This is a genomic window from Roseomonas sp. BN140053 (assembly GCF_047690175.1).
GTDB lineage: Bacteria > Pseudomonadota > Alphaproteobacteria > Acetobacterales > Acetobacteraceae > Roseomonas.
On record NZ_JBLLEB010000003.1, the window covers coordinates 222,498 to 333,355 of the forward strand.

General features: G+C 73.6%; 104 protein-coding genes, 1 tRNA gene and 1 riboswitch (2 of these 106 cut by a window edge). Of the genes, 54 read left to right on the top strand and 51 right to left on the bottom strand.

What is annotated here, in order from left to right:
• From ACLIBK_RS04985 to ACLIBK_RS05005, 5 genes are all read left to right on the top strand, one after another.
• Positions 1–706, top strand: partial view of an ABC transporter permease gene (locus ACLIBK_RS04985; protein ID WP_415386124.1) — the 3' portion only. It extends 215 nt beyond the left edge of the window; 706 of the gene's 921 nt are visible here — the last part of the coding sequence; its start codon lies off the left edge, out of view; it ends in the stop codon at positions 704–706.
• Positions 707–845: 139 nt separating this feature from the next.
• Positions 846–1,769, top strand: coding sequence for an ABC transporter permease (locus tag ACLIBK_RS04990; RefSeq protein ID WP_415386125.1), 924 nt, complete (start codon positions 846–848; stop codon positions 1,767–1,769).
• A 26-nt stretch (positions 1,770–1,795) separates the two neighbouring features.
• Positions 1,796–2,890 carry an ABC transporter ATP-binding protein gene (locus tag ACLIBK_RS04995; RefSeq protein WP_415386126.1) on the top strand — a complete coding sequence of 365 codons (1,095 nt, stop codon included), beginning with the start codon at positions 1,796–1,798 and terminating at the stop codon, positions 2,888–2,890.
• Positions 2,891–3,081: 191 nt separating this feature from the next.
• Positions 3,082–4,020 (top strand): ABC transporter ATP-binding protein, encoded by a 939-nt coding sequence (locus ACLIBK_RS05000; protein ID WP_415386127.1) that lies wholly within the window; start codon positions 3,082–3,084, stop codon positions 4,018–4,020.
• Between the two features lie 364 nt (positions 4,021–4,384).
• On the top strand, positions 4,385–6,751 hold the full coding sequence (locus ACLIBK_RS05005) for a penicillin acylase family protein (protein ID WP_415386128.1): 2,367 nt from the start codon (positions 4,385–4,387) through the stop codon (positions 6,749–6,751).
• 25 nt (positions 6,752–6,776) lie between these two features.
• Here ACLIBK_RS05005 and ACLIBK_RS05010 read toward each other — a convergent pair whose 3' ends face one another.
• Entirely contained in the window at positions 6,777–8,144 is a 1,368-nt protein-coding gene (locus ACLIBK_RS05010) for a DNA recombination protein RmuC (RefSeq protein ID WP_415386129.1), read from the bottom strand.
• A gap of 123 nt (positions 8,145–8,267) precedes the next feature.
• Here ACLIBK_RS05010 and ACLIBK_RS05015 point away from each other — a divergent pair, with 123 nt between their 5' ends.
• Positions 8,268–9,035, top strand: a complete 768-nt coding sequence (locus tag ACLIBK_RS05015) for a superoxide dismutase (protein ID WP_415386130.1) — start codon at positions 8,268–8,270, stop codon at positions 9,033–9,035.
• 224 nt (positions 9,036–9,259) lie between these two features.
• Positions 9,260–11,353: an SDR family oxidoreductase gene (locus ACLIBK_RS05020; RefSeq protein WP_415386131.1), complete on the top strand. Its 2,094-nt coding sequence runs from the start codon at positions 9,260–9,262 to the stop codon at positions 11,351–11,353.
• 57 nt (positions 11,354–11,410) lie between these two features.
• Here the strand turns inward: ACLIBK_RS05020 and ACLIBK_RS05025 are convergent, their stop codons facing one another.
• A complete protein-coding gene (locus ACLIBK_RS05025; RefSeq protein WP_415386132.1) occupies positions 11,411–12,376 on the bottom strand; it encodes a 2-hydroxyacid dehydrogenase in 966 nt (321 codons plus the stop codon).
• 291 nt (positions 12,377–12,667) lie between these two features.
• On the opposite strand from ACLIBK_RS05025, the gene ACLIBK_RS05030 reads away from it, so the two are divergent.
• Entirely contained in the window at positions 12,668–13,912 is a 1,245-nt protein-coding gene (locus tag ACLIBK_RS05030; protein ID WP_415386133.1) for an SDR family oxidoreductase, read from the top strand.
• 141 nt (positions 13,913–14,053) lie between these two features.
• Here ACLIBK_RS05030 and ACLIBK_RS05035 read toward each other — a convergent pair whose 3' ends face one another.
• The 5 genes from ACLIBK_RS05035 to phnD (ACLIBK_RS05055) all read right to left on the bottom strand — a co-directional run bounded on the left by ACLIBK_RS05035 (position 14,054) and on the right by phnD (ACLIBK_RS05055) (position 18,813).
• On the bottom strand, positions 14,054–15,268 hold the full coding sequence (locus tag ACLIBK_RS05035; protein WP_415386134.1) for a hypothetical protein: 1,215 nt from the start codon (positions 15,266–15,268) through the stop codon (positions 14,054–14,056).
• 105 nt (positions 15,269–15,373) lie between these two features.
• A complete protein-coding gene (locus ACLIBK_RS05040) occupies positions 15,374–16,324 on the bottom strand; it encodes an HpcH/HpaI aldolase family protein (protein ID WP_415386135.1) in 951 nt (316 codons plus the stop codon).
• Positions 16,325–16,554: 230 nt separating this feature from the next.
• Entirely contained in the window at positions 16,555–17,274 is a 720-nt protein-coding gene (locus ACLIBK_RS05045; RefSeq protein WP_415386136.1) for an LrgB family protein, read from the bottom strand.
• Entirely contained in the window at positions 17,271–17,813 is a 543-nt protein-coding gene (locus ACLIBK_RS05050; protein WP_415386137.1) for a CidA/LrgA family protein, read from the bottom strand. The genes ACLIBK_RS05045 and ACLIBK_RS05050 overlap by 4 nt, the downstream gene beginning before the upstream one ends.
• A 37-nt stretch (positions 17,814–17,850) precedes the next feature.
• Entirely contained in the window at positions 17,851–18,813 is a 963-nt protein-coding gene (phnD, locus tag ACLIBK_RS05055) for a phosphate/phosphite/phosphonate ABC transporter substrate-binding protein (protein WP_415386138.1), read from the bottom strand.
• Between the two features lie 493 nt (positions 18,814–19,306).
• Here phnD (ACLIBK_RS05055) and ileS point away from each other — a divergent pair, with 493 nt between their 5' ends.
• From ileS to ACLIBK_RS05075, 4 genes are read left to right on the top strand one after another with little or no spacing between them, the layout of a single operon-like run.
• A complete protein-coding gene (ileS, locus tag ACLIBK_RS05060) occupies positions 19,307–22,177 on the top strand; it encodes an isoleucine--tRNA ligase (RefSeq protein WP_415386139.1) in 2,871 nt (956 codons plus the stop codon).
• Positions 22,174–22,713: a signal peptidase II gene (gene lspA, locus ACLIBK_RS05065; protein WP_415386140.1), complete on the top strand. Its 540-nt coding sequence runs from the start codon at positions 22,174–22,176 to the stop codon at positions 22,711–22,713. The genes ileS and lspA overlap by 4 nt, the downstream gene beginning before the upstream one ends.
• Positions 22,714–22,722: 9 nt before the next feature.
• Positions 22,723–23,289, top strand: coding sequence for a DUF3035 domain-containing protein (locus ACLIBK_RS05070; RefSeq protein WP_415386141.1), 567 nt, complete (start codon positions 22,723–22,725; stop codon positions 23,287–23,289).
• Between the two features lie 31 nt (positions 23,290–23,320).
• Positions 23,321–25,006, top strand: a complete 1,686-nt coding sequence (locus ACLIBK_RS05075) for a glycosyltransferase (protein WP_415386142.1) — start codon at positions 23,321–23,323, stop codon at positions 25,004–25,006.
• Here ACLIBK_RS05075 and ACLIBK_RS05080 read toward each other — a convergent pair.
• Together ACLIBK_RS05080 and ACLIBK_RS05085 are read right to left on the bottom strand one after the other, a co-directional pair.
• Positions 25,003–25,653, bottom strand: coding sequence for an HAD hydrolase-like protein (locus tag ACLIBK_RS05080; RefSeq protein WP_415386143.1), 651 nt, complete (start codon positions 25,651–25,653; stop codon positions 25,003–25,005). The genes ACLIBK_RS05075 and ACLIBK_RS05080 overlap by 4 nt on opposite strands.
• Before the next feature lie 158 nt (positions 25,654–25,811).
• On the bottom strand, positions 25,812–26,240 hold the full coding sequence (locus tag ACLIBK_RS05085; protein ID WP_415386144.1) for a DUF6525 family protein: 429 nt from the start codon (positions 26,238–26,240) through the stop codon (positions 25,812–25,814).
• A 530-nt stretch (positions 26,241–26,770) separates the two neighbouring features.
• Here ACLIBK_RS05085 and ACLIBK_RS05090 point away from each other — a divergent pair.
• On the top strand, positions 26,771–28,159 hold the full coding sequence (locus ACLIBK_RS05090; RefSeq protein ID WP_415386145.1) for a M16 family metallopeptidase: 1,389 nt from the start codon (positions 26,771–26,773) through the stop codon (positions 28,157–28,159).
• Complete coding sequence (locus ACLIBK_RS05095; RefSeq protein ID WP_415386146.1) at positions 28,156–29,424, top strand: M16 family metallopeptidase; 1,269 nt, start codon at positions 28,156–28,158, stop codon at positions 29,422–29,424. The genes ACLIBK_RS05090 and ACLIBK_RS05095 overlap by 4 nt, the downstream gene beginning before the upstream one ends.
• A gap of 168 nt (positions 29,425–29,592) precedes the next feature.
• Here ACLIBK_RS05095 and ACLIBK_RS05100 read toward each other — a convergent pair whose 3' ends face one another.
• The 3 genes from ACLIBK_RS05100 to ACLIBK_RS05110 all read right to left on the bottom strand — a co-directional run bounded on the left by ACLIBK_RS05100 (position 29,593) and on the right by ACLIBK_RS05110 (position 32,300).
• Positions 29,593–31,014 carry an MATE family efflux transporter gene (locus tag ACLIBK_RS05100; RefSeq protein ID WP_415386147.1) on the bottom strand — a complete coding sequence of 474 codons (1,422 nt, stop codon included), beginning with the start codon at positions 31,012–31,014 and terminating at the stop codon, positions 29,593–29,595.
• Positions 31,011–31,559 carry a winged helix-turn-helix transcriptional regulator gene (locus ACLIBK_RS05105; RefSeq protein WP_415386148.1) on the bottom strand — a complete coding sequence of 183 codons (549 nt, stop codon included), beginning with the start codon at positions 31,557–31,559 and terminating at the stop codon, positions 31,011–31,013. Before ACLIBK_RS05105 ends, ACLIBK_RS05100 begins: the two co-directional genes overlap by 4 nt.
• Positions 31,560–31,673: 114 nt before the next feature.
• The gene (locus ACLIBK_RS05110; protein WP_415386149.1) at positions 31,674–32,300 is read right to left on the bottom strand and encodes a flavin reductase family protein; all 627 of its coding nucleotides are present in this window, start codon (positions 32,298–32,300) and stop codon (positions 31,674–31,676) included.
• A gap of 245 nt (positions 32,301–32,545) precedes the next feature.
• Between ACLIBK_RS05110 and phnC the strand changes: the two genes are divergently transcribed.
• The 8 genes from phnC to ACLIBK_RS05150 all read left to right on the top strand — a co-directional run bounded on the left by phnC (position 32,546) and on the right by ACLIBK_RS05150 (position 41,027).
• Positions 32,546–33,331 (top strand): phosphonate ABC transporter ATP-binding protein, encoded by a 786-nt coding sequence (phnC, locus tag ACLIBK_RS05115; RefSeq protein ID WP_415386150.1) that lies wholly within the window; start codon positions 32,546–32,548, stop codon positions 33,329–33,331.
• On the top strand, positions 33,328–34,401 hold the full coding sequence (gene phnD, locus ACLIBK_RS05120) for a phosphate/phosphite/phosphonate ABC transporter substrate-binding protein (RefSeq protein ID WP_415386151.1): 1,074 nt from the start codon (positions 33,328–33,330) through the stop codon (positions 34,399–34,401). The genes phnC and phnD (ACLIBK_RS05120) overlap by 4 nt, the downstream gene beginning before the upstream one ends.
• A gap of 237 nt (positions 34,402–34,638) precedes the next feature.
• On the top strand, positions 34,639–35,526 hold the full coding sequence (phnE, locus tag ACLIBK_RS05125) for a phosphonate ABC transporter, permease protein PhnE (protein WP_415386152.1): 888 nt from the start codon (positions 34,639–34,641) through the stop codon (positions 35,524–35,526).
• A gap of 35 nt (positions 35,527–35,561) precedes the next feature.
• Complete coding sequence (gene phnE / locus ACLIBK_RS05130) at positions 35,562–36,440, top strand: phosphonate ABC transporter, permease protein PhnE (protein WP_415386153.1); 879 nt, start codon at positions 35,562–35,564, stop codon at positions 36,438–36,440.
• A gap of 282 nt (positions 36,441–36,722) precedes the next feature.
• Positions 36,723–37,616 carry a YicC/YloC family endoribonuclease gene (locus tag ACLIBK_RS05135; protein WP_415386154.1) on the top strand — a complete coding sequence of 298 codons (894 nt, stop codon included), beginning with the start codon at positions 36,723–36,725 and terminating at the stop codon, positions 37,614–37,616.
• Positions 37,617–37,641: 25 nt separating this feature from the next.
• Positions 37,642–38,406, top strand: a complete 765-nt coding sequence (gmk, locus tag ACLIBK_RS05140) for a guanylate kinase (RefSeq protein ID WP_415386155.1) — start codon at positions 37,642–37,644, stop codon at positions 38,404–38,406.
• 142 nt (positions 38,407–38,548) lie between these two features.
• A complete protein-coding gene (locus ACLIBK_RS05145) occupies positions 38,549–39,475 on the top strand; it encodes an AEC family transporter (RefSeq protein ID WP_415386156.1) in 927 nt (308 codons plus the stop codon).
• Positions 39,476–39,734: 259 nt separating this feature from the next.
• Positions 39,735–41,027 carry a type VI secretion system contractile sheath domain-containing protein gene (locus ACLIBK_RS05150; protein WP_415386157.1) on the top strand — a complete coding sequence of 431 codons (1,293 nt, stop codon included), beginning with the start codon at positions 39,735–39,737 and terminating at the stop codon, positions 41,025–41,027.
• A gap of 51 nt (positions 41,028–41,078) precedes the next feature.
• Here ACLIBK_RS05150 and ACLIBK_RS05155 read toward each other — a convergent pair whose 3' ends face one another.
• The gene (locus ACLIBK_RS05155; RefSeq protein ID WP_415386158.1) at positions 41,079–41,354 is read right to left on the bottom strand and encodes an usg protein; all 276 of its coding nucleotides are present in this window, start codon (positions 41,352–41,354) and stop codon (positions 41,079–41,081) included.
• Positions 41,355–41,617: 263 nt separating this feature from the next.
• Between ACLIBK_RS05155 and groES the strand changes: the two genes are divergently transcribed.
• The 7 genes from groES (at position 41,618) to ACLIBK_RS05190 (ending at position 47,659) form a co-directional block, all read left to right on the top strand.
• The gene (gene groES / locus ACLIBK_RS05160) at positions 41,618–41,914 is read left to right on the top strand and encodes a co-chaperone GroES (RefSeq protein WP_415386159.1); all 297 of its coding nucleotides are present in this window, start codon (positions 41,618–41,620) and stop codon (positions 41,912–41,914) included.
• A gap of 53 nt (positions 41,915–41,967) precedes the next feature.
• A complete protein-coding gene (groL, locus tag ACLIBK_RS05165) occupies positions 41,968–43,614 on the top strand; it encodes a chaperonin GroEL (protein WP_415386160.1) in 1,647 nt (548 codons plus the stop codon).
• Positions 43,615–43,759: 145 nt separating this feature from the next.
• Positions 43,760–43,972 (top strand): cold-shock protein, encoded by a 213-nt coding sequence (locus ACLIBK_RS05170; protein WP_415386161.1) that lies wholly within the window; start codon positions 43,760–43,762, stop codon positions 43,970–43,972.
• A gap of 245 nt (positions 43,973–44,217) precedes the next feature.
• Positions 44,218–45,141 carry a ring-cleaving dioxygenase gene (locus ACLIBK_RS05175; RefSeq protein WP_415386162.1) on the top strand — a complete coding sequence of 308 codons (924 nt, stop codon included), beginning with the start codon at positions 44,218–44,220 and terminating at the stop codon, positions 45,139–45,141.
• A gap of 69 nt (positions 45,142–45,210) precedes the next feature.
• A complete protein-coding gene (locus ACLIBK_RS05180; protein WP_415386163.1) occupies positions 45,211–45,831 on the top strand; it encodes an alpha/beta hydrolase in 621 nt (206 codons plus the stop codon).
• A gap of 233 nt (positions 45,832–46,064) precedes the next feature.
• Positions 46,065–47,120 carry a spore photoproduct lyase family protein gene (locus ACLIBK_RS05185; protein WP_415386164.1) on the top strand — a complete coding sequence of 352 codons (1,056 nt, stop codon included), beginning with the start codon at positions 46,065–46,067 and terminating at the stop codon, positions 47,118–47,120.
• A gap of 143 nt (positions 47,121–47,263) precedes the next feature.
• Positions 47,264–47,659 carry a cupin domain-containing protein gene (locus ACLIBK_RS05190; RefSeq protein WP_415386165.1) on the top strand — a complete coding sequence of 132 codons (396 nt, stop codon included), beginning with the start codon at positions 47,264–47,266 and terminating at the stop codon, positions 47,657–47,659.
• A gap of 111 nt (positions 47,660–47,770) precedes the next feature.
• Here the strand turns inward: ACLIBK_RS05190 and ACLIBK_RS05195 are convergent, their stop codons facing one another.
• The 3 genes from ACLIBK_RS05195 to ACLIBK_RS05205 all read right to left on the bottom strand — a co-directional run bounded on the left by ACLIBK_RS05195 (position 47,771) and on the right by ACLIBK_RS05205 (position 51,032).
• Complete coding sequence (locus tag ACLIBK_RS05195) at positions 47,771–48,184, bottom strand: DUF3775 domain-containing protein (protein ID WP_415386166.1); 414 nt, start codon at positions 48,182–48,184, stop codon at positions 47,771–47,773.
• A 208-nt stretch (positions 48,185–48,392) separates the two neighbouring features.
• Complete coding sequence (locus ACLIBK_RS05200) at positions 48,393–49,400, bottom strand: Bug family tripartite tricarboxylate transporter substrate binding protein (RefSeq protein ID WP_415386167.1); 1,008 nt, start codon at positions 49,398–49,400, stop codon at positions 48,393–48,395.
• 279 nt (positions 49,401–49,679) lie between these two features.
• Positions 49,680–51,032: an amidase gene (locus ACLIBK_RS05205; RefSeq protein WP_415386168.1), complete on the bottom strand. Its 1,353-nt coding sequence runs from the start codon at positions 51,030–51,032 to the stop codon at positions 49,680–49,682.
• Positions 51,033–51,177: 145 nt separating this feature from the next.
• Between ACLIBK_RS05205 and ACLIBK_RS05210 the strand changes: the two genes are divergently transcribed.
• On the top strand, positions 51,178–52,020 hold the full coding sequence (locus ACLIBK_RS05210; RefSeq protein ID WP_415386169.1) for an NAD-dependent epimerase/dehydratase family protein: 843 nt from the start codon (positions 51,178–51,180) through the stop codon (positions 52,018–52,020).
• The gene (locus ACLIBK_RS05215; protein WP_415386170.1) at positions 52,017–52,859 is read left to right on the top strand and encodes an aldose epimerase; all 843 of its coding nucleotides are present in this window, start codon (positions 52,017–52,019) and stop codon (positions 52,857–52,859) included. Before ACLIBK_RS05210 ends, ACLIBK_RS05215 begins: the two co-directional genes overlap by 4 nt.
• A 479-nt stretch (positions 52,860–53,338) precedes the next feature.
• Here ACLIBK_RS05215 and ACLIBK_RS05220 read toward each other — a convergent pair whose 3' ends face one another.
• A complete protein-coding gene (locus ACLIBK_RS05220) occupies positions 53,339–53,650 on the bottom strand; it encodes a hypothetical protein (protein WP_415386171.1) in 312 nt (103 codons plus the stop codon).
• 383 nt (positions 53,651–54,033) lie between these two features.
• Positions 54,034–54,357: a TIGR02300 family protein gene (locus ACLIBK_RS05225; protein WP_415386172.1), complete on the bottom strand. Its 324-nt coding sequence runs from the start codon at positions 54,355–54,357 to the stop codon at positions 54,034–54,036.
• Positions 54,358–54,448: 91 nt separating this feature from the next.
• On the opposite strand from ACLIBK_RS05225, the gene ACLIBK_RS05230 reads away from it, so the two are divergent.
• Both ACLIBK_RS05230 and ACLIBK_RS05235 read left to right on the top strand, forming a co-directional pair.
• The gene (locus ACLIBK_RS05230; protein ID WP_415386173.1) at positions 54,449–55,822 is read left to right on the top strand and encodes a 3-phosphoshikimate 1-carboxyvinyltransferase; all 1,374 of its coding nucleotides are present in this window, start codon (positions 54,449–54,451) and stop codon (positions 55,820–55,822) included.
• Positions 55,822–56,487, top strand: a complete 666-nt coding sequence (locus ACLIBK_RS05235) for a (d)CMP kinase (RefSeq protein ID WP_415386174.1) — start codon at positions 55,822–55,824, stop codon at positions 56,485–56,487. The genes ACLIBK_RS05230 and ACLIBK_RS05235 overlap by 1 nt, the downstream gene beginning before the upstream one ends.
• Positions 56,488–56,591: 104 nt before the next feature.
• Here the strand turns inward: ACLIBK_RS05235 and ACLIBK_RS05240 are convergent, their stop codons facing one another.
• A complete protein-coding gene (locus tag ACLIBK_RS05240; RefSeq protein WP_415386175.1) occupies positions 56,592–57,578 on the bottom strand; it encodes a Bug family tripartite tricarboxylate transporter substrate binding protein in 987 nt (328 codons plus the stop codon).
• Between the two features lie 129 nt (positions 57,579–57,707).
• Positions 57,708–58,493 (bottom strand): hypothetical protein, encoded by a 786-nt coding sequence (locus ACLIBK_RS05245; protein WP_415386176.1) that lies wholly within the window; start codon positions 58,491–58,493, stop codon positions 57,708–57,710.
• A gap of 540 nt (positions 58,494–59,033) precedes the next feature.
• Between ACLIBK_RS05245 and ACLIBK_RS05250 the strand changes: the two genes are divergently transcribed.
• The gene (locus tag ACLIBK_RS05250) at positions 59,034–59,894 is read left to right on the top strand and encodes an SDR family NAD(P)-dependent oxidoreductase (RefSeq protein ID WP_415386177.1); all 861 of its coding nucleotides are present in this window, start codon (positions 59,034–59,036) and stop codon (positions 59,892–59,894) included.
• A 31-nt stretch (positions 59,895–59,925) separates the two neighbouring features.
• Positions 59,926–61,266 carry an MFS transporter gene (locus ACLIBK_RS05255; protein WP_415386178.1) on the top strand — a complete coding sequence of 447 codons (1,341 nt, stop codon included), beginning with the start codon at positions 59,926–59,928 and terminating at the stop codon, positions 61,264–61,266.
• Between the two features lie 54 nt (positions 61,267–61,320).
• Here the strand turns inward: ACLIBK_RS05255 and ACLIBK_RS05260 are convergent, their stop codons facing one another.
• On the bottom strand, positions 61,321–62,298 hold the full coding sequence (locus tag ACLIBK_RS05260; RefSeq protein WP_415386179.1) for a VOC family protein: 978 nt from the start codon (positions 62,296–62,298) through the stop codon (positions 61,321–61,323).
• Positions 62,299–62,508: 210 nt separating this feature from the next.
• Here ACLIBK_RS05260 and ACLIBK_RS05265 point away from each other — a divergent pair, with 210 nt between their 5' ends.
• Entirely contained in the window at positions 62,509–62,895 is a 387-nt protein-coding gene (locus ACLIBK_RS05265) for a hypothetical protein (protein ID WP_415386180.1), read from the top strand.
• Positions 62,896–62,993: 98 nt separating this feature from the next.
• On the opposite strand, the gene ACLIBK_RS05270 is transcribed toward ACLIBK_RS05265, so the two are convergent.
• From ACLIBK_RS05270 to ACLIBK_RS05290, 5 genes are all read right to left on the bottom strand, one after another.
• Entirely contained in the window at positions 62,994–63,245 is a 252-nt protein-coding gene (locus tag ACLIBK_RS05270) for a hypothetical protein (protein WP_415386181.1), read from the bottom strand.
• Positions 63,242–63,466, bottom strand: a complete 225-nt coding sequence (locus tag ACLIBK_RS05275; RefSeq protein WP_415386182.1) for a hypothetical protein — start codon at positions 63,464–63,466, stop codon at positions 63,242–63,244. Before ACLIBK_RS05275 ends, ACLIBK_RS05270 begins: the two co-directional genes overlap by 4 nt.
• Positions 63,467–63,782: 316 nt before the next feature.
• Entirely contained in the window at positions 63,783–64,154 is a 372-nt protein-coding gene (locus ACLIBK_RS05280; protein ID WP_415386183.1) for a YciI family protein, read from the bottom strand.
• Between the two features lie 261 nt (positions 64,155–64,415).
• Positions 64,416–66,506 carry a DUF4214 domain-containing protein gene (locus ACLIBK_RS05285; protein ID WP_415386184.1) on the bottom strand — a complete coding sequence of 697 codons (2,091 nt, stop codon included), beginning with the start codon at positions 66,504–66,506 and terminating at the stop codon, positions 64,416–64,418.
• Positions 66,507–66,931: 425 nt separating this feature from the next.
• The gene (locus ACLIBK_RS05290) at positions 66,932–67,141 is read right to left on the bottom strand and encodes a hypothetical protein (RefSeq protein WP_415386185.1); all 210 of its coding nucleotides are present in this window, start codon (positions 67,139–67,141) and stop codon (positions 66,932–66,934) included.
• A 226-nt stretch (positions 67,142–67,367) separates the two neighbouring features.
• On the opposite strand from ACLIBK_RS05290, the gene ACLIBK_RS05295 reads away from it, so the two are divergent.
• Positions 67,368–67,526, top strand: a complete 159-nt coding sequence (locus ACLIBK_RS05295) for a DUF6726 family protein (RefSeq protein ID WP_415386186.1) — start codon at positions 67,368–67,370, stop codon at positions 67,524–67,526.
• Between the two features lie 63 nt (positions 67,527–67,589).
• Here the strand turns inward: ACLIBK_RS05295 and ACLIBK_RS05300 are convergent.
• Positions 67,590–67,664: transfer RNA gene (locus ACLIBK_RS05300), tRNA-Gly, on the bottom strand.
• Positions 67,665–67,771: 107 nt separating this feature from the next.
• A riboswitch (SAM riboswitch) is annotated at positions 67,772–67,851 on the top strand.
• A gap of 61 nt (positions 67,852–67,912) precedes the next feature.
• On the opposite strand from ACLIBK_RS05300, the gene metZ reads away from it, so the two are divergent.
• From metZ to folE, 3 genes are all read left to right on the top strand, one after another.
• Positions 67,913–69,136 (top strand): O-succinylhomoserine sulfhydrylase, encoded by a 1,224-nt coding sequence (gene metZ, locus ACLIBK_RS05305; RefSeq protein ID WP_415386187.1) that lies wholly within the window; start codon positions 67,913–67,915, stop codon positions 69,134–69,136.
• A 271-nt stretch (positions 69,137–69,407) separates the two neighbouring features.
• Positions 69,408–69,818 (top strand): Co2+/Mg2+ efflux protein ApaG, encoded by a 411-nt coding sequence (apaG, locus tag ACLIBK_RS05310; RefSeq protein ID WP_415386188.1) that lies wholly within the window; start codon positions 69,408–69,410, stop codon positions 69,816–69,818.
• A gap of 119 nt (positions 69,819–69,937) precedes the next feature.
• Entirely contained in the window at positions 69,938–70,558 is a 621-nt protein-coding gene (gene folE / locus ACLIBK_RS05315; RefSeq protein WP_415386189.1) for a GTP cyclohydrolase I FolE, read from the top strand.
• Between the two features lie 152 nt (positions 70,559–70,710).
• On the opposite strand, the gene ACLIBK_RS05320 is transcribed toward folE, so the two are convergent.
• From ACLIBK_RS05320 to ACLIBK_RS05335, 4 genes are all read right to left on the bottom strand, one after another.
• Complete coding sequence (locus ACLIBK_RS05320) at positions 70,711–71,061, bottom strand: hypothetical protein (RefSeq protein WP_415386190.1); 351 nt, start codon at positions 71,059–71,061, stop codon at positions 70,711–70,713.
• 68 nt (positions 71,062–71,129) lie between these two features.
• The gene (locus ACLIBK_RS05325) at positions 71,130–71,525 is read right to left on the bottom strand and encodes a RidA family protein (RefSeq protein ID WP_415386191.1); all 396 of its coding nucleotides are present in this window, start codon (positions 71,523–71,525) and stop codon (positions 71,130–71,132) included.
• A gap of 173 nt (positions 71,526–71,698) precedes the next feature.
• A complete protein-coding gene (locus ACLIBK_RS05330) occupies positions 71,699–72,469 on the bottom strand; it encodes a hypothetical protein (RefSeq protein WP_415386192.1) in 771 nt (256 codons plus the stop codon).
• Positions 72,470–72,510: 41 nt separating this feature from the next.
• Positions 72,511–73,482, bottom strand: a complete 972-nt coding sequence (locus ACLIBK_RS05335) for an Hsp33 family molecular chaperone HslO (protein WP_415386193.1) — start codon at positions 73,480–73,482, stop codon at positions 72,511–72,513.
• A gap of 269 nt (positions 73,483–73,751) precedes the next feature.
• On the opposite strand from ACLIBK_RS05335, the gene ACLIBK_RS05340 reads away from it, so the two are divergent.
• A complete protein-coding gene (locus ACLIBK_RS05340) occupies positions 73,752–74,738 on the top strand; it encodes a tripartite tricarboxylate transporter substrate binding protein (protein WP_415386194.1) in 987 nt (328 codons plus the stop codon).
• Between the two features lie 50 nt (positions 74,739–74,788).
• On the opposite strand, the gene ACLIBK_RS05345 is transcribed toward ACLIBK_RS05340, so the two are convergent.
• Together ACLIBK_RS05345 and ACLIBK_RS05350 are read right to left on the bottom strand one after the other, a co-directional pair.
• On the bottom strand, positions 74,789–75,040 hold the full coding sequence (locus ACLIBK_RS05345; RefSeq protein WP_415386195.1) for a hypothetical protein: 252 nt from the start codon (positions 75,038–75,040) through the stop codon (positions 74,789–74,791).
• A 121-nt stretch (positions 75,041–75,161) separates the two neighbouring features.
• Positions 75,162–76,409 carry a class I SAM-dependent methyltransferase gene (locus tag ACLIBK_RS05350; RefSeq protein ID WP_415386196.1) on the bottom strand — a complete coding sequence of 416 codons (1,248 nt, stop codon included), beginning with the start codon at positions 76,407–76,409 and terminating at the stop codon, positions 75,162–75,164.
• Positions 76,410–76,609: 200 nt separating this feature from the next.
• Here ACLIBK_RS05350 and ACLIBK_RS05355 point away from each other — a divergent pair, with 200 nt between their 5' ends.
• Both ACLIBK_RS05355 and ACLIBK_RS05360 read left to right on the top strand, forming a co-directional pair.
• Positions 76,610–78,136 carry a tannase/feruloyl esterase family alpha/beta hydrolase gene (locus tag ACLIBK_RS05355; protein ID WP_415386197.1) on the top strand — a complete coding sequence of 509 codons (1,527 nt, stop codon included), beginning with the start codon at positions 76,610–76,612 and terminating at the stop codon, positions 78,134–78,136.
• A gap of 92 nt (positions 78,137–78,228) precedes the next feature.
• A complete protein-coding gene (locus tag ACLIBK_RS05360) occupies positions 78,229–78,825 on the top strand; it encodes a MarR family winged helix-turn-helix transcriptional regulator (RefSeq protein WP_415386198.1) in 597 nt (198 codons plus the stop codon).
• A 129-nt stretch (positions 78,826–78,954) separates the two neighbouring features.
• Here ACLIBK_RS05360 and ACLIBK_RS05365 read toward each other — a convergent pair whose 3' ends face one another.
• A complete protein-coding gene (locus tag ACLIBK_RS05365; RefSeq protein WP_415386199.1) occupies positions 78,955–79,932 on the bottom strand; it encodes a Bug family tripartite tricarboxylate transporter substrate binding protein in 978 nt (325 codons plus the stop codon).
• Between the two features lie 102 nt (positions 79,933–80,034).
• Positions 80,035–80,898, bottom strand: a complete 864-nt coding sequence (locus ACLIBK_RS05370) for an isocitrate lyase/PEP mutase family protein (RefSeq protein WP_415386200.1) — start codon at positions 80,896–80,898, stop codon at positions 80,035–80,037.
• 321 nt (positions 80,899–81,219) lie between these two features.
• Here ACLIBK_RS05370 and ACLIBK_RS05375 point away from each other — a divergent pair, with 321 nt between their 5' ends.
• The 3 genes from ACLIBK_RS05375 to maiA all read left to right on the top strand — a co-directional run bounded on the left by ACLIBK_RS05375 (position 81,220) and on the right by maiA (position 84,025).
• Positions 81,220–82,296 (top strand): dihydrodipicolinate synthase family protein, encoded by a 1,077-nt coding sequence (locus tag ACLIBK_RS05375; RefSeq protein ID WP_415386201.1) that lies wholly within the window; start codon positions 81,220–81,222, stop codon positions 82,294–82,296.
• Between the two features lie 16 nt (positions 82,297–82,312).
• The gene (locus ACLIBK_RS05380) at positions 82,313–83,167 is read left to right on the top strand and encodes an SDR family NAD(P)-dependent oxidoreductase (RefSeq protein ID WP_415386202.1); all 855 of its coding nucleotides are present in this window, start codon (positions 82,313–82,315) and stop codon (positions 83,165–83,167) included.
• Positions 83,168–83,392: 225 nt separating this feature from the next.
• Positions 83,393–84,025: a maleylacetoacetate isomerase gene (maiA, locus tag ACLIBK_RS05385; RefSeq protein ID WP_415386203.1), complete on the top strand. Its 633-nt coding sequence runs from the start codon at positions 83,393–83,395 to the stop codon at positions 84,023–84,025.
• A gap of 87 nt (positions 84,026–84,112) precedes the next feature.
• Here the strand turns inward: maiA and ACLIBK_RS05390 are convergent, their stop codons facing one another.
• Both ACLIBK_RS05390 and ACLIBK_RS05395 read right to left on the bottom strand, forming a co-directional pair.
• Positions 84,113–85,090, bottom strand: coding sequence for an SAM-dependent methyltransferase (locus ACLIBK_RS05390; protein ID WP_415386204.1), 978 nt, complete (start codon positions 85,088–85,090; stop codon positions 84,113–84,115).
• Between the two features lie 113 nt (positions 85,091–85,203).
• Positions 85,204–86,196 (bottom strand): Bug family tripartite tricarboxylate transporter substrate binding protein, encoded by a 993-nt coding sequence (locus ACLIBK_RS05395; protein WP_415386205.1) that lies wholly within the window; start codon positions 86,194–86,196, stop codon positions 85,204–85,206.
• Positions 86,197–86,353: 157 nt separating this feature from the next.
• Between ACLIBK_RS05395 and hpnA the strand changes: the two genes are divergently transcribed.
• From hpnA to ACLIBK_RS05415, 4 genes are all read left to right on the top strand, one after another.
• Positions 86,354–87,367: a hopanoid-associated sugar epimerase gene (gene hpnA / locus ACLIBK_RS05400; protein WP_415386206.1), complete on the top strand. Its 1,014-nt coding sequence runs from the start codon at positions 86,354–86,356 to the stop codon at positions 87,365–87,367.
• The gene (locus ACLIBK_RS05405; RefSeq protein ID WP_415386207.1) at positions 87,364–88,800 is read left to right on the top strand and encodes a glycosyltransferase; all 1,437 of its coding nucleotides are present in this window, start codon (positions 87,364–87,366) and stop codon (positions 88,798–88,800) included. The genes hpnA and ACLIBK_RS05405 overlap by 4 nt, the downstream gene beginning before the upstream one ends.
• Before the next feature lie 106 nt (positions 88,801–88,906).
• A complete protein-coding gene (gene shc, locus ACLIBK_RS05410) occupies positions 88,907–90,886 on the top strand; it encodes a squalene--hopene cyclase (RefSeq protein ID WP_415386248.1) in 1,980 nt (659 codons plus the stop codon).
• 135 nt (positions 90,887–91,021) lie between these two features.
• Positions 91,022–91,786: a hopanoid-associated phosphorylase gene (locus ACLIBK_RS05415; protein ID WP_415386208.1), complete on the top strand. Its 765-nt coding sequence runs from the start codon at positions 91,022–91,024 to the stop codon at positions 91,784–91,786.
• A gap of 40 nt (positions 91,787–91,826) precedes the next feature.
• Here the strand turns inward: ACLIBK_RS05415 and ACLIBK_RS05420 are convergent, their stop codons facing one another.
• From ACLIBK_RS05420 to ACLIBK_RS05435, 4 genes are all read right to left on the bottom strand, one after another.
• Positions 91,827–92,588: an ABC transporter ATP-binding protein gene (locus ACLIBK_RS05420; protein ID WP_415386209.1), complete on the bottom strand. Its 762-nt coding sequence runs from the start codon at positions 92,586–92,588 to the stop codon at positions 91,827–91,829.
• The gene (locus ACLIBK_RS05425; RefSeq protein WP_415386210.1) at positions 92,585–93,325 is read right to left on the bottom strand and encodes an ABC transporter ATP-binding protein; all 741 of its coding nucleotides are present in this window, start codon (positions 93,323–93,325) and stop codon (positions 92,585–92,587) included. The genes ACLIBK_RS05420 and ACLIBK_RS05425 overlap by 4 nt, the downstream gene beginning before the upstream one ends.
• A 130-nt stretch (positions 93,326–93,455) precedes the next feature.
• On the bottom strand, positions 93,456–95,270 hold the full coding sequence (locus ACLIBK_RS05430; RefSeq protein WP_415386211.1) for an ABC transporter permease: 1,815 nt from the start codon (positions 95,268–95,270) through the stop codon (positions 93,456–93,458).
• 91 nt (positions 95,271–95,361) lie between these two features.
• Positions 95,362–96,585: an ABC transporter substrate-binding protein gene (locus ACLIBK_RS05435; RefSeq protein ID WP_415386212.1), complete on the bottom strand. Its 1,224-nt coding sequence runs from the start codon at positions 96,583–96,585 to the stop codon at positions 95,362–95,364.
• A gap of 267 nt (positions 96,586–96,852) precedes the next feature.
• Here ACLIBK_RS05435 and ACLIBK_RS05440 point away from each other — a divergent pair, with 267 nt between their 5' ends.
• Positions 96,853–97,860, top strand: coding sequence for an amidohydrolase family protein (locus tag ACLIBK_RS05440; RefSeq protein WP_415386213.1), 1,008 nt, complete (start codon positions 96,853–96,855; stop codon positions 97,858–97,860).
• A gap of 40 nt (positions 97,861–97,900) precedes the next feature.
• A complete protein-coding gene (locus ACLIBK_RS05445; RefSeq protein ID WP_415386214.1) occupies positions 97,901–98,875 on the top strand; it encodes a Bug family tripartite tricarboxylate transporter substrate binding protein in 975 nt (324 codons plus the stop codon).
• 11 nt (positions 98,876–98,886) lie between these two features.
• Here the strand turns inward: ACLIBK_RS05445 and ACLIBK_RS05450 are convergent, their stop codons facing one another.
• Positions 98,887–100,056 (bottom strand): aminotransferase, encoded by a 1,170-nt coding sequence (locus tag ACLIBK_RS05450; RefSeq protein WP_415386215.1) that lies wholly within the window; start codon positions 100,054–100,056, stop codon positions 98,887–98,889.
• Between the two features lie 17 nt (positions 100,057–100,073).
• Complete coding sequence (locus tag ACLIBK_RS05455; protein ID WP_415386216.1) at positions 100,074–101,000, bottom strand: DNA-3-methyladenine glycosylase family protein; 927 nt, start codon at positions 100,998–101,000, stop codon at positions 100,074–100,076.
• 285 nt (positions 101,001–101,285) lie between these two features.
• On the opposite strand from ACLIBK_RS05455, the gene ACLIBK_RS05460 reads away from it, so the two are divergent.
• Complete coding sequence (locus ACLIBK_RS05460) at positions 101,286–102,008, top strand: response regulator (protein WP_415386217.1); 723 nt, start codon at positions 101,286–101,288, stop codon at positions 102,006–102,008.
• On the top strand, positions 102,005–103,543 hold the full coding sequence (locus tag ACLIBK_RS05465) for an ATP-binding protein (protein WP_415386218.1): 1,539 nt from the start codon (positions 102,005–102,007) through the stop codon (positions 103,541–103,543). Before ACLIBK_RS05460 ends, ACLIBK_RS05465 begins: the two co-directional genes overlap by 4 nt.
• Positions 103,544–103,721: 178 nt before the next feature.
• Here the strand turns inward: ACLIBK_RS05465 and ACLIBK_RS05470 are convergent, their stop codons facing one another.
• The 8 genes from ACLIBK_RS05470 to ACLIBK_RS05505 form a co-directional block, all read right to left on the bottom strand.
• Complete coding sequence (locus ACLIBK_RS05470; RefSeq protein ID WP_415386219.1) at positions 103,722–103,985, bottom strand: DUF551 domain-containing protein; 264 nt, start codon at positions 103,983–103,985, stop codon at positions 103,722–103,724.
• A gap of 158 nt (positions 103,986–104,143) precedes the next feature.
• On the bottom strand, positions 104,144–104,737 hold the full coding sequence (locus tag ACLIBK_RS05475; protein ID WP_415386220.1) for a class I SAM-dependent DNA methyltransferase: 594 nt from the start codon (positions 104,735–104,737) through the stop codon (positions 104,144–104,146).
• Positions 104,734–105,513 carry a PIG-L deacetylase family protein gene (locus ACLIBK_RS05480; protein ID WP_415386221.1) on the bottom strand — a complete coding sequence of 260 codons (780 nt, stop codon included), beginning with the start codon at positions 105,511–105,513 and terminating at the stop codon, positions 104,734–104,736. The genes ACLIBK_RS05475 and ACLIBK_RS05480 overlap by 4 nt, the downstream gene beginning before the upstream one ends.
• A 3-nt stretch (positions 105,514–105,516) precedes the next feature.
• Positions 105,517–106,689 (bottom strand): acyl-CoA dehydrogenase family protein, encoded by a 1,173-nt coding sequence (locus ACLIBK_RS05485; RefSeq protein WP_415386222.1) that lies wholly within the window; start codon positions 106,687–106,689, stop codon positions 105,517–105,519.
• A gap of 36 nt (positions 106,690–106,725) precedes the next feature.
• On the bottom strand, positions 106,726–107,445 hold the full coding sequence (locus ACLIBK_RS05490; protein ID WP_415386223.1) for an SDR family oxidoreductase: 720 nt from the start codon (positions 107,443–107,445) through the stop codon (positions 106,726–106,728).
• Positions 107,446–107,779: 334 nt separating this feature from the next.
• A complete protein-coding gene (locus ACLIBK_RS05495) occupies positions 107,780–108,607 on the bottom strand; it encodes a creatininase family protein (RefSeq protein WP_415386224.1) in 828 nt (275 codons plus the stop codon).
• Positions 108,608–108,757: 150 nt separating this feature from the next.
• Positions 108,758–109,672 (bottom strand): ABC transporter ATP-binding protein, encoded by a 915-nt coding sequence (locus ACLIBK_RS05500; protein ID WP_415386249.1) that lies wholly within the window; start codon positions 109,670–109,672, stop codon positions 108,758–108,760.
• A gap of 125 nt (positions 109,673–109,797) precedes the next feature.
• Positions 109,798–110,858, bottom strand: partial view of a dipeptide/oligopeptide/nickel ABC transporter permease/ATP-binding protein gene (locus ACLIBK_RS05505; protein WP_415386225.1) — the 3' portion only. It continues 790 nt past the right edge of the window; only the last 1,061 of its 1,851 coding nucleotides appear in the window; its start codon lies beyond the right edge, outside the window — the gene reads right to left on this strand; the stop codon is at positions 109,798–109,800.

Here is a 110,858-nt window from a genome sequence, read left to right on the forward strand (position 1 = left end):
GCGCTTCGACCTGGGCGAATCCCTGGTGCAGCGCGCGCCGGTGTCGGTCATCCTGGGCAGCCGCATCCCCTACACGGTTGCCCTCGCCGGGGGCGCACTGGTCGTGGCGCTGGGGGTGGGCATCCCCGCCGGCATCGCCATGGCGGTGTGGCGCGGCGGCGTGGTGGAACGCGCGCTCACCGGCTTCGTGCTGACCGGGCAGAGCCTGCCGACCTTCTGGTCCGGCATCCTGCTGATCCTGCTGTTCGGCGTGACGCTGGGCTGGCTGCCGACCTCCGGCGCCGACGGGGTGGCGTCGCTGGTGATGCCCTCCGTCGCGCTGGGCGCGCTGGCCATGTCCACCTTCGCGCGCATGACCCGCATCGCCGTGCTGGACGAGCTGAGCCGCGACTACGTCTCCGCCGCCCGTGCCCGCGGCCTGTCGCGCGGACGCGCGGTGTGGCGGCACGTGCTGCGCAATGCCGCCATCCCCGTGATCACCGTCACCGCGCTGGAGATCGGCAACCTGCTGGCCGGCGCGGTGATCGTGGAAACCGTCTTCGCCTGGCCGGGGATCGGGCAGCTGGCGATCCAGTCCATCTCCTCGCGCGATTTCCTGGTGGTGCAGGCCGTGGTGCTGTTCGTGTCCTTCACCTACATCGGCGCTAACCTGCTGGCCGACCTCGCCTACGGGTTGGTGGACCCGCGCATCCGGGTGGCGCGATGAGGGCGGGGCGGGGCAACGCGGCGGTGCACCGAGGGGCGACATGCTGCGCATGCGCCGGGGCGATGTGCTGCGCACACGCCGGGGCGACGCACTGCGTGCGCGCTGGGTCGACGCGCTTCGCGCGCGACGGGGTGGCGCGATGAGCGCCCCCGGCAGCGACGCGCTGGAGATCCCGCCGCCGGCCGCCACCGTGCAGGCCGCGCCGCGCCGGACCGCGCGCTGGCGCAGCCTGGCCGGCATCCCGCTGGGCATCTGGCTGGTGCTGCTGATCCTGCTGCTCTTCGCCGCCGCCGCGGTGCTGGCGCCCTGGATCTCGCCGCACGACCCGCTGCGGCAATCCCTGCTGCTGCGGCTGCGCCCGCCGGGCACCACCACCGCGGCGGGAGCGTCGTACCTGCTCGGCACGGACGACCTCGGGCGCGACCTGCTGTCGCGCATCCTCCACGGCGCGCAGGTGTCCTTCGCGGTGGCGGTGCTGTCGGTGACGGTGTCGCTGGCCGTCGGCACGGCGCTGGGGCTGCTGGCCGGCTGGTTCCGCGGCTGGACCGCCACGATCATCATGCGGCTGGTGGACACCATGCTGTCGGTGCCGGCCATCCTGCTGGCGGTGCTGACGGTGGCGGTGCTGGGGCCGGGTTTCCTGAACTTGGTGGTGGTGCTGGGGCTGACGCGCTGGCCGCGCTACACCCGCGTCGCCTATGCCTCGACGCTGCAGGTGGCGGCGCTGCCCTATATGCGCGCGGCCGAGATGGGGGGCGCCGGGCCGGTGCGGCTGCTGCTGCGCCACGTCCTGCCCAACATCGCCGGCCCGCTGCTGGTGGTGGCCACCAGCGAGTTCGGGTTGATGATCCTGTCCGAAGCCGGCCTGTCCTTCCTGGGCCTGGGCATCCAGCCGCCGCAGCCCTCCTGGGGCTCGATCATGAGCGCGGGGCGGCAATACGTGGCGCGCGCCTGGTGGCTGACCGTGTTTCCCGGGCTGGGACTGTTTATCCTGGTGCTCTGCGTCAACCTGCTGGGCGACTGGCTGCGCGACCGGCTCGACCCGCGCTCGGCGGGGCGCTGAGCGTGGCGGTGGAACCATCGGGCGCCGTGCCGACGGCGATGGGCAGCACGGCAGCGCCCGCCGCGCCGGGCGGTGGCCCGGCCAACGCGTCGGCGGCCGTCCCGGTCCCTGCGCCGGGTGCCGTCGCGGCGGCGGGGCGGGGCCAGGGGGCGGCGGCCGCAGCGGGCGGCAGCACCCCGGCGCTGAGCGTGCGCGACCTCACCCTGTCGGTGAACGGGGTGGCGACCGTGGACGGCGTCGGCTTCGACGTCGCCCCCGGCGAGGTCCTGGCCCTGGTGGGCGAGAGCGGCTGCGGCAAGTCCATCACCGCCCAGGCCATCATGCGCCTGCTGCCCCGCGCCGTGCGGCAGGAACGCGGCGAGGTCTTCCTGGGCGGGGAAAACATCTCCGTGTTGCCGGAGCGCCGGATGCGCCGCATCCGCGGCACCCGCGCCTCCATGATCTTCCAGGAACCGCAGGCGGCGCTGGACCCGCTGGCCACCGTGGGGTCCCAGGTGGCGGAAGCCACCGGCCTGTCCGGCCGCGCCGCGCGCGAGGCGGTGGAGCGCATGCTGCGCGAGGTCGGCATCTCCGACCCCGCCCGCCGCATGGACCAGTACCCGTTCGAATTGTCGGGCGGCATGTGCCAGCGGGTGATGATCGCCACCGCCCTGATCGCCCGCCCCCTGGTGCTGGTGGCGGACGAACCGACCACCGCGCTGGACGTCACCATCCAGGCGCAGATCCTGGCGCTGCTGCGTGCACTCGCGGCGGAACGCGGCACCGCCATCGTGCTGATCACCCACGACATGGGCGTGGTGGCCGACATCGCCGACCGCGTGGCCGTGATGTATGCCGGCCGCATCGCCGAGACCGGCACCACCGACGCCATCTTCGCCCAGCCGCGCCACCCCTACACCGCGCTGCTGCTGGCCGCCCTGCCGCGGCTGGACGACGCGCCGAAATCCCGCCTCGCGGTGATCGAGGGCCGCGTCCCCACCCCCGGCGAGATCCCCGTGGGCTGCCGCTTCCACACCCGCTGCCCCCTGGCGCGCGACAAGTGCCGCGCCGAAACACCCCCCTTGCGCGACATGGGCGACGGCCACCGTTCCGCCTGCTGGTTCGCGGAGGACGTGCGATGAGCGCCACCCCGCCACCCGCCGCCGCGACGCCCGCTTCCCCGACCGGACCGGCCCCGAACGGACCGGCCCCGACCGGAGCTGCCCTGAACGGACTGGCTCCGAACGGACCGGCCTCGACCGGAGCGTCGCCGGGCGGCGCTGCCCCGCGGGCGGCGCCCCCGCAGGCGGCGCTCGCGATCACCGACCTCGCGGTGCACTACCCCGCGCGCGGCGGCCCGCCGGTGCGCGCGGTGGACGGCATGTCGCTGCGCATCGCGCCCGGCGAAACGCTGGGCCTGGTGGGCGAGAGCGGCTGCGGCAAGTCCTCCGTGTCCAACGCCGTCACCGGGCTGCTGCGCCCCACCGCCGGCTCGGTCGTGGTGGACGGCACGGAGATCGCGAATGCCGACCGCGCCACGCTGCACCGCGTCCGCGCGCGCATGCAGATGGTGTTCCAGGACCCCGCCACCTCGCTCAACCCGCGCATGAGCGTGGGAGAGGCGATCGGCGAGCCGCTGCTGGTGCGCGGCCTCGCGCGCGGGGCGGCGCTGCGCGAACAGGTCGGCGCCCTGCTGACCGAGGTCGGCCTGCGTCCCGAGCACGCCTCGCGCTTCCCGCACCAGTTCTCCGGTGGCCAGCGGCAGCGCATCGTGATCGCCCGGGCGCTCGCCCTGCGCCCGGCGCTGCTGATCTGCGACGAGCCGGTTTCCGCCCTGGACGTGTCGGTGCGGGCGCAGATCCTGAACCTGTTCGTGGACCTGCAGGCGGCGCACGGCATGGCCTGCCTCTTCGTCAGCCACGACCTGGCCGTGGTGCGCCACGTCTGCGACCGCATCGCCGTGATGTACCTGGGCAAGCTCGCGGAATTGGCGCCGCGCGACGCCCTCTACGCCGCCCCCCGCCACCCCTACACCCGCGCCCTGCTGGCCGCCGTGCCCGAGCCCGACCCGGACACCCAGCGCCGCAAGCCGCGCGTGCCGCTGCACGGCGAGATCCCCAGCCCCGCCAACCCGCCCCCCGGCTGCCGCTTCCACACCCGCTGCCCCATGGCCCAGGAGATCTGCCGGCGCGTCGAGCCGGAATGGCGCCCCGTCGGCGCCTCCATGGTCGCCTGCCACTTCGCGGAACAGACCTCGCCCGTCGCGGTGTGATCGCTTGGCTGTTCTGACCGTGGCCAGGGGCGCTGCCCCTGGACCCCGCCGGGGAGTTACGAACTCCCCGGACCCCGCGTTGAGTGCCTCCGGCGGGGGCGGGATGGCAGACGGCGCCCGCCATGACTGACGTGGATCATCCCGCCCCCGCCGGAGGCACTCATGAGGTCGAGGAGCCTAAGCTCCTCGCGGGGGCTCCAAGGGGGCAGAGCCCCCTTGGCCCCGGCCCGAACACCACGACGTGCGCCCGCGCCGCATGGACGCATTGCCGCGACGGCGGCATTCCGGGGAGCGAGCAGGAGGGGCCGGGCATGAGGTTCGTTGCGAAGGGCGGATGCGGGCGGCAGCGAGCGGGGGCAGGGGCGTGACGCCGGCCGCCGACCCGGCCGGGGACACCCCCGCCACCGAGACGATCCGCCTCGCCGGCCTGCAGGAACCGGCGGAGATCGCCCTGGACCGCTGGGGCATCCCGCACCTGCGCGCCGGCAGCGAGGCCGACCTCTGGTTCCTCCAGGGCTTCAACGCCGCGCGCGACCGGCTGTGGCAGCTGGACCTGTGGCGCAAGCGCGGGCTGGGGCTGCTGGCCGCCGATCTCGGCCCGGGCTTCCTGGCGCAGGACCGCGCGTCGCGCCTGTTCCTGTTCCGCGGCGACATGGACGCGGAATGGGCGACCTACGCCCCCGACGCCCGCAGCATCTGCGAGCGCTTCGTGGCCGGCATCAACGCCTTCGTGGCGCTGTGTGAGGCCGAGCCGGACCGCCTGCCGCCGGAATTCACGGCCCTCGGCACCGAACCGGCGCGCTGGGCGGCGGAGGACGTGGTGCGCATCCGCTCCCACGGCCTGACCCGCAACGCCCTGTCCGAGGTGGTGCGCGCCAACCTGCTGGCGGCGGGCGGCAGCCCCGAGCTGGACCTGCTGCGCAAGAACACCAGCCCGCCGCGCGTGCCCATCGTACCGGACGGGCTGGACCTCGCCGCCGTGCCGATGGCGGTGCTGGACGGGTTCAAGCTCGGCATGGCCGGCGTCACGCTGACGCCGGAACGCCTGCGCGCCACCCTGGCCGAAGCGGAAGCCTGGACCGGCGTGAACGAACTCGGCGAGGTGATCCGCGACGCCGACTGGCAGGGTTCCAACAACTGGGTCGTGCACGGCTCCCGCACGGAAACCGGGCGGCCGATCCTGGCCAACGACCCGCACCGCGCCCATGCCGTGCCGGCGCTGCGCTACCTCGTCCACCTCAGCGCGCCCGGCTTCGACGCGATCGGCGCGGGCGAGCCGCAGATCCCCGGCATCTCCATCGGCCACAACGGCACCGCCGCCTTCGGCCTGACCATCTTTCCCGCCGACCAGGAAGACCTCTGCGTCTACGAGACCGCCGAGGGCGACCCGGATTCCTACCGCTACGGCGAGGGCTGGGAGCGCATCCATCGGATCGAGGAAACGGTGGCCGTGCGCGGCGAGGCCGACCAGACCGTCACGCTGGCATTCACCCGCCACGGCCCGGTGCTGCTCGAAGACCCGGCGCACCGCCGCGCCTTCGCGCTGCGCACCGTCTGGCTGGAGGTGGGCACCGCCCCCTACCTTGCCAGCCTGTCCGCCATGCGCGCGACCGACCTCGACGCCTTTCGCGCCGCCCTGCGCGGCTGGGGCGCCCCGTCCGTCAACCAGGTCTACGCCGACACCTCGGGCACGGTGGCCTGGATGCCCGCCGGCAACCTGCCGCGCCGGCGCAACTTCGACGGCATGCTGCCCGTGCCCGGCGACGGCCGCTACGAATGGGAGGGCCGCATCGGGCCGGACGAGCTGCCCTGCCGCGTCGACCCGCCGGAAGGCTATCTCGCCACCGCCAACGAGCAGAACCTGCCGCCCGACTGGGACCACGCGCACGCCGCCGTCGGCTTCGAATGGTCGGAAACCGCCCGCATCACCCGCATCCGGGACGTGCTGCGCGAGGACGACCGGCACAGCGTCGCCGCCTCCTGCGCCCTGCAGGCGGACGTGGTCTCGGTGCCGGCGCGGCGGCTGGCGCGGCTGGCCGAAGCCTTGCCCGAACCCGGCGAGGCCGCGGCCGCCATCGCCCTGCTGCGCGGCTGGGACGGGCGGCTGGACGCCGGCAGCGCTGCCGCCGCGCTGGCCGAGATCTGGTGGAGCAAGTACCTCAAGCCGGCGCTCTTCGCGCGGGCCGCGGGCCGCCCGCTCCTGGCGCGCCTGCTGCCGCCCGGCGACAGCGACAGCATCCTGGCGGTGCTGGAACAGCCGCCGGCCTGGCTCGGCGAACGGCGCGACGCCCTGCTGCGCGACACCCTGGCGGCCGCCTGGCACGACGCGGCCAAGCGGCTGGGGCCGGACCCCGCCGCCTGGCAATGGGGCGCGCTGCACCACGGCTTCTTCGAGCACGCCCTGCACCCCGTCCTGCCCCCCGGGGACGCGGCCCGCTTCGACATCGGCCCGCTGCCCACCGGCGGCAGCAGCCAGACGCCGATGCACGCCGGTTACCGCGGCGACTGGCGGGTGACGCACGGCGCGTCCGTGCGCCTGGTGATGGATGTGGGCGCCTGGGACAACAGCCGCTGCATCAACGCCCCCGGCCAGTCCGGCGACCCGCGCTCGCCGCACTACGCCGACCTGGCGGAAGCCTGGTCGCGGGGCGAGTTCGTGCCGCTGCTCTTCACGCGCGAGGCGGTGGACGCGGCCACCGCGCGACGTATCCGGTTGGAACCGCTGGCCTGAACCGCGGCGCCGCTCCGGCGCCGCGTCACGCCTGCGGCAGCGTGGCCGGCGGCGCCGCGGCCAGGGACACGGCGGCGGGCGAGGCGGCGGCCTCCTCCTCCAGCTCGATCGCCTCGATGCGGCCGCCGGCGCGGATGATCTTTTCCGTGGTGATGTCGATCTGCCGCACGTCGTCCTGGATGTCGGTGAAGTGCTTCTTCAGCTTGGTGACCCGGCTGTCGAGGCGCCCGACCTCTGTCACCATGCGCTTCACCTCGTCCTGGATGCGCCGGGCCTCGGCGCGCATCCGCACGTCCTGCATCAGCGCCCGCATCGTGCCCAGCACCGCCCAGAGCGTGGAGGGCGAGACGATATAGACGCCCTTGCGCGCCGCCTCCTCCACCAGCGCCGCCTGCGTCGCGTGTAGCTCGCCGTAGATCGCCTCCGACGGCACGAAGAGCAGCGCGCCTTCCGCCGTTTCGCCGGGGATCAGGTACTTCTCGGCGATGTCGAACACGTGCTTGCGCACGTCGGCGGCAAAGGCGCGGGCGGCGGCGTCGCGCGCGCTGCCGTCGGCGGCGTCGCGATGCGCCAGCCAGCCTTCCAGCGGGAACTTGCTGTCCACCACCACCGGGCCGGGCGGGTGCGGCAGGCGGATCAGGCAATCCGCCCGCGCCCGGTTGCTCAGCGTGTGCTGCCAGGAAAAGCCGTCCGCCGGCAGCCGGTCCTCGATCAGCCGGCGCAGCTGCACCTCGCCGAAGGCGCCGCGGGACTGCTTGTTGGCCAGGATGCCCGACAGGGTGGTGACCTGCGCGCCCAGCGCCTCGATGTTTTCCCGCGCCGCGTCGATCACCGCGAGGCGTTCGTTGATCTTGCCCGCCGTGTCCTGGGCGGCGGCGAACTGTTCCGTCAGTTGCCGGTGCACCCGCTCGGTCTGCCCGGTCAGCACGGCGTTGAGCCGCTCGTTCTGCCCGGCCAGCGCCTCCTGCAGCCCGGCGGACACGGCGGCCAGCCGGTCGGCCAGCGCCTTCTCCTGCGCCGCCAGCCGCTCGTTCTGCGCCGCCACCGCGGCGCCGACGCGCTGCCCCTGTTCCAGCAGGCTGTCGGTCATGGTCAGCGTCGCCTGCGCCACCCGCTCGGCCAGGGCGCCCTCCTGGGCGCGCGCACGCTCGGCGGCCAGGGCCTGGGCTTCGGCCAGCTGCTGGTTCTGCGCGGCCAGCGCCGCCCCCACCTCCTGTGCCTGGCGGGCGAGCTGCTCGCCCACCCCGGCCTGCAGCGCGCCCAGCCGTTCCACCAGGGGCAGCATGGCCTCCGCCCCCAGCGCCGCGCCGCCGCGGGGGGCGCGCAGCAGCACCAGCGCGACGGCGGCACTGCCGGGCAGGAAGGCGAGCAGGACGATCAGCCAGGTTTCCAAGCGATGCGGCTCCGGCGCGTTGGGCGGGGGATTATGCCGCAGCCCGGGGCGAACTGCCCACCATGCCGCCGCCGACCGCGACGGCCTGCCGCAACGCCCGGGGGTCCGCAGCGTTTCAGCCGTATGAGCCCCTCGCCCCGACACGTCCCCCTGAACCGCGCCCAGGGCCGCCGCGCCCTGCTGGGCGGCGCCGCCGCGCTGGGGGCCGCTCTGGCGCTGCCCCGGCCGCTGCTGGCGCAAACGGCGGCCACCCCGGCCGCGACGGGTCCCTTCCGGCTGGACCCGCTGCCCTACGCGAACAACGCCAACGAGCCGCATGTCGACGCGATGACCATGGAGCTGCACCACGACCGGCACCATGCGGCCTACGTGACCAATCTCAACGCCGCGCTGCGGGACCAGGGGCAGCTCGCCGCCATGCCGCTGCCCGACATCCTGGCCCGGCTGGAGCAGGTGCCCGAGGGCATCCGCACGGCGGTGCGCAACAACGGCGGCGGCCACGCTAACCACACCATGTTCTGGCAGATCATGGGCGGCCGTGGCGGCGCCCCCACGGGCGAGCTGGCCGAGGCGATCACCCGCGACCTCGGCGGCTTCGACAAGATGAAGGCCGACTTCAACGCTGCCGGCGCCCGCCGCTTCGGCTCCGGCTGGGTCTTCGTGACGGTGGCGCGCGACGGCAAGCTGGCGCTGGTGGACCTGCCCAACCAGGACAGCCCCCTCATGTCCGGTGGCCGTGCCCTGCTGGGCAACGACGTGTGGGAGCACGCCTATTACCTGAAATACCAGAACCGCCGCCCGGACTACCTCGCCGCGTGGTGGAACGTGGTGAACTGGGACAAGGTCGCCGAGCGCTTCGCCGCGGCCAAGGCCGGCACGCTGGCGATCTGAGGCGGCCGGGTGGACGGGGAAAGGAAGTAAAGCCGGGGGGAAGCATCCCCCCGGACCCCCTTCTGTTTTCGGGAGTCTGGGCGCGCCCGTGGCCATCGGAGCGCTTCAACTCCTGAAAAAAGGAGGGGGCCCGGGGGAGTTCACTCCCCCGGCCTTCCCTGCGCCCCGCGCAAACCCGTGAGGTCCCGCCGCGTTCACCGAACCAGGATGAGCGGAGCGCACCGATGGCCAAGCCGAGACTGAAGCCCCTGTCCGAGCAGGTGATCGTGCTGACCGGCGCGACCTCCGGCATCGGCCTCGCCACCGCGCGGGCGGCGGCGGAACGCGGCGCCACGCTGATGCTGGTGGCGCGCAACGAGCCGGCGCTGCGCTCCTTGCAGGACGAGCTGGACGCGCGGGGCGCGCGGGTGGCCTTCGCCGCCGCCGATGTCGCCGACCGCGCTGCCGTGAACGCGGTGGCGGAGCAGGCGATGCGGAAATTCGGCCGCATCGACACCTGGATCAACGATGCCGGCGCCTTCCTCTACGGCGAGCTGGAGAAGGTGCCGCTGGAGGACCAGCGCCGGGTCTTCGACGTGACCTACTGGGGCCTGGTCTACGGCACCCTCGCCGCGGCCGAGCACATGAAGGCGACCGGCGGGGCGATCATCAACATCGGCTCCGTGCTGTCGGACCGCGCCATCGCGCTGCAGGGACCCTATTCGGCGGCCAAGCACGCGGTGAAGGGCATCACCGACACCTTCCGCATGGAGTTCGAGGCGGCGGGCTACCCGCTGGCCGTGACGCTGATCAAGCCGGCGGTGATCGACACGCCCTATGTCGAGCATGCCCGCAACCTGACCGGCTCCCCCGGCACCAAGAACCCGCCGCCCTACTACCATCCCCGCGTGGTGGCGCGCGCCATCCTGCATGCCTGCGAGGTGCCGTCGCGCGACCTCGTGGTGGGCGGCGGCGGATGGCTGATCTCGGCCATGGGGCAGGTCGCCCCCCGGCTCACCGACACCATCATGGAGGCACTCGCGAAACCGATGCAGAGCACCGACCAGACCGGCCGCCCGGAGCGGCGGGACAACCTCTACGAGCCGCGCGAGGATCTGGCCGAAACTTCCAGCCTGAAGGGGCCGGGGCCGCGCAAGACCTCGCTGCTGCTGGAAGCGCAGATGCACCCGCTGGCCACGGCGGGGGTGGTGCTGGGCGTCGGCGCGCTGGTGGTGGCCCTGGCGATGGGCCAGCAGCGCCGCCGCAGCGCCCGCGAACGGCTGCTGGACGGCGCCTACGGCTATGCCGACGGCGCGCAGCGGCGGGCGATGGCGCTGGTGGAGGATGCGCGGGGCCGCGGCCGCGGGCTGCTGCGCGACGGCCGCCAGGGCTTCTTCGGCGCGCGCGAGGCGGCGGAGGATAGGGGCTCGCTGCTGTGGCGCCTGCTGCGCGGCAAGGCGCGCGAGGTGCGCCGCACCGGCAGGCTGGGCGATCTCGGGCAGTCCGCCCTGGACGAGGGCTCCCGCCTCTGGGGCCGGGCACGCGAGGCGGCCTGGGACGGGCGGAGCCGGGCGGAGCGGGAAAGCCGCGGCTGGTGGAACCGTGGCCGTGACGCCGCCGAGGACGCCCGCGAGCGCGCCGAGCGTGAGGGCAGCCGCTGGTGGAGCTGGGGCCGCGACGCCGCCGAGGATGCGCGCGACCGCGCCGAACGGGAAAGCCGCCATTGGTGGAGCCGTGGCCGCAGCGCCGCGGAAGAAGCCCGCGAGCGCGCCGAGCGCGAGGGCAGCCGCTGGTGGAGCTGGGGCCGCGATGCCGCCGAGGAGGCGCGCGACCGTGCCGAACGGGAAAGCCGCCATTGGTGGAGCCGTGGCCGCAGCGCCGCGGAGGAAGCCCGGGAGCGCGCCGAGCGCGAGGGCAATCGCTGGTGGAGCTGGAGCCGCGACGGTGCCGAGGACGCGCGCGACCGTGCCGAGCGCGAAGGCCACCGCCTGTGGGGCCGTGGCCGCAGCGCCGCGCAGGATGCCCGCAGCCGGGCGGAGAACCGCAGCCAGGACCTGTGGGATCGGGCGCGCGAGCTGGCGCAGGATGCGCGCAGCCTGGCGCAGGACGCCCGCGGCACCGCTGCGCGGGAAGGCTCGCTGCTGGGCCGCTTCCTGTTCGGCAGCGGCCGCCGCGACGCCCCGCGCCGCCTGCGCGACCTGGGCTACGGCCTGGCGGAGGAAGGCTCCCGCCTGTTGCAGCGGGCGCGGCAGGAAGCGCCGCACCTGCTGGACGAGGCCCGCGGCGGCAGCCGCCGGCTGTTCCGCAGCGCCCGCAAGGAGGCCCGCCGCTGGATCTGACCGCGGCCTGAACGCGAACACCCCGCCCGGCGCGCATCGCCGGGCGGGGTGTCGGCGCTACACCACCACGTCCAGCGTCGGCACCTCCTCGCCCCTCGCCACGTGCTGCATGTTGCGGAACATCCGCGACACCGTCTTGGCGAAGTTGTCCGCCGCCGCCGCGCCGATATGCGGGGTGACGATGCAGTTGGGCAGCCCCAGCAGCGGGTTGTCTGCCGGCACCGGCTCGGTGGCGAAGACGTCCACCCCGGCGCCGCGGATCTCGCCCGCGCGCAGCGCCGCGGCCAGCTCCTCCTCCACCACGATGCCGCCGCGCGCGACGTTGATCAGCACCGCCGAGCGCTTCATGGCGCGCAGCTGCGCCGCCCCGATCAGCCCGCGCGTTTCCGCAGACAGCGGGCAGTGCAGCGACACCACGTCCGCCTCCGCCAGCAGCGCGTCGAAGGACGCGTATTCCACCCCCAGCGCCGCTTCCTCCTCGGCGGCCAGGCGGCGGGGCATGTGGTACAGCACGCGGCACTGAAACCCCGACAGCAGGCGCACCACGCTCTTGCCGATCGCGCCCAGCCCGATCAGCCCCACCGTCTTGCCCGTCAGCATCAGGCAGCCCGGGCCGACCGTGCCCTTCAGCCACTCGCCGCGCCCCAGCCCGGCATGGCCCGGGAACAACCCGCGGTTCAGCGCCAGCATCATCGACACCGCGGTTTCCGCCACGGGAATGGCGTTGCTGCCGGTGGTGCGCATCATGCGGATGTTCAGCGCGCGCGCCGCGTCGGTGTCGAAATTGTCGATCCCCACGCCCCATTTGTGCACGCCCTTCAGCCGCTTCGCCGCGCGCAGCATGGCCGCCGTCACCGGCACGTCGCCGGACACGGCGAAATCCGCCTCGGCGATGGCGGCCAGCTGCGCCGGCTCGTCGCGGCCGGTGGAGGTCGTGAGCTGCCAGCCCTCCGGCGCCAGCTCCCCGATCTGCGCCAGGCGCTGCGGGGTCATCGGGTCGAGAAAAACGACCGTCTCGGTCATGGGCTCTCCTGCGGGGGGCTGCGGCCGGGCAGGCTACACGGCCCGTCCGGGCCCAGGGAGAGGCCGGGGGAGTGAACTCCCCCAGACCCCCTCCTTCTTTCGGGAGTTAAAAGTGCGACGCCCGCCACCGGCGCACCCCGGAACTCCCGAAAATAGAAGGGGGTCCGGGGATACCTCCCCCCGGCTTGCCGCCGTCGCAACGCGGCGGCAGGGACGCACGGCTTTGTGCCGAACCCCTCCGGCAGCGCGCGGCGTTGAAGGCCGAAGCGTTTCTCGGAGTTCTCCCGCCCCATGGCCAAGCTCGCCCTCAAGCCCCTGCGCGACCAGGTGATCGTGATCACCGGCGCCACCTCCGGCATCGGCCTCGCCACCGCGCGCATGGCGGCCGAGCGCGGCGCCACCCTGATGCTGCTGGCCCGCAACGAGGAAGCGCTGAAAACCTTGCGCGGCGAGCTGCGCTCCAAGGGCACGCGGGTGGATTACGCGGTGGCCGATGTGGGCGACCTCGCAGCGGTGGAAGCCGCAGCGGAAAAGACCATCGCCACCTTCGGCGGCTTCGACAGCTGGGTGAACAATGCCGGCGCGGCGCTGTTCGGTCGGCTGGAGGACACGGCCATCGAGGACCAGCGCCGCGCCTTCGACACGCTGTACTGGGGCGTGGTGCACGGCACGCTGGTGGCCGGGCGCCACCTCAAGACGCGCGGCGGCAAGATCGTCAATGTCGGCTCCGTGCTGTCGGACCGCACCGTGGCGCTGCAGGCGACCTATTGCGCCGCCAAGCACGCGGTGAAGGGCGTCACCGACGGCTTCCGCATGGAATTCGAGGAGGCCGGCTATCCCATCGGTGTGACGCTGATCAAGCCGAGCTCCATCGACACCCTGTTCCCCGAGCACGCCCGCAACCTGACCGGCGCCCCCGGCACCCGGCTGCCGCCGCCGCAATACCACCCGCGCGTGGTCGGCCGCGCCATCCTGCACGCCTGCACGCATGAGGCCCGCACCCTGGTGGTGGGCATGGGCGGCTACGCCATCTCGCTGCTGGGCAACCACGCGCCGCGGCTGACCGATTACATCATGGAAGCCGTGGCCCGCCGGTCCCAAACCACGGAGGAGACCGGCCAAGCCGATCGGCGCGACAACCTCTACGAGCCGCGCGCCGACCTGTCGGAAACTTCCAGCCTCAGCGGCCCGCCGCCGCGCCGGACCTCCCTGCTGCTGGAAGCGCAGATGAACCCGCTAGGCACCACCGGCCTGCTGGTCGGCCTGGGCGCGGTGATCCTGGGCGCCGCCATCGGCGTGCAGGGGCGCCGCAATGCGGCCGAGCGCCGCATCGGCCGCGCAACCCAGCGCCAGGCCCTGTCGGCCGCGCAATACGCCCGGCAAACCGCGCTGGACCTCGCCGACCGGGCGCGCAGCCAGGGCAGCCGCCTGTTGCATGACGCCGGCGACCTGGCGCAGCACGGCAGCCGCGGCCTGCTGCGCGAAGCCCGCAGCCTGGCCCGCGACGCCCGGCGCGAAGCGCGGCGCTGGCTGTAGGGCAGGGGCTGCCCGCCGGGAGGTTCCGCTTCCCGGACCTCCGCGATCCCTCTGCGAGGATCGCGCGGCCGCGCCACTGGGCGGCCGGCACGACGCGCCCACCGGGACCAAGCCGCCCGGCGCGTCGCGCAAGGCACGTGCCTACCGCGCCGCCTCCGCCCGGACGAAGCGCTGCACGCGCTGGCCGGTGTCCACCTCCGTGACGTAGAGGTTGCCGCGGTTGTCGATGGCGACGTTGTGCGGGACATGGAACTGCCCGGCATAGCGCCCCGGCCGGCCGAAGGTGTCCAGCACCGTGCCGTCCGCGCGCCGGATCACCCGGGCCACGCCGTTGGAATTGTCCACGCTGAACAGGAACATCTGCCCCTCGTCGCGCGAGGGCACCAGGTCGGCCACGGTGCCGTTCAAGCGGGTGCGCGGCGCGATGAAGTGCTCGGACACGAAGGTCCCGTCCCGCCGGAACACCTGGTAGCGGTCGTTGGTGCGGTCGCAGACATAGACCAGCCCGTCCCGCGTCAGCCGCACGCAATGCACGGGGCTGGCGAACTGGCGCGACGGCGGCCGGTCCGGGTCATAGGCCGTGCGCGTGCCGTAGGCCGCGATGCCGTCATCCTCGGGCGCGTTGCCGTAGGCACCCCAGTGGCGCTTGTAGGCGCCGGTGTCGCTGTTGAACACGATCACGCGGCGGTTGCCGTAGCCGTCGGCGACGAAGACTTCCCGCGCCTGCAGGTCCACCTCCACATCGGCGGGGCGATGCAGGTTGGCGGTGTCGGCATTGCCGGTGGAGCGGCCGGACCGGCCGATCTGCATCAGGAAGCGGCCATCGGTCGTGAACTTCAGGATCTGGTCGTCGCGTTCCCCGTTGCCGGCGAGCCAGACATTGTCCTCGCCGTCCACGTAGATGCCGTGCTCGCTCTGCGGCCATTCGTACCCCTGGCCCGGCCCGCCCCAGTGCCGCAGCAGGTTGCCCTCCTGGTCGAACACCAGCACCGGCGGCGCGCGGACGCAGCATTCGGTTTCGGGCGGGTTCTTTTCCGCCAGCAGCTGCCGGGCCGCCAGGGTGGCGGGACGGTGGATGATCCAGATGTTGTCGTGCCGGTCCACCGCCACGCCCGACACCGCGCCGATGATCCAGTTGTTGGGCAGCGGCTTGGGCCAGAATGGATCGACCCGGAAGCTCGGGGCCGCCGCCGCGGGCGCCGGCTGCGCCGCGGCCGGCCCTGGCTGTGCTGCGGCCGGCGCCGGCTGTGCCCCGGCCGGTCCGATGGCCGCCGGCAGCCCGGCGAGCGCCGCGAGAAGGGCCAGCGCCCGGACGGCGCCTCCTGGCCGGCGACGGGACGCATCCCGGATGAACATGGCGTCTCCTCCTGTTCCGCGTCCCGTTCGGTCGGGACGTCGTGGTTCCGGCGACGGTGGCCGCGCGCCTTCCCGGCAGCGCGGCCACCCCGGCCGGCGGCATCGCTAAACGGCGATGTCCCGGATCTGCTTGGCCCGCGCGGCGGCGGCGCCGAGCAGGAAGGTGAGGTCCGTGCCGCTCGACACGAAGCGCGCGCCCATCTTCAGGTATTGCGCGATCAGGTCTGGCCGCGCCGCCAGCCCGCCGATGCCGACATGCTTGCCGTGCCGGCGGCAGGCCTCGATGGTCCGGGCAAAGGCGTCGCGCACCCGCGGATGGTCGGGCTGGCCCACCAGCCCCATGCTGTTGGTCAGGTCGCTGGTGCCGATGAACAGCATGTCCAGCCCCTCCACCGCCGCGATCTCCTCCACGCGCTCCAGCGCCGCGGTGTTCTCCAGCATCACCACCACCATGGTGGCGTCGTTGATGGCGGCGTAGGTTTCCGCGGTGGGGAAGCTGCGGTAGCGCAGCGGAAACAGCTGCCCGCCGGGGGCGGAGCGGTTGCCCCAGGGCGGGAAGCGCGCGGCGGCCACCACCTGGCGCACCTCCTCCACCGTCTCGATCTCGGGGGCGATGATGCCCAGCGCCCCGCCGTCCAGCACGCGGCCGACATGTTCGGGGCGGATGCTGGGCACGCGCACCATGGCGGTGATGCCGGCGCCCAGGGCGGCTTGGCAGATGTTGCTGATCTGCTCCTCGGTGAAGGTGCTGTGCTGCATCTCCACGTAGAGCGAGTCGAAGCCGGAGGAGGCGGCGATCTGCGCGATCTCCATGGAGCGCACCAGCCGCACGCTCATGGACACTACCACCTCGCCGCGCCGGAGCTTGTCCTTGGCCGGGTTGCGCAGGAGGTCGGCGGCGCGCACCGGCGCGGTGGGGGATGGCGCCGCCGGCGGTGGCGCGGCCGGCGAGGGGGCGGGCGCCGGTTGCGCGCTCGCGCCGGGCAGCAGCCCCGCGGCCAGCCCGACGCCGGCCGCGGCAAGGGCCCCGCCCGCCAGCATGTCCCTGCGGATCATCCGTGTTTCCCCCCGACCTCTTCCGGCCCGGTTCCACCTTGTGCCTGCGGCACCCGAAGCGTCCAGCATCATTCCGGTATGGAGACGGAAAGCGGCGGCTGCGGCGATCCCGGTCAACCCGCCCGGGCGAAGCCGTCCCGCCGCCCGTCACGGAACCGGCGGCGTCGTTGCCACTCTCGACCGCACTCCCGCGCGGTCCAGCACACCCCGCGGGCCACCCGGCGCCCCGCCTATCCCATCCACCACCGCCACAGCAGCGGCAACAGCAGCGCCGTGGCCAGGGCATTCAGCCCCATTGCCAGCCCGCTGAACGCCCCCGCCACGGGGTTGGCCTGGATCGCCCGCGCCGTGCCGATCCCGTGCGAGGCGGTGCCGATCGCCAAGCCCCGCGCCCGCCAGTCCCGCACCCGCGCCAGGGTCAGCACCGCCGGGCCCAGCGCGGCGCCCACGATGCCGGAACAGATCACCACCGCCGCGGTGAGCGAGGGCAGCCCGCCAATCTGCTCCGCGATGCCCATGGCGACAGGCGTGGTGACGGAGCGGGGGGCGAGGCTGGCCGTCACCTCCGGCGCGGCGCGCAGCGCCAGGGCGATCGCCACCCCCGCCGCGGCCGAAAAGGCGCCGCCGCACAGCACGGACAGCACCGCCGCCGGGGCGGAGCGGCGCACCACCCGCCACTGCGCGTGCAGCGGCACCGCTAGCGCCACGGTGGCCGGGCCTAGCAGGAAGTGGACGAACTGCGCCCCCTGGAAATAGCTCCGGTACTCCACCCCCGAGAGCAGCAGCCCGCCCGCCAGGATCACCAGCGCGAACAGCACCGGGTTGGCCGCCGGATGGCCCCGGCACAGCCGCGCCAGCCCCTGGGCCGCGACCCAGGCCAGCAGCGTCGCCGTCAGCGCCGCCAGCGGCTCGCGCGACAGGTAGACCCAGATGGCGGCGAGGTCGGTCACGGCGCCCCGTCCTTCGGGGATGGTTCAGCGGGCGGCCCGGAGGATGGCCCAAGGGGCGGTCCAGGGGGGTGTTCGGAGGCTGCCCCGGAGCGCGGCCCAGGGAACGGTCCGCGGAGTGGCGCCGGCGACGGCCCGGACGAAACCTCCCCGGGCGAGGCCTCGGCGGGGGCTGCGCCGGGCACGGGCATCAGCATCCCCGGCGCCGGCCGCAGCAGCGCCTGCGCCAGCCGGCCGGTCACCGCGATCGCTGCCAGCGTCCCGGCCAGGATGGCCAGCGACAGCGGCGCCCAGTCCCGCGCCAGGGTGGGCAGGTAAACCACCACCCCCACCCCCGCCGGCACGAACAGCAGTCCCAGATTGCCCAGCAGCCCGCCGGCCACCGCCACCAGCATCGGCGGTGCGGCCCGGTCGCGCAGCACCAGCAGGGCGAACAGGATCACCGCCCCGATCACCGGCCCCGGCACGGGCAGGCCCAGCGCGCGGGCCAGGACCTCGCCCGCCAGCTGGCACACCAGCAGCCCCGCCAGCGCGGCGATCATGCCGGGCGCGGCCCCGGAGGCACGGGCGGCCGCGCCCCTAGCGGCGGCGCTCGGCGGCCTCGGCGCGGCGCATGTCCACGAACACGGCGTAGTCGGCGTGGCTGGTGGGCGCCCAGCCGATGGCGCTGCCGCGCTCCACCGCGCGGTGGATGTCCGGGTGCGCCGCCGGCAGCGCCAGGTGGAAGTTCACCATGTCCTGCTTGAAGGGGGCCGGCAGGTCGCTCCGCACCACGATCGGCCCGTTCTGGATCGGCCGCGAGCGCCAGAGGATGCGGAGGTCGGCCATGTTCAGCATGCCCTTGTCCACCGCCGCCCGCAGCGTGCCGCGGGTATAGGGCGGGTCGCCGATGCCCGAGACCCAGGTGACCCCGGCGTCGTACTGCTTCTGCAGCACCGCCACGAGCGCCTGGTCGTGCCCGCCGCCGAAGCCGGTGCGGCCGAAGAACCTGCCCGGCTCCGGGTCGATCCCCGCAGCCCGCAGCTCGGCGCGGGGGATCAGGTAGCCGGACGCACTGTTGGGATCGGCCCAGGCGATGGACTTGCCGCGCAGCCCCTCGATCGAGGTGATGCCGGAATCGGTGCGCACGTACATCACCGCGACGTAGGAGGTGCTGCCGTCCTGCTCGCGCGTCACCAGGATCGGCTCCACCCCGCCATTGGTGTCCATCCAGGTCGCGGCATAGGCGGCGGGGGCCATGTTGGCGATCTCCAGCTGCTTGGCGGCAAAAGCCTGCTGCACGCCGGAATAGTCGGAGGCGAAGAACATCCGCGTCGGCACGCCGAAGGTGTCCTCGAACAGCTTGCGGTAGCCGTCGTAGCGGCCCAGCCGGTCGCTTTCCGTCTCGCCCCCCAGCACGCCCAGGCGCAGCTGCGGCACCTGCGCCGCCCAGTCCCGCTTGCCCGGCGCGGGCATCGGCGGCGGCGAGGCCGCCGGTGCCTGGGCGCGGGCCGCCAGCGGCACCAGGGCAGGCAGGGCGAGGAGGTGGCGTCGGTGCAGCATGGAAACGGGGCCTCCGGCAGGGAGTGGCGTCGCCCGGCATGCTCACACGCCGAACGGCGGATGGCCAAGCACCTCGCTGACCGGCTGCGCGGTTCATGGTCCGGGTGGTGTCGGTTGGTCCTGGATGTTCCGACGTCGGCCAGGGGCGCTGCCCCTGGACCCCGCCGGGGAGTTTAAACTTCCCGGACCCCACGTTGAGTGCCTCCGGCGGGGGCTCCAAGGGGGCGGCGCCCCCTTGGCCACGGCCTGAACACCAGGCACCACCCCCCGGACCGGCACGCGACCGGAAGCGGCCCACCGGCCGCGCGGGGCTGCCCGGAGCGGGCCGGTGCTTGACCCCAGCGGCCCGCGATCCCCATAAGGCGCCCCATGTCCAGGCGGGCCCAAGCGCGAATTCCCTGCCCGGCTCTCGGCTGAGGGCCGGGACCATCTCTCGCGCCTTTCCCTTGCCCGGGGCTGCTGTTCAGCCCTGCTGCCCGGAACACCGCCCCCGATGAACGATCGTCCCGACACCACCCCCGGCCAGGCCGAGGCGCCCAGGACCGACTGGCGCGGCACCGTGTTCCTGCCGCGCACCCCTTTCCCGATGAAGGGCGACCTGCCCAAGCGCGAGCCCGCCTGGCTGGAACGCTGGCGCGACACCGCGCTGCGCGACCGCCTGCGGGCGCAGTCGGCCGGCCTGCCGAAGTTCGTGCTGCATGACGGCCCGCCCTACGCCAACGGCCCGCTGCACATCGGGCACGCGCTGAACAAGATCCTCAAGGACGTGATCAACCGCGCCGCCCAGATGTCGGGCCGGGACGCGAACTACGTCCCGGGCTGGGACTGCCACGGCCTGCCGATCGAGTGGAAGGTCGAGGAGGAGTACCGCAAGAAGGGCCGCGACAAGGACGCGGTGCCGATCCTGGACTTCCGGGCCGAGTGCCGCGCCTACGCCGCGCACTGGCTGGGCGTGCAGCGCGAGGAGTTCCAGCGTCTGGGCGTGCTGGGCGACTGGCAGCACCCCTACGCCACCATGGACTTCGCCTCCGAGGCGACCATCGCCGGCGAGATCGGCAAGTTCCTGCTCAACGGCTCGCTGTATCGTGGCCTTCGTCCGGTGATGTGGAGCCCGGTGGAAAAGACCGCCCTCGCCGACGCGGAGGTGGAGTACCACGACCACACCTCGCCGACGCTGTGGGCGCGCTTCCCGGTGATCGCGGTGGACACGCCCGAGGCAGAGGGCCGGCGCGAGGACGACCTGCTCGGCGCCTCGGTGGTGATCTGGACCACCACGCCCTGGACGATCCCGGCCAACCGTGCCGTCGCCTACGGCCCGGAGATCGACTACGCGCTGGTGCACGTGGACGGCGTGGCCGAGGGCTCGCTGCTGCGGCCCGGCGAGGACCTCCTCGTCGCGCTGTCGCTGCTGCCGGACTTCGCCAAAGCGGCCGGGCTGGAGGCGCACAGCGTCCGCCGCGTGCTGAAGGGCACCGAACTCGCTGGCACGTGGACGGCACATCCGCTGCGCGGCTGGGCCGGCGGCGAGAACGGCTATGAGTTCGGCATCCCCCTGCTGCCCGGCGACTTCGTCACCGCCGAGGCCGGCACCGGCTTCGTGCACATCGCCCCCTCGCACGGCGAGGACGACTTCGCCCTCGGCCGCGCGCACGGCCTGCCGGTGCCGGAAACGGTCGGCGACGATGGCACCTACACCGTGCAGGCCCCGGGCTTCACCGGCCTGCACGTGTTCAAGGCGCATGACGCCGTCTGGGCGGCAATGGAAGCCGTGGGCACGCTGGCGGCCAAGGGCACGCTGCGGCACTCCTACCCGCATTCCTGGCGCTCCAAGAAGCCGGTGATCTTTCGCGCTACGCCGCAGTGGTTCATCGCCATGGACGACGCCAACCGCATCCGGGAAAAGGCGCTGGACGCGCTGGCCGTCACGCATTTCGTGCCGGAGGTCGGGCGCAACCGCATCACCTCTATGGTGGCGGCGCGGCCGGACTGGTGCATCTCCCGCCAGCGCGCCTGGGGCGTGCCGATCCCGGTCTTCGTGCACCGCGCCACCTCCGAACCCCTGCGCGACCCGGCCGTGCTGGAGCGCGTCACCGCCGCCTTCCGCGAAGAAGGGGCGGATGCCTGGTACCAGCCCGGCGCCGCCGCCCGCTTCCTGGGGGTCGAGCGCAACCCGGACGACTACGAGCAGGTGATGGACATCGTGGACGTGTGGTTCGAGAGCGGCTCGACCCACGCCTTCACCCTGACCCCGGAGCGCGACCTGCCCTTCCCGGCGGACCTCTACCTGGAAGGCTCCGACCAGCACCGCGGCTGGTTCCATTCCTCCCTGCTGGAAAGCATCGGCACGCGGGGCGTGGCGCCCTTCAAGGCGCTGTTGACGCACGGCTTCACGCTCGACGAATCCGGGCGGAAGATGTCGAAGTCCCTGGGCAACGTCACCGCGCCGCAGGAAGTCACCAAGAAATACGGCGCCGACATCCTGCGCCTGTGGGTGATGAGCTCCGACACCGCCGAGGACCAGCGCATCGGCCCGCGCATCCTGGAACAGACCGCGGAGCTGTACCGCCGGTTGCGCAACACGCTGCGCTGGCTGCTGGGCAACCTCGACGGCTTCACCGAGGCCGAGCGCGTTCCCCACGCCGAGCTGCCGGAGCTGGAGCGCTGGGTGCTGCACCGCCTGTCCGAGCTGGACGCCCGGCTGGGGCGCGCGGTGGACACCTACGACTGGTCCGGCGTGGTGCCGGAGCTGCACAACTTCTGCGCCGCCGACCTCAGCGCCTTCTTTTTCGACGTCCGCAAGGACAGCCTCTACTGCGACGCCGCCGACAGCCCCCGCCGCCGCGCCGCCCGCACCGTGATCGACGCCCTGCACCGCTGCCTGACCACCTGGCTGGCCCCCGTGCTGCCCTTCACCGCCGAGGAAGCTTGGCAGGCCCGCTTCGCGTCCGCCGAAGGCTCGGTGCACCTGCAGACCTTCCCCGCCGTCCCGGCGGAATGGCGCGACGAGGCACTGGCGGCGAAATGGGCCCGGGTGCGCGCCCTGCGTGGCGTGGTCACGGCGGAGCTGGAAAAGGCCCGCGCCTCCGGCGAGATCGGCTCCAGCCTCCAGGCCGCCCCGGTGCTGACTGCGGACGGCGCGGCCGAACTGCTCTCCCCCGAAGCCTGGGCGGAAGTCTGCATCACCTCCGGCTTCGAGTTCGGCGAAGCGCCGGCCGCCGGGGCAGGGGAGGCCGCCGCCCCCAGCGCCGCCTTCCGCCTCGCCCCCGGCGAGAAATGCGCCCGCTGCTGGCGCGTGCTGCCCGAAACCGGCACCGGCCGCCACGCCGACCTTTGCCTGCGCTGCGACGCCGCGGTGGGCGCGTGAACACCCGCTTCCTCGGCCTCGGCGCCCTGGCGGGGCTGCTGGTGCTGATCGCCGACCAGGGCAGCAAGTGGTGGATGGACGCCGTGCTGCGCCTGCAGGAGGTGCGGCACATCCCCCTGCTGTCCGCCGGGCCCTTCGCCCTGGACTTTTCCATGGTGTGGAACCGCGGCGTCACCTTCGGCCTGCTGGCCGGCGACGCCCCCTGGCACGGCTGGCTCCTGGCCGGCGCCGCCCTGGCGGTCGCCGCCCTGCTGATCCGCTGGCTGGCCCGGGCGGAAACCCGCGCGGTGGCGATCGCGCTCGGCGGCATCATCGGCGGCGCGGTGGGCAACGTGATCGACCGGCTGCGCTGGGGCGCGGTGTTCGACTTCGTGGACGCGTCCGCCTGGGGCTGGCACTGGTACGTCTTCAACGTCGCCGACGCCGCCATCGTGCTGGGCGTGGTGGTGCTGGTGGCCGATGCCCTGTTCCGCCCCTCCTCGACCCAGCCTCCCGCGACCGAGCCCCCTCTCGACCAAGCCCGGCCCCGTGTCTAAGGAAACCGCATGAGGAACGCCCTGCCGCCCGCCGCCGCCCTGGCCCTGCCGCTGTTGCTGCTCGCCGCCTGCGGCCAGGACACGGCGCGCACCCTGGGCTTCACCCGCGATGCCCCGGACGAGTTCCAGGTGGTGACCCGCGCGCCGCTCTCCATGCCGCCGGCCCTGGGCAACCTTCCCGTGCCGCGCCCCGGCGCCGTGCGCCCGCAGGAGCTGACCTCGCGCGAACAGGCCGAGAGCACGCTGGTGCCGGGCGCCATCCTCGGCAGCGGCCGCACCATCCGACCCACGGGGGGTGAGAGCGCCCTGGTGGCCCAGGCCGGCGGCGGCCGCCCCGCCCCCGATTCCATCCGCCGCCAGGTGGACGAGGAAAGCCTCCGCCTCGACCAGCCCAGCCGCAGCCTGGTGGACCGGCTGCAGTTCTGGCAATCCGCGCCGCCCCCCGGCGTGGCGCTCGACCCGCAACGCGAAAGCCAGCGCCTGCGCGAGAACGCCGCCCTCGGCCGGCCGCCCGGCGAAGGCGAGACCGCGGTGATCCAGCGCCGCCAGCGCGGGTTGTTCGAGGGACTGTTCTGATCCCGGCCCCCCGGGGCTGAAGCGCCCCATCGTGTCCGAGGACCCCGGCGGCGTGCTGGCCGCGCTGGACGCGCAGGCCACGGCGGCCGAGGCGCGGGGCGACCTGGCCGTCGCTGCCCAGGCCTTGGCCATGCTGGCCGTGGCCCGCCCCGAGGATGGCGGCCTGCAGCTGCGCCTGGGCTCGGCCCGGCACGGCACCGGCGACCTGCTCGGCGCCGTGGAAGCCTGGCAGCGCGCCATCGAGCTCGGCCCCACCAGTGCCTGGCCCTTTCTGGCCCTGGGCTACCGCGCGCTGAACAGCCAGTGCCCCGGCCGGGCGCTGGAGTATTTCCGCAAGGCCATCGCCCATGCCCCGGGCGTGTTCGAGGCGCGCTTCGTGGCCGCCAAGGCCGCGGCGGATCTCGGCTGGACCGACCTCGCGGTGCGGCTGTTCCGGGACGTGGTGTCCGGCCGCGTGGCCTGGTGGGACAGCACCGCCGCGCAGACCCGCGCCGCCCTGGCGGAACACCGCGCCACCGCGCGCGAATTGCTGGCGCTGCGCCGGCAGGCCCGCCGCGCGGTGCCGCCGGGCACGGTGGCCGACCTCGCCCCCGACCGCGCCCTGAAACTGGCGGAAGCGCTGCTGCGCACCGGCCGGCTCCGCCCGGCCGGGCGGCTGCTGGACGCCCCGGCGCTGCGCGACACGGTGCGCGCCGTCACCCTGCGGCTGCGGCTGGTGCAGCGCCGCGACGGCGCGGCGGCGGCGGCGGCCCTGGCCAATGCGGACCGCCGCCATGCCGGCGACCCCGGCTGGGCGGCCCAGGCCGCGATCAGCTGCGCCGAGGCCGGCGACCTCGCCGCCGCGGCGGAACACCTGCACGCCCTGCCCGAGGCGCGGCAAAGCAACCAGACGCGCTCGCTGCTGGCGGTGATCCTGCTGGGGCACGGCGACACGGAGGCCGCCCGCGCCCTGGTGCTGCGCTGGCGCGCCGTGGCGGCGGGCAACTACACCACGCCGTCACGCTACCTGCTCTCGGCCGAACTGCTGGCCAAGCGCCTGCCGCTGCTGCGCGAGCCGGCGCAGGCGGCCGCGGCGCGGCCCGGCACGGTGGTGCAGTTCTGGCACAGCGACACCGTGCCGCCGGACGTGGCGGCGCTGATGGCGGGCTGGGCGGCGGGCACGCCGGGGCTGGCGCACCGGCTGTTCAGCGCCGCCTCCGCCCGGGAATGGCTGCGCGCCCGGGTCGGCGAGGCCGCGGCGGCGCGGCTGGACCGCTGCTACCACCCGGCCATGCAGGCGGACCTGTTCCGCCTGTATTACCTGCGGGAAGAGGGCGGCATCTACGTCGATGCCGACGAGCGCTGCCAGCGTTCCCTGGCGCCGATCTTCGCCGCGCTGGACGAGTCGGAGCTGATCCTGACCCTGGCGCTGGAAGCCCCGGCCTATGCCCATAACTTCTTCCTGGCCGCCCGGCCGAACAGCGCGGTGATCGCCCGCGCGGTGTCGGAGGCCGAGGGCTGGCTCGATTCCGGCGACCCGCGGCCGCCGATCTGGGACGCCACCGGCCCGGGCTGCCTGACCCGGGCGTTGGGCCACGCCCTGCTGGGCGCCGCCGATGCCGCGGCGACCCGGCGGCTGGTGTCGGTGATGACGCTGCCGCACTACCGCAGCTTCGCCCTGACGGAGGAGAACCTGGCCTACCGTCACACCCCCGGCCAGCACTGGACCAGCGCCTAGGGCAGGGGACGCGCCCGGCCGTCGAGCCCCAGCGCCGCGATCTCCTCCACCGCCTCCAGAACAACGGTTGGGCCCAGCCTGCGGAGCGCTTCCGGCAACGCGTATCCCCAGGTCACGGCGGCGGAGGCCGCGGACACCGCCTGGGCCGCCTCGATGTCACGGCTCTCGTCGCCGATGCAGATGGTTCGGGCCGGCGTGGAACCGGTGCGCTTCATGGCCTGGCGCAACCTGACGGCCTTGCCGAACAGCGACGAACCGCAGCCATAGAAGCCGACCTGCCCGGCCAGATCCGTTCCGAGGACGCGGCGCACGTTGTTTTCCGAGTTCGAACTGACCACGGCGAGCGCCGCGCCCCGCTGGCGGAGGCTGTTCAAGGCCTCCGGGATGCCCGGGAAAAGGCGGATCGCCGCGATGTCCTCCGATGCGCGCTGACGCATGTGGCGGGCAATGCCGGGCATCCTCCACAACGGAACCCGGAGGCGGCGAACGATCTCGCGGGTTCCCAGGCGACGAAGCTCTTCCCGCTCCTCGGGCGTGGTTTGCCGGAAGCCGAATCGGTGCGCGACCTCGTTCAGCGATCCGAAGAACCAGTCCTTGCTGTCGGCGAGCGTGCCGTCGAAGTCGAAGATGGCGAGGTCGTAGCGCATGCCCCGCCCATGCCCAACGGGACCGCGGCCCGCAATGGCTTCCCTGCAAGGTCGCGCCCGCCCCGAAGTGGTCGGGCCGGAAACCGGCTCCCTGCTCCCGGAGGCGCCGTGGCGGGAACCGGCCGCAGCGGCCCGGGGCTCACCGCCATTGCCCACCCTCAGCGCTTGCGACGGCGGCCCTTCGCACCCTTCGCGCGCTTGGCCCGCGCCTTGGGGGCCGCTTCCACCGGGGGAAGATGGATGGGCTGGGCCGCGGGGATGCCGTCCGCGCCGACATAGCGCTGCAGCGTCGCGCCGGCCGCGAGGTGCGGATAAGCCTCGGCGCCCTTCAGCCATGTCCGCGCGAAGGCGGACACTTCGGCGTGGTCCTGCCGGCGGATGGTCTGCACCAGGAAGGACGCCGCCTGCGCCGGCCGCAGCCGCTGCTGGCGCAGCAGGTGGAGATGCCATTCGCGCGCCCGCAGGGGACACCAGTCCACCAGCGCTTCCTGCAAGGCCCGGCGCACCTCGGTCGGCAGCTCCTCATAGGCGCGGTAGGGATCGCCCTTGAGCTTGCTGTAGGGCCGGGCAGCCATGCTGTTGTCCATGCCCGCCTTTTACCGGAGCGGCGGCGCCGGGGGAGTCGGAACGCCATCCGCCTGATGCTCGGCACCCATGCCGCCGCCGCTGCCGCGGGCCGCGGCCGGGAACCGTTCCGCCGCCCGGAGCGGGCCCCGGCTGTCTGGTCCCGGGCGGGCCGGACCCGGCGGCGCGGCACCGGTCATCCCGTCCCGGCCGCGCGCTAGGGCCCGCCCGCGACAGCCCCGCGAGCCGTTGCAGGACGGCGCCCGGCCGGGCGTTCACGGCCTTCGCGCCGGCGCCCGCATGGCTCAATCCGCCTAAACTGACAGAATCCGTCGAATCTGTCACATGCATCGCGGGACTTGACTGTCAACCCATTGTTGTTGTAAGGTTATTTTCTAAAACGACGCCTTTTCGGGGCGGCTCGGGTAAGGAAGTAAGAGAGTAAGGAAGTAAGGCAAACGCCCGCCCCGTCCGGCGGCCCGGGTGCCGGCTTCCCCGCCCACCTGCCGGGGCGCTGGCATAAATGCCACGCCCGCCCCATCTTGCACGGCACATGCCCCTGACCCGACGCGCCGCGCTCGCCGCTGCGGCCAGCCTCCCGCTCCTCCCCCCCGCCGCCCGTGCCCAGCCCCCCGTGGGCGCACCCGATGGCGAGCGCCGCCTGTTCGACGCCGGGCTGTGGCGCCTGCCCAACGGCCTGCGGGTCGTGCACGTGGAGCAGCGCCGTGCCCCCGTGGTGGCGCACTACCTGTTCTACGGCGTGGGCGCCGGCGACGACCCGGCCGGCAAGTCCGGGGCGGCGCATTTCCTGGAACACATGATGTTCAAGGGCAGCCCCAAGGTGGCCTCGGGCGAGTTCAACCGCCGCGTGGCGCGGGAAGGCGGCCAGGACAACGCCTACACCTCGCGCGACGTGACCGCCTATCACCAGACGGTGGAAGCGTCCCGCCTGGAGCTGATGGCGGGCATGGAGGCCGACCGCCTGCGCGCCGTGGCCCTGCCGGAAGCCGAGCTGGAGCCGGAACGCTCGGTGATCCTGGAAGAGCGTCGCCAGCGCACCGACAGCAGCGCCCGCGCCCGCTTCCAGGAAGCCTATAGCGCCGCCGCCTGGGGCCCGCAGCACTGGAAGGGCCGCCCGATCATCGGCTGGGCCGACGAGATCCGCGCCATCACCCGCGACGACCTGCTGAACCTGCACGCCCACTGGTACGCCCCCGGCAATGCCGTGCTGGTGGTGGCCGGCGCCGTGACGGAGGCCGAGCTGCGCCGCGTGGTGGAGAACGAATACGGCGGCGTGGCCGCCCGCGACCTCGCCACCACCGCCCCCGACCGCAACCGCCCCGCCCCGCCCGAGGCGCCGCTGCAGGGCCGGCTGGTGCGCAACGACGCCCAGGTGCGCGAGGCGCAGCTGATCCGCTCCTGGCTCGCCCCCACCCTGACCTGGGGCGACACCGCGCATGCCGACCCGCTGGAGGTGCTGTCGCACCTCTTCGGCGGCGGCCCCGGCTCGCGCCTGCACAAGGCGCTGGTGGAAACCGGCCTCGCCGTCAGCGCCGGTGCCTTCTACGATTCCGACGAACTCGGCGCCGGTTCCTTCGGCCTCTACGCCACGCCGCGGCGCGACGTTTCGCCCGCCCGGCTGGAGGAAGCCCTGGAAGCGGAAGTCGCCAAGCTGCTCGACGGCGGCGTGACGGAAGCGGAGGCCGAGCGCTCCCGCCGCCAGGTCACCGCGGGCGCCCTGCTGGCGCTGGACGGGCTGGGCGCCGCGCCGCGGCTCTTCGGCCACGCCCTGTCCATCGGCCTCGGGCCCGAGGCGGTGGAGTTCTGGCCGTCCCGCATCCGCGCCGTGACCGCCGAGCAGGCGAGTGCGGCGGCGCGGGCGGTGTTCACCCATCCCTCCATCACCGGGTGGCTGCTGCCCGAAGGGGTCAGCGCCTCGTGACCGAAGGCTTTTCCCTGCCGATCCGTGAAGTCTCGGCGGGCGGCCTCTCCGCCTGGCTGGCCGAGGACCATTCCGTGCCCGTGGTCTCCGTCGCCTGGGGCTGGGCTGGCGGCGCCTCGCTCGATCCGGCGGGCGAGGAAGGCTCCGCTTCCCTGGCCGCCGCGCTGCTGACGGAGGGCGCGGGCGACCGCCCGGCCGCCGCCTTCCAGGACGCGCTGCGCGACGCCGCCATCGGCCTGAACTTCGGCGCCGACCGCGACAGCTTCGAGGGCAGCTTCCGCTCGCTCCGTGACCCGTCCAACGATGGCCTCGCCGCCGCCGCCCGGCTGGCGCGCGATGCCATGCTGGCCCCCCGCTTCGACGCGGAAGCGGTGGAACGCGTCCGCGCTCGCGCCGTGGCCGGCGCGCGGCAGGCCTTGGAAGGCCCGCGCGGCCAGGCCAACCGCGCCTTCTGGAACGCCGCCTTTCCCGAGAGTCCCTATGGCCGCCCGCCCAACGGCACCGCCGAGCGGCTGCAAACCCTGCCCGTGCAGGCGATGCGCGACGCCGCCACCCGGCACCTCCATCGCGGCGGGCTGCTGATCGCCGTGTCCGGTGCCATCACCGCGGCCGAGTTGCCGACGCTGCTGGACACCCTGTTCGGCGGCCTTCCCGCCGGTGAGCCGCCCGCGCCGCCGCCGCTGCCGCCCTTTGCCCTGCGCGGCAACCCGGTGGTGGTGGAACTGGACGTGCCGCAATGCGCGGTGCTGTTCGGTCAGGGCGGCCTGCCCGTGCGCGACCCGGATTGGGAAGCGGCCCAGGTGGTGTTGCGGGTGCTGGGCGGCGGCGGCTTCTCCTCCCGCCTGATGGACGTGGTCCGCGTCCAGCGCGGCCTGAGCTACGGCATCGGCGCCGGCGTCGAGGCCATCGCCGGCCAGGGCCTCGTGCTGGGTTCCGTGGCCACGGAGAACGCCCGCGTCGCCGAAACCCTCACCGTGCTGCGTGAGGAATGGGCCCGCATGGCGCAAGGCGGCCCGACCCAGGAGGAACTCTCCGACGCGGTGGCCTTCCTGACCGGCAGCCAGCCGCTGCAGTTCACCGACAGCCGCCGCACCGCCTCCATCCTGCTGGGCCTGCGTCGCAACGGCCGCCCCATGGACTGGCTCGCCCGCCGCCCGGAACGCTTGGCCGCCCTGACCCGCGACGGCGTCGCCGCCGTGGCCGCCCGCCTGCTGCAGCCGGACGCGCTGGGCGTGGTCGTCGCGGGCAAGCCGGTCGGGCTGTAGGGCGCTGCTGTTGGAGTGGGCTGTGGTTTGATGCGTTGGCCAGAGGGGTGCTGCCCCTCTGGACACCCCGCGAGGAGCTTAGGCTCCCCGGCGGGGTCCAGGGGCAGCGCCCCTGGCCACGGCTCAAGCCACAAAGCGCCCCAACCGCAACGTCAAACGCCGCCCCGCTCAGCCCGCCCGGCGCTCGCGCGGGAACCAGCCGCCGAGGGCGGTGGCGGCGGTCAGGGTGACGCCGTAGACCAGCAGGGCCAGGGCGACGGCAGCGAAGAGCCAGTTCAGCGAGCCGGTGAGGTGCAGCGCCAGCCAGCCGCCGGCCAGGGCGATCACGATGCGCAGAATGCTGCTGAACAGCGGCCAGAACAGCCGGCCGGCGCCCTGGGAAGCGAAGTACAGCGCCATGCCCAGGCCGAAGAAGCCGTAGAAGGGGCCCACGATCCGCAGGTAGGTGCTGCCCGTCTCGATCATGCGCGGGTCGTCGCTGAACAGCGTCAGCCAGAATTGCGGCCAGATCGCCGCGGCGAGGCCGATCGTCTCGGTCAGCAGGAAGGCGATGCCGCCGCCTACCAGGGCGATGCGCAGCGCCCGCTGCCGCTGCCCGGCGCCGATATTGGTGCCCACCAACGCGACCAGTGGCGCGCCGAGGCCGAACACCAGCGGCACCAGCAGGTATTCCAGCCGCGCGCCGGTGCCGAAGCCCGCCACCGCGTCCACCCCGGCATGGGCCGCCACCAGCGCCGTCACCAGCGCGATCAGCAGGTTGGTCAGCAGCGAGTTGACCGAGGCCACGGCGCCGATGCGCAGGATGTCGCGGAACAGCGGCCAGCGCAGCCGCGACGGCCGCAGCGCGGCGAGGTTGCGCCCCGACAGGATGTACCAGGCCAGCACCGCCGTGCCTGCGGCGTAGAACAGCACCAGCGCGGCGCCGCCGCCGGCGATGCCCAGCGCCGGGACCGGGCCGAAGCCGAAGATCAGCAGTGGGGACAGGGGCACCAGCAGCACCACGCCGGCGCAGATCACCAGGGCGGGCACCAGCATGTTGCCGGTGCCGCGCACGGCGCTGGCCAGGGCGTTCATCACCCACAGCAGCACGTTGCCGGCGAAAACCACGTTGGAATAGGCCAGCGCCGCTTCCAGCGCCGCGCCCTCGCCGCCCAGGGCGCGGTACAGCGGCCGGCCGAAAACCAGCACGGCGGCCGAGAACAGGAGGCCCAGCACCGTGTTGGCCACGATGGCGTGCAGCACCAGCGCATCCGCATCGTCGCGCCGCCCGGCCCCCAGGGCGCGGGCAATGGCGGAGGAGATGCCGCCGCCCATGGCGCCGCCGGAGATCATCTGCATCAGCATCACCGCCGGAAACACCAGCGCCATGCCCGCCAGCGCCTCGGTGCCGAGATGCGACACCCACCAGGTCTCGATCAGCCCGGTGGAGGACTGCGCCAACATGATCAGCACGTTGGGCCAGGCCATGCGCAGCAGCATCGGCACGATGGGGTCGTGCAGCAGTCGCCGCGTGCGGGGGTTGAGCGGCGCAGCCGCCGGGGCCGCGGGAAGCGCGGCCGGCGCGGCGACGGTGGCCGTGGCGAGGCTCATGCGCCCGCTCCTTCATGCCCGGCCGCGACCGCGTCCCGGCGGGCGAGGCGCTGCCGCGTGCCCGCATCGGCGGCGGGGCCGGGAACGGTGCGGAACACCGGGTCGGTCACGGGGCGGCCGCTGACCCGGTCCACCAGCACCGGCTCGGCCACCGCGCCCGTGTCGCGGTTCACCAGCTGGATGCTGATGCCTTCGGGCGTCAGGTGCTTGTTGCCCCAGGCCAGCAGCGCCAGGGTCACGCTGCGGAAGTCGCGGCCGCGCTCGGTCAGCAGGTACTCGTCGCGCGGCGGGCGCTCGCTGTAGCGGCGGCGTTCCAGCAACCCCGATTCCACCAGCCCCTTGAGGCGGCGGGTCAGCATGTTGGGCGCGATGCCCAGGCTGGTCTGGAACTCGTCGAAGCGGCGCAGCCCGTTGAAGGCGTCGCGCAGGATCAGGATGCTCCACCATTCCCCGACATGTTCGAGGCTGCGGGCGATCGGGCATTGCATGCCGCTGAAGCTCTTGCGCTGCATGGCGCGGAGCATGCGGCCAGTCACTATCATCATGCAAGTCGATTCGGGCGGCCTGGGCGGCAGTCCGCGCGACGGTGGTCCTGCCGCCCTGCCTCGCCAGGAGCGACGCTTCCGCGCCGCGGAACCGCGGCGCGGGCCGGCCTCCTGCTATCCCGGCCGGCGCAGGTCGAAGCGGCTGTCCGGTCCGATCTCGGCATAGGCGGAGGGGCCGCCGGCGCGCAGGATCACCCCGGCATTGAAGGTGTCGAAGATCCCGTCCACCAGCAGGTGTCGGCGGATATGCACCGCCACCACCTCGCCCAGCACCAGCCAGGCGCCGGCGGCCCGGCCATCATGGCCTTTCAGCGTGACGATCTCCGTCACCCGGCATTCGAAGTTCACCGGGCTTTCCGCCACGCGGGGCGGCGCCACCAGGCGGGACGGTACCGGCGTCAGCCCGGCCAGGGCGAACTCGTCGGTGCCGTAGGGCACGGGGGCGCTGGTGGCGTTCATGCGCTCGGCCAGGTCGCGGGTGGCGAGGTTCCACACGAATTCGCCCGTCTCCTGCGCGTTGCGCAGGCTGTCCTTGGCCGAGGTGGAGGAGAAGCCGATCAACGGCGGCCGGTAGTTGAAGGCGTTGAAGAAGGAATAGGGCGCGAGGTTGAGCGCCCCGTCCGCCGCCCGGGTGGACACCCAGCCGATCGGCCGCGGCCCGACAATGGCGTTGAAGGGATCGTGCGGCAGGCCGTGCCCCTTGGCGGGCTCGTAGAAATGGGTGTCGCCCTGGTCGGTCATGCGCCTCGGTCCCTGCCGCAAAGAATTGCCATCTGCGCCCGAGACTGCATGACATCTCCCAGCCGCGCGAGGCACAGCCACCGGGGTTGGGCGTGCGCCGGGTGAACTGGCCGTGGCCAGGGGCGCTGCCCCTTTGGCCCAGGCCCGAACATCCGGGCGTCCCCAGCCCCGGAGGCCGCGGTTCCGTGCGTCGGCATGGGCGTATAGGCTGCCGGCTCCGTACCATCGGGGGGCGTTCGAGCCGCATGCTGGAGATCCAGGGCCTGACGCGCCGCTTCGGCGATCGTGTGGCGGTGGATGCCGTGACCCTGGCCATTCCGGAGGGGCAGATGGTGGGGGTGATCGGGCGCTCGGGGGCCGGCAAGTCCACGCTGCTGCGCATGGTCAACCGCCTGACCGAGCCCTCCGCAGGGCGCATCCTGCATGACGGCGTGGATGTCACCGCCCTGCGCGGCAAGGCGCTGCGCAACTGGCGCACGCGCTGCGCCATGGTGTTCCAGCAGTTCAACCTGGTGCAGCGGCTGGACGTGCTGGGCAACGTGCTGGTGGGGCGGCTGAACCGGCGCGGCGGCGGCTGGGCGTCGGTGACCTCGCTGCTGGGGCTCTTCACCGCGGAGGAGCGCGCCATGGCGCTGGCGGCGCTGGACCGGCTGGACCTGCTGGATGTGGCGCTGCAGCGGGCCGACACGCTGTCGGGCGGGCAACAGCAGCGCGTGGCCATTGCCCGCGCCCTGCTGCAGGAGCCGCGGCTGATCCTGGCGGATGAGCCGATCGCCTCGCTGGACCCGCGCAACGCCCGGGTGGTGATGGACGCGCTGCGCGACGTGAACGCGCGGGACGGTTTGACCGTGCTGGTGAACCTGCACCACCTCGACACCGCGCGGGATTATTGCGGCCGGATCGTCGCGATGCAGCGCGGGCGGGTGGTGTTCGACGGTGCGCCGGCCGAGCTGGACGCGGCGCGGGTGCGCGACATCTACGGCGTGTCCGAGGAACAGTTCGAGGCGGAAGCGCAGGCAGCGGTGGCGTGAGGGAGCGCGGCGGCATGGCGGAGTGCGGCGGGGTGCCGGGGCAGGGCGGGGCGCAGCGGCAGGCGGCACCCGGCCTCGGGCGGCGTGACCTGGGGCGTGTGGCGGCGGCGCTGGGAACCGCCGCGGTGCTGCGGCCGGGCCGGGCGAGGGCGCAGCGGACGCGCCGCACCGCCGACGGCATCGCCTTTCCCGAAGTTGGGCCCCGCGCCTGGGCGGCGCAGGTCCCGACGCTGCGCATCGGCATTTCCGGCGGCGAGAACGAGGCCGACCGGCTCGGCCGCTACGACGGCTACCGCCGCCTGCTGGAGGACACCTTCCAGGTGCCCGTGCGCCTGTACCCGGCGGCGGATTTCGCCGGGGTGGGCCAGGCCTTCGCGGCCGGGCAGATCGAGGTGGCGCAGATGGGCGCCGCCGCCTTTGCCGGGGTCTGGCTGGACCTGCTGGGCGCGGTGGAACCGCTGGTGGCGGCGGAGGAGGAGGACGGCTCGCTCGGCTACGTCGCCGTGATGGTGGTGCGGGCCGACAGCGGCATCACCGACCTCGCCGGCATGCGCGGGCGTTCCCTGGCCTGGGCGGACCCCAACTCCACTTCCGGCTATTTCGCGCCGCGGGCGGCGCTGCGGCTACTGGGCATCCCCACGGAGTCCGGCCCTTACTTCTCCCGCACCGGCTTCGGCGGCGGGCACGAGCAGGCGGTGGTGGCGGTGCTGGGGCGGCAATATGACGCCTGCTGCACCTGGAGCTCGCCGCAGGGCGACCCAGCGCGCGGCTTCAACCGCGGCAACCTGCGCGCCATGGTGGACAAGGGCCTGCTGGACATGCGCGACCTGCGGGTGATCTGGCAGAGCGGCATTATTCCCACCGGCCCGATCGCCTGCCGCGCCAACCTGCCGGACGCGTTCAAGGAGGACCTGCGCCGCTTCCTGCTGGCCCTGCCGGCCGCGCACCCCGAGATCTACCGCCAGATCGAGCGCGGCGGCGGCGCCGGCTTCCGCACGGTGACGGTGGCCGACTACGAACTGCCGATCGCGTTGCGGCGGGAAGAAGCGGCGGAGCGCCGGCGGCGCTGAGGCAGCACCACCGGGGCCGTCGCCGCCTGCACCCGGCCCCGGGGCGCCGCGGGTGGGGCTTCACCCGCCCACCGCTTCGCGCCATGGTGGCCGCACCGATGCCGCGCGCCCCACGGATCATCTGGACCCCGCGCGGGAGGACGGTCGCGCCGTGCCGCGGCCGTCTCGCCTGCCCGGCGGCGTCGCGCCCGGGTGTTCGGGGCGCAGGTGCCGGGCGCCCGGCCTGGGGACGCCCGCGTGTCTGAGGCGCTCGCTTCGCCGGCCGTCCTGCGCGGGGAAGCGGCGTTCCAGCAGGCCCGGCGGCGGCGTCGGCTCGGTGCGCTGGGGGCCGGACTGGCGCTGGGGCTGGCCGTGCTGGTCGCGGCCTGGATCAGCGAGTTCCGCCCCGAAGCCCTGCTGGCCGGCCTGCCGCGGGTGGGGGACTACTTCGCGCGCCTCGCACCCACGCTGCACTGGAACAGCCTGTTCGGCGGCGTGAAGGCCGAGGGCAGCCTGGCCTACTGGTTCTACCGGCTGGACAAGTGGTCCTGGCTGATCTTCGAGACCGCCAACATGGCCGCGCTGGCGACGCTGGCCGGCACGGCGGCGGCGCTGCCGCTGAGTTTCCTGGCGGCGCGCAACCTGTCGCCCAATACTTGGTCCTTCCAGCTGGCCCGCCGCGCGCTGGAAGCGGTGCGCACGGTGCCGGAGCTGGTCTACGCGCTGATCCTGGTCTGGGCCTTCGGCGTCGGCGCCCTGGCGGGCATCCTGGCCATCGCGCTGCACAGCGCCGGCGCCCTGGGCAAGCTGTTCGCGGAAGCGGTCGAGAACACGGAGATGGGCGCCTGGGACGGCGTGCGCGCATCCGGCGCCACCTGGGCGCAGGGCTGCCGCTGGGCGATCCTGCCGCAGGTGGCGCCCTCCATCGTGTCCTACGTGCTGCTGCGCTTCGAGATCAACGTGCGCGGCGCCAGCGTGATCGGCTTCGTGGGCGCCGGCGGCATCGGCGAGGAGCTCTACACCGTGATCTCCTCCAACTACTACGAGGAGATCAGCGCGATCGTGCTGCTGATCGTGCTGACGGTGGTGCTGATCGACCTGCTCAGCGAGCGTCTGCGCCACCGGCTGATCGGCCGCCGGGCGTGAGCGGCGGGGGCGGCACGGCGTCCGGCGGGACGGGCATGCGAGCCGCGGTTGCCGGGGGAGGCGCCGCGCGGTCCGCCGCGGAGGTGGCGCGCTGGCGCGCCGCGATGCCCGGCGCCTTTGGCCGCGGCCCGGCGCACCGCGCCCGCCTGCTGCTGGGCTGGGCGGCGTTCGCGGCTTGGCTGATCGGCGCGCTGTGGTGGTTCGACATTTCGCCGCAGCGGCTGTGGAACGGGCTCTTCGGCCTGGGCACCATCGTGCGGCTGATGATCCCGCCCTCGCCGGGCGCGCTGTGGAACGACATCCTGCGCGGCTTGGCCGAGAGCGTGGCGATGGCCTTTCTGGGCAGCGTGATCGCCGGGCTGCTGGCGGTGCCGCTGGGTTTTCTCGGTGCGCGCAACGTGGTGACCACCTTCCTGCTGCGTTTCTCGCTGCGCCGGGTCTTCGACGGCGTGCGCGGGGTGGACCAGCTGATCTGGGCCCTGGCCTTCGTGCGCGCGGTGGGGCTGGGGCCACTGGCGGGGGTGCTGGCCATCATCACCTCCGACACCGCCGTGCTGGCCAAGCTCTACGCCGAGGCGATCGAGAATGCCGAGGCCCGCCAAGCCGAGGGCGTGGTGGCCGCCGGCGGCTCCCGCCTGCAGGCGCTGCGCTGGGGCATCTGGCCGCAGGTACTGCCCGTGATGCTGGCCCAGGCGCTGTATTTCTTCGAGAGCAACACCCGCTCGGCGGCGGTGCTGGGCGTGGTGGGCGCCGGCGGCATCGGGCTGCAGATCGCCGAGCGCATCAAGGTCCGCGCCTGGGACGAGGTGGCCTTCATCATCCTGTGCATGGTGGTGATCGTGGCCGCCATCGACTGGCTGTCCGGCAAGGTCCGCCGCCGGCTGATCGGGGCGCGGGCGCTGGAGCGGGGGTAGTGCCTGTGGCCCACGAGGGGGCTCTGCCCCCTCGCGCTCCCCCGCCAGGAAACTGAGTTTCCTGGACCTTCCGTTCGTAAAAGTGTGGCGCTGTTGGACAAGGTGTCCCTTCGCGGCGGCTACGCCCGCGAAGGGACACCTTGTCCAACAGCGCCAACTCACGGCGGGGTCCGGGGACCTACGAGGTCCCCGGCGGGGGTGCAGGGGGCGGCGCCCCCTGCGGGCCATCCAGCGCAACGCCCCGCCTTGCGCCGGGCGCCGCCGCGGGCCATGAGCCCGCGCATGGCTCTCGCTTCGATGACCGGCTTCGCGCGCACGGACGGCACGCTGCCGGACGGCGCTTCCTTTGCCTGGGAGGTGCGCAGCGTGAACGGCCGCGGCCTGGACATCCGGCTGCGGCTGCCGGGCGGGCTGGAAGGGCTGGAAACACCGCTGAAGGAAGCGGCGCAGGCGCGGCTGGGGCGCGGCAACGTGTCGGCCACGCTGACGGTGAAGCGCGAGGACCGGGTGGTGCGGCTTTCACCCGACCCGGAGGCGCTGGAACGGGCGCTGCAGCTGGCGCTGGAGGTGGCGGCCCGCATCCCCGGGGCGCCGCCGCCGCGGGCGGAAGCGGTGCTGTCCCTGCCCGGCGTTTTGCGGGCGGAGGCGTCGGAACCCGACGAATCGGCGGATGCGGCGCGGCGGCAGGCGGTCACGGCGGGCTTCGGGGCGGCGCTGGACGGGCTGGTGGCGGCGCGGCGGGCAGAAGGCGGCAAGCTGCACGGCATCCTCAGCGTGCTGCTGGACGAGATCGCCGCCCTGCGCGACGCGGCCGCGACGGAAGCGGCCCGCCAGCCGGAAGCGCAGCGCGCCCGGCTGAGCGCCGTACTGACGGAGCTGCTGGAAGGCGAGCGGCGCGTCCCGGAAGAACGGCTGGCGGCGGAGGTCGCCATCCTGGCCAGCCGCTCCGACGTGCGGGAGGAGCTGGACCGGCTGGGCGCCCATGTGGAAGCGGCCCGCGCCTTGCTGCGCGAGGGCGTGCCGGTGGGCCGCCGGCTGGAGTTCCTGACCCAGGAGTTCGGGCGCGAGGCCAATACGCTGGGGGCGAAGTCGGCCTCGCTGGCGCTGACCCGGCTGTCCCTGGACCTCAAGGCCGCGATCGAGCGGCTGCGCGAGCAGGCGGCCAATGTCGAGTGAGGCCGGCGCGCCGGGGAGCGCAGGGATGCCGGGCAGCGGCAGCGTGACGCCGCAACCCGGCGGCGCGGCGACGGGCGGGGCGGAAGCCGGCAGCGACGGCGTGGGTCTGGCGCCCGGCGGGGCGGCCCCGGCCGGTGGGGCCGTGCGCGGCGCGGCGGGTGGTCCCGAGGCCGGCCTGCGGCGCGGGCTGTGCCTGGTGCTGGTGGCGCCCTCGGGGGCGGGCAAGACCTCCGTGTCGCGGGCGCTGCTGGCGCGGGAAGGGGCGATGTCGCTGTCCGTCAGCGCCACCACCCGGGCCCCGCGCCCGGGCGAGGTGGAAGGGGTGCACTACCATTTCCGCACGCCCGAGCAGTTCGAGGCGATGGAGCGCGCCGGCGAGATGCTGGAAAGCGCCTCCGTCTACGGCCGCCGCTACGGCACCCCGCGCGCGCCGGTGCTGGCGGCGCTGGCGGCCGGGCGGGACGTGCTGTTCGACGTGGACTGGCAGGGCCACCTGCTGATCCGCGCGGCGCTGCCGGGCGACGTGGTGGGCGTGTTCCTGCTGCCCCCCAGCCTGCCGGAGCTGGAGCGCCGCCTGCGCGCCCGCGGCCAGGACTCGGATGCCGAGATCGCGCGCCGCATGGACGCAGCGCGCGAGGACCTGTCGCACTGGGAAGAGTTCGACCACGTGCTGGTCAACGGCCAGTTCGAGGAAACCCTGGACGCCGTGCGCGCCATCCTCAACGCCGCCCGCACCCGGCGCGAGCGCAACCCCTGGCTGCCCGGCTTCATCGCGAAGCTGTCGGAGTGAGCCGCCGCCGCCCTGCAGCGGCCGCGGCGCGCCACCCCGCGCCCGGGCAGGGCAGGAGGCCCGCGGGCGCTCCGGCCCGGACCGGTCGGGCTCCCTTGCCCGGCCGGGGCGATGGGTCGCCCGGGCGGATGAGGCCCGCGCGATGAGCGTGGTGGTCAACACCGTGCTGCCGGTGTTCCTGGTGATCGTGCTGGGCTACCTCGCCCGCCGCACCGGCCGCATCAGCGCCGAGGGCGTGCGCGGCATCAACGACTTCGTGTTCGCCCTCGCCCTGCCGGCGCTGCTGTTCAACGGCGCCGCCAGTGCCGGGCCCTCCGCCGCCACCGCCACGGTGGCCATCGCCTTCTTTTCCGGCTGCCTGCCGGTCTATGCCCTGGCGCTGCTGGTGGGGCGGTGGCGCGGGCTCCGGCTGGCCGATTCCGGGCTCTTCGCGCTGGATGCCAGCTACGGCAACCTGGTGATGCTGGCGCTGCCGATCGTGCTGGGCGCCTATGGGCCGGACGGGCTGCGCGCGCTGCTGGCCATCATCGGGCTGCATTCGATCGTCATGCTGCCAATCGCGACGCTGGTGGCTGAACTGGGGCTGCACGGCCGCTCCTCGCCCCGGCGGATCATGGCAGCGACGTTGGGGGCGGTGCTGCGCAACCCGGTGGTGATGGGCGTGGCGCTGGGCGGGCTGTGGTCGCTGCTGCTGCCCCCGCCGCCCGAGGCCATGAGCCGCCTGTTGGCGCTGCTGGGGGCGGCGGGGCCGCCGGCGGCGCTGTTCTGCCTGGGCGCCAGCCTGACCGGCTTCAACATCCGCCGCGATTGGCCCGATGCCACGCTGGCGGTGGTGCTGAAGCTGCTGGGCGTGCCGCTGGCGGTGTGGCTGGCCTGCCGCTTCTACGGGCTGGACGGCATCGCCACCGCGGTGGCGGTAACGGCGGCCGGGATGCCCACGGGGGCCAACGCCTTTATCCTGGCCCGACGCTACGCCACCGGCATGAACCGCTCCGGTGCCACGGTGCTGCTGGCCTCGGCCCTGTCGGTGGTGACGCTGAGCACCATCATCGCCCTGTTCCACCGCTGAGGCGCGGCCGCCCCGCGCCCTCCGGTGGCCGGGGCGCGCCCTCGCGGAACCTTTCCGGGAAAGGGTGGGCGAGGCGTTGTGCCCGCGCCGGCCGGGTGCAGTATTGTTCCGGCATCGCAGGGAGCGGCGCGTGGCGGGCGTGCGGGGGATGCCGGTCAGGGCTGCTGGCGGGCTGTGCCGGGGCAGGGAAACCGCCGGGCCGGGCGCTGCCTGACGCTGAACATCGGTCCGGACCGGTTCCCCAGGGAAAGGTAGCGCGATGAGCGGCGATTACGCACCACCCGCCTTTCCTTCCCGGATGCGGACGCGGCTGCTGCGCCCCGCGCCGAACGGCTCCGGCGAGGACGTGGAACTGCCCTTCGTGATCGGCCTCATCGCCGACCTGTCGGGCGGGCGACCGCCGGGGGAAAGGCCTCCGCTACGCGCAGGTCGCTTCACCGCCGTCGGGGCGAGCGGCCCTGCCGTTGCCGAGGCGAGCGGCGCTGCCGGCGCTGCGGCGGCTGGCCTCGACGCCCTGCTGGCCGGACCCGCACCCGGGCCATGGGTGGAACGGGCGCGGCGTGGCCTGCACTTCCTGGCGGCCCAACTCGCGGAACCGTGCCGCCTGATGGTGCTCGACGCGACGCGGGAGGAGTTGGTGGCCGACCTGGCGGCCGGGCGCGGGGGCGCACTGTTCCGGGCCGTTTGCGAGCAGCCCTTCGCGGCGGGCGGCGGCGCGCCCTTCACTCTGCTGCTCGCGGATTATGCCTGGGACCAGCCCGACGCCGACGCGCTGCGCGCCCTTGCCCAGCTGGGGGCCGAGGCCCACGCGCCGGTGCTGACGAACGCCGCTGAACCGCTGTTCCGGGACGGCGCCGCGGGAACCGCCTGGGAGGCGCTGCGGCAGGCGCCGGAGAGCCGCTACCTCGTCCTCGCCGCCCCGCCCTTGCCGGTCCCCGGCGGCGGAGCGGGCGCGGCAGCAGGGGACGGGATGGGGGCGGCGCACGCGGTGGCTGCCCGGTTGGCCCGGCTGCACGCCGCCACCGGCTGGGTGGCCGGCCTGTTGGGGCCGGCACCCGACGCGTGGTCGCCGCAGCTGCCCACCCCGGTTGCCGCGGCGGAGCCCGGCCCCGTGGCCGCCGAAGCCGGGCTGCTGCCGGTGTCCCTGGCGGCGGATGGCCGCTGCTTCCTGCGCCGCGCCCCCACGCTGCACCGGCCGCGGCGCTACGAAGGCGAGCCCTCCACGGAGAGTGCCCGGATCGCGGCGCAGCTGCCCTTCGTGCTGGCGACGGGGCGGGTCATGCAGTCGCTGCGGGTGCTGGCGCGCGACCAGGCGGGCCGCCTCGATGGCCCGCAGCTGGAGGATCTCCTCGCCCGCTGGCTGGAGCGCTACCGCCAGGACCCCGATCTGCCCTTGGCGGAACGGCGCATCCGGACACCCCTGCACGAGGTGCGCCTGACGCTGCGGCCCGACCCCGGCGGGGGACAGCTGCTGGCCTGCCACCTGCGGCCCTGGCTCGGGCCGGAGGAGATCATGCCCGGCGGCGTGAGCGTCATGGGCCGCTTGCCGTAAGGGCTCCGCCCGGACACTCGGGCGGGCCCGTTCCGGCGGCCCCGGCGCCTGTCAGTGCAGGGTGAACTCCCCGGCCGCGTAGCGGAACTCGGCCGGGCGCCACAGCGCGGCGGAGGCGACGCGCACGGAATGCAGCGGCCCCTCGATCTCGCGCCGCCAGAAATCGAGGAAGCGGTGCAACTCCGGAAAGGCGGGGGCCTGGTCCAGCTTCTGCCACAGGAAGGACTGCAGCACGCCGGGGTGATCGGGCATGTGGTAGAGCAGCTCGGCGGTGGTCACGCGCCAGTCGGGGATACGGACGAGGCTCTCGATTTCCCGCAGAATCATGCCTGGCACCTCTCTGGTTCCCGGTCCCCGCCTGGGGACCTGCCCCGGAAGCCTGCCACGAGATGGTCACTGGACGGAAAATAAATCCTTTGCGATCAAAGGTTTGGCACTCGACGCACGAGAGTGCTGCCGTCCCGCTTGACGGCTGCGCGAGCTTCTCCTAGATGGCTGGCACTCACCGAGGTAGAGTGCCAACAACGCTCCCCCGGTCGGGACACAGATCCGAGCCAACAGTTTCAGGCAAGGCATCAGGAGGATACTCTATGGCTTTCCGCCCCCTGCATGACCGCGTTCTCGTTCGCCGCGTGACGGCTGACGAGAAGACCGCGGGCGGCATCATCATCCCCGACACTGCCAAGGAGAAGCCGCAGGAAGGCGAGATCGTCGCCGTCGGCACCGGCACCCGCAACGACAAGGGCGAGATCACCGCGCTCGACGTCAAGGCCGGCGACCGCATCCTGTTCGGCAAGTGGTCGGGCACCGAGGTGAAGCTCAACGGTGAGGATCTCCTGATCATGAAGGAGTCCGACATCATGGGTGTGGTGGACCAGGCCGCCTGAACAGGCGCCGTTCCGCACTCGCTTCCCTATAATTTCAGAAGGGTTCAATCAACATGGCTGCCAAGGACGTCAAGTTTGGCGCTAGCGCCCGCGACCGCATGCTGCGCGGCGTCGACATCCTCGCCGACGCGGTAAAGGTCACGCTGGGCCCCAAGGGCCGCAACGTGGTCATCGACAAGAGCTTCGGCGCGCCCCGGATCACCAAGGACGGTGTGACGGTCGCGAAGGAGATCGAGCTTTCCGACAAGTTCGAGAACATGGGCGCCCAGATGGTGCGCGAAGTGGCCTCGAAGACCAACGACATCGCCGGTGACGGCACCACCACCGCGACCGTGCTGGCCCAGGCCATCGTGCGCGAGGGCGTGAAGTCGGTGGCCGCCGGCCTCAACCCGATGGACCTCAAGCGCGGCATCGACAAGGCCGTTGCCGTGGTGATCGCGGACCTTAAGGCCAACACCAAGAAGATCTCCACCTCCGCCGAGGTCGCCCAGGTCGGCGCCCTGTCCGCCAATGGCGAGACCGAGATCGGCGAGATGATCGCCCAGGCGATGGAGAAGGTCGGCAACGAGGGCGTGATCACGGTCGAGGAAGCCAAGGGCGTCCAGACCGAGCTCGACGTCGTCGAGGGCATGCAGTTCGACCGCGGCTACGTGTCTCCGTACTTCATCACCAACGCGGAGAAGATGATCGCCGACCTCGAGAACCCCTATATCCTGATCCACGAGAAGAAGCTGTCCCAGCTGCAGCCGATGCTGCCGCTGCTGGAAAGCGTCGTGCAGTCCGGCCGCCCGCTGATCATCGTGGCCGAGGATGTCGAGGGCGAGGCGCTGGCCACCCTGGTGGTCAACAAGCTGCGCGGTGGCCTGAAGATCGCCGCCGTCAAGGCGCCGGGCTTCGGTGATCGCCGCAAGGCGATGCTGGAAGACATCGCGATCCTGACCGGTGGCCAGGTGATCTCCGAGGATCTCGGTATCAAGCTCGAGAACGTCACCCTCGACATGCTCGGCCGGGCCAAGAACGTCCGCATCGAGAAGGAGACCACCACGATCGTCGACGGTGCCGGCGAGAAGGCCGACATCCAGGGTCGCGTGGAGCAGATCAAGGCGCAGATCGAGGAGACCACCTCGGACTACGACCGTGAGAAGCTGCAGGAGCGTCTCGCCAAGCTGGCCGGCGGCGTCGCCGTGATCCGCGTCGGCGGCTCCACCGAGGTCGAGGTGAAGGAGCGCAAGGACCGCGTCGACGACGCGCTGCACGCGACCCGTGCCGCGGTCGAGGAAGGCATCGTCCCCGGCGGCGGCGTGGCGCTCGCCCGCGCTTCGCTGAAGCTGGCCAACGTGGAGGTCGACAACGACGACCAGCGCGTCGGCGTGGAGATCATCCGCCGCGCCATCCAGGTGCCGCTGCGCCAGATCGCAGAGAATGCCGGTCAGGACGGCGCGGTGGTTGCCGGCGACACGCTGCGCAACCCGAGCTACGACTACGGCTACGACGCGCAGACCGGCGAGTACAAGGCGCTGATCGCGGCCGGCATCGTGGACCCGACCAAGGTCGTGCGCACCGCCCTGCAGGACGCCGCTTCCGTGGCCGCCCTGCTGATCACCACCGAGGCGATGATCGCCGACAAGCCCGAGAAGAAGGGTGGCGGCGGCATGCCGGCCGGTGGCCCGGGCGGCGGCATGGGCGACATGGACTTCTGATCCCCAGGGGCGGGCGCTCGCCCGCTCCCTCCAGGGGCGGGCTTGCCCGCCCCGTACGGGGGACCTTCGGGTTCCCCGGGGTTCTGGTCTAGGAAGGGGGCGGTCCGGCAACGGGCCGCCCCTTTTTCCGTTTCGGGGAGCGCCCATGCGGCACACCGGCACCGTGATCTGGTTTCAGCTCGCCAAGGGCTACGGCTTCATCCGGCCCGACGACGGCAGCCCGGACGTGATGGTCCACCTTTCCGCCGTGGAGGAAGCCGGCCGCCGCACGCTCAAGAAGGGCGAGGAGGTCGCCTACGAGGTGGAGCAGCGGCCCAAGCAGCCCGGCCCTTCCGTGCTGCGCCTGCTGCCGGACTGAGCCCCGGCACCCGGACAGTCATCGCACACCGGTTCTGCGCCGCCGGGCCCTGCGCAAACAGCGGCGGCGCGGCAACAGCCTGAACCGGCCAACTCCGCAATTCCATGCCGCTCCTCGCACTGGCGGCATTGCGCCGGCGCAATCCGATTTCCCCCGCAACGGGCCGCGATCGTCCTATCTCCTGCCGCAGCCCGACGCCGGCTTCACCCGAAGCCCCCCGGCGTCCTCCAGCAGGAGTTTTCGCCATGACCCGCAACGGCATCCACCACGTCACCGCCATCGCCGGCAGCGCCCGCCGCAACCTGGATTTCTACGCCCGCACCCTCGGCCTGCGCCTGGTGAAGCGGACGGTGAACTTCGACGATCCCGGCTCCTATCACCTGTATTACGGCGACGCGGCCGGGCAGCCCGGCACCATCCTGACCTTCTTTCCCTGGGAGCACGCGGCCCCTGGCCGGGCCGGAGCGGGCGAGCTGCAGGAAACCGTGTTCCGCATCCCCGAAGGCTCGGTCGGCTTCTGGACCCACCGGCTGATCGAGCAGGGGATCGAGCGCAGCCAGCGCTTCGGCGAAACCGTGCTGAGCTTCCGCGACCCGGACGGCATGCGGCTGGCGCTGGCGGCGGTGCCGGGGATCGAGGCCGAGCCCGCCTGGGCCGCCGGCGACATCCCGGCCGAGCACGCCATCCGCGGTTTCCACAGCGTCAGCCTGATGCTGGAGGACATCGCCGCCACCGGCGCGGTACTGAGCGACGTGTTCGGCTTCGCGGCAGCGGCCAGCGAGGGCGGCGTGACCCGCTTCCGGGCCGAGGGCACGGCGATCGGCGGCATCGTCGACCTGCGCGGCGTCGGCGGCTTCCTGCCGGCGCGGCTGGGGCGCGGTTCCGTGCACCACCTGGCCTTCCGGGCGGCGGACGACGCGGTGCAGGCGGAGATGGTGCGCAAGCTGGCGGCCAACCACGGGCTGCGCACCACGGAACAGAAGGACCGCAACTACTTCCGCTCGGTCTACTTCCGCGAGCCCGGCCACGTGCTGTTCGAAATCGCCACCGACGACCCGGGCTTCGCGGTGGACGAGCCCGACGCGTCGCTGGGGGAGGCGCTGAAGCTGCCCGACTTCCTGGAGCCGCAGCGCGCGGCCATCGAGTCGGTGCTGCCCGAGCTCGCCTGAGCCAGGAACCGGACCGCCGCCCCATCGGCGCGGCGGTCTCCCGCAACGCCCTTCCCGGAGTGCCCGGCCATGACCACCGCGACCGCCCTGTCCCACACGCACCGCTTCGAGCCCGCCACCCGCGACGGGCGCCCGCCGCTGCTGCTGCTGCACGGCACGGGCGGCAATGAATCCGACCTGCTGCCGCTGGGCCTCGCCGTGGCGCCGGGCGCAGCGCTGCTGTCGCCCCGTGGCCAGGTGCTGGAGGGCGGTATGCCGCGCTTCTTCCGCCGCCTCGCCGAGGGCGTTTTCGACGAGGCCGACCTGCGCCGCCGCACGGAGGAGCTGGCCGATTTCGTCCTCGCCGCGCGCGAGCGCTACGGGCTGGAAGCCCCGGTAGCGCTGGGCTTCTCCAACGGCGCCAACATCGCCGCCGCGCTGCTGCTGCTGCGGCCGGAGGTGCTGCGCGGCGCCGCCCTGCTGCGCGCCACCGCGCCGCTGCAGGACCCGCCGCAAACGCCCCTGGCGGGCCGCCCCGTGCTGATCCTGTCCGGCGCCACCGACCCGCTGGTGCCGGCGGCGCGCAGCGAGGCGCTGGCGGCGCAGCTGGCCGGGCTGGGCGCCACCGTGCAGCACCGGACCCTGCCGGCCGGCCACGGCCTGTCCCAGGCCGATGTGACCCTGACGCGGAACTGGCTGGACGCCCTCTGAGACCGCCGGGCTGAAAGGGCAGGGAAGGCCGGGGGAGTGAACTCCCCCGGACCCCCTCCTTTTTTCGGGAGTCTGTGTCGCGCCATTGGCCGGGGCAGCGCCCCAAACTCCCGAAAATAGAAGGGGGTCCGGGGGGATACCTCCCCTCGGCTTCCTTGTCCCATCAGGCCGCAATGAAGGCCCGATGCACCCGCCCCCTGCGAAGTCCGGGCGGCGCCCCACATCCTGCGGGGATGGCCGCCCTTCCGCTCGACATCGCCCGCATCTACCTCGAAGCCGCCGTGGAGGAGCACGCCCGCGGGCGGGAGATCCTGGCCCGCTTCCCGGATGCCGAGCGCATCCCCGTCGCGTCCCACTGGCGCATCCCGGAACTGCGCGAGGCTGATCCCGGCGACTACTTGGCCACCAAGAAGCAGGCGCTGGTGCTGGGGGTGAAGAAGGACCTCACCTTCCGCCCCAACGGGCGCAGCGCGGACTTCATCGCGCCTTCCTCCTCCAATGGCTGTGCCATGGCCTGCGCCTATTGCTACGTCGCCCGGCGCAAGGGGCACGCCAACCCGATCAGCGTTTTCGTGAACATCGAGGCGATCCTGGCCGCCACCACCCGCCACGCCGCGCGTCAGGGCCCGAAAGCCGAGCCGAACCAGGTGGACCCGCAGAGCTGGGTCTATGACCTCGGCGAGAATGGCGACCTGTCGGTGGATGCGGCCATTTCCGACAACGTGCGGGACCTCGTGGCGCTGTTCCGCACCCTGCCCAACGCCAAGGGCAGCTTCGCGACCAAATGGGTGAACCCGGATCTGCTGGGCTACGAGCCCCAGGGCCGCACGCGCATCCGCATGTCGCTGATGCCGCCCGCGCTGGCCAAGCTGCTGGATGTCCGCACCTCCCCCGTGGCCGAACGCATCGCCGCCATCCCCGAACTGCACCGCGCCGGCTACGAGGTGCACCTGAACTTCTCCCCCGTGGTGCTGCGTGAGGGCTGGGAGGCGGAATGGGGGGCGCTCTTCGCGGAGCTGGACGAGGTGCTGCCCGCCGCCGTGAAGGACCAGCTGGCGGCGGAGATCATCATGCTGACCCACAACAGGGAGCTGCACGAGATCAACCTCGCCTGGCACCCGAAGGCGGAGGAGCTGCTCTGGCGCCCGGACATCCAGGAGGAAAAGGTGTCCGAGAGCGGCGGCGTGAACCTGCGCTATCGCACCGGCTGGAAGGGCCGCTGGCTCGGGCGCTTCCGGGACCTGCTGGCCGCCCGCATGCCCTATTGCCGCGTGCGCTACGCCTTCTGAGACGGCGGGCGGTCCCGGCGATCTGCCGCACCATCCCGGCGGCTGCCTAACCGTCCCGCGCCGCAGCGGCTAACCTGCCTCCGGCAGGTGCCCGACCGTCCCGGGGTGGCCGGGAAAAATGATGGCCAGGGGAGAATGGAAGCATGGAGATCAACCGCGCGGGCTCGCAGCCTTCCGGCAAGGGACCGGCCGAGTATTTCACCGGAACGGTCCGCATCGACCCGTTGTTCAGCCCGCCCGACCCCGCCCGCGTGGCGGGAGCGCTGGTCACCTTTGAACCGGGTGCCCGGACCGCCTGGCACACGCATCCGCTCGGGCAGACCCTGTTCGTGTTTTCCGGCTGCGGCTGGGCGCAGCGCGAGGGTGGACCGGTCGAGGAGATCCGCCCCGGCGACGTGGTCTGGTTTCCCCCGGGCGAGAAGCACTGGCACGGCGCCACGCCGACCACGGCCATGAGCCACGTCGCCATCCAGGAAAAGCTGAACGGCTCGCCCGTGACCTGGATGGAACAGGTCAGCGACGCGCAGTACCGACGCTGATCCCCGCCGGCCGGGGCAGGGCCGGCGCCGCGATGCGGCCCGACGGGACGAGAGCCCTGCCAGTACCCCCACCGGCCGGCGCTCACGCCCCCGGGCGGAAAGCGCGCCGCGTCAGCGGCCGACCTCCTCCGCCGGCACGCCGAAGGCCGCGAGGCCTTCCGACAGCAGGTCGCCGAACAGCTCCATGCCCGTCAGGTATTCCGCCGCGTCGCCGGCGCTGTTGCGCTCGCGCGCCAAGCGCAGCGCTTCCTCCCACTCGGTGGTGTCGTAGTCGCCGCGGCCGACCCAGGTGAGGGCGATCAGCGCTGCCTGCTCGTCCTCGTTCAACTCGTCGATCAGCCCTTTCAGCGTGTCGGTCAGGGCGTCGGGGTCGTTGTCGTCCGGATTTTCCTCGTCCTGGACTTCCTCGTTGTTGGCCTCCTCCTCCAGCTCGCCGACGGCACGGGCGGCGTCGATGATGCTCACGATGGTGGGAAGGCTGACGACGAGATCCAGCTCGTCGTCGGGGTCGGGCCGGTCGCTCATGGGAAGCCGCCTTTGCTGGGCCGTGTGTGGGGCCGTGTGTGTGCTCCCGCCAACGCCCCGCCCGGCCCGGGGCTTCCGCGCCCGGCGGCGATTTCGTGCAAAGCATCGCGCCCTGCCGGCGGGCCGGAAACGGCCGCAGCGGTGGATCAGGGCCCGAACAACGCGCCGGGCCCGTTCCTGGGCCGGCACGGTCAGCCCGGGAGCAGGGCTAGCCGCGCATGGACGCGGCGATGGGTTCCGCGATCGGCCGCCAGGCCGCGCGCTCCCGCTCCAGCAGCGCGCGGAACTCGGCGGCGCTGACGGCAGCCATGGGCTCCACGCCGAAGACGCCCAGGGCCTGGGCGGTCTCGGGCGCGCGCAGGGCTTGGTTGAGCAGCTCCGACAGGCGGCTCTGCACCGGCTCCGGCACGGCGCTCGACACGGCCATCCCGGTCCAGAAGGTGTAGGTCAGGTCGGGAAAGCCGGATTCCGCCATGGTGGGGACCTCCGGCAGCTGCGTCGTGCGGCGCTCGGCGGTGATGGCCAGGCCGCGGACATTGCCGCTCTGGATCATCGGGATGCCGTTGAACTGCGACTCGAACACGATCTTGGTGCGCCCGGCCAGCACGTCCGTCAGCTGCGCCGAGCCGCCCTGGTAGGGCACGTGCAGCATCCGCACCCCGGCACTGCGCGAGAAGCGCTCGGCGAAGAGGTGCGGCAGCGTGCCGATGCCGGAGGTCGCAAAGGTGACCTCGTCCGGGTGCTGCCGGGCATAGGCGACCAGCTCGGGCACGTCGCGCACCGGCAGGGACACGTGGCTCATCAGCAGCAGCGGCGTGCCCGTGGCCATGCCGATGGCCGTGAAGTCGCGCGCGTTGTTGGCGGATTGCGGGTAGGTGAAGGCGTTGGTCACCAGAGCCCCCAGGGTGGAGAACAGCACGGTGTAGCCGTCCGGCGGCGAGCGCAGCACCACCTGTTCCGCGATGGTGCCGCCGGCGCCGGGCCGGTTGTCCACGATCATCGGCTGCCCGGCGGCGCGGCCGAACTGCTCGGCGATGATGCGGGCGATGCCGTTCACGTTGCCGCCGGGCGGGGTGGTCACGATCAGCCGGATCGGGTGGTCGGGGAAGCTGCCCTGCGCCGCCGCGCCACGGGGCAGCGGGAGCCCCAGCATCCCCATCGCCAACCCGCTTCCCGCTGCCAGCCGTCCCAGCCCGCGCCGCGTCACGTCCGTCATCTCAGAACCGTTTCCTTCCCGGTGTTCTTGCTTCTGCCCGCGCGCCGGCCTCGGCCAACACGGGTGTGCCCTCGTCGGCCGGTACCGGAAGGCGCCACCGCGCGGCGGGGTGCCGGCCCGGCCACGGCGGCGCACCCGCCCCAACGGTTCCCGCGCCGGGACGCAGCATGGGGCCGGCCGGCGCGGGCGGCCAGGAAAACCCGCCGGGCTAGCTGGCGGGGAGTGCCAGCCAGGGGAGGCCGCCGGGTCGGAGCGCCGGGGAAATGGAGCGCGCCGTGCCTAGGCCCGCAGCGCGGCTTCCACCCCCTGCGCCAGGGCCAGCAGGACGCGGTCCGCCCCCTGCGCGCCCGTCAGCATCAGCCCCACCGGCGCGCTGCCCGGCGCCTGGCAGGGCAGGCTGATCGAGCAGCGGTCGAGGAAGTTGCCCACCGTCGTGTTGCGCAGCAGCAGCAGGTTGATGCGGTTGTACTCCTCGGCCGCCTCCACCGCGGCGATGGCCGGCGGGGTCAGCGGGCAGGTCGGGCACAGGAAAGCATCGAAGCCGTCCGTGCGGGCCGCCACCGCGGCGGCGATCCGCGCCCGCTCGCGCTGCAGCAGCAGGTAGTCGCTGGCGGTCATCGCCGCCCCGCGCTCGATCCGCGCCAGGATGCGCGGGTCGTAGCGGCTGCCGGCGCGGGCCACCAGCGGCGCGTGCCAGGCCCAGGCCTCGGCCGCCGCGAAGCCGCCCTTGCTGTTGGCGGCGGGGATCTCGGCCAGTTCCGGCAGGGCCAGCGTTTCGATCCGGGCGCCCGCGGCTTCCAGCCGGCGCAGCGCCGCCTCGAAGGCCGCGGCCACCGCGTCCTCCACGCCCTCGAACAGGAAGGTGTCGCGCGGCACCGCCAGCCGGGCGCCGGACAGGGCGGCGGGGGGCGGGGCTTCCGGCAGTTCCTCCCCAGCCATGAAGCCGTCCAGCACGGCGCAGCAGGCGGCGGTGTTGGCCAATGGCCCGAGGCTGTCCAGCGAATGGCTCAGCGGCACGGTGCCGGCCAGCGTCACGCGGCGGGCGGTGGGCTTCCAGCCGACGATGCCGCACAGCGCCGCCGGCACCCGGCAGGACCCGCCGGTGTCCGAGCCCAGCCCGGCGAAGCCCATCCCGTCCGCCACCGCCACCGCGGCGCCCGAGGAGGAGCCGCCCGGCAGCCGTCCGGTGGCGCGGTCCCAGGGCGAGCGCGGCGTGCCGTGATGCGGGTTCACGCCCAGGCCGGAAAAAGCGAACTCCACCATGTTGGTGCGCCCCAGCACCACGAAGCCCGCCCGTTCCAGCCGCGCCACCGACGGGGCGGTGACGGCGGCGGGCGTCACGCCCTCCAGCGCCACCGACCCCGCCAGGGAAGCGACCCCCGCCTGGTCGTAGAGGTCCTTGACGCTGATCGGGATGCCCGCCCAGCGCGAGGGCGCGCGGTTGGCCCGGCGTAGCGCGTCCATGGCGCCGGCGGCGGCGCGGGCGGCCTCGGCCTGCACGGCGACAAAGGCGCGGCGGCCCTCGCCATCCTCGTCGGCGATGCGGGCCAGGGCTTCCTCGGCCAGCGCCGCGGCGGTGGTGCGACCTTCCGCCAGGGCGGCCGCGGCCGCTTCGATGCTGCGCGATTCCATGCGCGAAAACCCCCGGGATGCGTGGCGCCCAGGCAAGCGGTGGCGGCGGCGTTTGACAAGCGGGCCCGCGCCGCCGCTTCACGCCCCGCGCCGGGCGGGCCAGGATGGGCGGGCCGCGCACCACCCGAGGAAACGCCGAAAAACCATGCCCGTCCCCCCCAAGCCCGTCCTGCTGACCGGCGCTTCCGGCAATCTCGGCCGCATGCTGGCGCGGGAGCTTTCCGCCCTCGGCTGGACGCTGCGCCTGACCGACATCGCCGCCTTTCCCGACGCCTTGCCGGAACGCGCGCGCTTCACCCGCGCCGACCTCAACGACGGCATGACGGTGCTGCGGCTGGCCGAAGGCTGCGGCGCCATCCTGCATTTCGGCGGCATTGCCACGGAGAACCTGTTCGAGGTGGTGCTCGGCCCCAACCTGCGCGGCCTGCACCACGTCTACGAGGCGGCGCGGCGCGAAGGGGCGCGGGTGATCTTCGCCTCCTCTAACCACAGCATCGGCTTCCACGAACGCCCCGCCGAGGGCGAGCCCAAGCTGGACGCCGATTGCGCCTTTCGCCCCGACAGTTTCTACGGGTTGAGCAAGGCCTACGGCGAGCTGATGGGCCGGCTCTACTGGGACAAGCACGGGGTGGAGAACCTCAACATCCGCATCGGCTCCTGCTTCCCTGAACCCACCGATGCGCGGATGCTCTCGACCTGGCTGAGCTATGCCGACCTCGCCCGGCTCTGCGAAAAGGCGGTGCTGGCCGAGCGCACCGGCCACGGGGTGATCTGGGGCGCTTCCGCCAATCCCGCGACCTACTGGGGGCGGGACCACCGCGACCGCATCGGCTGGCAGCCGCAGGACAGCGCCGAAGCCTTCCGCGAGCAGGTCGGCGCCAAGCTGAGCGGCGATCCCGTCACCGAGCGCTACCAGGGCGGCGGCTACACGGTCGCCGATTACACCCGCACCTCCCCGTCGCCGCGCGACCCCTTCGCGCCGGCATGATCCGCCTCGCGGCCGCCGGCTGGGCGGCGGTGCTGCTGCCCGAACAGGGCGGCGGCTTCGCGTCCCTGTCCCTGGACGGGGTGGATGTGCTGCAGCCGCTGCCGGAGGGCGCCAGCCCCAACAGCGGCCGGGCCGGGGCCTTCGTGATGCTGCCCTGGTGCAACCGGCTGGAGGACGGCCGCCTGCCCTGGCCGGGGGGCGAGGCGCGTTTCCCGATCAACGACCTGCCCGGCAACAACGCGATCCACGGCCTGTCGCGCGAGCATCCCTGGGAGGTCGCGCAGCAGGACGAGGCGTCGACGCAGCTGGTGCAGCGCATCGACGTCGCGCCCTTCCGCTACGACGCGGTGCTGGACGCGTCCCTGGATGCGGCGGGCCTCCACCTGGCGCTGCGCGTGTCCAACCGCGCCGAGGGGCCGCTACCCTTCGGCCTGGGCTGGCACCCCTGGTTCCGCCGCCCGCCCGGCACGACGCTGCAACTGCGGGCCACCCACCGCACCGAAACGGATGCACGCGGCCTGCCCACCGCGGTGGTGCCCGCATCCGGGGTGACGCCGGCCGATACGGGCTGGGTCGGGCGCGACGGGCAGTTTCTCGGCTGGGACGGGGAAGCGGCGCTGCAGCTGGAAGAAACGCGGCTGCTGCTGCGGGCGCGCGGCGCCTGGGCGGCGCGGGCGCAGCTCTTCGCGCCGGCCGACCGCGCGGTGGTTTGCGTCGAGCCGGTCAGCCACGTCACGGACGTGGCCAACCGCCCCGCCCTGGCGCCCTGGGGCGCGATGGCCCTGCTGGCCCCGGGGGAGGCGCTGGAGGGCTCGCTGTCGCTGTTGCGCGCGGACTGAGCCGGGGCGGGCGTCGCCCGTCGCCCGTCGCCCGTCGCCCGTCGCCCGGGTTTCGCGGCACGCAGGCCCGCTCTACGCCCGCCGGCCGCGCAGAAACCGGCCGGCGCGCGGCGACGTTCCCCTGACGTTCCGCCCTGGGGATGATCCCGTTCCGGCGGCGCGCACGGGGAGCACCGCATGGCGGCGTCGACGGCAGGCAGGGCGAAGCGCAGCGATCCCGCCTTGTGGGACAAGGTGAAGGCCGAGGTCACGCGCGGCAACAAGGGCGGTGACCCCGGCGAATGGTCCGCCCGTAAGGCGCAGCTCGCAGTGGCCGAGTACAAGAAGGCCGGCGGCGGCTACGAAGGCCGCAAGGACCCCCACAATCACCTGTCTGAATGGACGCGCGAGGACTGGGGCACCAAGTCCGGCCAGGAGTCCGGCGAAACCGGCGAGCGCTACCTGCCCAAAAAGGCGCGGGAGAAACTGTCGGACGAGGACTACGCGCGCACCACCGCCAAGAAGCGGCGCGACACGAAGGCGGGCAAGCAGTTCTCCGCCCAGCCGCGCGACGTGGCGCGCAAGACCGCCATCACGCGCGACACCGGCAAGGCCCCGAAGCGCCGCGCCGCCGAGGCGGTCCCCAAGCGCCCTGCCGCCAAAACCACCACGACGAAGGCCACGGCCGAGAAGCGCCCGCGGGCAGCTGCGACCGCCGCCAGGTCGGCGGCGAAGCCGGCCGCCAAGGCACCGGCACGGCGCGCCACGGCCGCTACCCGCAAGCCGGCCAGCGCGGCCACCCGGGCCCGCAAGCCTGCCGCCGCGAAGAAGCCTCCACGGCGAGAACCACCGCCAAGGCCGCCCCGGCAGCCAGGAAGCCCGCGACCGCCGCACGGAAACCGGCTGCGGCGGCCGGGCAAACCAGGGCAACGGCGAAGAAGCCGGTCACGGCCAGGCAAGCGGCGGCCAAGGCAGCGAAGCCCGTTGCCGCAGCGAAGCGTCCGGCTCCCAAGCCCTCGGCCGCGGCCCGGAAGCCGGCGGCAACCACCGCGCGCAAGCCGGCGCCGCGCCGCCCGACAACAACGGGCCGTACCCGGCGCTGACACGGACCCGCCCTTCGGTCCCCTGAAGCGGGAACCGAAGGGCGGGACGCACCGGCGCGAAGCGGCCGAAAAGGCCGCCGCGCCGGACGGCGTCAGCTTTCCTCGTCGCCCTCGCCTTCGACGCCGATGTCCTCGGCGAGGTCTTCGTCCTCGTCGAGCTCCTCGGCATCCTCCACCCCGGCCTCGGCGTCGGCGTCCTCCACCTCCGCCTCGTCGCCGTCGGTCTCCGGCGCTCCGGCGGCGGCGCGCTTGCGCAGCTTGTCGTCGGCGGGGGCGGCGGGGCGGCGCAGCCGCGGCTGTTCGGCCGGCTGTTCCGTGCCGCAATGGGGGCACAGGGCGGGGGTGCGGGTCAGGTCGTAGAACTTCGTCCCGCAGCTCACGCAAGTGCGCTTGAGGCCCAGTTCGGGTTTCACCATGAGGGGGAGATCCTGGCTGCTGGTCCGGTTCCCACGTGTGGCGAGGAGGGCCGGGCGATGAGGGGCGCGCGATTGCCACGCACCCCCTCGCGTGTCAAACGCCGCTCCCGTGCAGGACCTCCCCGAGATCCGGCCCCTGCGGGCCGCGGCGCCCCCGGCGGGGCTGAACGGGGCGTTGCGCGTGCCCGGCCGGGCCGTCGATGGCCACGGCGCGCTGGTGCTCGGCGCCCTGGCCGTGGGCGAGAGCCGCCTGGAAGGATTGCCCGACAGCCCCGAGCTGGAACGCAGCGCCGCCGCCCTGCGCGCGCTGGGCGCGGTGGTGGAACGGGCGACCCCTGGCGACTGGCACGTTTGGGGCCGTGGCGTGGGCGGGCTGGCGGAACCTGCCGGGGTGCTGGAACTCGGCGCTTCCCCCACCGCTGCGGCGCTGTTCTGCGGCCTGCTGGCGGGTCATCCCGGTTTCGCGGTGCTGGGCGGCGGCGGGGACCCGGCGCAACCGCGTTCCTGGCGCGACGTGACCGACCCGCTGGGCGCGGGTGGGGCGCGGTTCTTCGGCCCGGCCAATGGCGGCTTTCCCCTGGCGGTGGAGGGCGCGCGCGCGCCGCGGCCGCTGCACCACCGCCTGCCCGCCGCCGCGGCGCGGGAAAAGCCGGCGCTGCTGGTCTTCGGCCTGCTCGCCCGCGGTACCACGGTGCTGGAGGAGCCGGCCGCCGCCGCGCCGGACGGGTTGGAAACCTTGCTACGCCAGTTCGGCGCGCCGTTGCGGCACGGGGCGGCGGGCACGGGCCGGGTGATCGAGCTGGACGGGCAGCCGGAGCTCACCGCCGCGCCGGTGACCCTGCCCGGCGACCCCGCCCTGGCGGCCGTGGCCCTCGTGGCGGCGCTGCTGGTGCCGGGCTCCCGGCTGGTGCTGCGCGGCGTGGCGCTGGACCCCGCGCTGATGGCTCTCCTCGACGCGCTGCGCGAGATGGGCGCAGCGATCGCCGTGACGGGGGAGCGCCGGGCGGCGGGCGGGACCCTGGGCGACCTCGCCGTGTCGCACGGGCCGCTGCGCGCCCTGGACCTCGCGGCGGAGCGGCTTCCCGCCCTGGCCGACGCGATTCCCCTTCTCGCCGTGGCCGCGGCCTGCGCGGGCGGCACCAGCCGCTTCCGTGGCCTGGGGCAGGGCCGGTTCCGCGACGGCGGCCGGCTGGACGCCCTGCGCGCGCTGCTGGCCGGCAACGGCGTGCCGACGCCCCTGGAAGGCGACGACCTCGTGCTGCGGCGCGACGGCGCCCCGCCCGCCGGCAGCGGTGCGGTGGCAGCCGGCGCCGACCCCCGCATCGCCGCCGCCGCCCTGGTGCTGGGCCTGGCGGCCGCGACGCCGGTGACGCTGGAAGGCGGCACCTCCCTCGACACCTCCTTTCCCGGCCTGGTCGCGCTGCTGAACGGTGCGGCCGGGGGCGGGGCGATCGGATCGGCCTGATGTCCCCAAACCCTTCCCCCGTCGTGATCGCCCCCGTGGTGATTGCCGTGGACGGCCCCGCCGCCGCCGGCAAGGGCACGCTGGCCCGGCGACTCGCGGCCGAGCTGGGGCTGCCCTACCTCGACACCGGGCTGCTGTACCGCGCCGTGGGGCGGCGCGTGCTGGACAGCGGCCTGGACCCCGCCGACCCGGCGGCAGCGGAAGCGGCGGCCCGCGCCCTGGAGCCCGAGGATCTCGGCCGCCCCGGCCTGCGCGCGCCCGACACGGATGCGGCGGCCAGCCGCGTCGCCGCCATTCCCGCCGTGCGCGCCGCGTTGCTGGAGTTCCAGCGGGCCTTCGGCCGCAGCCGGGGCGCGGTGCTGGATGGGCGCGACATCGGCACGGTGGTGTTTCCCGATGCCGCGGTGAAGCTCTTCGTGACCGCCAGCCCGGAAGCCCGCGCGCGCCGCCGCTGGCAGGAAAGGCTGGCCCGGCACGAGGCGGTGACGCTGGACGCCGTGGCGGCGGAGATGGCCGCCCGCGATGCCCGCGACGCCGGCCGCGACGCCGCGCCCATGGTGGCCGCCGCCGACGCGCTGCCCCTGGACACCACCCGGCTGGACGCGGAAGCCGCGTATCGCGCGGCGCTGGAGATGGTGCGGCAGCGGCTGGACGCGGCCGGGTAGGGCCCGGGGCGCGCCCCCCCCGGCGGGACGCCGCGGGCCCTGGCCCGTTTCCCGCGCCGGGGCGCGGAGGCAGGCCCGGCGCCCGCGGCGATGCCCCGCCGCGCCTACTGCTGCACCATGCCTGCGGCGGCGGCGACCTCGCCCCACAGCCGCATCGCCCGCGCCATTTCCTCCGCATAGGCCGCGCCCCGGGTGCCGTCGGGGCTGAAGCCCAGCTCGCCCAGGCGGCCGGCGAGGCCGGGGTCGAAGGTGGCCTGCCGAAACGCCGCTTCCACCGTGTCCAGCACCGCCGCGGGCGTGCCGGCTGGCGCGAAGAGGCCCCATTCCGACCCGGCGGGAAAGCCGGGAAAGCCCTGTTCCGCGAAGGTCGGCACGTCGGGCAGCGACGGGTTGCGCACTTCCCCCGCCGAGCCGACGGCCACCAGCTCGCCGGATTGCACGAAGCCCTTGCCGTTGCTGGCGCCGTTGAAGGTCAGCGGCACGTGGCCGCTGAGCACGTCGTTCAGCGCCAGGCCACCGGACCGGTAGGGCACGTGCACCAGGTCGATGCCTGCGCGCATCCGCAGCAACTCGCCCAGCAGGTGGGAGCCGGTGCTGCTGGTGCCGTAGCTGATGCCGCCCGGCTGCGCCTTGGCCCGCGCGACCAGCCCGCCGAGGTCGCGGATGCCGGAACCCGGATGGGCGTAGAGGATGATCGACCCCACCGCGACCCGCATCACCGGCAGGAGGTCCGTCAGTGGGTCGAAGGGCATCCGGCTGCGCAGCACTCGGGCCAGGTAGGGGCTGGTGTCGCTGAACAGCAGCACATGGCCGTCGGGCGGCGAGCGCACCACCAGCTCCGTGCCGATCAGGCTCTCACCGCCGCCGCGGTTCTCGATCACCACCGGGGTGCCCAGCGCGGCGGCCGCCCCGGGTGCCACCAGCCGGGCCAGGATGTCGGTGCCGCCGCCCACCCCGGCGGGGATCACCAGCCGGATCGGCCGGTTGGGAAAGCCCGCCTGGGCCAGCGCCGGGCGGGGCCGCAATCCGGCCGCGGCCGGCAACAGGGCCCCGAGCCGCAGCCCGGCCATGAGGGTGGTTCTCCGTCGCATTCGTCGCGCCCTTCGCCGTGGACATTGCGATCATGCAACCCCCGGGCCACGTCGCGCCAGCGGAGAGGACCCGCGGGTCCCGCGAAACGCGCCGCGGTTCGCAGGCCGTCCTGGCGCCGGGGCCACCTCCTAGGGCGGGGCGGAGTGCCGGGCTTCGGGGGGCAGTGCTGTGGGCGCGGGTGGATAGGGGAGGCTGGCGGCTTCCAGCAGGGCCAGGAGCTCGCTGCGCAGGTCGCCGGGCGTGCCCTGCGTGGCGGGATCGCCGCCCGGGGGCGGGCTGCCAGGGCCCGGCGGCGGCTCGGCCGCTGTCGCGCCGGGAACGGCGGCCGGCGGTGCCAGGCCCAGCAAGGACAGGGTACTGCGCGGCCGCTCGCCGGGAACTGCCGCCTCCGGCGGCACGGCGCCCGCAGGTTTCGGCAGCACCGCCGCAGGAGCGGGGGGTGGCACCGACGCGGGCCAGGATTCGCGTGAAAGGGCAGGAGGCACCGCCGCCGCCGGTTCCACGGCCGGCATGGTCGCAACGGCATCCTCCGGCCGCTCCGGAACCGGCCTGACGGCCGCAGGCGACGACGTCGGGGCAGGCGGGGCCACGCCGGGGGCCATGGAAGGATCCCCAGCGGCCAGCTCCGCGGCCAGGGTGACCGCTGCCCCCGGGAAAGCCGCCCCGGCCACCGGCGGAACGGGCATTTCCGGTGCGGCGGCCGGTGGTGGCTGCGTCGGCAGGGCGGGAACGGCAACCACCGCCACGGCGGCGGGGGCAGCGGGCGGGACGGCCGCCGGGCGCAGGGGGGAGGCCAGGGTCGGCTCGTCCCAGGGCACGCGCGACCGCGCCCGGCTTCGGTGCCGGATCACCAGCGCCACCACCAGCACCAGCAGCCCGGCGCCCAGGGCGATCCACACCAGTTCGGGCGACATCACGCCGTTTCTGCCTTTCGCCGGGTCATGGGACGGGGGCCTCCGGGCCGGAACGGTGAACCAGGGCAGCCCCGCCGCGCAATGCCGCCGGTCGGCAGAACCGCTTTTCCCGAGCGGCGGAAGCCACCGCTCCCGGGCACGGCGACCGCCTTTCGCGGGAGGCCCCATGCTGGGGCGAAAGGGGTTGCAGGCAAATTGACATGCCCGGGAACGCGGGAGCCTAATCGCCGCGCGGCCTCCGCCTCGGCGGAGGAGCACCGCGGTGAAGCCCGGGAACCGGGCGCGAGGGAGGCGAACTGCGATGCGGGTGTTCCGCGGCCGAACCGCCGCCGCCGGCAGGATGCCGACCCCCGGGCAGCGCGCCCCCTTTCCCGACCCAGCCCCGCGTCGCACCGCATCTTCCGGTTATCGCGTCCCGCCGACCGGCCCCGCTCGCCCGGCCGTGGCCTCCCGGTCCGGGCGTCGCGCAGGACCACCCCCGGGCAGCACGGCCCCGCGGGCCGGAACAGCGGCGGGTTGAACGAGCAGCGGGGAGCGAGCATGCAGGACCTGAAGGGCAGCACGGCCTTTGTCACGGGCGCGGCCAACGGCATCGGCCTGGGCATCTGCCTCGCCCTGGCCAGGGCCGGCGTGACGGTCGGCATGGCCGATATCGAGGCCGCGGCGCTGGACGAGGCAGTGGCGGAAATCCGCACCATCGCGCCGAACAGCCGCGGCTTCGTGCTGGACGTGTCCGACCCGGCCGCCATGCACCGTGCCGCGGCCGAGGCGGAGGAGGCCTTCGGCGAGCTCCACATCCTCGTGAACAATGCCGGTGTCTCGGCCGGCTCCTCGCCGGTGGCGGGGGTTTCGCCGGCCACCTGGGACTGGCTGTTCGGCGTCAACGTCTACGGGGCGCTGAACGGCATCCGCGCCTTTCTGCCGCGCCTGCTGCGGCACGGGCAGCCCGGGCACATCGTCAACACCGCCTCCATCGGCGGTCTGCAGGTCAACGCCACGCTGCGCCAGGGCTCCTATGCCGCCACCAAATACGCGGTGGTGGCGATCACCGAGGCGCTGCGGCTGGACCTGGAAGACACCCCGATCGGCGTGTCGGTGTTCTGCCCTGGCCTGGTGCACACCACCCTGGACCAGTCGGCCCGGCGCCGGCCGCAGCGCTTCGGCGGGCCTGAAGCCTCACCGGACTACAAGGGCGCGCAGAGCGGCATCAGCCTGCTGCCCGCCATCTCGGCCGAGGAGGCCGGGGCGCGGGTGGTGCATGGCATCCGCGAGAACACGCTGTTCCTGCTGACGCATCCGGAAACGCGCGCCTGGCTGGAGGAGCGGCACGGCCGCATCGCCGAGGGCTTCGCCAGCCTGGAGCGGTTCCGCCGCGACTACCACGGCGCGGGCGGCCGCTAGCGCGCCCGGTTCGAAGCAAGGGGAACGGTTCATGTCGGACACTCGTGTGGACGCCGTGGAAGCGGAGATCGACCGCCGCGGCGTTCACGGGCTGCAGATCCGCGTCGCGGTCCTGTGCGCGATCGTGCTGGCGCTGGACGGCTTCGATATCGCGGCGATGGGCTTCGCCCTGCCTTCGCTGGCCGAAAGCTGGAAGATCGCGCCCTCGACGCTGACGGGCGCGCTGGTGGCGGCCAATGTGGGCATGCTGATCGGCGCGCTGGCCAGCGGCCCGCTCGGCGACCGCTTCGGCCGCAAGCCGGTGTTCATGGTGGACGTCGCGGTGTTCGGGATCTTCTCCCTGCTCAGCGCCGCCTGCCACACGGTGGAGCTGCTGACGGCCGCGCGCTTCCTCACCGGGCTCGGCCTGGGCGGCGGCGTACCGCTGGCGATCGCGCTGACCTCCGACTACAGCCCCAAGAAGCACCAGCCCAAGCTGGTGGCCATCATGACCGTGGGCGTGCAGTGCGGCATGGTCGGCGGCGGCCTGCTGGTGGCGGAGCTGCTGCCGATCTACGGCTGGCAGTCGGTGTTCGTGGTGGGCGGCGTGCTGCCGCTGGCGATCCTGCCGCTGCTGTACTTCCTGCTGCCGGAATCGCTGCAGTTCATGACCGCCCAGGGCCGCAGCTCGCGCCTCACGGACGGCATGATGGGGCGCAACAACGCCGCGCGGCAGTCCGGCGGCGAGGTGCTGCTGCGCAAGAACCCGGTGGCCGAGCTGTTCCGCAACGGCCTGACGCCGGTGACGCTGCTGCTGTGGGTGATGTTCGCCTGCAACTTCCTGTCCACCTACCTGATCACCCTGTGGCTGCCGACCATCCTGCGATCCTACGGCTACGGCCTGGGCGAGGCGGTTTTCGCCACCACCCTGTTCTCCCTGGCCGGTGGCCTCTGCGCCCTGGTGCTGGGCTGGCCCATCGCGCGCTGGGGTTCGGAGCGGGTGATCGCCATCAACCTGTGCATCGGCGTCGCGGCGGTGCTGTGGCTGGCCGTGGGCGGGCAGCAGAGCCACGCTATGACGCTGCTGAGCATCTTCATGGCCGGCATCGGCATTTCCGGCAGCCAGGCCGGCATGAACGCGCTGTCGGGCGCCGCCTACCCGTCGCTGATCCGCTCCTCCGGCTCCGGCTGGGCGCTGGGGATCGGGCGGCTGGGCAACATTTTCGGCCCGCTGCTGGGCGGCCTGCTGCTGGGCTACGGCTACCCGCCCACCGCCATCTTCCTGTGCGGCGCTGTTCCCGTGGCGATCGCCGCCGCCGCCATGCTGTCCCTGGGTCTCCTGCGCGGCAATCCCGTGCCGGACCAGACCCTGGCTGCGCCTCGCCTGCACTGACCCGTCATCGCCACCACGCGCCCGGCGAACGCGTCGCGCGGACGGGTGGGGGCGCTATTCGCGGTGGATCACGGCGTCCAGCCAGGGGCAGTGCGCGGCAGGGTTCAGGGGCGCGCGGACGCCGCGGGCGGCAGCGTCCAGGCGCATCTCGCGCAGGCGGGCGCGCTGCTCGGGCGGCAGGTACAGGCGCTCATGGCCCCAGAAGCTCGGGCCGTCGAAGGTTTCGTGCGGCTGCCAGGTTTCGGGGTCGATCACCAGGCCGCCCCAGCCGTATTCCACGAAGAAGCCCGAGGGCGTGTGGGCGTAGAAGGAGGTCATGTGGTCGTTGGTGTGCCGGCCCAGCGTATAGGCCAGCCGCCCTTCCTCCAGCTGCGCGAGGTCGTAGCCCTGGCCGACATCGTCCAGGCTGCCGAGCTCCACCATGAAGTGGTGCAGGCTTTGCCGCCCCGAGCCGACCATCGCGAAGGTGTGGTGGCGGCCGTTGAGGTGGAAGAAGTACAGCGGATAGGGCGTCAGGCCGTAGTCGCTGACGCGGAAGCCCAGCAGGTCGCGGTAGAAGGGCAGCAGCGGCTCCACCGCCTCCACGTTGAGCACGGCGTGCCCCATGCCCATGGCGCCGGTGCGGAAACCGGAGATCGGGCGCGAGGGCTGGAAGGGCGTGTCCGCCACCGCCGGGCCATGGAACACCTCCAGCCGGTTGCCCGCAGGGTCGGCGAAGGTGATGAGATCGGCCACGTGCCGTTCCGCCGCCAGGGCGCGGGAGCCGCGCCGCACCGCGACGCCATGCCCGTCCAGCCGCGCCGCCAGCGCGTCCAGCGCCGCGGCATCGGCCACCTCCCAGCCCAGGAAGGCCAGGCCCTCCGCCGCCTCGCCGGTGACCAGCAGGCGCTGCTTGCGGTCGTCCATGCGATAGGCCCGCGACGTGCCCCCGGCATCCACCGGCTGCATTCCCAGCAGCCGCGTGGCGAAGCCGTTCCAATCCTCGAGCCGGGACGAACCGACGCCGATATAGCCGAGCGACTGCAGTTCCATCTGGGATTCCCTTTCCGGTCGCAGGACCGGGGCGCGCTTCCTCGTGCGCCATGTCCTAGCACGCCGCCGCAACAGGACGGCAAGGTGGCGCGAACCGCCGGCCGCTACACTTTCTTGCGGCGGCGCCACCGTCCCGACACCGCGCCGCCCGAGGGTTTTCCCGTCGGCGGCCGTATCAGGAGCGTCGACCACTTCGGAACCGGAGACACCATGCGCAAGATCATCCTGCTGGGTGCGGGCCTCGCCGCTCTCGCCTCCTTCGGCAGCGCGATGGCCCAGACGCCGCCCGCCCCTGTTGCTCCTCCGGGCGGCGAGGCCGCGCCGCGGGTGGAGCCGCCGCCCCCGCCGCCGGGCGGCCCAGGCCTGCGCGGGCCCGGGCCGATGGGCCAGGGCATGGGGCCGGGGATGGGGCATGGCTGGGGCCGCGGCCCGCGCGGCTTCGGCCCGCCCCCGCCGCGGCGCGCCGCCTCCTTCCATGTCGAGCGTGGCGACATGGAGATCCACATCCGCTGCGCCGAAACGGAACCGACCCGCGCTTGCGTGGACGCGGCGGGCAGCCTGCTCGACAAGATCGCGTCCATGCCCGCCACGCGCTGAGAACCGGAGGCGGGCCGGGCTGCGCTCCCCGGCCCGCTTCCGGCGCTGCCGGCCGTGCCGGGGCGGCGGCCAGGGGAGCTGACCCCCGCCGCCCGTATTCAGGGCAGCCAGCCGCCGTTGTTCACGCAGGCGCGCACAAGTTGTTCCCGCTCGCCGCGGTTGCGCGACAGCGTGCCGGGCGGATGCCGCCGGTCCACCTCCCGGCGGCATAGCGCCTCGGTGTCCGTCGCCTCGGGCCGGGACGGCGGGCGCGGCCGGTCCTGCGCCGCGGCCGGCAGCGCGCCGGCCAGGCCGCACAACCACAGCAGCGCGGCGAGGTGCCGGGCCGCCCGGCGCGCCCCGCCGGTCATTTCCCCTTGGCGAGGCGGTCGGCCCGCGCCTTCCAGAAGGCCATGTCGGCTTCCTTGCTGAACATCACCCGCACGCCCGTGCCGCCCTGGCTGACCCGCAGCTTGCCGCCGTTCTGCGCCCGGTGCTCGGCCATCCATTCCACGAATTCCGGATCGTCCTTGGTTCGCCCCGCGAATTCCAGGACCCCGGCAATGTCTTCTTCCTTGCGACGCTTGACCACTCTTCCGTACCCCTCCGGTGCGCTCCGCGCACGCGATCTCGACCGGCTCTCGCCGGGTTGCGCGGTTCCGCACCGCGCGCGGCACCATCGGTGAACGTGGCGTCGGCGGCCTTCGAGGCAGCGTCGCTGCCCGCCGCTACGATAGACCGCCCCGGCTCCCTTGCCGAGGCTGGCTCGCAAACCTGCTGCTTCCGTGAGGCAGGGGGCCGCGATCCGGGCCGGCCCAGGGGACCGCGCCGGCGTGGCGGCCGCCCAAGGGGACGCGCCGCTTCCGGCCAGGGCCGACCCTGCCGGTGCCGGGATGCGCCCCCCGCCTTCAGCCCGCCTCCGCCGCCGGTTCCTGGCCGGGAAGTGGTGGCACGCTTCCGCCCGGCTCCGGCACGCCCTGCGGGGTCTCGCGTTGCACCGCCACCCGGAAGGGCGTGACCTCGATACTCCGCCAAACCTCGCCGGTGACGTAGGGCTCAACCGCGAGCCAGGCATCCAGAGCCGCCCGGTCCGGGAATTCCACGATGCAGGCGGAGCCGACCATGGTGCCGTCCTCGTCCAGCATGGCTCCGCCCACCACCATTTCCCCGCGTTCCAGCATGGGTCCGAGCTGGCGGAAATGCTCGGGGCGCACGGCGAGCCGCCGTTCCGGCGCGCCGGGGTCGGTGCCGTCGCGGGCGGTCACCAGGAATTGCGGCATCGCGGCCTGCTCCTTGTCCCGTGGCCGCGGTCCAGCGCGGACCGCGGCGCGGTTCCATTCCGCCACGATCGGGGCAGGGGTGCAAAGCCCGGCGGGAAGGGCCGGACGCTGCCGCAGCGTCAGGCCCTGCCATCCTATGGCGCAGGGCAGGGGGACAAAGCACCCCAACCCTGCGCCGGCAGCGGCCCGCCACCGGCGGGCCGCGACCGCCGGCCGGGATCGCCGCCCACGGGCAGCAACCCCGGCCGGCGAACCGGCACCTCAGGCGAACAGGATGCCGAAATCCACCGGATTCTCGTTCAGCACCGCGTCCTTGGTCAGCGCCATGTGTTCCGGACTTTCGGAGAAGTTCAGCACCAGCTCCTCCCGCGACGCCGTGCCGGCCGTCAGCTGGTTGACGTAGAAGGCCCGTTCCTCGGCCGTTTCCGTGCGGTTCAGCGTGTTGACGTAGAGCAGGTCCACGAAGCTCTCGTTGCTCACGCCGCTGCCGTAGAGGCGGGCGAATTCCGGGCTCGCCTCAAAGGCCCGGACCACGTCCGTGGTGCTGGCCGTGCCGGCATCCAGCTGCGCGCGGTAGAAGTCCAGCCCGGGCGCATCGGGCAGCCGCCCCAGCATGGTGTCGTAGAGCCGCGCCACCAGCGTCGCGTTTTCCGAAACGTCCCAGACCCCCGCCGCCACCAGGGGCGTGGTCTTCTGGATGTTCTCCGGGCTCTCGGAGAAGTTGGCGAGGAGCTGCTGCCGCGACGCGCCCTGGCCGAGCTGGTCGAGGTAGTAGTTGACCTCGCTCTGGGAGGCCGTGCGGTCCAGCACGTTGTTGTAGAGCCGGTTGATGTAGCCCGTGTCGTCCAGCCCGCCGTAGCGCGCCAGGAACTCGGGGCTGTTGAGGAAGCCGGTGGCGATGCTGCTCAGCGTCCCGCCCTGCTGCAGCGTGGGGATGTAGAAGTTCAGCCCTTCCTGTTCCGGCGCCCGGTCCAGTGCCGCCTGGTACAGCCGCACCACCTGCGCCGCCGGGTCGGACAGGTCGAGCACCTGCCGCCCGTCGATGAAGCGCGCTTCCTCGATGTCGCGCAGCACGGTGACGGAGCCGTCCGCGCGCGTGACGTTCACCACGCCCGTCTCGAAGGCGGAGAAGTCCACGTCGCGCCGGTTGACGCCGTTGAGGAACACCACGTCGTAGCCGTCGCCGCCATTCAGCACGTCGTTGCCGCCGGTGCTGATCAGCACGTCGTCGCCGGCGCCGCCGTCCAGCGTGTCGTCGCCGCCGCCGCCCGCCAGCGTGTCGTTGCCGGCCCCGCCCGACAGGCTGTCATTGCCCGCGCCGCCCGTCAGCGTGTCGCCGCCGTCACCGCCGGTCTGCGTCGTGCCGGGGTTCAGCACCACCGTGCCGCCGGGGTTGGGGCCGATCACCACGGGACCGTCCGGGTCCACGCCGATCCGCACGCCGCCGGGCCCGACGATGCTCTCGATGCCCGTATAGGCGGTGGTGCTGGTGACGGTGCCGGCGCCGTCGCGGATGGTCACCGTGCCGCTGCCCTGCCCGGTGCGGCTGATCGTCACCTGGCCGGACAGGTCGTCCAGCAGCAGGGCGTCGGTGCCGGCACCGCCGTTCACCGTGTTGCTGCCCAGGCCGGGGCGGAAGGAGTTGTCGTTGCCGTCGCCGTTCAGCCCGTCATTGCCGGCGCCGCCGCGCACGGAGCGGACGTTGATCAGCGTGTCGGTGGCGCCGTCGGCCGTGCCGGTGCCTGCGGCCAGGTCGACCTGCACGGGCCCGGTGGCGGAGCTGTAGTCGGCGAAGACGCCGAGCACGCCGTTGCCGTTGATGGTGTCGGCGCCGCGATAGCCGTCCAGGAAGGTTTCCGTCGTGCTGGACGTGAAGCTGACACTCAGCGTGTCACCGGCCAGGCCGCCCACCACGCGCTCCATCCCGGTGAAGTCCGTCTGGCTGCCCACGCCGAGCGTGTTGAGGTTGATGCCCAGCAGCGCGGCCGCGGCGCTCAGCACGCCCAGGTCCACGCCCAGCACGCTCAGCCCCAGCAGGTTGCTGACCACCGCCGTGCCTTCGCCGGGAATGGCGCCGAAGGTCACGGTGACGGGCACCGTGGTGGCGCCGAATTCGCCCCCGGCAAAGGACAGGGTGTCGACCCCGGCGCCGCCATCCACCGTGTCGGGCGGCAGCGCTCCCGCCTGGACCGGCACGACGGACAGGTTGGCAGTGGCCGAGGGGGACCAGTAGATCAGGTCGTTGCCGGCGCCGCCGGAGATAGTGTCCGTTGACAGGGCACTGCCGAGGCCGAGGAAGCCCACCGTGCCGTTCAGGGTATCGTTGCCGGGGGTACCATTGATGTTGGCCATAAACTTCTCCCTTGTGCAGCCACGAGTGGCGTTCTTTTTCGAGCGACTTTCCGGCCGGGGAATTCAATAAAGGAAAAATCAATCTCAGGTTGCGTTTTGGTCCGCGACTCGCCTTCATTAACGGCAAGTTGAAGATGTTGCGCCTGGGCGAAAACGGCGGTGTCGCCCCGCACCGTCGGCGTCCCGCATGCGCTGCGTAACCCGCACCGCGATGGGGAGCCGCCCGCCGCTCCGGCGTTTCGGCCCGGCGTTTCCGCGCGCTGGCATCGTCGCGACGCAACCTGGCTGGACGTGGCCCGCAACCCCGGGCCGGGTGCCCTACGCCTGGCGCGCGTCCAGGCTCTGGCAGGGGCCGCCCCCGCGTCGGCGGCGATCCTGCGCCGGGCTTTGCCGCGGGAAGGCCGTAGGCGGGACGGGTGCCCCCGTCAGCGATTCGCGGCCTTGTTGGTTCCCACGTTCTCGTGCCACTCCACGGGCAGCCCGTCCCATTCGGCGAACTGCTTGCCCGCCCACTTCTTGCGGATATGGACCACGAAGCCCTCGGCCGTGACCTCGACATAGCCCGACTTCCCGTCGGTCAGCCTGAGATGCTGAGCCAGCGCCTCGCCTTGCTGCTTCATGTAGTCGTCGCTCATGGCCTCGCTCCTTTCCGGTGCCGGCTGCGTGAAAGTGCCGCCGGGGGCAGGGGGCTTCCAGGGCCGGCTCCGTCGGCAACCCTCGCCGCGATGCGCTTTCCGTCGTTCGATGAAGCGGAGCAGGCGCAGGTCCCAGGAGGCTTTCCCCGCCCCCGGACCTCAACGGGCTTCCCGCGGAGACGTTGATCCAGCCGAGGCAAGCTGCCCGGAAGCGGGGAGGCCCACCATGCGACTGATCCTCTGCCTTGCGGCACTCCTGGCCCTGGGCGGCTGCGGCGTCGTCGCCCTGCCATTTCGGGCTGCGGGGGACGTGATCTCCGTGGTGCCGGTGGTCTGCAAGCCGATCGGCGCGCCCGTCCACGCTGTCGGGGACGTGATCGATTGAACCGGGACGGCGCTGCGGCGCCGGGCGGGTTTCGGATCACTACTGGACGGATGGGGGAGGGGGTGGAGCGGGCGATGGGAATTGAACCCACGACATTCAGCTTGGGAAGCTGACGTTCTACCTCTGAACTACGCCCGCAGCCGAGGTGGTGCAGGATTACCCTGCCCATCCCCGGGCGGCAAGCACTCTCGCGGTCCCCGGGCTTGCCCGGCCCGGGCACGGGAGCTAGAAGCCCCGCGTGTCCGGAAGGGCGCCCTCGCGATTTGTCCGGCCAGCTTGCGGCGAGGTTAAAGAAAGCGCGCTAAACGGCCGTGGCGATGACCCCGGCGGAGCTTTCCCCGGTTCCGTCGCCCGACCGGGCCGGCTTCGTCCGATGGGAACCCGGCATGGCCAAGACCCTCCCCGACAAGCCGCTCCGCCCCGCCACGCTGCTGGTGCGCGGCGGGCAGAACCGCACCGAACTGGGCGAAACGTCCGAGGCGCTCTTTCTCACCTCCGGCTTCGTCTACGACGACGCCAAGCAGGCCGAGGACACCTTTCTCGGCACCGCCCAGCACTTCCAGTATTCGCGCTTCGGCAATCCCACGGTGCAGGCGCTGGAAAACAAGCTGGCGCTGCTGGAAGGGGCGGAAGCCTGCCGCGCCACCGCCACCGGCATGGCGGCGGTGCACGCGGCGATGCTGAGCCACCTCAAGACGGGCGACCGCGTGGTGGCCTCCCGCGCGCTGTTTGGCTCCTGCTACTGGATCGTCTCCACCCTGCTGCCGCGCTACGGCATCGAGACGGTGTTCGTGGACGGCAGCGACCTCGCCGGCTGGCAGGACGCCCTGTCGGTACAGACCGCGATGGTGCTGCTGGAAACCCCCTCCAACCCGATGCTGGAGATCGTGGACCTGCGCGCGGTGTGCGACCTCGCGCATCAGGCCGGCGCGCTGGTGGTGGTGGACAACGTCTTCGCCACGCCGCTGCTGCAGCGGCCGCTGGAATTCGGCGCCGACATCGTCGTGTATTCCGCCACCAAGCATTTCGACGGCCAGGGCCGGGTGCTGGGCGGCGCGGTGCTGGGCACGAAGAAGTGGGTGGAGGAGGTGCTGCAGCCCTTTATCCGCAACACCGGCCCGGCGATTTCCCCCTTCAACGCCTGGGTGATCCTGAAGGGGCTGGAAACCCTGCACCTGCGCGTGCCGGCGATGTGCGCCAGCGCCCAGCGGGTGGCCGAGTTCCTCGATGGCCGTCCGGAGGTGGAGCGGGTGCATTACCCGACCCTGCCGTCCCACCCGCAGCGCGAGTTGGCGATGCGGCAAATGTCGGCCGGCGGCACGGTGGTGACCTTTGACGTGGCCGGAGGCAAGGACGCCACCTTCGCCTTCCTGGACGCGCTGCGGCTGGTGGACGTGTCCAACAACCTCGGTGACAGCAAGAGCCTGGTGACCCATCCCGCCACCACCACCCACATGCGCGTGGGCGCGGAGGAACGGGCGCGGCTGGGCATCACCGACGGTTCCGTGCGCCTGTCGATTGGACTGGAGGATGTTGAGGACCTGCTGGAGGATCTGGCCGCCGCGCTGGACGCGGCCGGCCGGGCGCAACCCCGGCAGGCCGCCGAGTAGCCCCTGTCTCGACAGAGCAGGGAAGGCCGGGGGAGTGAACTCCCCCGGTCCCCCTCCTTTTTTCAGGAGTGAAGGCACACGGACAGCCACCGGCGCACCCGCAGACTCCCGAAAGTAGAAGGGGGTCCGGGGGGATACCTCCCCCCGGCTTGCTGGTTCCATCACACCAACCCAAAGGCCCGGCGGGACCCGCGCACCCCGTCCGGTTCCCAACCACCACCGTTTGACGGTATCTTCCAGCCTGCACGAGATGCCCGGGAGGGTGACCGCCATGTCCGGCCATGAAGGCTACCAGGCGACCACGCACGGCATTCGCGTCGCCGTGCGCCCCTTTTTTCTCGCCGACCGCTCCTCGGTCGAGGAAGGGCGCTTCGTCTGGGCCTATCGCGTGACGATCGAGAACCGCGGGCGCGACACCGTGCAGGTGCTGAAGCGTACCTGGCTGATCACCGATGCCCAGGGCCGCACCCAGCGCGTGCACGGCGACGGGGTGGTGGGGGAAACCCCCGTGCTCGAACCCGGCGAGAGCTTCGAGTACACCTCCGGCACGCCGCTGCCCACGCCCTCGGGCATCATGCGCGGCTCCTACCACCTGCTGCGCACCGCCTCGGGCGAGAATTTCGACGTGGAGATCCCTGCCTTCAGCCTGGACAGCCCGCACGGCCGCTCCACGCTGAACTGACCCGCACCGGGCCGCGGTTGCCGCCGCGCCCGCCCAGGCCAGATGCTGCGGGGATGGCAGCGGAGCGGCGCTTGGGGAACAATGCCGGCGCCGGCCCCGACCGATCGAGGACACACGCGTTGAACACCGAGGACCCGCCCCGCCCCGCCCCGCCGCGCCCGACGCGCGAGGAGGCCGAGGATGCCGTTCGCACCCTGCTGCGCTGGGCCGGCGACGAGCCCGGCCGCGAAGGGCTGATGGACACCCCCAAGCGCGTCACCCGCGCTTATCGCGAATGGTTCGCCGGCTACGAGGAGGATCCGGTGGCCCTGCTCGCCCGCTCCTTCGCCGAAACCGAGGGCTACGACGAGATGGTGCTGCTCCGCGACATCCGGTTGGAGTCCGTCTGCGAGCATCACATGGCCCCCATCATCGGCCGGGTGCATGTGGGCTACCTGCCGCGTGGCCGCGTGGTCGGCATCTCCAAGCTGGCGCGGGTGGTGGATGCCTATGCCAAGCGGCTGCAGATCCAGGAAAAGCTGACGGCGCAGATCGCCAACACCATCCAGGACGTGCTGCAGCCCTTCGGCGTGGCCGTGGTGGTGGAAGCCGCGCACCAGTGCATGACCACCCGCGGCGCCCACAAGCCCGGCGTCACCATGGTCACCAGCCGCATGCTCGGCGCCTTCCGCGAGAACCGCGCCACCCGGCAGGAATTCCTGGCGATGATCGGCACACCCCGCGCCACGCCGGTGATCTGAGCCCCGGCCGTACCGGGGACCGCGGGCTGTGCCGGGTGGCCCGGCCTGGCGGAAAGGGTTCTGCCCCAGGGCAAAGGCGGAACCTTCATCCCGGGGCTCCAGGGGCGGTGCCCCTGGCCGAGGTCAGATCATTCCGGGCCGGCCGGCAAGGCTCAACGCACCAGCTGCACGGTTCCCGCGGCGTTGAGGGGCTGCACGGCCCCCGGCGGCTCGTAGGGGTGCAGATAGGGCTGCGGCGGGCCGAAAGGGATCTGGTAGGGCGTGAGGTAGGCCACGGGCTCCGGCCAGGGCGCGGCCGGGATGTCGGGGGCGCAGGCCGGCAGCAGCGCGGCCAGGGCGAGAACCGGAAGCAGGGCGCGAAGCACGCTGGCGCCGCGGCGGCGATAAACCAAGAACGAGGCTCCTTCCCGTGGAAACCGGCGCGGCACCGCCAAGCCGGACATGGTGTAGCGCGCCACGGCGGCCTTGTTGAAGGCCCAGGCGCAGCGCGGGGCGCAGGGCACGGAATCCGCTCCCGGTCACCCTCCGGTATCCCACGGACAGGACGCGGCCGGCGGCTCCGCCCCGCGGATCAGTCCGGAAACACCGCCTCGGCCTCCACCTCCACCACGAAGCGGCGGTCGGCCAGCCCGGCCACCAGCAGCAGCGTGGCCGCGGCCTCGTGGCCTTCGAACCACTGGTCGCGCTTGCGGCGCCAAGGGCCGATCAGCAGCCGGTCGGTCAGGAAGGCCGTGATCTTGGCAATATGCCGCGGTGCCAGCCCGTGCCCCGACAGCACGGCGCCGAGGTTGCGGAACACTTGGTCAATCTGCTCGTCGGCGTTGGAGGACACGCGCCCGTCCGGCGCCACCCCGACCTGGGCGCTGATCAGCAGCCGCTTGGCCCCGCCCTCGATCACCGCGGCATGGGAATAGGCCGCGCTGGGCGGGTGCACGCCCGCCGGGTTCGAGAGCGTGATCGTCGCCATGCTGCCATCTCCTCCGGCCCGGCGGAGAGGCTAGAGCAGATCGCCGCCCACGGGAATCGGCGACGCCGCCAACAACCGGACACCGCCGTACCCCGTGAAGCCGGCGCTCGCCATCACGGGAACCCGGACACCCGGAGCCTTTCCGCGCCGCCGAACCGCGCAGGCGCGCCGCCTCAGGGCAGCCGCAGGGGCGTCGGCGGTGGCAGCGAGGAGGGCGGCGAGGCGGGCACCGGCGCCGACAGCGAGCCGGGCGCGGGCAGGGACTGCGGTTCGGCGCTGGCGGGCACGGCGGGCGTGCCGCCGGCACGGGGGGTCGACAGGTCCTCGCGCTGGATGCCGCCGGGGGCGTCGGTGGGTGCCACGGGCGCGGCGCCGGCGGTTTCCTGCAGCCAGTCGCGCAGGTTGCGCCGCACCTGCAGCTCGAACTCCACGTTCAGGTCGTCCATGGCGCGGGCCACGAGCTGCCCGGCATTGCGCGCCGGGGTGGTGCCGCCACCTTCCGGCAGCGTGGCGGTGCGGCGGGCCTCGGCCTCGGCAAAGGCGACGCGGCGACCCTCACCGTTCAGGATCTCGACGCGGCAGCGCAGCACGCAGGTCAGCCGCTCGGAGGGTTCGCTGAACAGCCCGCCGCCGCCCAGGCGCTCGCGCGTCAGGCTGGCCTGTTCCACCGCGAAGCGGGCACGACCAGTGGTGCCGCCGGCACCCAGCCGGTCGCGCGCCATGCGCACCACCTCGGCCGCGGGCACCAGCGGGGCGGGCGGGTCGACGCGGTTCGGGCCGCCGGGGGCGGGCTCCTCCACCTCCACCTCGGCCACGTTCAGCCGCAGTGGCGTCAGCCAGGCATAGCCGTCCAGCCGGGGCGGGGCGGCGTCGGGCAGGGGCTCGCGCCCCCCGCAGCCGGCGGCCAGCAGCGGCAGCAGCAGGGCGTGGCGTCGGCCGATCATGCGCGAATCCCCTCCGGAAACAGTGTCGCGGGGTTAGCCGATCAGGCGCGCCCGGCGCCAGACTGCACGTCGTCGCGGTCGAAGCGGAAGGCGACGTTGCAGAACTCGCAGTTCATGGTGATGGCGCCGTTCTCGGCCATGTGGTCGAGGTCCTCGGCCGGGAAGCCCTGCAGCACGGAAGCCAGCCGCGCGCGCGAGCAGCGGCAGCCGTAGGACAGGGCCCGGGCACGATCCACCACCAGCCCCTCGGCATGGAACAGCCGGTGCAGCAGCTGGTCGGAAGTCAGTTCGTCGTCCAGCAGTTCCGCATCGGTCAGGGTGCCGGCCAGGATGGTGGCGGTGTTCCAGGCTTCCTCGCCTTCCTCCTCCGTCAGCAGCGTGCCGTCCTCGGCCAGCGAGGGGGTGCTGCCGCCGCCGGCCGCCACGCGCTCCAGGATCAGGGCGGAAGCGCGCCAGCCCGTGGGCGTCTGGGCGGCGGACAGCCGTACCCAGGCGCGCAGCTGCTCGGAGGTTTCGAAATAGGCGTCCGTCATCTCGGCCAGGTTGTCGCCCAGGATGGACACGATGCCCTGGTAGCGGTCCATCTCCGGCCCCTGGTCGCAAGTGAAGGCCAGGTAGCCCTTGCCCAGCAGCGCCCCCGCCTCGCCCTCCGGCGCGCCGTCCGCCCGGGCATAGCCGCGCAGGGCGCCGCCATCGGTGCAGTCGGCGAGCAGCATGGAGACCGGACCGTCGCCCTTGGCCTGCAGCGAGAAGGAGCCGCGGAACTTCAGCGCCCCCGCCAGCCCCGCGGTCAGCGCCAGCGCCTGCCCCAGCAGCTTCGCCACGTCCGGCGCGTAGGCGTGCCGCACCAGCAGCGCATCGGCCAGCGCCCCCAGCCGCACCAGCCGCCCGCGCACCGGCCGGTTCGCGAGGTGGAAGGGCTGCAGGGCGCGCGGCACCACCAGGTCCGGCACGGGCGGCCGGTCGTGGTTGAGGAAGTCGGGCTTGCCGGAAGGGTCGGTCACGTCGTTCACCCGCCCTAGATAGGGAATTCCCCGCCCACCCGCACCCCGCCGCACGGCTGTGATGCAGCCCGCGCTGGCCGCCGTTGCCGCGACCGGGTGACGCCCGAGGCCCCCCGGCAGGCTTCGCGCGGAACGAGGTCGCTCCTCGCCCCTGGGCCAGGCGGGAGACAGGGCCGCCGCGGCCGGAGCACCGGGCTTCCGCGCCCCCCGGTTCGATTGACCGGCTTTCAGCCGCCGTTCACCTTCCGCGGCAACACTGATCGGGGAGGGGCCAATCCATGTCCGTCGCATCGCCTGCCGTTACCCGCCGCGGCCTCGGGCCCCTGGCACTCGCCGCCACGCTCGCCGCGGGCGGGCTGCGGGCGCAGCCGGCCGTGGACGGGCCGGTCACCATCATCGTGCCCTATACGCCCGGCACCGGGCCGGACATCCTGGCGCGGCTGGTGGCGCCCTTCCTGGGGCAGCGGCTCGGGCAGCCGGTGGTGGTGGACAACCGCGCCGGCGCGTCCGGCAACATCGGCTCGCAGTTCGTGGCGCGGGCGGCGCCGGACGGGCGGACGCTGATGATGCAGCCCAACACCTTCGTGATGAACCCTTCGCTGTTCCGGCAGGTGCCCTACGACCCCGTCAACAGCTTCACCCCGATCGCGGAGCTGAGCACCGGCGACCTCGCGCTGGTGGTGAACCCCGACGTGCCGGCGCGCACGGCGCGCGAGTTCGCCGAGCTGGCGAGGGCCCGGCCGGGCGCGCTGGACTACGCGACCCCCGGCAACGGCACGCCGCAGCACCTGGGCATGGCGCTCTTCGCGCAGGTCGCCAAGGTCGAGCTGAACCACGTGCCCTATCGCGGCGCGGCGCCGGCCATCCAGGACCTGATCGGCAAGCGCGTGGCGGCCGCCTTCCTGCCGGTGCACACCGCGCTGCCGCTGGTGGGGAACGGGCAGATCCGCCTGCTGGCGGTGGGCAGCCTGCAGCGCTCGCCCGTGGCGCCCGATGTGCCCACCCTGACGGAGTCCGGCTTTCCCGGGGCCCAGGCCGACCTGTGGTTCGGGCTGCTCGGCCCCGCCGGGCTGCCGCCGGCCCTGGTGGCGCGCATGAACGCCGACATCAACGCCTGGCTGGCGGAACCCGGCACGCGCGAGCAGTTGCGCGCCCAGGGGATGCAGCCCGCCCCCAACACGCCGGACGCCTTCGCCGCGCTGGTGAAGCGCGACTTCGACCGTTGGGCGCAGGTGGTGCGCGAAGCCGGCATCTCGGCCGAGTAGGCGGCGCGCTGCGAAAGGACGCGGCGCATCCTTCCGCAGCGCCCGGCCGGTCAGTGGCCGGCGTTGTTGTTCTGCTGCTGCTGCTGGTCGCGCCGCTCAGCGGCGTGGCGGCGATGCACGCCCACCGCGCAGCCGGCGGCCGCCCCCGCCACGGCATGGCCGCGGCCCACGAAATGCCCGGCCACGGCGCCCACCGCGCCGCCCTTGAGGCAGCCGCCTTCCGCCGCCAGGGCGGACTGGGCGGAAACGGCGCCGAGGCCGAGCGCGAGCAGCGCGGCGGCAGGCAGGAGAAGGGATCGCACGGAACGGTGCCTCCGGTTGGTGCCCACGGAGAAAACGCGGGCGCGGCCCGCGCGGCACGATTACACTTGCGCAAGGCGCGCACCCCGGCCGCGCGCGCCGGCCACGACGAGGTGCGGGGCCTCAGCCCGCGTCCGGCGTCACGGCCACGCCGGTCTCGAACCAGGTGATGCCTTCCGACACCAGGTCCAGCTCGTAGCCCGCATCGGCCGCGCCCAGGGGCGGCAGGGTGAAGGACAGCTCGACCGCCCGGCCCGGCGCCGGCGGCTCGGGGCCGAGGCGCTGCCGCTGGAAGTCGCGCTCCAGCGTGCCGTCGGCACGGCGGCGCATGACGCCGAGGTTGACCGAGCCTTCGCCGGATCCGCCGGGGATCCAGTGCCAGGGCCCGGTGTTGCGCACCGACAGCCGCACGAACACGCCACCCGCCGTGCGTCGGGCTTCCAGCACGGTGATGCTGCCGGCCTCCCGGCCGTCGCGCTGGCCCGGGGGCGGCATGTTCCGGCTGTCCGGCGTGCCGCCGGCGCGGTGCAGCACGAAGCAGCGCAGGTGCCGCGCCCAGGGCCGCAGCTGCCGGCGCGCCAGCTCGCCCAGCTCGGGGGACAGCGGCTCCTCCGTGCCGAAGCGTGCGGCCTCGTCCAGGAACTGTGTCATCGGCAGCACGAAGGGCCGGTCCGGCAGCAGCGCCACCTCGCAGCGCTCGAAGCCCGCCTCCTGCGCCAGATGCCAGACCTGCTCCAGTGCGACGTCGTTCTCGATCACGCCGAAGCGCCGCATTTCGGACTGCGAGTCGGGCGAGCGGGAATGCTCCGGCCCCGGTTCCATGAACACGGCGCGGCCGAAGGGGCGCAGCACGCGCGCCATCTCGCGCAGCGTCGTCGCCTGGTCGTGCAGGTGGTGGAACACGTCGAAGCAGACGACGCGGTGCACGGCCGCATCGGCCAGCGGAATGCGGTCGCCGTCCAGCGGCAGGTAGCGCACCGCACCGGCGAGCGGCGGCATGTTCTCGCGCGTCCAGGCCTCGGCCTTGTCCAGCGCGGTGTGCGACACGTCCACGCCGATCACCTGCAGCTTCTGCTGCAGCAGGATGCGGCACAGCCAGCCCGTGCCGCAGCCGTAGTCCAGCACGCTCTGCCCCGCCTGCAGCCCGAGCAGGTCCAGCACCGCCCAGAGCTTGCGCAGCATGTCGCGCGCCATCGGCGGGTCGCCGAAGGGCTTGCGGAAGATCATGCTCCACAGCGGCGCGTCGCGGTAATACTGGTCGGCCAGCTCGGCATGGCGTTCGGGGTCGAAGGCGGCGATCAGGCGCGAAACCTCGATCAACCCATCCGGGCCTTCCAGGGCAGCGGCCTCCTCCGGGTCCCAGGGAATCATCCTTCGGCCTCTCGTCTCTCGGGGTGAAAAGCTGCGCCGCGGCCTGGGCCTTGTCCACGGCGCGGGACCCGCGGCGTGCGCAACACATCGCGCGCAAGCGGCGTCGCCGGCCGCGGCGTCTGGCAGGGCGTCGGCGCCCCGGCTAGCCTCGGCGGTGAAGGGGCGCCGCAGCACGCCCCGCACGGAGGAGGAAAGCCCGCATGCCACCCCGGACGCGCCGCCGCGCCGCCTGTCTCGGCTTCGTCGCCAGCCTGCTGCTACCCGCCGCGGCGCTGGCGCAGGGTTCCGCCTGCACCGCCCTGGCCGCCCCCGGCCTGTTTCCCAACACGGCCGTCAGCGCCGCGCGCGACGTGCCGGCCGAGGGCGCGACGCCCGCGCATTGCGAGGTGACGGCGATGGTGCGCCCGGTGGAGGGCTCCAGCATCGGCGTGGTGGTCCGGCTGCCCGAGAACTGGAACGGCCGGCTGCTGGGCATCGGCGGCGGCGGCTTTGCCGGCGACGTCCGGCTGGACACCATGCGTCCCGCCCTGGCGCGCGGCTACGCGGTGGCCGGCACCGATGCCGGGCATCCCAGCGCGGATTCCCTGGACCCGAGCTGGGCGCTGCGCCCCGACGGCCAGCTGAACCGCGAGGCGGTGACGGATTTCGGCCATCGCGCGGTGCACGAGATGACAGTGCTGGCCAAGCAGGTCGTGGCGCACCGCTACGGAAGGCCGCAGGACCGCACCTATTGGCAGGGCTGCTCCACCGGCGGCCGGCAGGGGCTGGCGGAGGTCCAGCGCTACCCCGAGGACTATGACGGCGTGATCGCCGGCGCGCCCGTCTACAACATGGTGGTCTATTCCTCCGCCATCCTGCGCACGCAGTTCTTCCACGCGGCGCCCGGGAACAACCTGACCCCGGCGCAGGTGCCGCTGGTCGCCGCCGCCGTGCAGCGCGCCTGCGACCGGCTGGACGGGGTGGCGGACGGCGTGCTGACCGACCCGCGCCGCTGCAGCTGGGACCCGGCGGAGCTGCGCTGCACGGGGAACAACGGCCCGGACTGCCTGACGGACCGGCAGGTGGAAACGGTGCGCAAGATGTACGCGGGCGTCACCACCGCGGATGGCCGGGTCGCGGCGGCGCCCTCCATGCGCGGCGGCGAGCTGGACTGGCTGGACCGTTCCGTCGGCACGCGCGAGCTGCCGCTGGGGCGCAACGCGGTGCTGGGCGCGCCCTTCATCTCCTACCTCGTGGAGAACAACCCGCGCTACGACCTGATGTCCTACGACCCGGAGCGCGACCAGGCGCGCATCGAGAGCTCCTTCGCCGCCTCGCAGATCGTGATGAACGACGCGGAGATCGCGCCCTTCCTGCGCCGCGGCGGCAAGCTGCTCCTGTGGCACGGCTTCAACGATCCCGGCCCCAGCCCGACGCAGACGGTCGCCTATCTCGACCGCGTCACCCGCGCCCTGGGCGGCGAGGACGAGGCGCGCGGCCAGGTGCGGCTGTTCCTGGCGCCCGGCGTGTTCCATTGCCGCGGAGGCCCCGGCCCCGACCAGTTCGACACGCTGAGCGCGCTGGAAGCCTGGGTGGAGCGCGGCGTGGCGCCGGAGCGCATCGTCGCCACCAAGGCGAACAGCCCGGTGTCGCGGCCGCTCTGCCCGTATCCGCTGGCGGCGCGCTACGACGGCAGCGGCGACCCCAACGACGCGAACAGCTTCCGCTGCGCCCCGGCCGGCGGCTGAGCCGGCCCCGGCCGGCTGTGACGCGGGTGCCCAGGCCCGGGGCGGCGGGGCAGGCTGGAAGGGAGGGCGGATTTCGGGCAGATCGGACCGGCGTGCCCGATGATCCCGCCCCCCGCACCGCCGCACGGTTCCGCAGCGGTTCCGCGACCCTGCCGCCTCCCGCGGAAGCGCCGGACGCCGCGGCCGCGCCGCGCGCGGTGCCCCGCGGCGCCGATCCCCTGGACGCGCTCTACGAGCGGCCGGGCTTCAAGCTGCGCCGCGCGCACCAGATCTCGCTCTCGGTGTTCGCCGAGGAATGCCGCGCTCACGACGTCACCAACACGCAGTTCGGCGTGCTGACGGCGCTGCGGCACCGCCCCGGGCTGGACCAGGTCGGCCTGTCGCAGGTGCTGGGGCTGGACCGTTCCACCACGGGCATGGTGGTGGGGCTGCTGGAACGGCGCGGGCTGCTGCGGCGCGACCAGCCCAGCACCGACCGCCGCCGCCGCGTGCTGGCCCTGACCCCCGCTGGCGAGGAACTGCTCGACACCCTGGCGCCGGCGGCGGAACGCGCCCGCCAGCGCCTGCTCGCCCCCCTGACCGCCGCCGAGGAAGCCACGCTGCATGCCCTGCTGGACCGCGTGCTGAGCCACCACGACGCCGCCGTGCGCGTGCCGCTCCGCCGCGGCGAACCGGCGGCCGAGGACTGACGGCGGCGGGTCGTGTGTTCTGGCCGGGGCCAGGGGCGCGCTGCCCGGGGATCACGGTGCCGCGCGAGCCAAACCCGCTGAAGCCGTGCTGGCCGCCGGCCACGCTGTCCGGGCAGATCGCGGCCGGCGCTAATCCACCGTGATACCGAGCGAGCGGATCAGGGGCCCGTAAACGCCGGCATCCGCCCGGACCTGCTGGCGCAGCTCCTCCGGCGGCGCCGGTGTCGGAACCTGCGACGTCCCGGCAAAGGCATTGCGCGCGGCTTCCGTGCGCAGGTAGCCCTGCAGCGCCTCGTTCAGCCGCGCGATCACGGCGGGGGGCGTGGCGGCCGGGGCGAAGAGCGCGGCCCAGACGCTGGCATCCACCTCGCGGAAGCCGAGTTCCGACATGCCCGGCACGTCCGGCAGGAAATCGGAACGCTCCCGGGTTCCCGCGGCCAGGACGCGCAGCTGCCCGGCCTTGAGCAGCGGACCGAAGGTGGTGAGATCGGCCACGGTCATGGACAGCCGGCCCGCTGCCAGGTCCGGCGCGACGTTGGAATAGCCGCGGTACACGACGTGCAGCATGTTCACGCCGGCCGCCCGGGTCAGCATCTCCGAGGCCAGGTGACCGACCGTGCCGTTGCCGATGGAGGCGAAGGTCAGCTGCCCCGGCCGCGCCCGCGCCATGGCCAGGAACTCCTCCAGGTTGCGGGCTGGCGAGTCCGCGGGCACGAACACGAAGTAGGGCAGCCGCATCACCAGACCGACCGGGGCGAAATCCCGCTCCGGATCATAGGGCAGCCTTTCGCCGTAGAGCACGGGGTTGGTGCTCATGGTCGAGGAGGAGCAGAACAGCAGCGTGTAGCCGTCGGGCGGCGACTTCGCGACCAGATCCGCGGCGATGATGGTGTTGCCGCCGGGCCGGTTCTCCACCACGAAGGGCTGCCCGAGCGTCTGGGACAGGGCGCTGGCGGTGAGGCGCAGCGCCGTGTCCGAAGCGCCGCCGGAGGTGAAGGGGATCAGCACCCGCACGGGACGGGTGGGATAGCTGGCCTGGGCCGCGGCGTGACGGGCCAGCACGGTCATGGCCGAGGCGCCCAGCAGGGCGCGGCGGGTGGTGTTCAACGTTGTTTCCTCCTCGTTGTGTTTTTCCTGGGCGCTTCCTGCCGGACAGGGCGGGCGAGCGGCGGCGCATCCGACCCGGCCGCTGCGGCCCTGGTGGGCCGCTCAGTGGTCCGGCATGGTCCGCTTCTCGATTTCCAGCAGCCGCTCCAGCCCGGTCACGGCCTGGGCAGCCTTCATCTCGCGCGAGGCTTCCTTGGCGCCGAGGAACGGGTCGGGCGTGCCATCGGCCAGGTGCCGGTAGGCGAGGCGCATGGCCTTGAACATCGCCGCGAAGACCGAGCCGGGCGAGGCCGCCACGCGATAGCCGAGCCCGGCGAGATCGGCAGCCGAGAGCGCGAATTCGGCGAAGCCTTCCTCGGGAGCGAAGAGCATCAGCGGCGCTGGCAGGCGCTCGCCGATGATGCGGAGATCATCCGGATTGCGCGTGTAGAGGAACAGCATATCGGCGCCGGCCTTCTTGAAGGCTTCGCCGCGGCGAAGCGTCTCGTCGAGGTCATGGACGCGGCGCGCATTGGTGCGGCCGATCACCAGGAAGTCGGGGTTCCTGCGCGCTGCCACGGCTTCCCTGATCCGGTTCACCATGAACTCCGTCGGCACGAGGTGCTCGATGCCGACATGGTGGTGCACGCGGCGCGGCAACAGCTGGTCCTCGATCTCGATGGCCTGGATGCCCGCCGCTTCCGACAGCGCCACGGTGCGGTGCAGGTGGACGGGATCGCCCCAGCCGCCGCCGGCATCGAGGATGATGGGCAGGGCGGAGGCGCTGCGCATCTCCAGCGCCACGTCCACCATCTCCGTCAGCGTGAGATTGGCTTCCGTCACGCATTTCAGCCAGCCGAGGGAGCCGCCGCTGAGATACAGGCTCTTGAAGCCGGCCTGTTCGGCCAGCCGCGCCATGATGGGGTTGAGGGCCACCGGCGCCACGAGCAGTTCGGGCCGATCCAGCAGGCTGCGCAGACTTTCCATTCCGCTTCCTTCCATGCATCCGGCCAGCGCGGGGCACGACATCCCGGCCGGCTCCTTTTCTGACCGGGCGAGCTTGCGCCCGGGTGCTTCCTGCCGCTCCCCCGGGGGGGGGCGCTGCACGGCCTTCCCGCAGCCGCACGGATGCGGAGCGCGAACCGCGCGGTGCCGGCGAGCCCGGCTCCGCGGCACCCGCGCCCAAGTTGACACCTCGCGAGTGAGTCAGGAAACTTCATCGGCGGCGCAGCATCAAGCCGCCCAAAGCACAGAGAGTGAGGCGGCCCGCCGTGCCTTCGTGCGTCGCCGCGCACCGGGGAGGCCGCGATGGCGAGCAGCGAGCAGAAGCAGTGGGCCCGGGAGCACTACAAGGGGGTCGAGGACTCCCTCAAAACCGCCTTCACGCCCGATTTCTCCGCGCTCGACGAGGACGGCATCCGGCACGACGTGCGCAACAGCATCCGCAATGGCTTCTTCGCGGCAATGTGCTCCTGCACCTACACCACCATGCCGGAAAAGAAGCAGTTCCTGGAGATTGCTGCGGATGAGGGGCGCGGCAAGATCCTGATCGGCATCAACGCTGCCATCCACGACCTCGAGGCCGGCATTGAGCTGATGCAGCACGGCGAGAAGGTGGGCTGCACCCATGCCTTCATCGAGTATCCCCGTCACCTGCAGCCGGAATCGCCGGACGAGGTGTACCGTTACCTGCGGCAGCTCACTGACGCCACGCGGTTGCCGATCATCCTCTACGGCTACCACGCGCCGGCGCTGCGCCGCTTCCATCCCAGCGGCATCGTGATGGAGGTGCTGGACCGCCTGGCCGAGGTGCCGAACGTGGTGGGGATGAAGTTCACCCAGGTGATCAATCCCGCTTCGGCCTTCGAGATGGCGGAGCGGCTGGGCGACCGCATCCTGTTCGGCCCCGCCAACCTGACCCTGGTGCCGCCGCTGGCGCGGCACCACCACGTGCAGTGGCTGGGGCAATGGGTGGTGGAATCGCTGCAATCCCCCGAGAAGCCGTACCTGACCGAGTTCATGCAGCTGGTGAATGCCGGGCGGCTGGAAGCGGCCATGACGCCGTACTGGCAGATGATCCCCGCCTACAACTACGTCCACGAGCTACAGCGCAGCTACCTGCTGCGCGGCAGCCATCCCTGGGCGCACATCAACTACTACCACTGGTGCGTCGGCGGGAATGGCGGGTTGCCGCGCGGCTCCAGCAAGAACTCCGACGCGGTGGCGGTGCTGGACGCCAAGGGGCGCGAAGAAATCCGCGAGCAGTACCGCAAGATCGGCATCCCCACCACGGAAGCGCCCGAGGAGGAGTTCGTGGTGGGCAAGGCGAACTACGCCAAGGGCATCCGCATGAAGGACCTGTCGCGCACGCCGCTCTACGCCTGAGGGTGACGTCGCCGGGATGACCCCTCCTCGCCTGGACGGCAAGACCGTATTGCTGACCGGCGCCGCGGGGGGGATGGGGAGCGTGATGACGCTGGCCCTGCTGGAAGCGGGCGCCGCCGTGGTGGCGGTGGATCGCGACGAGGCGGCCCTGCACGCCCTGCTCGGGCGTGCCCGCGCGCGGGGGCTCGAAGCCAAGCTCCTCCCGCATCGCGCCGATCTCGGCGACCGCAGCGCCTGCGAGGCAGTGGTGCCGGGCGTGCTGGCGGAGCACGGGGCGCTGCACGGGCTGGTCAACCTCGCCGGCATCGGACCCACCGTGTTCAGCCCGGACTATGCCGTGAAACCCGTGCGCTTCTGGGAATGCGACATCGGCGCCTGGCAGCGGCTGATGGACATCAACGTGCGCGCGGCCTGGATCCTGGCCGGCGCCGCCGTGCCGGCCATGCTGCGCCAGGGCTGGGGGCGCATCGTCAACGTCACCACCAGCTTCGACACCATGCTGCAGCCCAACAACGCGGCCTATGGCCAGTCCAAGGCGGCGCTGGAAGCCGCGACCGCCAGCTGGGCGCGCGAACTGGAGGGAACGGGCGTCACGGTCAACGCGCTGGCCCCCGGCGGCCCGACCGACACGCCGCTGATCCCGGCCAACAGCCCGATGCCGCGCCACGCCATGATCCGGCCGGAGGTCATGGGCGCGCCGGCCGTGTGGCTGCTCGGCGAGGGCTCGGACGGCTTCACCAACCGCCGCGTCATCGCCCGAAACTGGCGCGGGGAGTTGCCGGGTGCGGAAGCGGCCTCGGCCGCCTCGGCACCGGCCGCCTGGCCCGGCTTCGGCACGCAATCCGTGCGGCCCAGGCCAGCGACCACGTGAAGGCGTCTGGAAGGACAGCGGAGCACGCCGACGCCGCCGTTCAAAGGCTCCCGTACCACCCCGCCGCCGATGCCGCTGACCGTGGCGACCCGGGCCAGGACCTCACGCCCCCCGGTGTCGATGGCGGCGGGCTGGCCTCCGCCATCGACAGGCTGAGGCGCGGCCCCTAGACGGTGTGGGCGCGCGTTTCCTCGGCGACGCGCTGGTTTTCCGGGAGGATACGGCATGCGCCTGCACGGCTATTTCCGCTCCACCGCCGCCTGGCGGGTGCGGATCGCGCTCAACCTCAAGGGCGTGGAGGCGGAGCGGTCCTTTCACCACCTGCGCAAGGGCGAGCAGCGCGCGCCGGACTACCTGCGGCTGAACCCGCAGGGCCTGCTGCCGACGCTGGAGCTGGACAACGGCGCCGTGCTCACCCAGTCGCTGGCGATCTGCGAATGGCTGGAGGAAACCCACCCCGAGCCGGCGCTGCTGCCGCGCGACGCCGTGGCGCGGGCGCATGTGCGCGCCTTTGCCCAGGCCATCGCCTGCGACATCCACCCCGTGCAGAACCTGAAGGTGCTGGCGCGGCTGCGCGCCCTGGGCCAGCCGGAGGAGGTCGTGACCGGCTGGGCGCGGGACGTGATCAACGAGGGTCTCGCGGCCTGTGCGACGCTGATCGAGAAGCAGTCGGGGCCCTTCTGCTTCGGGGCGGCGCCGACGCTGGCGGATCTCTGCCTGGTGCCGCAGCTCAGCAATGCCCGCCGCTTCGGCTGCGACGTGTCGGTCTGGCCGCGGCTGCTGGCGGTGGAAAGCGCCTGCCTGGCGCTGCCAGCCTTTGCCGACGCCCAGCCGGAGCGCCAGCCCGACGCGGAATAAGGCGCGCGGCGCCGTCCCGGCAGAGCGTGGCCCCGCCCGTGCAGCGCCGGGACCGGTTTTCCCGGCCGCCGACGCGGGTGGCGGAACCTATCCCGCCGCCCGCACGATGATCCCCGCCGAGGTGGTGATGATGCCCTGCACCGACAGCTTCAGGTGCGGCGCCTCGGCGTCGATCGGCAGCGGCCAGGCCGGGTTGAGCGGATAGGGCGGCAGGTCCACGAACTTGTCCATCACCCCCGTGCCGGGGTCGAAGTCCATCGGGGCCGGGGCGTGGCCGGCGGCGGCGAGGCGGCGCACCAGCTCCTCCAGGTGGCGCTGGCGGAACAGCACGGTGGGGCCGCTTTCCAGCCCGGGGCCGGTGTTGTCCAGGTTGCACTCGGTGGTGTGCACCGCGACCCCGCCGGGCTTGAGGCAGCGCATGGCATTTTCGACGAAGCGCAGCCCCGCTTCCACGCTGCCGAGATGCTCGAAGGAGCAGACGGACCAGAGGAAGTCGAACTGCCCGTGCAGGTCGGCGGGGATGCGCCCCATGTCCACGGCGCGAAAGGACACCTTGGCGTCAAAGGTGGCGCGGTCCACCAGGTAGTCGCGGAACAGCCGCTCGTGGTCGGAACCGTGCTGCTCGGCGCTGATCCATTGCCGGGCGCGCGGGTCGGAAGCGTCGAGGTCGGTGGCCAGGATCTCCGCGCCCTCGGCGGCCAGAAAGGCGGGCAGGGCTTCGGCGCCCACGGCGAAGCCCAGGCCGCGCTTGCCGGGCGCCAGCATCCCGGCCTCCCACAGCGCCTGCAGGGCGTAGCAATCTTCCCAGACCTTGCGGTGATACAGCGGCGCGATGTGCTGCCGGGCGCACCAGTGGTGCAGCCAGGGCGCCTCGATATCCGCCTGCCGGCACAGGCGCCCGGTCAGCCCGACATGCTCCGGCGCCTCGGGGGCGGTCAGGCCGTAGCCGGCCAAACCCTTCTCGTAGGCCTGGCGGGCCAGCACGGAGCCGAGCACCTTGGTGTTCCATGCCGCCAGCTGCGCTTCCCGCCCGCGCACCCAGCCGCCACTCAACCAGCGAAGCAACGTCGTTCCAGCCTTTCCCGGCATGAACGGGGGTGTGTGCCCGGCTCCGGGGCCGGCGGGAAGGGCTGGGTGGCGCCCGCGAGGGAGCAGCGCCCTCTGCGGGTCATCCAGCCTTACGAGTCCAGCCGGATCCCCAGCTCCCGGATCAGCGGCCGCCACACCGCGTTCTCGCGCGCCACGAACTCGCCGAAGGCCGCCGGCGTGCCCGGCGAAGCTTCCACCCCCAGGGCCTGGATGCGCGCCTGGGTTTCGCCGGTGGTCACGGCGCGGTTCAGCGCCTCGTTCAGCCGGGCCACCGCGGCGGCAGGGGCGGCGGCGGGGACGGACATGCCCTGCCAGCCATAGGCCACGGCGCCGGCATGGCCGAGCTCCAGCGCGGTGGGAACATCCGCGGCGGAAGCGCTGCGGGCCTCGCTCATCACCAGCAGGGCGCGCGCCTTGCCGTCGCGCAGGAAGGGGATGCCGGTGGCGCAGTCCACCATCACGCTGTCCACCGCGCCGGCCAGCAGGTCCTGCATGGCGGCCGGGGCGCCGCGATAAGGGACGTGCACCGCCTCGAACCCGCCGGCGCGGCGCTTGAGCAGCTCCATCGCCAGGTGGTGCGGCGAGGCCACGGCGGGCGAGCCGTAGGTCGGCGCCCGGCGCCGCGACGCCGCCACGTAGTCCGCGAAGGAGCGCGCGGGGTCGTCCGGCCGCACCGCCAGGAACAGCGGGAAGCGGCCGATGAAGCCTACCCCCGTCAGGTCGCGGTCGGGGTCGTAGGGCAGGCGGGCGTAGAGGGCGGGATTGTAGACGAGGTTGCCGTTGTCGACGTGCAGCATCGTGTAGCCGTCGGGCGCGGCGCGAGCCACGGCCTCGCTGGCCAGCACGGCGCCGCCGCCGACGCGGTTCTCCACCACCACGTTCTGGCCCAGCACCGCGCCCATCTGCGTGCCGATCAGCCGTGCGAAAACGTCCGAGGCACCGCCGGGCGGATAGCCCACCACCCAGCGTAGCGGGTGGTCCGGAAAGCTGCCCTGGGATCCCCCTTGGGCGCCGGCGAGGCCGGGCAGGAGGCTGGCGGACAGGCCGAGCAGGCCCTGCCCGAAGTGGCGGCGTCGCAGCATCGAATCCCCTGGGTTGGTCGCGTGGTGGCGGGCAGCATGCACGGCCCGGGCCATCCGCGGCGAGGGCCGTAGTGCGATGGCACCCGGCCTGGACCCGCCTGGACCCGGCCCGCCCCGCGGGCGAAACTCCGCGCCATCCCATTCCGCACCGGACCGAATGCCCGACAGTTCCATCTTTCGCTGCGTCCTGCTCACCGGCGCCACCGGCTTTCTCGGTTCCGCCGTGGCGCGCGCCCTGCTGGATGCCGGCCACGGCGTGCGCGCCCTGGTGCGGGCGGAAACCCCGCGGCACGTGCTGGACGGGCTACCGATCGACTACGCCCCCGGCGATCTGCTCGACCCCGCCTCGGTGACGGCGGCGATGCGCGGCGCCGACGCTGTGGTGCATTGCGCCGCCGACTACCGCCTCTGGGTGCCCGACCCCGCGCGCATGGCGGCGGTCAACGTGACGGGGACCGAGACGCTGATGCGCGCGGCCCTGGCGGCGGGCGTGAAGCGCGCCGTGCATGTCAGCAGCGTCGCCACCCTCAAGCCCCGCCCCGACGGCACCCCGGCGGACGAGACCGATGCCGCGCGGCCGGAGGAGGCCATCGGCCCCTACAAGCGCACCAAGGTGGAGGCCGAGCGCGCGGTGGAGCGGCTGGTGGCGGAGCAAGGGCTGCCGGCGGTGATCGCCAACCCCTCCACCCCGATCGGCCCGCGCGACGTGCGGCCGACCCCCACGGGCCGGGTGCTGCTGGACGCGGCGCGCGGCAAGGTGCCGGGCTACGTCGATACCGGGCTCAACCTGGTGCACGCCGATGACTGCGCCCGCGGCATCGTGGCGGCGCTGGAGCGTGGCCGGATCGGGGAGCGCTACATCCTCGGCGGGCAGGACGTGACGCTGCGCGAGCTGCTGCTGGAAACCGGCCGCCTCGCCGGCCGCAGCGCCCGGCCGGTGCCGCTGCCGCGCGGGCCGCTCTATCCGCTGGCGCTGGGCATGGAGGGCTGGGCGCGGCTGACCGGCAAGGAGCCGCTGCTGACGCGGGATGCGCTGCGGATGTCGCGCTACCGGATGTTCTTCTCCTCCGCCAAGGCGGCGCGCGAGCTGGGCCACGCCGCCCGCCCCTGGGAGGAAGCCGTGGCCGACGCGCTGGACTGGTTCCGGCTGCGGGGGATGCTGCCGGCGTGAGCCCGGCGCTGCTCCTCGCCTTGGCCGCGGTTCTGGCCTGGGCGGTGCTGCTGGGGCTGCGCGGCCGCTGGTGGCGCACGGACGTCAACGACGAGGACGCGGCGGAACTGCCCGATCCCGCCGATTGGCCGGCGGTGGCCGCGATCGTGCCGGCGCGGGACGAGGCGCCGACCATCGGCGCCACCGTGCGCTCCCTGCTGGCACAGGACTATCCCGGCCCCTTCCGGCTGGTGGTGGTGGATGACCGCAGCACGGACGGCACGGGGGATCTGGCCCGCGCCGCGGCGGTGGGCGACCCGCGGCTGATCGTGGTCACCGGCCGGGCGCGGCCGCCGGGCTGGACCGGCAAGCTCTGGGCGCAGCAGCAGGGGCTGGAGGCGCTGGCTGCCACGCCGGGCGCGGTCGCGGCCGGTGACCCGTTGGCCGCCACGCCGAGTGCGGTTGCGGCTGGCGACCCGCCTGCCGCCGATACGGGCACGGCGCCGGAATACCTGCTGCTCACCGATGCCGATATCCGCCATGACCGCGACAGCCTGCGCGCCCTGGTACGCCGGGCGCGGGCGGAAGGGCTGGCCATGGTGTCGCTGATGGCCCGGCTGCGCTGCGAGAACGCGGCGGAGCGGGCGCTGATCCCCTTCTTCGTGCTGTTCTTCGGGATGCTCTACCCCTTCCGCTGGGTGAACGATCCCGCCGCCCGCACCGCCGGGGCCGCCGGCGGCTGCGTACTGCTGCGCCGCGACGCGCTGGAAGCCTCGGGCGGGCTGGAGCCGATGCGCGGCGCCATCATCGACGACTGCACCCTGGCCCGCCGCATCAAGCATCCCCAGGGCAGCGCAGAGCGCGCCCGCGGCAGCGCAGAGCGCGCCCGGGGCGCCGAAGGGCGTCCCGCCAGCGGCGAGTCGCGGCCGATCTGGCTGGGGCTGACCCGGCGGGTGGTGTCGCTGCGCCCCTACGAGGGCCTGGGCGAGCTGCGCCGCATGGTGGCGCGCACAGCCTACGCGCAACTCGGCTACAATCCTTTCCTGCTGCTGGGCACCGTGTTGGGGCTGGGACTGGTGTTCCTGGCACCGCCCCTGCTGGCGATCTTCGCCGAGGGCACGCCGCGTTGGCTGGGCGTGGCGGCCTGGCTGGCCATGGTGAAGGTGTCGACGCCGATCCTGCTCTTCTACGGGTTGTCGCCCTGGCGCGGGGCGGCGCTGCCGGCGGTGGCGGCGCTGTACCTGCTCTTCACCCTCGACTCCGCCTGGGCGGAATGGCGCGGCCGCGGCGGGCTGTGGAAGGGCGAGGCGCATCGGCGCGACGCCCCGGCCGCCCTGCTGCCCGGCACGGCCCCGGCCACCGCGGCGCCCGAGGGTGGCGCAGCGGTCACGGCTGAGGGAGAGCATGGCGGAACCGCGCCGCCGAGGCTTCGCGAACCCGGGAAGGTCGCGTAAGTCGGTCCACACCGCGGCGTGTCCTTTCCGCAGGAAAGCGGTGCCGGCCCGCCCAGGCTTCCGGGGCCGGCAGCCACCGAGGGGATTGTTTTTGACCTTGTCCAGCATGCGTGACCTCGCCGCGGCCACCGCCGCACCCGCCCGGCCGTTCGTGGGCGGCGCCCCGCTCGACGCCGCGATCGCGCGGGGCACGGCGGCGCTGCTGGGTCGGCAGCGCGACGACGGGCACTGGGCCTTCGACCTGGAAGCCGACGCCACCATTCCCGCGGAATACGTGGTGCTGCGCCGCTTCCTCGGCCGCCCCGACCGCGGGCTGGAAGCGCGGATCGGCGTCCACCTGCGGCGGCTGCAGCGGCCGGATGGCTGGTCGCTGTTCCATGCCGGGGCGCCGGATATCAGCGCCTCGGTCAAGGCCTACCTGGCGCTGAAGTGGATCGGCGACGACCCGGACGCGCCGCACATGCAGGCCGCCCGCGCCGCGATCCTGGCGCTGGGCGGGGCGGAGCGGAGCAACGTCTTCACCCGCTCGCTGCTGGCGCTGCTGGGGCAGATCCCCTGGCGCGCCGTGCCGGTCATGCCGCCGGAGATCATGCTGCTGCCGCGGTGGTTCCCTTTCCACCTCTCCAAGATCTCCTACTGGGCGCGCACTGTGCTGGTGCCGCTGCTGGTGGTGAACAGTCGCCGGCCACGCTCCGACGAGCCCTGCCCGGACCTGTCCGAACTCTTCGCCACCCCGCCCGAGCAGGTGAAGCGCTGGCCCGGCGGCGGGCACGAGGCGGAGCCCTGGGCCACCCTGTTCCGCGGCCTCGACGCCGCCCTGCAGCGCACCCAGCACCGCTTCCCCGCCAGCCGCCGCCAGAAGGCCGAGGCCGCGGCGATGCGCTTCGTGGATGAGCGCCTGAACGGCGAGGACGGTTTGGGCGGCATCTACCCCGCCATGGCCAATGCGCTGATTATGTATCGCTGCCTCGGCGTGCCCGACAGCGACCCGCGCGTGGTCACTGCCTGGAAGGCGGTGGATGGGCTGGTGATCGAGCGCGAGGACGAGGCGCTGGTGCAGCCCTGCCTGTCGCCGGTCTGGGACACCGCGCTGGCCGCCCACGCCCTGCTGGAAACCCGCGACCCCCAGGCCGAGGCGGCCGCCGCCCAGGGGCTGCGCTGGCTGCTGCCGCGGCAGGTGACGGAGGTGGTGGGAGACTGGGCGGTGACGCGCCCGGGGCTGCGGCCGGGCGGCTGGGCCTTCCAGTACAACAACCCGCACTACCCCGACCTGGACGACACCGCGGCGGTGGTGCTGGCGCTGGACCGGGCGCGCGACCGCGCCGATGCCGGTGACCCCGCCGCGATCGAGGCGGCGATCGACCGCGCCACGGAATGGGTGGCGGGGATGCAGTCGCGCGACGGCGGCTGGGCGGCCTTCGACGCCGACAACACCGCGCACCACCTGAACTCCATCCCCTTCGCCGACCACGGCGCGCTGCTGGACCCGCCCACCGCCGACGTCACCGCGCGCTGCCTGGGGATGCTGGCGCAGCTCGGCCGCCTGCCGGCCAACGACCGCGTGGCGCGGCGCGGGCTGCGGGCGCTGCTGGCGATGCAGGAGCCGGACGGGTCCTGGTTCGGCCGCTGGGGCATCAACTACGTCTACGGCACCTGGTCGGCGCTGAGCGCGCTGAACGCGGTGGGCACGCCGCACGCGGCCCCGCCGGTGCGCCGCGCCGCCGAATGGCTCAAGGCCAACCAGAACGCCGATGGCGGCTGGGGCGAGGACGGCGCTTCCTACGCGCTGAACCCCGCCGACCGGCCGGAGGCGCCGTCCAGCGCCTCGCAGACCGCCTGGGCGCTGCTGGGGCTGATGGCGGCGGGCGAGGCGCACGACCCGGCGGTGGATCGCGGGCTGGAATGGCTGATGGCGCACCAGGCGCCGGAAGGCGGCTGGGAGGAGGAGGCCTATACCGGCACCGGCTTCCCGCGCGTCTTCTACCTGCGCTACCTCGGCTACGCGCAGATCTTCCCGCTCTGGGCCCTGGCGCGGGCGCGGGAGCTGCGGCGCGGCAATGCCGGACGGGTGCCGCACGGGCTGTAGCGGCGCGCCGCGGCCGGTGACGGCGGCCGACCGGCCCAGGCGCCCCGTGCCGGCCCGGTTCCCCGGAGCGACGCCGCGGCCGGCGGGACCGCTGCGCCGGTTCGCGCGTCCGGCACGAACCGCCCCGGCACCAGGGTGACGGCTTCCCCCATCCTGGTGGCGGTCGGGCTGCTGGCCGAGGCCCGTGCCCTGCCGCGCGGCGACGTCTTCCGCCCCCTCTGCGCCGGCGGCGACCCGCGGCGCCTGGGCGAAGCGCTGGCCGCCGTGGCGGGCGAGGGCGCGCGCGGGGTGCTAAGCTTCGGCATCGCCGGCGGGCTGGACCCCGCCCTGCGCCCGGGGACGATCCTGCTGGCGACGGAAGTGTGCCTGCCCGACGGCACGCGGCTGCCCGCCGATCCGCGCTGGGCCGCCGCGCTGCGCGGCGCCTGCGAAGTGGCCGGCCTGGCGGTGCAGGGCGGCCGGCTGGCGGCGGCGGCGGCCGTGGTGGCGGAACCCGCCGACAAGGCGGCGCTGCGGGCCGCCACCGGCGCGCTGGCGGTGGACCTGGAATCCGGCGTGGCCGCCCGCTTCGCCGCCCAGCGCCGGCTGCCCTTCGCGGCCCTGCGCGTGGTGGCGGATGCCGCCGGGCACCGCCTGCCGCGGGCCGCCGTGGTCGGCCTGACCCCGGACGGCCGGCCCGACATCCCCCGCGTGCTGGCCGCCCTGCTGCGCCGCCCCGGCGACCTGCCGGACCTGCTGCGCACGGCGGCGCGCACGGCGGCGGCGATGCGCGCGCTGCGGGCGGCCGGGGCTGCGTTGGGAGAAGGCCGGGGGAGTGAACTCCCCCGGACCCCCTCCTTTTTTCGGGAGTTTTCGGGGGCGCCGGTGGCCACGGGAGCCCCCGAAAACTCCCGAAAATAGATGGGGGTCCGGGGGAATACTTTTCCCCGGCTTCCTTTCCTCACGCCGAGAGCAGGCGCTCCCGCAGCGCAGCATCCGCCAGCAGGGTGGCCAGCGGGCCCTCGAAGGCCACGGTGCCGCGGTCCAGCACGGCGCAGCGCTCGGCGAAGCCGCGGGCGAAGGGCAGGTTGCCTTCCGCCACCAGCATCGACAGCCCGTCCCGGCGCAGCGCCGCCAGGGCTTCCGCCAGCCGGTCCAGCACCACCGGTGCCAAGCCTTCCGAGGGCTCGTCCAGCAGCAGCAGACGCGGGCCGCCCATCAGCGTGCGGGCGATGGCCAGCATCTGCTGCTCGCCGCCCGAAAGGCGCGCGGCGTCGCGCCGCAGCAGCGGCTCCAGTTCCGGAAACAGCGCCAGCGCCCGCGCGCGGTCCCAGCCGGAGCCGGGGCGGCGCCCGGCTTCCAGGTTCTCCGCCACGCTGAGCCCGGCGAAGACGCGACGGTCTTCCGGCACCCAGCCCAGCCCCGCCCGGGCGATGCGGTGCGGCGGCAGGGCGGACAGGTCGCGGCCCTCGAAGCGCAGCGTGCCGGTGCGGGGGCGCAGCACGCCCATCACCGTTTTCAGCGTGGTGCTCTTGCCGGCGCCGTTGCGGCCCAGCAGCAGCAGGCACTCACCCGCGGCGACGCGCAGGGACACGCCGCGCAGCGCCTCGGCCGCGCCGTAGCCGGCCACCAGCCCGGCCACCTCCAATCCACCGGCTGCCTGCCCGTCCCGCCCCGGCCCGTCCTGTCCGGCGGCCGCCGGCGCGTCGCCCGCCGCGCTCATCCCGCGGCGCCCAGGTAGGCCGCGCGCACCGCGGGGTCGGCGCGCACCGCCGCCGGCGCGCCTTGCGCGATCACCCGGCCGCGCGCCATCACCATCACCCGGTCGGCGTGGCGGAACACCGCGTCCGTGTCGTGCTCGGTGAACAGCACCGCCAGGCCGTCGCGCCGGGCGAGGTCCACCACCAGCCGCATCATCGCGTCGCGCTCGGCCGCCGGCAGGCCGGCCGTGGGTTCGTCCAGCAGCAGCACGCGCGGGGCCGTGGCCAGCGCCACCGCCAGGTCCACCCGCTTCAGCCCGCCCTGCGGCAGGGCGGCGCAGGGGCGGTCGGCCCAGTCGAGCAGGTCCAGCCGCGCCAGCAGCGCATCCGACGCGGCCGGGTCGTCGCGCCGCGCGTCGCGCCAGGTGGCGCGCCAGCTGCCCGCCCGCGCCAGCCGCGCCGCCTGCACGTTTTCCCGCACCGTCAGCGAGGCGAAGGCGCCGGCCACCTGGAAGGTGCGCGACAGGCCCAGCGCCGCCCGCCGCGCCGGCGGCAGGGCGGTGACGTCGGCCCCGTCCAGCAGCACCCGCCCTGCATCCGGCTGGTCCTGGCCGCCCAACAGGGCGAAGGCGGTGCTCTTGCCCGCGCCGTTGGGGCCGATGATCGCCAGGATCTCCCCCGGCGCGAGGCTCAGCGACACCCCGTCCACCGCCCGCACGCCGCCGAAGGCGCGCACCAGCTCCGCCGCCCGCAGGATCATGCGCGGGCGGTCCGGTGCGGGGCGGGCACCTGGCCCGGGCGGTGGCGGGGATGCCGTCCCCGCGCGCCGCGTCGCCGGGGCGGGCGCTGCCCGCGGCAGGGGGCAGGGCCGCCCCCGGGCCGGGAACGCGTCACCGGCTGGCCTGCCGGGCCCCGAGCAGGCCGCGCGGGAAGAACAGGACGAGGGCCAGCACCACGAGGCCGAGCACGGCGCGCCAGTAGTCGGTGGCGCGCACCAGCTGCTCGTTCAGCAGGGTCCAGGCCACGGCGCCCAGCACCGGGCCGGACAGGCTGTGGATGCCGCCCAGCAGCACCATCAACAGGCCGTCCACCGAACGGCCCAGCCCGAGCACGGAGGGAAACACGCTGCCCTGGGCATAGGAGAACACCGCCCCCGCCAGCCCGGCGGCCGCGGCGGCCAGGGCAAAGGCGGCGCGGCGCAGGCGGGGCACGGGCAGGCCGGCGGCCTCGGCGCGGTGCGGGGCGTCGCGCGCGGCGCGCAGCGCCAGGCCGAAGGGCGAGCGCACGAGCCGGCGCAGCAGCCAGACCCCGCCACCGCAGAGCAGCAGCGCCAGGTAGGCGTAACGCAGCGGGTCGCGCACCCACTCCGCCGGCCAGACGCCCAGCACGCCGTTGTCGCCGCCGGTCCAGTCACTCCATTGGAAGGCGGCGGAGAACAGGATTTGCGTCAGCGCCAGGGTCAGCATGGCGGCGTAGACGCCCGACAGGCGCAGCACCACCAGACCGCCCAGCCAGCCCAGCGCCCCGGCCAGGAGCGGCGCGGCCAGCAGCCCCAGCTCCATCGGCGCGCCGAGGTGCCGCACCCCCAGCGCCGCCGCGTAGGAACCGGCGCCGAACCAGGCGGCGTGGCCGAAGGAGGTGATGCCCGCCGGCCCCAGCAGCAGGTGCAGGCTGGCCGCGAACAGCGCCATCGTCGCCCCCTGCGTCACGATCGACACGCCGTGCGCGGGCAGGAAGGGCAGCGCCAGCGGCACCGCCACCAGCGCCGCGCCCCACAGCCAGGGCGACCAAGCCGGCGCCGGCGGCAGGGGCGGGGCCGCGTCCTGCAGCGCCGGCGCCAGCGGCCGCCCCAGCAGCCCGTAGGGGCGGAAGGCGAGCACCACGGCCATCACGGCGAAGACCAGCACCAGCGTCACCTTGGGCAGCAGCAGGATGCCCCAGGCCTGCAGCAGCCCGATCAGCAGCGCCGCCAGGAAGGCGCCGGTGACGGAGCCCAGCCCGCCCACCACCACCACCACGAAGGCGTCCACCACCGCCGGCAGGTCCATGTTCAGCGTGACGGGCGCGCGCGGCAGCTGCAGCACCCCGGCCAGTGCCGCCAGCCCCGCGCCCAGGGCGAAAACGCCGGTGAACAGCCAGCGCGCGTCGGTGCCCAAGGCCGAGAGCATTTCGCGGTCGGCGGTGGCGGCGCGCAGCAGCAGCCCGAAGCGGGTGAAGCGCAGCAGCAGGAGCAGCAGCCCCAGCACCAGGGGGCCGAGGGCGAGCAGGAACAGCTCGTAGAGCGGGAAGCGGGTGCCCAGCACCGCCACCGTGCCGCGCAGCCCCGTCGCGCGCGGGCCCAGCAGGTCCTGCGGCCCCCAGAGCCACAGCGCCGCGTCCTGGGCAATCAGCACCAGGGCGAAGGTGGCCAGCAGCTGGTACAGCTCGGGGGCGGCGTAGAGGCGGCGCAGCAGCAGCATCTCCAGCAGCGCGCCGCCCGCCGCGGTGGCCAGCGGCACCAGCAGCAGCGCCCACCAGAAGCCCAGCCCCCACCCCGCCGACACCGTCCAGCCCAGGAAGGCACCCAGCATGTAGAGGCTGCCATGGGCGAAGTTCACCACCCGGCTGACCCCGAAGATCAGCGTCAGCCCCGAGGCCAGCAGGAACAGCGAGGAGGCGCTGGCCAGCCCGTTCAGCCCCTGCGCGAGCAGCGCCTCGGCGCTCACCCGCCGGCCATCCGCGCCGGAGGTTCCACCCGGGCGGGCCGGCCAGCGTCGCGGCCCGGGGAGCCGGTGCGGTCCGAAGGTCCTGCGCGCCTCACCCCTGCGGCCGCATGCCCCGCACCACTTCCTCGGCGGGCAGGTAGGCGGCGCCGTCGGCGTAGCGCCAGTCCACCATCACGCCGCGGCCGTCGCGCAGCGCCGTGCGGCCCACGAAGGCGCCCAGCGTCGCCTGGTGGTCCAGGGCGCGGAACTCCACCTCGCCGGTGCCGAAGGCGGTGGGGAAGCGCAGGCCGCTGAGGGCGGCGATCAGCGCTTCCGTCTCGGTGCTGCCGGCCTTGTTGATGGCGGCCGCGATGGCGGTGACCGTGTCGTGCCCGACGATCGAGCCGCAGCGCGGCGCCTCGTTCCAGCGGGCGCGGTATTCGGCGCGGAAGCTGTCGTGCACGGGGTTGTACAGGTCGGGCTCGGGGTAGCCGGTGACGATCCAGCCCTCCGGCGCCTCGTCGCCCAGCGGGTCGAGGTATTCCGGCTCGCCGGTCAGCATGGACACCACCGCGCGGTTCTCGAACAGCCCGCGCGAGGCGCCCTGGCGCACCAGCGCCGTCAGGTCGCCGGCAAAGGTGACGTTGAAGATCGCCTGCGGGTTGCTGGCCGCCAACGCCTGCACGGTGGCGCCGGCATCGATGCGGCCGAGGGCGGGATACTGCTCGCCCACGAACTGCACCTCGGGGCGGGCGCGCTTCAGCAGCTCGCGGAACCAGCGCACGGCGGACTGGCCGTACTCGTAGTTGGGGGCCACCGTGGCCCAGCGGGTGGCGGGCAGCTTGGCCGCTTCCTCCACCAGCATCGCGGCCTGCATGTAGGTGGAAGGGCGCAGCCGGAAGGTGAAGCGGTTGCCGCGGGCCCAGACCAGCGCGTCCGTCAGCGGCTCGCTGGCCACGTAGACGCGGCGGGACTGCGCCGCCACGTCGCTGAGCGCCAGGCCGATGTTGCTGAGGTAGCCGCCGGCCAGCAGCGCCACGCCCTGGCCCTGCACCAGTTCCTGCGCGTGGCGCACGGCGTCCTCGGGGCGGCCGGCATCGTCGCGGAACACCGTTTCCAGCTTGCGGCCCAGCACGCCGCCGGCGGCGTTGATCTGGTCCTGCGCCAGGATCCAGGCATTGCGATAGGGGCCGAGAAAGGCGGGCTGGGCGGTGTAGGAGTTGATCTCCCCGATCCGCAGCGGCTGCTCGCCCTGTGCTCGCACCAGCCGCGGTGCCGCCAGGGTCGCCGCCGCCGTACCCGCCACCAGGGCTCGCCGCCCGATCCCGCCCGCCATCGCCGAATCCCGCATCGTTTCGCGCCGCGTCCAGATGCGCGCACGGGCGGCCCGGTGCAAGTCGGCCCGTCAAGCCGTGCCGGATGATCGGCGCGAGGCCAGAGGGGAACCACCTCTCCGGACAGCCCGCCCAGGGCTTGCACCCCAGGCGGGCCGCCCTTCCGCATCGGGGCAGGTATTTCGGTTGACGGGACGGGAGCACGGACCGGACACTCCGCGCGAAGCCGCAACAAGCGGCCGGTGAATGCCGTTTGGGGGGAATTCCGGGTGCGCTACATCGACGCCTTCAATCATTTCTTTCCGGAGCGGTTCTTTGCCGGCGTGGTGGAAACCCCCGCGGGCCAGAAGGACATGGGCAAGCGCGTGCGCGGCATCCCCGCGCTGTTCGACCTCGACGAGCGGCTTCGCATCGTGGACTCCTTTCCCGACTATTCGCAGATCCTGTCGCTGAGCATGCCGGCGATCGACCGGCTCTGGGGGCCGGAGGATTCGCCGGAATGGGCCAGGATCGGTAATGACGAGTTGGCCGAGCTGGTGGCCCGGCATCCGCAGCAGTTCCCGGGCTATGCCGCCTCTCTGCCGATGAACGCGCCCGAGGCTGCGCTGCGCGAGGCGGAGCGCGTGCTGCGCAACGGCGCCAACGCCATCCAGCTGCACACCAACGTGGACGGCGCGCCGCTGGACGAGGAACGCTTCTGGCCGATCTTCGAGGTGATCGCGAAATCCGGGCGGCCGATCCTGCTGCACCCGATCCGCACGCGCGAAATGGCGGATTACCGCAACGAGACCAAGTCCAAATACGAGATCAACAGCGTCATCGGCTGGCCCTTCGAGACCGGTGCGGCGCTGGCGCGGCTGGTCTTCTCCGGCATCATCGACACCTACCCGGACCTCAAAGTCGTGTCGCACCACCTCGGCGGCATCATCCCCTATTTCGAGGGCCGGGTCGGGCATAGCTGGGACCAACTGGGCTCGCGCACCTCGGACGAGGACTACGCCTCCATCCTGAAGCGGCTCAAGAAGCGCCCGCTCGACTACTTCAAGGAATTCTACGGCGACACCGCCCTGGCGGGGGCGCGAGGGCCGACGATCTGCGGCATCTCCTTCTTCACGCCCGACCGCGTGCTCTTCGCCTCCGACTGTCCCTTCGATCCGGAGAAGGGCACGGGCTACATCAAGGCGACCATCGCGGTGCTGGAATCCCTCGACCTGTCGGAGGAGGACCGCAACAAGATCTGCCACGGCAACGCGCGGCGCCTCTTCGGCCTGGACTGATCCCCCACCCTTCTTCCCGGACCCAGCGTGGAGGATCGCGATGCTCCGCCTGCTTCGACGCCTGCTGCCCGTCCTCCTGGCCGCCGCGCTCGCCCCGGCCGGGGCGACGCTTGCGCAGGACTTTCCCAGCCGCCCCATACGCATCCTCGCCCCGATCCCGCCGGGGGCTGCGCCCGACATCGCGGCGCGGCTGATCGCCGAGCGCATCGGCGAGAGCCTGCGCCAGCCCGTGGTGGTGGAGAACCGCTCCGGCGCCAACGGCAACCTCGCCATGGAGGTGGTCACCACCGCGCCGCCGGACGGCTACACGCTGCTGCTGGCTGCCGACAGCAACATCGTCATCAACCGCCACGTCTATGCGCGGCTGCCCTTCGACACGCTGCGCGACCTGATCCCCGTGACCAGCGTGGCGCGCAACCAATTCCTGCTGGCGGTGAACCCGAGGCTGCCGGTGCGCAGCTTCGAGGAGTTCATCGCCTATGCGCGGGATCACCGGCCGCCCCTGGCCTATGCCTCCGGTGGGGCGGGCAGCCAGCACCAGTTCGCGATGGAGCTGCTGCGGCAGCGCGCGGGGATCGAACTGCTACACGTGCCCTTCCGCGGCGGCCCGCTCTCGGTCAACGCCACCATCAGCGGCGACACGCAGGTGATGTTCACCGGCGCCTCCAGCGCCGGCCTGCTCGAATCCGGGCAGCTCCGCGCCCTGGCGGCCAGCGGCTCCCACCGCTCCACACGATTCCCGGACTTGCCGACCATCGGGGAGTTCTACCCCGGCTACGCCATCGACATCTGGCTCGGCCTCTTCGCCCCGGCCGGCACGCCGGAGCCGGTGGTGACGCGGTTGCGGACGGAGGTGCAGGCCCTGCTCGCCCGCCCGGACTTCGCGGAAAGGCTCAACGTGTCCGGCAGCCTGGAACCGCTGATCCTGTCGCCGGCGGAGTTCAGCACGCTGATCCGCGACGACGACCGCAAATACGGGGAACTCGTGCGGGCACTGGGCGTGAACCTGGACTGAGGCACGCCCGCTCACCCCAGCGCGGCCAGCCGCGCCGGAACCTCGGCCAGGGCGGCTTCCTCCACGTTAGCGAAGGCCAAGCGCAGGTGCCGCTCCTGCCCTGGGCCGAAGAAAGGGCCGGGCAGGCCCAGCAGCCCGTGCCGCGCCGCCAGGATCTCAGCGGCCGCCTCGGCGTCCGGGGCTCCGTCCGGCAGGCGCAGATAGGCGAAATAGGCGCCCAGCGCGTCCACCCGCCAGCCGGGCAGGGGCGCCACGGCCCGGGCAAAGGCGGCGGCGCGGCCGGCCATCACCGCGCGGTTGCTGGCCCGCCAGTCCGCCAGGGCCGGCACCGCCCAGGCCAGGGCGCGCTGCGCCGCCCGGGGGGCGCAGATCTGCCAGGTGTCCAGCGCCTTGCGCAGTTCCGCCCGGAAGGCGGGACCGGCTAGGATGGCGCCGACGCGGTGGCCGGGGACGCAGTAGGACTTGCTGAAGGAATAAAGCTGCACCACGCCGCTTCGCCAGTCCGGGTTGCGGAACAGCGCGTGCGGGGCGCCGGCGGGCAGGAAGTCGCGATACGTCTCGTCCAGCACCAGCCACACGCCGCGGGCGCGGCACAGCGCGGCGAAGCGGGCCAGAGTGTCGGGCGGCAGCACCGCGCCGGTGGGATTGTTGGGCGTCACCAGCACCAGGGCGCGCACCCGGCCGCCGGCGGCGTCCAGGGCGGCCGCGGCGCGCTCGGGGTCGGGCAGGAAGCCGTCGGCGGCGCGGCAGGGCAGGGGCACGGCGCCGATCCCCGCGATCTCCAGCGCCATGCGGTGGTTGAAGTACCAGGGCACCGGCAGCATCACCGCCTCGCCCGTGCCGGCCAGCACGGCGGCGGCCAGCGAGAAGGCGAGGTTGCAGCCCGCGGTGATCGCCACGTCCTCCGCCGCGATCGCCGCGCCGTAGGTGGCGGAAAGCTCTGCCGCCAGGGCTTCGCGCAGCGCGGGATCGCCCTCGATCTCGCCGTAGGCGGCGCCCTCGCGCTCGCCTGCCGCGGCGGCGAGGCGTTGCAGCAGCGCGGGATGCGGCGGGTAGCCCGGCACGGCCTGGCTCAGGTCCAGCATCGGGCCGGCGGCGCCGCGGTAGCGGGCGCTCCAGGCGCGGGCGGCGGGGATCGGGGGTGCGGCGGTGGCGCGCAGCCGGGGCGACAGGGCGAGCATTCTGGTTGCCGTCTGTGTCACGCGTCGGCGGTGGGGTCCATCGCGGCGCGGCCGGTGGCGTGTCGCCACCAGTGCCACAGCAGCCGCGCCGCCAGGGAGCGGAAGGGGCGCCAGTTCTCCGCCTCCGCCGCCAGGACGCGCGGGGTGGGGCGGGCGGGCAGTTCGCGCAGGTGGGCCAGCGCCGCGGCCAGGGCCAGATCGCCCTCGGGGAACAGGTCGGGGCGGCCTTCCGCGAAGAGGAGGTGGACCTGCGCCGTCCAGCGCCCCAGCCCACGCACGGCGCACAGGGCGGCCAGGGCCTCGGCATCGGTCATGTCCGGCAGGGCGTCCAGCGGCAGCCGGCCGTCCAGCGCCGCCGTCGCCAGGGCGCGGGCATGCGCCGCCTTGGGGCGGGACAGGCCGGCCACGCCGCACAGCGCGGCATCGTCCAGCTGCAGCAGCCCCGCCGGTTCCAGCGCCCCCGGCAGCGCCGCCAGCCGGGCGAAAATGACGGCCGCGGCGCGGTCGCTGATCATCTGCCCGCAAATCGCGCGCAGCAGCCCGGGAAAGCCGGGCGGGCGGCTGCGCCAGGGCAGCGGGCCGACGGTGCGCTCGATGCGCGCGAGTTCGGGATGCGCCGCGGACAGCGCGTCCAGCCCGGCCCGCGCCCAGGCCGGCGGTGCCGGCAGGAGAGCTGCGGCCGGGGTCGGCAGGAGTGGCGGCGGAGCGGGCAGGAGCGGTCCCGGCGGAGCCGGCAGGAGCGGCTGCGGCCGTGCGGCAGGAAGTCCCGGGTCGGGCTGGGCCGCCGACCCGGCGCGGCGTCGCGCGGCGGTTCCGGCGCACCGCCCGGCCTGCGGCGGAGCGGGCGGCAGCGTCGCGCCGTCCGGCGCGGCCGCGGCGGCGTCGCGGCGCCGGCCCGGGGGCGCGGCGGAGCCGGGGGCGGCGATGGGGCGGCGGGTTCGCATCCTGGGGATGCGGCCAGTGCAGCGCGAATGGATGGCGAGGGGAAGAGGGAGGCGGCGGGGGACCCGAGGGGGGTAGAGGAGGTCCGCCCGCCGCCTGCACAGTCCGGTGCCCCCTGAGGAGGGGGAAAGGGCACCGTCCAGTGCGACCGAGATGTGCCTGCCGGGCCCCGATCCCAAGACCCCGAACACGAGGAAGTGCAACGCCCGGCAACGGGGGCGATGGTGGCAACATATCGTTGCAACTTCGTGCAACGGCGGCGCGCGGCGCGCCTTATGTAACAGGCCATGGAACCTGCCCCGCATATCCTGGTCGTGGACGACGACCGCGAGATCCGCGAACTGCTGTCGCGCTTCCTGGAAAAGCAGGGCTTCCGCGTCACCGCGGCCCGCGAAGCGCGGGAAGCCCGGCGCGCCTGGCCGCTGGGCCGCTACCACCTGGTGATCCTGGACCTGATGCTGCCGGGGGAATCCGGGCTGGACTTCGCCCGCTGGCTGCGCGGGCAGTCCGACGTGCCGATCGTGATGCTCACCGCCATGGGGGAGGAAACCGACCGCATCGTCGGGCTGGAGCTGGGCGCCGACGACTACGTCGCCAAGCCCTTCAACCCGCGCGAGCTGCTGGCGCGCATCCGCGCCGTGCTGCGCCGCGCGTCCGGCGAGGGCGCCGCGCCCAAGGACCCGCCGGCCAAGGCGGTGCGCTTCGCCGGCTGGACGCTGGAACCCGCCCGCCGCCGCCTGCTCAACCCCGATGGCGCCGAGGTGCCGCTGACGGGCGGCGAATACGAGCTGCTGACCGTGCTGGTGGAACGGCCCAACCGCGTGCTGACCCGCGACATGCTGATGGACCTGCTGCGCGGCCGGCAGGCCGGGCCCTTCGACCGCGCCATCGACGTCGCGGTGTCGCGCCTGCGTCGCAAGCTGGAGGATGACGGCCGCAACCCCAGCCTGATCAAGACGGTGCGCGGCGGCGGCTACGTGCTGGCAGCGAGCGTCGAGCGGGCGGCGTGACGCCGCCGGAAGCGACGGGCCGCGGCGGCCGGGGGGCGGAAGGCTGGGACGGGCGCGGCCTCGGCCAGCCGGCCGGGCGCCCGTCGCCGCATCCGGCGGACCAGGGCCTGGCCCGGCCGGTGGCCGACCCCGCGGCCTGCGTCGCGGCGCGGCATGTCGGGTCCGGCCTGCGGCGGCTGCTGCCGCGGTCGCTCGCGGCGCGCACGGCGCTGTTCCTGCTGCTGGGGCTGATGGTGGTGCAGGCGGCGGGGCTGACGATCCACGCGCTGGACCGGGTGGACCTGCAGCGCATCGCCCAGGCGCGCGAGATTTCCTCCCGCGCCTTCGTGCTGTGGCGCGGGCTGCTGAACGCCCCGCGCGAGCGCCGGCCGCTGATCATGGACGGGCTGGACCTGCCCGAGGGGCTGGAAGCCGAGCTGGCCGACGAGCCCAGCGCGCGCGGCAGCATCGACCCGCCGCCGGAGGAGCTGCTGCGCCTGCTACGGCTGGAAACCCTGCTGGGCGCGCCGCCCCGCCTGCGCCCGCGCGAGGTGATCGCCGGCAGCGGCCGTGCCGGGCGGCTGCTGGTGTCGCTGCGCCTGCCCGACCCGGGCGAGGGGGCGGAATGGCTGAACATCCGCCTCTCGCTGCCGCCCACCCGGCCCTGGCATTCCGAAACCTTCCTGTTCTCCTTCATGCTGATGACCGCCACCGCGGCGCTGCTGACGGTGTGGGCGACGCGCCGCCTGACCCGGCCGGTGGCCGTGCTGGCCCGCGCCGCGGAAGCCCTGGGCCGCAACGTCAACGCGCCGCCGCTGCGCGAGGACGGGCCCACGGAGGTCGCCACCGCCGCGCACGCCTTCAACGTGATGGCCGAGCGCATCCGCCGCTTCGTGGGCGACCGCACGCAGATGCTGGCGGCGATCGGCCACGACCTGCGCACCCCCATCACCCGGCTGCGGCTGCGCGCCGAGTTCCTGGAGGATGACGAGCAGCGCCGGCGGATGCTCAACGACCTCGACGAGATGGAGGCGATGGTCAACGCCACCCTGGACTTCGCCCGCGACGACGCGGCGGACGAGCCCTCGGTGCCGCTGGACCTCGCCGCGCTGTGCCGCACCGTGCTGGACGAGGCCGCCGACGCCCACCCCGAGCACGGCGACAGCATCGCCTATCACGGGCCGGAACGGCTGACGGTGCGCGGCCGGCCGCGGGCGCTGAAGCGGGCACTGGCCAACTTGGTGCAGAACGCCCTGAAATACGGCGGCGCGGCGCGGGTGCGGCTGGAAGCCCCGCGTCCCGGCCTGCCCGGCAGCCGTGGCGGGGCCGCGGTGCGCCTGGCGGTGGAGGATGACGGCCCCGGCGTGCCGGAGGAATCCCAGGAAGCGGTGTTCCAGCCCTTTCGCCGGCTGGAAACCAGCCGCAACCGGGAAACCGGCGGCACCGGCCTGGGCCTGCCCATCGCGCGCAACATCCTGCGCGCCCATGGCGGCGACGTGACGCTGAGCAACCTGGGCGGCGGCGGGCTGCGGGCACTGGTGACGCTGCCGGCCTGAGCCCGAGCGGGCCGTCGGAAGCAGCAGGCCGGGGGGAAGTATCCCCCCCGGGCCCCCCTCTATTTTCGGGAGTTTTCGGGTGCGCCATGGGTCACGGGCGCACCCGAAAACTCCCAAAAGAAAGAGGGGGACCGGGGGAGTTCACTCCCCCGGCCTTCCCTGTCTCGGCTCCGTGACGTCAGGCGTCGGTGGCCCGGCGAAGCGGCAGGGCGGGTTCCACCTCCGGCGGGCTGGGCAGGGCGCACCAATGCGTGGGCTCCCAGGCATCGGGCTTGCCGCGGTGGTCCGACCAGGCCTCGCCCAGCCAGGTCCGGCCGTCCCGGCTGGGGGTGAAGCCGCCGACCCGGCCCCAGAAGGTCACGGTGATCACGTCATCCACGGCGGACCAGCCCAGGAAGCGCGTGCCGTCCTTGGGCGCCGTCTCGATTCCCTGCCAACTCACGTCGCGTCGTTCCCCTCATGGGTGCCCAGGCTTTTGCCGGCAACCACAATTGACGGTTGCTTCGTGCTCCGCAAGTTCGTTCACAAAGTGGCGAGAACTTAACCCTGCCAGGGCAGGCGGAGCGGTTTCCGCCGGCATGCCCGGGGAGCAGCCCGGCCTCACCCGGGGCGGCGCAGCACGTCCAGGCGGTACAGGTCGTTGCGCGAATCCGAGACGGGCTGCAGCCCGGCCGCCGCTTGCAGGAAGCTGTTCACCGCCTCGTCGCCCACCAGCGGATAGGCGGGGTCGGTTTCTGGCAGCCAGTGCACCAGCACGCAGTCGCCCCCGGGCTGCAGCGCCTCCGTGGTCAGGGCGGCGAGGCGGCGGAGGTCGTCATGGCCGAAGTAGTAGAGCACCTCCGAGATCAGGATCAGGTCGAAGCGCCCTTGCGGCCATTGTTCCGGCACCCGCGCGGTGCGCACCTCCGCCCCTGGAAAATCCGTCACCCGCGACCGCGCTTGCACCACGGCCGCTTCCGCCGCGTCCAGCGATAGCAGCCGGTCGCAGCGCGGCGCCAGCATCGCCGTCAGCACGCCGATGGAGCAGCCGATCTCCAGCGCCGAGGCGTAGCGCGGCCGCGGCAAGGCTTCCAGCGTGGCGGCGTATTTCTCGTGCTCGTAGGGGTTGGTGGCGAAGTGGTAGGGGTCCGGGTTCTGCGCGTAGAGCTCGTCGAAGTAGCTGTCCGGCAGGGAGGCGGTGGGGCGGCTGCTCATGGCGTGGCTTCCAGGAAGATCTCGGTCGGGCGCAGCAGCACGGACAGCACCTCCGGCGAGAGCATGAAGCCTTCCGGGTCGTCGTCGATCAGCCGCGTGGTCTGGGAACGATGCGCGGCCACCGCCCGTTGCTTGGCCGGCAGCTGTTCCTCGATGGGCAGCTGCCCGCCCCGAGGCGGCCCCGGCAGCTGGCGCGGCGGCAGCGGGCCGATGGCGGGATACAGGTGCCGCCAGCCCCAGACGGGATAGAAGAATAGCCGGGTCGCCAGTTCCCGCGCCACCGCCTCGGCCATGGCCGCGGTGGCGACGTGGTCGGGATGCGGGTCCAGCCCCCAGGTGGACAGGATCGCCGCCGGCGCCGGGTCGCGCCGCGCCAGGTTGGCGATCGCTGCCACCGCCGCCTCGAAGCCCGGGCCGTCATGCGGCACGGCGCCGTCGGGCAGGCCCAGGAACACCAGGTGCTCCGGCCCCAGCCCCAGCTCGCGCAGCGCCGCCACGGTTTCCGCCTGCCGCAGCGCCCGCAGCCGCTCCGGCGGATGGCTGCGGGAATTGGGGTGGGAGGCGGCGCCGTCCGAGATCACCACCACCCGCACCGGCCGCCCCGCCGCGGCCAGCTGCGCCAGCAGGCCGCCGCAGCCCAGGGATTCGTCGTCGGGGTGGGGGGCCAGCACCAGCACCCCCTCGGCGCCGTCGCGGGGCGGAAACAGCGCCTCCAGTTCCAGCACCGGCAATTCTTCCGCGGCGCGCAGGAAATCCGCCGCGTCCACCATTCTCATGCCTCAGCTCCCCGTGGGATCGCCCCACTGGTCCCCCACGGGACGGGCCATCCCCAGGCCGAACGCGGCAGCGCTGCAAAGGGCACCGTCGGGAAAGGGCTGGCGCAGATAGGTCGCGAGGTCGCGGGCCATGCGCTCGATCGGGTTGGGGCTGAGAAAGGCGGGCAGCCCCACCGAGCGCTGCACCAGTTCCAGCACGTCCAGCGCCGCGCGCTCCACCGCGCCGCGCGCCAGGTTGACGTAGGCGACTACTTCCTCGGTCGGCCGGTCGCCGCCTTCCGCCACGGCGGCGGCGGACACCACCCAGAGCCGCGCGGTTTCCGCCGCCGTCAGCACGCTGCCCAGGCGCCCCTGCTGGTGCGCGTCGCCGCCGCGCCCGGTGCGGTTGAGGTGGGCGCGCAATGCCTCGGCCAGGGCTTCCAGCCCGCCCAGCTGCACCGCCAGGAAGCGCCAGGCGCCGCCGGAAAAGCCGGGCTGGCGGAGGTAGTCCCCCGGCTCGCCCAGCACCGCCTCCTGCCCCAGGGTGAGGCCGGTGAACTCCACCGTGCCGGTGCGGGACGGGCCCATGCCCGTGGGGGCCCAGTCCGACAGGTCGGCGCGGTCGGTGTCGCGCGGCAGCGGCACCAGCAGCATGCGCGGCGGGGCGCCCGCCGCCGTGGCGGTGACCAGGGCGCGTTCCACCAGCCCGGCGCCGGAACAGTAGATCTTGCGCCCGCGCAGCCGGAAGCGCGCGGGTTCCGCCGCGCCGTCCAGCGGGTCCAGGTGCAGCCCGGCCGGGTCGCCGCTGTTCCACACGCCGAACAGCCGCCCCGCCGCGCAGTCCGCCGCCGCCGTTTCGCGCTGTTCCGGCGTGCCGTACTCGGCCACCAGCCGCAGGGCGTTGACGTGGCCCTCCCACAGCCGGCCCAGCGGCAGGCTGGCGCGGCCCAGCAGGCGCAGCGCGTCGCGCAGCGCCGGGGCGGCCGCGGCCTCGTTGCCCCAGCCCAGCCCGCCCAGGTCGCGCGGCAGCGGGGCCTGCAGCAGGCCGGCCCGGTGCAGCGCTGCCACCGCCGCTTCCGGCTGTTCGTCGGACCGGTCCAGCGCCGCCGTTTCGGCCAACAGGGTCGGCAGCAGGTCGCGCAGCGCATCGAGGGTGCTGGCATGGCCGGGAACGGGCAGGGGGGAAAGGTGGTTCATGCCGGTCCGATCGCGTCTCAGAACAAGGGTCGGGCATCACATGGGCATGATGTCCAACTCGGTAACCCGGGCTTCCGGTGGTTGTTGCAGCGCAAAGAGCAGCGCTTCCGCCACGCTGGCCGGTTCCAGGAAGCGCTCGCCGCGCTCGCGCCGGGCGCGCTTGTCCGCCGCGTCGTCGGGACCGAAATCGGTCAGCGTGCCGCCCGGCAGCACGGAACAAACGCGGATGTTGTGCCGGTGCAGCTCCATCGACAGGGCCCGCATGAAGCCCAGCAGGCCCCATTTGCTGGCGACGTAGCCGGCCAGGCCCGGCATCGCCCCGCGGCTCAGCTCCGAACCCACGGCCAGCACGTGCCCGCCGCCGCGCGCCCGCAGGTGGGGAATGGCGGCGCGCACCAGCAGGAAGGTGCCGCCCAGGTTGACCTCCAGCATCCGGCACCAGTCGGCGTAGGCGAAATGCTCCACCTCCCCCACCAGGCCCAGCGCGGCATTGGCCAGCACCGCGTCCAGCCCGCCGCCCCATTCCGCCGCCCGCGCCGCGGCCTGCGCCACGAAAGCCTCGTCGGTGATGTCGCCGGGCAGTGCCAGGGCGCGGCCGCCGGCGGCCTCGATCCCGCGCACCACCTCCTCCAGCAGGGCCTCGCGGCGCGCCAGCAGCGCCACGGCCGCGCCCTCGCGCGCGAAGAGTTCCGCCGCGGCGCGGCCGATGCCGCTGCTCGCCCCGCTCAGCAGGATGGTCTTGCCCCTTAGCCGCATCGCCCTTGCTCCCTGCCGATGGCTGCTTGCTTCGGCAGTGTAGGGGGTGCTGCCTGGCCCCGGGAGGGAGAAGGAATTCTCCCTCCCGGACCCTCCCTCATCTTTTTTCGGGAGGCTGCCGCGGGCTGGGTGGGAGGGGCGGGCACTTCGCGCCCCCGGAAGCTTGTGATCTGGGCAGCGTGGGCGGACGGGGCCGTCGCCGGAGGGCGTGGCCCTCCGGCGCGCCGGACGTTTCAACGAAGACCGCGGCAGCACCCCGACAAAAGATGAGGGGGAGGGTCCGGGAGGGGAAGAATTCCTTCTCCCCCTCCTGGCACCACCAGCCGCATGGTGTTCAGGCCGGAACGTGCTGCGAGTAGTGCGCCACGAAGCGCGCGCAAACTTCCGTCAGCGCCTCGCACAGCGCGGCACCCGTCTCGGCCGAGCACAGGGTCGGGTCGCCGGCGCCGATGCCGTCGGGCGAGGTGGCGTCGTATTCCAGGGGCAGGTCCACCTCCACGCCCTCGAACTCGCCCTTGGCCCAGCCGGTCAGCGGGATGTCCAGGAAGGAGCCGCGCGGCGGGCGGGAGCCGGAGGCGGGGATCATGTCGTGGCGCACGAAGTCGGGGAACAGGTGCATCCCCAGGCTGGTCAGCGGGTCGGCGCCGTGCGAGCGGCTGCGCTTCACCACCTCCGGCCCGACGATCCTGGTCAGCAGCGGGTTGGCGATCTTCCACAGGTACAGGCTGGGCACCACGGTGCCCTTTTCCAGGAACAGCTTGCGCGTCACGTCGTAGACCGGGCCGACATTGCCGCCGTGGCCGTTGATGACGATCAGCCGGGTCTGGTCGTGCCGGATCAGGCTGCCGAGCATGTCGGCGATCACCGCGCGCAGCGTGTCCTGGCCGATGGCGATGCCGCCCGGCATGGCGCCGAAATAATCCGCGCCGCCGAAGGGCAGCACCGGCGCCACCAGGGTTTCCGTGCCGCGTTCCGTGGCGCGCAGCGCGATCAGCTCGGCCATCTTCTCGGCCAGCAGGTAGTCGCCCATCTGGGCGTGCGGGCCCTGTTCCTCGTGGCTGCCCATGGGCAGCAGGATCACCGGCTTGCGGGCCAGGATTTCCCGCGCCTCGTTGCCGGTCAGGCTGCCCATGTGGACCTTGGGCGTCGTGCTGGTCACCACGTCAGGAAAACTCCTCCGAAAGGATGGCGCGCGGCGCGGGGGCGTCGCGGCGAGAACAGGCAGCGCGCGGAACGGGCGCGGTCGCGTCGCGCGTGCCGCCGGGAGGTGGTGACCGGCCGGCGGTACGGTGGGCTTCCGTCACCGCCGCCGTCACGCAAGCTCCTCTGCCCGGATGCAGGCCACGGCGCGGGCTTCGCCGGCGGGGCGCAGTTCCGGCACGGCTTCGGCGCAGCGCGGCTGGGCATGTGCGCAGCGGGTGCGGAACACGCAGCCCGAGGGCGGGTCGGTGGGGCTGGGCGGGTCGCCGGGCAGGATGATGCGCTGCACGCGGCGGGCGGCGTCCAGCCGCGGCGTGGCCGAGAGCAGGGCGCGGGTATAGGGGTGCGAGGGCGCGGCGAAGACCGCCTCGGCCGGGCCGTTCTCCACCACCCGGCCAAGATACATCACCAGCACGCGGTCGCAGAGGTGCCGCACCACCGGCAGGTCGTGCGAGATGAACAGCAGTGCCAGCCCCAGCTCCCGCTGCAGCCCGGCCAGCAGTTGCACCACCTGCGCCTGGATGGACACGTCGAGCGCCGAGACCGGCTCGTCCGCCACCAGGAAGTCCGGGCCGGTGGCCAGGGCGCGCGCGATGCCGACGCGCTGGCGCTGCCCGCCGGAGAACTCGTGCGGAAAGCGCGCTGCGTGGCTGGGGTCCAGCCCGACCTGGGACAGCAGCGCCGCCACCCGCGCCGGGCGCGCGGCCGCCGGCAGCAGCCCGTGGATCGCCAGGCCGTCGGCGATCTGCGCCCCGACCCGGCGGCGCGGGTCCAGGCTGCCGTAGGGGTCCTGGAACACGATCTGCATCCGCCGCCGCAGCCGCCGCCATTCCGCGCGGGACGCGCCGGTCAGCGGCGCGCCGTCGAAGCGCACGGCCCCGGCGGTGGGCGGGATCAGCCCCAGCAGCAGCCGGCCCAGCGTGCTCTTGCCCGAGCCGCTCTCGCCCACCACGCCCACCGCCTCGCCGCGCCGCACCGACACGTCGAGGTCGCGCACGGCCTGCACCGGCGCGCGGCGGCGGAACATGCCGCCGGAGGAGAAGCTCTTGCTCAGCCCGCTGGCCTCCACCAGCGCACCCGCGGGGGGCGGTGCGCCCGTCGCGGCGGAGGCGGCACCGGCGACTTCCGGGCTCGCCGGCGGCGCGGCGGCGCTCACGCGGCGGCCTCGGCGCCGGTGGGTCGCAGCTCGGCCCAGCGGATGCAGCGCACGCTGCGGCCGGGACCCGCTTCCTCCAGCGGCGGCGGCCCCGCCTCGCAGGCCGGGCGGGCATGGGCGCAGCGCGGCGCGAAGCGGCAGCCCACGGGAAAGGCGAGGGGCGAGGGCACCACGCCGGGGATGCCGGTGGGCTCGTGGTCGCCTTCCGGCACGGCGGCCAGCAGGGCGCGCGTGTAGGGATGCAGCGGCGCGCCGAACACCGCCGCGACGTCGCCCTGTTCCACCACCTGGCCCGCGTACATCACCGTGACGCTGTCGGCGATCTCCGCCACCACGCCGAGGTTGTGGGTGATGAACACCAGCGCCGTGCCGGTCTCCCGCTGCAGGTCGGCCAGCAGGTCCAGGATCTGCGCCTGCACGGTGACGTCCAGCGCCGTGGTGGGTTCGTCCGCGATCAGCAGCTGCGGGCGGTTGGCCAGCGCCATGGCGATCATCACGCGCTGCCGCATGCCGCCGGACATTTCGTGCGGAAAGGCGCGCAGCCGGCGTTCCGGGTCGGCAATGCCGACGCGGCGGAACAGCGCCAGGGCGCGGGCGCGCGCTTCGGCGGCGGACACCCGCGCATGCGCCCGCACGGCTTCCGCCACCTGGTCGCCCACGCGGTGCACGGGGTTCAGGCTGCTCATCGGATCCTGGAACACCATCGCCATCGGCCCGCCGCGCAGCCGGCGCAGCGCCGGTTCCGGCAGGCGCAGGAGGTCGCGGCCGGCGAACCAGGCCGCGCCCGCCGCCACGCGCGCCGCCGGCGGTAGCAGGCCCATGACCGCCGTGGCCGTCACCGACTTGCCCGAGCCGCTCTCGCCCACGACCGCCAGCGTTTCCCCCGCGCGCACCCGCAGCGACACGTCCTGCACCGGGCGGATCGGGCCGCGGGGCGTGGCGATCTCCACCGTCAGGCCGCGCACCTCCAGCACCGTTTCCTCGCTCGCCGCGGGCGGCGGCAGCAGGCCGGGCAGCAAGCGGTCCACGGGGCGCAGCCGCACGCGGGCGCCGGGAG

What these genes read in the sequence shown, in the direction of transcription:
- ACLIBK_RS05490 (WP_415386223.1), bottom strand. Translation starts at nt 107,445, where the DNA reads ATGCGGCTAAGGGGCAAGACCATCCTGCTGAGCGGGGCGAGCAGCGGC.
- ACLIBK_RS05085 (WP_415386144.1), bottom strand. Translation starts at nt 26,240, where the DNA reads ATGGACAACAGCATGGCTGCCCGGCCCTACAGCAAGCTCAAGGGCGAT.
- ACLIBK_RS05040 (WP_415386135.1), bottom strand. Translation starts at nt 16,324, where the DNA reads ATGATCCGCAGGGACATGCTGGCGGGCGGGGCCCTTGCCGCGGCCGGC.
- ACLIBK_RS05485 (WP_415386222.1), bottom strand. Translation starts at nt 106,689, where the DNA reads ATGAACCACCTTTCCCCCCTGCCCGTTCCCGGCCATGCCAGCACCCTC.
- metZ (WP_415386187.1), top strand. Translation starts at nt 67,913, where the DNA reads ATGGCCAAGACCCTCCCCGACAAGCCGCTCCGCCCCGCCACGCTGCTG.
- ACLIBK_RS05250 (WP_415386177.1), top strand. Translation starts at nt 59,034, where the DNA reads ATGCAGGACCTGAAGGGCAGCACGGCCTTTGTCACGGGCGCGGCCAAC.
- ACLIBK_RS05025 (WP_415386132.1), bottom strand. Translation starts at nt 12,376, where the DNA reads ATGACCGAGACGGTCGTTTTTCTCGACCCGATGACCCCGCAGCGCCTG.
- ACLIBK_RS05270 (WP_415386181.1), bottom strand. Translation starts at nt 63,245, where the DNA reads ATGACCGGCGGGGCGCGCCGGGCGGCCCGGCACCTCGCCGCGCTGCTG.
- ACLIBK_RS05325 (WP_415386191.1), bottom strand. Translation starts at nt 71,525, where the DNA reads ATGGCGACGATCACGCTCTCGAACCCGGCGGGCGTGCACCCGCCCAGC.
- ACLIBK_RS05205 (WP_415386168.1), bottom strand. Translation starts at nt 51,032, where the DNA reads ATGGAATCGCGCAGCATCGAAGCGGCCGCGGCCGCCCTGGCGGAAGGT.
- ACLIBK_RS05260 (WP_415386179.1), bottom strand. Translation starts at nt 62,298, where the DNA reads ATGGAACTGCAGTCGCTCGGCTATATCGGCGTCGGTTCGTCCCGGCTC.
- hpnA (WP_415386206.1), top strand. Translation starts at nt 86,354, where the DNA reads ATGCCCGACAGTTCCATCTTTCGCTGCGTCCTGCTCACCGGCGCCACC.
- ACLIBK_RS05210 (WP_415386169.1), top strand. Translation starts at nt 51,178, where the DNA reads ATGCCCGTCCCCCCCAAGCCCGTCCTGCTGACCGGCGCTTCCGGCAAT.
- ACLIBK_RS05290 (WP_415386185.1), bottom strand. Translation starts at nt 67,141, where the DNA reads ATGAGCGACGACTACATGAAGCAGCAAGGCGAGGCGCTGGCTCAGCAT.
- ACLIBK_RS05100 (WP_415386147.1), bottom strand. Translation starts at nt 31,014, where the DNA reads ATGAGCCTCGCCACGGCCACCGTCGCCGCGCCGGCCGCGCTTCCCGCG.
- ACLIBK_RS05395 (WP_415386205.1), bottom strand. Translation starts at nt 86,196, where the DNA reads ATGCTGCGACGCCGCCACTTCGGGCAGGGCCTGCTCGGCCTGTCCGCC.
- ACLIBK_RS05380 (WP_415386202.1), top strand. Translation starts at nt 82,313, where the DNA reads ATGACCCCTCCTCGCCTGGACGGCAAGACCGTATTGCTGACCGGCGCC.
- ACLIBK_RS05500 (WP_415386249.1), bottom strand. Translation starts at nt 109,672, where the DNA reads ATGTTCCGCCGCCGCGCGCCGGTGCAGGCCGTGCGCGACCTCGACGTG.
- ACLIBK_RS05150 (WP_415386157.1), top strand. Translation starts at nt 39,735, where the DNA reads ATGAGCGGCGATTACGCACCACCCGCCTTTCCTTCCCGGATGCGGACG.
- ileS (WP_415386139.1), top strand. Translation starts at nt 19,307, where the DNA reads ATGAACGATCGTCCCGACACCACCCCCGGCCAGGCCGAGGCGCCCAGG.
- ACLIBK_RS05350 (WP_415386196.1), bottom strand. Translation starts at nt 76,409, where the DNA reads ATGATTCCCTGGGACCCGGAGGAGGCCGCTGCCCTGGAAGGCCCGGAT.
- ACLIBK_RS05480 (WP_415386221.1), bottom strand. Translation starts at nt 105,513, where the DNA reads ATGAGAATGGTGGACGCGGCGGATTTCCTGCGCGCCGCGGAAGAATTG.
- ACLIBK_RS05285 (WP_415386184.1), bottom strand. Translation starts at nt 66,506, where the DNA reads ATGGCCAACATCAATGGTACCCCCGGCAACGATACCCTGAACGGCACG.
- shc (WP_415386248.1), top strand. Translation starts at nt 88,907, where the DNA reads ATGCGTGACCTCGCCGCGGCCACCGCCGCACCCGCCCGGCCGTTCGTG.
- groES (WP_415386159.1), top strand. Translation starts at nt 41,618, where the DNA reads ATGGCTTTCCGCCCCCTGCATGACCGCGTTCTCGTTCGCCGCGTGACG.
- ACLIBK_RS05425 (WP_415386210.1), bottom strand. Translation starts at nt 93,325, where the DNA reads ATGATCCTGCGGGCGGCGGAGCTGGTGCGCGCCTTCGGCGGCGTGCGG.
- ACLIBK_RS05460 (WP_415386217.1), top strand. Translation starts at nt 101,286, where the DNA reads ATGGAACCTGCCCCGCATATCCTGGTCGTGGACGACGACCGCGAGATC.
- ACLIBK_RS05245 (WP_415386176.1), bottom strand. Translation starts at nt 58,493, where the DNA reads ATGTCGCCCGAACTGGTGTGGATCGCCCTGGGCGCCGGGCTGCTGGTG.
- ACLIBK_RS05195 (WP_415386166.1), bottom strand. Translation starts at nt 48,184, where the DNA reads ATGAGCGACCGGCCCGACCCCGACGACGAGCTGGATCTCGTCGTCAGC.
- ACLIBK_RS05225 (WP_415386172.1), bottom strand. Translation starts at nt 54,357, where the DNA reads ATGGTGAAACCCGAACTGGGCCTCAAGCGCACTTGCGTGAGCTGCGGG.
- ACLIBK_RS05170 (WP_415386161.1), top strand. Translation starts at nt 43,760, where the DNA reads ATGCGGCACACCGGCACCGTGATCTGGTTTCAGCTCGCCAAGGGCTAC.
- ACLIBK_RS05090 (WP_415386145.1), top strand. Translation starts at nt 26,771, where the DNA reads ATGCCCCTGACCCGACGCGCCGCGCTCGCCGCTGCGGCCAGCCTCCCG.
- ACLIBK_RS05180 (WP_415386163.1), top strand. Translation starts at nt 45,211, where the DNA reads ATGACCACCGCGACCGCCCTGTCCCACACGCACCGCTTCGAGCCCGCC.
- maiA (WP_415386203.1), top strand. Translation starts at nt 83,393, where the DNA reads ATGCGCCTGCACGGCTATTTCCGCTCCACCGCCGCCTGGCGGGTGCGG.
- ACLIBK_RS05235 (WP_415386174.1), top strand. Translation starts at nt 55,822, where the DNA reads ATGTCCCCAAACCCTTCCCCCGTCGTGATCGCCCCCGTGGTGATTGCC.
- ACLIBK_RS05015 (WP_415386130.1), top strand. Translation starts at nt 8,268, where the DNA reads ATGAGCCCCTCGCCCCGACACGTCCCCCTGAACCGCGCCCAGGGCCGC.
- ACLIBK_RS05240 (WP_415386175.1), bottom strand. Translation starts at nt 57,578, where the DNA reads ATGCGACGGAGAACCACCCTCATGGCCGGGCTGCGGCTCGGGGCCCTG.
- ACLIBK_RS05105 (WP_415386148.1), bottom strand. Translation starts at nt 31,559, where the DNA reads ATGATGATAGTGACTGGCCGCATGCTCCGCGCCATGCAGCGCAAGAGC.
- ACLIBK_RS05185 (WP_415386164.1), top strand. Translation starts at nt 46,065, where the DNA reads ATGGCCGCCCTTCCGCTCGACATCGCCCGCATCTACCTCGAAGCCGCC.
- ACLIBK_RS05370 (WP_415386200.1), bottom strand. Translation starts at nt 80,898, where the DNA reads ATGGAAAGTCTGCGCAGCCTGCTGGATCGGCCCGAACTGCTCGTGGCG.
- ACLIBK_RS05255 (WP_415386178.1), top strand. Translation starts at nt 59,926, where the DNA reads ATGTCGGACACTCGTGTGGACGCCGTGGAAGCGGAGATCGACCGCCGC.
- ACLIBK_RS05110 (WP_415386149.1), bottom strand. Translation starts at nt 32,300, where the DNA reads ATGACCGACCAGGGCGACACCCATTTCTACGAGCCCGCCAAGGGGCAC.
- ACLIBK_RS05070 (WP_415386141.1), top strand. Translation starts at nt 22,723, where the DNA reads ATGAGGAACGCCCTGCCGCCCGCCGCCGCCCTGGCCCTGCCGCTGTTG.
- ACLIBK_RS05330 (WP_415386192.1), bottom strand. Translation starts at nt 72,469, where the DNA reads ATGATCGGCCGACGCCACGCCCTGCTGCTGCCGCTGCTGGCCGCCGGC.
- ACLIBK_RS05265 (WP_415386180.1), top strand. Translation starts at nt 62,509, where the DNA reads ATGCGCAAGATCATCCTGCTGGGTGCGGGCCTCGCCGCTCTCGCCTCC.
- ACLIBK_RS05080 (WP_415386143.1), bottom strand. Translation starts at nt 25,653, where the DNA reads ATGCGCTACGACCTCGCCATCTTCGACTTCGACGGCACGCTCGCCGAC.
- phnD (WP_415386138.1), bottom strand. Translation starts at nt 18,813, where the DNA reads ATGCTGCACCGACGCCACCTCCTCGCCCTGCCTGCCCTGGTGCCGCTG.
- ACLIBK_RS05135 (WP_415386154.1), top strand. Translation starts at nt 36,723, where the DNA reads ATGGCTCTCGCTTCGATGACCGGCTTCGCGCGCACGGACGGCACGCTG.
- ACLIBK_RS05450 (WP_415386215.1), bottom strand. Translation starts at nt 100,056, where the DNA reads ATGCTCGCCCTGTCGCCCCGGCTGCGCGCCACCGCCGCACCCCCGATC.
- ACLIBK_RS05435 (WP_415386212.1), bottom strand. Translation starts at nt 96,585, where the DNA reads ATGGCGGGCGGGATCGGGCGGCGAGCCCTGGTGGCGGGTACGGCGGCG.
- ACLIBK_RS05295 (WP_415386186.1), top strand. Translation starts at nt 67,368, where the DNA reads ATGCGACTGATCCTCTGCCTTGCGGCACTCCTGGCCCTGGGCGGCTGC.
- phnE (WP_415386153.1), top strand. Translation starts at nt 35,562, where the DNA reads ATGCGAGCCGCGGTTGCCGGGGGAGGCGCCGCGCGGTCCGCCGCGGAG.
- apaG (WP_415386188.1), top strand. Translation starts at nt 69,408, where the DNA reads ATGTCCGGCCATGAAGGCTACCAGGCGACCACGCACGGCATTCGCGTC.
- ACLIBK_RS05280 (WP_415386183.1), bottom strand. Translation starts at nt 64,154, where the DNA reads ATGCCGCAATTCCTGGTGACCGCCCGCGACGGCACCGACCCCGGCGCG.
- phnC (WP_415386150.1), top strand. Translation starts at nt 32,546, where the DNA reads ATGCTGGAGATCCAGGGCCTGACGCGCCGCTTCGGCGATCGTGTGGCG.
- ACLIBK_RS05420 (WP_415386209.1), bottom strand. Translation starts at nt 92,588, where the DNA reads ATGAGCGCGGCGGGCGACGCGCCGGCGGCCGCCGGACAGGACGGGCCG.
- ACLIBK_RS05155 (WP_415386158.1), bottom strand. Translation starts at nt 41,354, where the DNA reads ATGATTCTGCGGGAAATCGAGAGCCTCGTCCGTATCCCCGACTGGCGC.
- ACLIBK_RS05475 (WP_415386220.1), bottom strand. Translation starts at nt 104,737, where the DNA reads ATGAGCAGCCGCCCCACCGCCTCCCTGCCGGACAGCTACTTCGACGAG.
- gmk (WP_415386155.1), top strand. Translation starts at nt 37,642, where the DNA reads ATGCCGGGCAGCGGCAGCGTGACGCCGCAACCCGGCGGCGCGGCGACG.
- ACLIBK_RS05215 (WP_415386170.1), top strand. Translation starts at nt 52,017, where the DNA reads ATGATCCGCCTCGCGGCCGCCGGCTGGGCGGCGGTGCTGCTGCCCGAA.
- ACLIBK_RS05145 (WP_415386156.1), top strand. Translation starts at nt 38,549, where the DNA reads ATGAGCGTGGTGGTCAACACCGTGCTGCCGGTGTTCCTGGTGATCGTG.
- ACLIBK_RS05020 (WP_415386131.1), top strand. Translation starts at nt 9,260, where the DNA reads ATGGCCAAGCCGAGACTGAAGCCCCTGTCCGAGCAGGTGATCGTGCTG.
- ACLIBK_RS05190 (WP_415386165.1), top strand. Translation starts at nt 47,264, where the DNA reads ATGGAGATCAACCGCGCGGGCTCGCAGCCTTCCGGCAAGGGACCGGCC.
- ACLIBK_RS05175 (WP_415386162.1), top strand. Translation starts at nt 44,218, where the DNA reads ATGACCCGCAACGGCATCCACCACGTCACCGCCATCGCCGGCAGCGCC.
- ACLIBK_RS05375 (WP_415386201.1), top strand. Translation starts at nt 81,220, where the DNA reads ATGGCGAGCAGCGAGCAGAAGCAGTGGGCCCGGGAGCACTACAAGGGG.
- ACLIBK_RS05030 (WP_415386133.1), top strand. Translation starts at nt 12,668, where the DNA reads ATGGCCAAGCTCGCCCTCAAGCCCCTGCGCGACCAGGTGATCGTGATC.
- ACLIBK_RS05445 (WP_415386214.1), top strand. Translation starts at nt 97,901, where the DNA reads ATGCTCCGCCTGCTTCGACGCCTGCTGCCCGTCCTCCTGGCCGCCGCG.
- ACLIBK_RS04990 (WP_415386125.1), top strand. Translation starts at nt 846, where the DNA reads ATGAGCGCCCCCGGCAGCGACGCGCTGGAGATCCCGCCGCCGGCCGCC.
- ACLIBK_RS05200 (WP_415386167.1), bottom strand. Translation starts at nt 49,400, where the DNA reads ATGACGGACGTGACGCGGCGCGGGCTGGGACGGCTGGCAGCGGGAAGC.
- groL (WP_415386160.1), top strand. Translation starts at nt 41,968, where the DNA reads ATGGCTGCCAAGGACGTCAAGTTTGGCGCTAGCGCCCGCGACCGCATG.
- ACLIBK_RS05035 (WP_415386134.1), bottom strand. Translation starts at nt 15,268, where the DNA reads ATGTTCATCCGGGATGCGTCCCGTCGCCGGCCAGGAGGCGCCGTCCGG.
- ACLIBK_RS05455 (WP_415386216.1), bottom strand. Translation starts at nt 101,000, where the DNA reads ATGCGAACCCGCCGCCCCATCGCCGCCCCCGGCTCCGCCGCGCCCCCG.
- ACLIBK_RS05340 (WP_415386194.1), top strand. Translation starts at nt 73,752, where the DNA reads ATGTCCGTCGCATCGCCTGCCGTTACCCGCCGCGGCCTCGGGCCCCTG.
- ACLIBK_RS05050 (WP_415386137.1), bottom strand. Translation starts at nt 17,813, where the DNA reads ATGATCGCCGCGCTGGCGGGGCTGCTGGTGTGCCAGCTGGCGGGCGAG.
- ACLIBK_RS05355 (WP_415386197.1), top strand. Translation starts at nt 76,610, where the DNA reads ATGCCACCCCGGACGCGCCGCCGCGCCGCCTGTCTCGGCTTCGTCGCC.